General features: G+C 70.0%; 102 protein-coding genes. 65 read left to right on the top strand and 37 right to left on the bottom strand.

All coding sequences use genetic code 11. The features are described 5' to 3' along the window. Positions 1–6 precede the first annotated feature (6 nt). The 19 genes from BLU79_RS16830 (at position 7) to BLU79_RS16740 (ending at position 17,287) form a co-directional block, all read left to right on the top strand. The gene (locus BLU79_RS16830; RefSeq protein WP_093906599.1) at positions 7–1,143 is read left to right on the top strand and encodes an LCP family protein; all 1,137 of its coding nucleotides are present in this window, start codon (positions 7–9) and stop codon (positions 1,141–1,143) included. 171 nt (positions 1,144–1,314) lie between these two features. Further along, entirely contained in the window at positions 1,315–1,539 is a 225-nt protein-coding gene (gene rpmE / locus BLU79_RS16825) for a 50S ribosomal protein L31 (RefSeq protein ID WP_093906598.1), read from the top strand. Between the two features lie 105 nt (positions 1,540–1,644). Next, on the top strand, positions 1,645–2,721 hold the full coding sequence (gene prfA, locus BLU79_RS16820; RefSeq protein WP_093906597.1) for a peptide chain release factor 1: 1,077 nt from the start codon (positions 1,645–1,647) through the stop codon (positions 2,719–2,721). Between the two features lie 94 nt (positions 2,722–2,815). Next, positions 2,816–3,655 carry a peptide chain release factor N(5)-glutamine methyltransferase gene (gene prmC / locus BLU79_RS16815; RefSeq protein WP_093906596.1) on the top strand — a complete coding sequence of 280 codons (840 nt, stop codon included), beginning with the start codon at positions 2,816–2,818 and terminating at the stop codon, positions 3,653–3,655. A 61-nt stretch (positions 3,656–3,716) separates the two neighbouring features. Then, a complete protein-coding gene (locus BLU79_RS16810; protein WP_093906595.1) occupies positions 3,717–4,364 on the top strand; it encodes an L-threonylcarbamoyladenylate synthase in 648 nt (215 codons plus the stop codon). Then, positions 4,361–5,041 (top strand): arsenate reductase/protein-tyrosine-phosphatase family protein, encoded by a 681-nt coding sequence (locus BLU79_RS16805; protein ID WP_093906594.1) that lies wholly within the window; start codon positions 4,361–4,363, stop codon positions 5,039–5,041. Before BLU79_RS16810 ends, BLU79_RS16805 begins: the two co-directional genes overlap by 4 nt. A 115-nt stretch (positions 5,042–5,156) precedes the next feature. Then, positions 5,157–6,395 carry a serine hydroxymethyltransferase gene (glyA, locus tag BLU79_RS16800; RefSeq protein WP_093906593.1) on the top strand — a complete coding sequence of 413 codons (1,239 nt, stop codon included), beginning with the start codon at positions 5,157–5,159 and terminating at the stop codon, positions 6,393–6,395. Positions 6,396–6,455: 60 nt separating this feature from the next. Next, complete coding sequence (locus tag BLU79_RS16795) at positions 6,456–6,971, top strand: hypothetical protein (RefSeq protein WP_093906592.1); 516 nt, start codon at positions 6,456–6,458, stop codon at positions 6,969–6,971. A 225-nt stretch (positions 6,972–7,196) separates the two neighbouring features. Next, entirely contained in the window at positions 7,197–8,564 is a 1,368-nt protein-coding gene (locus BLU79_RS16790) for an MraY family glycosyltransferase (protein ID WP_093906591.1), read from the top strand. Positions 8,565–8,882: 318 nt separating this feature from the next. Next, positions 8,883–9,317, top strand: a complete 435-nt coding sequence (locus tag BLU79_RS16785) for a Cg1360 family ATP-synthase-associated protein (RefSeq protein WP_093906590.1) — start codon at positions 8,883–8,885, stop codon at positions 9,315–9,317. Positions 9,318–9,590: 273 nt separating this feature from the next. Continuing rightward, positions 9,591–10,361: a F0F1 ATP synthase subunit A gene (gene atpB, locus BLU79_RS16780; protein ID WP_093906589.1), complete on the top strand. Its 771-nt coding sequence runs from the start codon at positions 9,591–9,593 to the stop codon at positions 10,359–10,361. A gap of 78 nt (positions 10,362–10,439) precedes the next feature. Next, positions 10,440–10,673: an ATP synthase F0 subunit C gene (gene atpE / locus BLU79_RS16775; protein WP_031485821.1), complete on the top strand. Its 234-nt coding sequence runs from the start codon at positions 10,440–10,442 to the stop codon at positions 10,671–10,673. Between the two features lie 41 nt (positions 10,674–10,714). After that, the gene (locus tag BLU79_RS16770; protein WP_093906588.1) at positions 10,715–11,263 is read left to right on the top strand and encodes a F0F1 ATP synthase subunit B; all 549 of its coding nucleotides are present in this window, start codon (positions 10,715–10,717) and stop codon (positions 11,261–11,263) included. Next, entirely contained in the window at positions 11,260–12,075 is an 816-nt protein-coding gene (locus tag BLU79_RS16765; RefSeq protein WP_093906587.1) for a F0F1 ATP synthase subunit delta, read from the top strand. Before BLU79_RS16770 ends, BLU79_RS16765 begins: the two co-directional genes overlap by 4 nt. A gap of 133 nt (positions 12,076–12,208) precedes the next feature. Then, complete coding sequence (atpA, locus tag BLU79_RS16760) at positions 12,209–13,798, top strand: F0F1 ATP synthase subunit alpha (protein ID WP_093906586.1); 1,590 nt, start codon at positions 12,209–12,211, stop codon at positions 13,796–13,798. A gap of 21 nt (positions 13,799–13,819) precedes the next feature. Further along, positions 13,820–14,737: a F0F1 ATP synthase subunit gamma gene (locus BLU79_RS16755; RefSeq protein WP_093906585.1), complete on the top strand. Its 918-nt coding sequence runs from the start codon at positions 13,820–13,822 to the stop codon at positions 14,735–14,737. Then, a complete protein-coding gene (gene atpD, locus BLU79_RS16750) occupies positions 14,737–16,173 on the top strand; it encodes a F0F1 ATP synthase subunit beta (protein WP_093906584.1) in 1,437 nt (478 codons plus the stop codon). The genes BLU79_RS16755 and atpD overlap by 1 nt, the downstream gene beginning before the upstream one ends. 129 nt (positions 16,174–16,302) lie before the next feature. Further along, on the top strand, positions 16,303–16,677 hold the full coding sequence (locus BLU79_RS16745) for a F0F1 ATP synthase subunit epsilon (protein ID WP_093906583.1): 375 nt from the start codon (positions 16,303–16,305) through the stop codon (positions 16,675–16,677). Positions 16,678–16,840: 163 nt separating this feature from the next. Further along, on the top strand, positions 16,841–17,287 hold the full coding sequence (locus tag BLU79_RS16740) for a DUF2550 domain-containing protein (RefSeq protein WP_093906582.1): 447 nt from the start codon (positions 16,841–16,843) through the stop codon (positions 17,285–17,287). A 12-nt stretch (positions 17,288–17,299) separates the two neighbouring features. On the opposite strand, the gene BLU79_RS16735 is transcribed toward BLU79_RS16740, so the two are convergent. The 3 genes from BLU79_RS16735 to BLU79_RS16725 form a co-directional block, all read right to left on the bottom strand. Then, complete coding sequence (locus tag BLU79_RS16735; protein ID WP_093906581.1) at positions 17,300–19,123, bottom strand: glycoside hydrolase family 18 chitinase; 1,824 nt, start codon at positions 19,121–19,123, stop codon at positions 17,300–17,302. A 135-nt stretch (positions 19,124–19,258) separates the two neighbouring features. Next, positions 19,259–19,900 (bottom strand): response regulator, encoded by a 642-nt coding sequence (locus BLU79_RS16730; protein WP_093906580.1) that lies wholly within the window; start codon positions 19,898–19,900, stop codon positions 19,259–19,261. Further along, positions 19,897–21,078 carry a sensor histidine kinase gene (locus tag BLU79_RS16725; protein ID WP_256333348.1) on the bottom strand — a complete coding sequence of 394 codons (1,182 nt, stop codon included), beginning with the start codon at positions 21,076–21,078 and terminating at the stop codon, positions 19,897–19,899. The genes BLU79_RS16730 and BLU79_RS16725 overlap by 4 nt, the downstream gene beginning before the upstream one ends. Positions 21,079–21,229: 151 nt before the next feature. On the opposite strand from BLU79_RS16725, the gene BLU79_RS16720 reads away from it, so the two are divergent. Further along, entirely contained in the window at positions 21,230–21,826 is a 597-nt protein-coding gene (locus tag BLU79_RS16720; RefSeq protein ID WP_093906578.1) for a hypothetical protein, read from the top strand. A 12-nt stretch (positions 21,827–21,838) separates the two neighbouring features. Here the strand turns inward: BLU79_RS16720 and BLU79_RS16715 are convergent, their stop codons facing one another. Further along, positions 21,839–22,411 carry a cob(I)yrinic acid a,c-diamide adenosyltransferase gene (locus tag BLU79_RS16715; RefSeq protein ID WP_093906577.1) on the bottom strand — a complete coding sequence of 191 codons (573 nt, stop codon included), beginning with the start codon at positions 22,409–22,411 and terminating at the stop codon, positions 21,839–21,841. Between the two features lie 309 nt (positions 22,412–22,720). Here BLU79_RS16715 and BLU79_RS16710 point away from each other — a divergent pair, with 309 nt between their 5' ends. The 3 genes from BLU79_RS16710 (at position 22,721) to BLU79_RS16700 (ending at position 26,955) form a co-directional block, all read left to right on the top strand. Further along, positions 22,721–23,569, top strand: coding sequence for a 3-hydroxyacyl-CoA dehydrogenase family protein (locus tag BLU79_RS16710; RefSeq protein WP_093906576.1), 849 nt, complete (start codon positions 22,721–22,723; stop codon positions 23,567–23,569). Between the two features lie 217 nt (positions 23,570–23,786). Then, on the top strand, positions 23,787–24,110 hold the full coding sequence (locus BLU79_RS16705; protein ID WP_093906575.1) for an STAS domain-containing protein: 324 nt from the start codon (positions 23,787–23,789) through the stop codon (positions 24,108–24,110). A 283-nt stretch (positions 24,111–24,393) separates the two neighbouring features. Beyond that, entirely contained in the window at positions 24,394–26,955 is a 2,562-nt protein-coding gene (locus tag BLU79_RS16700) for an ATP-binding protein (RefSeq protein WP_093906574.1), read from the top strand. Between the two features lie 107 nt (positions 26,956–27,062). Here the strand turns inward: BLU79_RS16700 and nucS are convergent, their stop codons facing one another. Continuing rightward, positions 27,063–27,734 carry an endonuclease NucS gene (gene nucS / locus BLU79_RS16695; RefSeq protein ID WP_093906573.1) on the bottom strand — a complete coding sequence of 224 codons (672 nt, stop codon included), beginning with the start codon at positions 27,732–27,734 and terminating at the stop codon, positions 27,063–27,065. Positions 27,735–27,999: 265 nt separating this feature from the next. On the opposite strand from nucS, the gene BLU79_RS16690 reads away from it, so the two are divergent. Then, positions 28,000–28,392 carry an SCO5389 family protein gene (locus tag BLU79_RS16690; RefSeq protein WP_093906572.1) on the top strand — a complete coding sequence of 131 codons (393 nt, stop codon included), beginning with the start codon at positions 28,000–28,002 and terminating at the stop codon, positions 28,390–28,392. A 132-nt stretch (positions 28,393–28,524) separates the two neighbouring features. Here the strand turns inward: BLU79_RS16690 and BLU79_RS16685 are convergent, their stop codons facing one another. After that, positions 28,525–29,553 carry an LLM class flavin-dependent oxidoreductase gene (locus BLU79_RS16685; RefSeq protein ID WP_093906571.1) on the bottom strand — a complete coding sequence of 343 codons (1,029 nt, stop codon included), beginning with the start codon at positions 29,551–29,553 and terminating at the stop codon, positions 28,525–28,527. Between the two features lie 223 nt (positions 29,554–29,776). Between BLU79_RS16685 and BLU79_RS16680 the strand changes: the two genes are divergently transcribed. Beyond that, positions 29,777–30,118, top strand: coding sequence for an ATP/GTP-binding protein (locus BLU79_RS16680; protein WP_093906570.1), 342 nt, complete (start codon positions 29,777–29,779; stop codon positions 30,116–30,118). Between the two features lie 16 nt (positions 30,119–30,134). Here the strand turns inward: BLU79_RS16680 and BLU79_RS16675 are convergent, their stop codons facing one another. The 7 genes from BLU79_RS16675 to mce all read right to left on the bottom strand — a co-directional run bounded on the left by BLU79_RS16675 (position 30,135) and on the right by mce (position 39,909). Beyond that, complete coding sequence (locus BLU79_RS16675) at positions 30,135–31,007, bottom strand: ABC transporter permease subunit (protein WP_093906569.1); 873 nt, start codon at positions 31,005–31,007, stop codon at positions 30,135–30,137. Beyond that, positions 31,004–32,305 carry an ABC transporter ATP-binding protein gene (locus BLU79_RS16670; RefSeq protein WP_093906568.1) on the bottom strand — a complete coding sequence of 434 codons (1,302 nt, stop codon included), beginning with the start codon at positions 32,303–32,305 and terminating at the stop codon, positions 31,004–31,006. Before BLU79_RS16670 ends, BLU79_RS16675 begins: the two co-directional genes overlap by 4 nt. 131 nt (positions 32,306–32,436) lie before the next feature. Further along, complete coding sequence (locus BLU79_RS16665; protein ID WP_177001045.1) at positions 32,437–33,207, bottom strand: ABC transporter permease; 771 nt, start codon at positions 33,205–33,207, stop codon at positions 32,437–32,439. Between the two features lie 2 nt (positions 33,208–33,209). Beyond that, on the bottom strand, positions 33,210–34,181 hold the full coding sequence (locus tag BLU79_RS16660) for an ABC transporter ATP-binding protein (protein ID WP_177001044.1): 972 nt from the start codon (positions 34,179–34,181) through the stop codon (positions 33,210–33,212). 86 nt (positions 34,182–34,267) lie between these two features. Then, complete coding sequence (locus BLU79_RS16655; RefSeq protein ID WP_093906566.1) at positions 34,268–35,203, bottom strand: coiled-coil domain-containing protein; 936 nt, start codon at positions 35,201–35,203, stop codon at positions 34,268–34,270. Between the two features lie 183 nt (positions 35,204–35,386). Further along, positions 35,387–39,235, bottom strand: coding sequence for a polarized growth protein Scy (gene scy / locus BLU79_RS16650; RefSeq protein ID WP_093906565.1), 3,849 nt, complete (start codon positions 39,233–39,235; stop codon positions 35,387–35,389). 233 nt (positions 39,236–39,468) lie between these two features. Continuing rightward, on the bottom strand, positions 39,469–39,909 hold the full coding sequence (gene mce / locus BLU79_RS16645) for a methylmalonyl-CoA epimerase (RefSeq protein ID WP_093906564.1): 441 nt from the start codon (positions 39,907–39,909) through the stop codon (positions 39,469–39,471). Between the two features lie 149 nt (positions 39,910–40,058). Between mce and BLU79_RS16640 the strand changes: the two genes are divergently transcribed. From BLU79_RS16640 to BLU79_RS16630, 3 genes are all read left to right on the top strand, one after another. Next, positions 40,059–41,261, top strand: coding sequence for an acetyl-CoA C-acetyltransferase (locus BLU79_RS16640; protein ID WP_093906563.1), 1,203 nt, complete (start codon positions 40,059–40,061; stop codon positions 41,259–41,261). Positions 41,262–41,295: 34 nt separating this feature from the next. Then, a complete protein-coding gene (gene meaB, locus BLU79_RS16635) occupies positions 41,296–42,252 on the top strand; it encodes a methylmalonyl Co-A mutase-associated GTPase MeaB (protein ID WP_093906562.1) in 957 nt (318 codons plus the stop codon). A gap of 621 nt (positions 42,253–42,873) precedes the next feature. Continuing rightward, positions 42,874–44,130, top strand: a complete 1,257-nt coding sequence (locus tag BLU79_RS16630; protein ID WP_093906561.1) for an MFS transporter — start codon at positions 42,874–42,876, stop codon at positions 44,128–44,130. A 2-nt stretch (positions 44,131–44,132) separates the two neighbouring features. Here BLU79_RS16630 and BLU79_RS16625 read toward each other — a convergent pair whose 3' ends face one another. Next, positions 44,133–44,783: a PepSY domain-containing protein gene (locus BLU79_RS16625; RefSeq protein ID WP_093906560.1), complete on the bottom strand. Its 651-nt coding sequence runs from the start codon at positions 44,781–44,783 to the stop codon at positions 44,133–44,135. Between the two features lie 140 nt (positions 44,784–44,923). Between BLU79_RS16625 and BLU79_RS16620 the strand changes: the two genes are divergently transcribed. Both BLU79_RS16620 and BLU79_RS16615 read left to right on the top strand, forming a co-directional pair. Next, positions 44,924–45,601 (top strand): response regulator transcription factor, encoded by a 678-nt coding sequence (locus tag BLU79_RS16620; protein WP_093906559.1) that lies wholly within the window; start codon positions 44,924–44,926, stop codon positions 45,599–45,601. Continuing rightward, the gene (locus BLU79_RS16615; protein ID WP_093906558.1) at positions 45,598–47,031 is read left to right on the top strand and encodes a sensor histidine kinase; all 1,434 of its coding nucleotides are present in this window, start codon (positions 45,598–45,600) and stop codon (positions 47,029–47,031) included. The genes BLU79_RS16620 and BLU79_RS16615 overlap by 4 nt, the downstream gene beginning before the upstream one ends. 18 nt (positions 47,032–47,049) lie before the next feature. On the opposite strand, the gene BLU79_RS16610 is transcribed toward BLU79_RS16615, so the two are convergent. The 4 genes from BLU79_RS16610 to BLU79_RS16595 form a co-directional block, all read right to left on the bottom strand. Then, positions 47,050–47,526, bottom strand: coding sequence for a MarR family winged helix-turn-helix transcriptional regulator (locus BLU79_RS16610; RefSeq protein ID WP_093906557.1), 477 nt, complete (start codon positions 47,524–47,526; stop codon positions 47,050–47,052). Positions 47,527–47,638: 112 nt separating this feature from the next. Continuing rightward, on the bottom strand, positions 47,639–48,436 hold the full coding sequence (locus BLU79_RS16605) for an AIM24 family protein (RefSeq protein ID WP_093906556.1): 798 nt from the start codon (positions 48,434–48,436) through the stop codon (positions 47,639–47,641). After that, positions 48,433–49,083 carry an AIM24 family protein gene (locus BLU79_RS16600; protein WP_093906555.1) on the bottom strand — a complete coding sequence of 217 codons (651 nt, stop codon included), beginning with the start codon at positions 49,081–49,083 and terminating at the stop codon, positions 48,433–48,435. The genes BLU79_RS16605 and BLU79_RS16600 overlap by 4 nt, the downstream gene beginning before the upstream one ends. A 1-nt stretch (position 49,084) precedes the next feature. After that, entirely contained in the window at positions 49,085–49,717 is a 633-nt protein-coding gene (locus BLU79_RS16595; protein ID WP_093906554.1) for an AIM24 family protein, read from the bottom strand. Positions 49,718–49,947: 230 nt separating this feature from the next. On the opposite strand from BLU79_RS16595, the gene BLU79_RS16590 reads away from it, so the two are divergent. The 9 genes from BLU79_RS16590 (at position 49,948) to BLU79_RS16550 (ending at position 56,124) form a co-directional block, all read left to right on the top strand. After that, positions 49,948–50,292, top strand: a complete 345-nt coding sequence (locus BLU79_RS16590; RefSeq protein WP_093906553.1) for a DUF3817 domain-containing protein — start codon at positions 49,948–49,950, stop codon at positions 50,290–50,292. Then, positions 50,289–50,582 (top strand): MTH1187 family thiamine-binding protein, encoded by a 294-nt coding sequence (locus BLU79_RS16585; protein ID WP_093906552.1) that lies wholly within the window; start codon positions 50,289–50,291, stop codon positions 50,580–50,582. Before BLU79_RS16590 ends, BLU79_RS16585 begins: the two co-directional genes overlap by 4 nt. Positions 50,583–50,913: 331 nt before the next feature. After that, entirely contained in the window at positions 50,914–52,023 is a 1,110-nt protein-coding gene (locus BLU79_RS16580) for a SchA/CurD-like domain-containing protein (protein ID WP_093906551.1), read from the top strand. A 70-nt stretch (positions 52,024–52,093) separates the two neighbouring features. Continuing rightward, complete coding sequence (locus BLU79_RS16575) at positions 52,094–52,558, top strand: cupin domain-containing protein (RefSeq protein WP_093906550.1); 465 nt, start codon at positions 52,094–52,096, stop codon at positions 52,556–52,558. Next, positions 52,555–53,823, top strand: a complete 1,269-nt coding sequence (locus tag BLU79_RS16570) for a beta-ketoacyl-[acyl-carrier-protein] synthase family protein (RefSeq protein WP_093906549.1) — start codon at positions 52,555–52,557, stop codon at positions 53,821–53,823. Before BLU79_RS16575 ends, BLU79_RS16570 begins: the two co-directional genes overlap by 4 nt. Beyond that, a complete protein-coding gene (locus BLU79_RS16565) occupies positions 53,820–55,073 on the top strand; it encodes a ketosynthase chain-length factor (RefSeq protein ID WP_093906548.1) in 1,254 nt (417 codons plus the stop codon). Before BLU79_RS16570 ends, BLU79_RS16565 begins: the two co-directional genes overlap by 4 nt. Before the next feature lie 19 nt (positions 55,074–55,092). After that, positions 55,093–55,359 carry an acyl carrier protein gene (locus BLU79_RS16560; protein ID WP_093906547.1) on the top strand — a complete coding sequence of 89 codons (267 nt, stop codon included), beginning with the start codon at positions 55,093–55,095 and terminating at the stop codon, positions 55,357–55,359. Position 55,360: 1 nt separating this feature from the next. Further along, positions 55,361–55,819, top strand: coding sequence for an SRPBCC family protein (locus BLU79_RS16555; RefSeq protein WP_093906546.1), 459 nt, complete (start codon positions 55,361–55,363; stop codon positions 55,817–55,819). Next, a complete protein-coding gene (locus tag BLU79_RS16550) occupies positions 55,804–56,124 on the top strand; it encodes a TcmI family type II polyketide cyclase (protein ID WP_093906545.1) in 321 nt (106 codons plus the stop codon). The genes BLU79_RS16555 and BLU79_RS16550 overlap by 16 nt, the downstream gene beginning before the upstream one ends. Positions 56,125–56,192: 68 nt before the next feature. On the opposite strand, the gene BLU79_RS16545 is transcribed toward BLU79_RS16550, so the two are convergent. After that, positions 56,193–57,155, bottom strand: coding sequence for an amidohydrolase family protein (locus BLU79_RS16545; protein WP_093906544.1), 963 nt, complete (start codon positions 57,153–57,155; stop codon positions 56,193–56,195). Between the two features lie 76 nt (positions 57,156–57,231). Continuing rightward, the gene (locus BLU79_RS16540; protein WP_093906543.1) at positions 57,232–58,863 is read right to left on the bottom strand and encodes an FAD-dependent oxidoreductase; all 1,632 of its coding nucleotides are present in this window, start codon (positions 58,861–58,863) and stop codon (positions 57,232–57,234) included. Between the two features lie 157 nt (positions 58,864–59,020). On the opposite strand from BLU79_RS16540, the gene BLU79_RS16535 reads away from it, so the two are divergent. From BLU79_RS16535 to BLU79_RS16510, 6 genes are all read left to right on the top strand, one after another. Beyond that, entirely contained in the window at positions 59,021–60,289 is a 1,269-nt protein-coding gene (locus BLU79_RS16535; RefSeq protein ID WP_093906542.1) for a cytochrome P450 family protein, read from the top strand. A 10-nt stretch (positions 60,290–60,299) separates the two neighbouring features. Beyond that, the gene (locus BLU79_RS16530; protein ID WP_093906541.1) at positions 60,300–60,605 is read left to right on the top strand and encodes an antibiotic biosynthesis monooxygenase family protein; all 306 of its coding nucleotides are present in this window, start codon (positions 60,300–60,302) and stop codon (positions 60,603–60,605) included. A gap of 110 nt (positions 60,606–60,715) precedes the next feature. Then, entirely contained in the window at positions 60,716–61,225 is a 510-nt protein-coding gene (locus BLU79_RS16525; protein WP_093906540.1) for a MarR family winged helix-turn-helix transcriptional regulator, read from the top strand. A gap of 43 nt (positions 61,226–61,268) precedes the next feature. Continuing rightward, positions 61,269–61,601, top strand: coding sequence for a DUF3817 domain-containing protein (locus BLU79_RS16520; protein ID WP_093906539.1), 333 nt, complete (start codon positions 61,269–61,271; stop codon positions 61,599–61,601). A 96-nt stretch (positions 61,602–61,697) separates the two neighbouring features. Next, positions 61,698–63,398: a coenzyme B12-dependent isobutyryl-CoA mutase large subunit gene (locus tag BLU79_RS16515; protein ID WP_093906538.1), complete on the top strand. Its 1,701-nt coding sequence runs from the start codon at positions 61,698–61,700 to the stop codon at positions 63,396–63,398. A gap of 119 nt (positions 63,399–63,517) precedes the next feature. Continuing rightward, positions 63,518–64,120 (top strand): hypothetical protein, encoded by a 603-nt coding sequence (locus BLU79_RS16510; protein ID WP_093906923.1) that lies wholly within the window; start codon positions 63,518–63,520, stop codon positions 64,118–64,120. On the opposite strand, the gene BLU79_RS16505 is transcribed toward BLU79_RS16510, so the two are convergent. Then, complete coding sequence (locus tag BLU79_RS16505) at positions 64,095–64,733, bottom strand: TetR/AcrR family transcriptional regulator (RefSeq protein ID WP_093906537.1); 639 nt, start codon at positions 64,731–64,733, stop codon at positions 64,095–64,097. The two genes, BLU79_RS16510 and BLU79_RS16505, sit on opposite strands and share 26 nt — an antisense overlap. Before the next feature lie 277 nt (positions 64,734–65,010). Here BLU79_RS16505 and BLU79_RS16500 point away from each other — a divergent pair, with 277 nt between their 5' ends. The 7 genes from BLU79_RS16500 (at position 65,011) to BLU79_RS16465 (ending at position 75,650) form a co-directional block, all read left to right on the top strand. Beyond that, positions 65,011–65,991, top strand: coding sequence for a tetratricopeptide repeat protein (locus tag BLU79_RS16500; RefSeq protein ID WP_093906536.1), 981 nt, complete (start codon positions 65,011–65,013; stop codon positions 65,989–65,991). Between the two features lie 658 nt (positions 65,992–66,649). Continuing rightward, positions 66,650–67,294 carry a DUF6230 family protein gene (locus BLU79_RS16490; RefSeq protein WP_093906535.1) on the top strand — a complete coding sequence of 215 codons (645 nt, stop codon included), beginning with the start codon at positions 66,650–66,652 and terminating at the stop codon, positions 67,292–67,294. Positions 67,295–67,482: 188 nt separating this feature from the next. Then, positions 67,483–68,079 (top strand): DUF6114 domain-containing protein, encoded by a 597-nt coding sequence (locus tag BLU79_RS16485; protein ID WP_093906534.1) that lies wholly within the window; start codon positions 67,483–67,485, stop codon positions 68,077–68,079. Next, positions 68,069–69,400, top strand: coding sequence for a hypothetical protein (locus BLU79_RS16480; RefSeq protein ID WP_093906922.1), 1,332 nt, complete (start codon positions 68,069–68,071; stop codon positions 69,398–69,400). Before BLU79_RS16485 ends, BLU79_RS16480 begins: the two co-directional genes overlap by 11 nt. Positions 69,401–69,681: 281 nt before the next feature. Continuing rightward, positions 69,682–70,617 (top strand): FG-GAP repeat domain-containing protein, encoded by a 936-nt coding sequence (locus BLU79_RS16475; protein ID WP_093906533.1) that lies wholly within the window; start codon positions 69,682–69,684, stop codon positions 70,615–70,617. Between the two features lie 63 nt (positions 70,618–70,680). Beyond that, entirely contained in the window at positions 70,681–75,105 is a 4,425-nt protein-coding gene (locus BLU79_RS16470) for a polymorphic toxin-type HINT domain-containing protein (RefSeq protein WP_093906532.1), read from the top strand. Further along, positions 75,102–75,650: a hypothetical protein gene (locus tag BLU79_RS16465; RefSeq protein WP_093906531.1), complete on the top strand. Its 549-nt coding sequence runs from the start codon at positions 75,102–75,104 to the stop codon at positions 75,648–75,650. The genes BLU79_RS16470 and BLU79_RS16465 overlap by 4 nt, the downstream gene beginning before the upstream one ends. An 85-nt stretch (positions 75,651–75,735) precedes the next feature. Here the strand turns inward: BLU79_RS16465 and pyk are convergent, their stop codons facing one another. From pyk to pta, 3 genes are all read right to left on the bottom strand, one after another. Continuing rightward, complete coding sequence (gene pyk, locus BLU79_RS16460; protein ID WP_093906530.1) at positions 75,736–77,166, bottom strand: pyruvate kinase; 1,431 nt, start codon at positions 77,164–77,166, stop codon at positions 75,736–75,738. A gap of 82 nt (positions 77,167–77,248) precedes the next feature. Further along, the gene (locus tag BLU79_RS16455; protein WP_093906529.1) at positions 77,249–78,490 is read right to left on the bottom strand and encodes an acetate kinase; all 1,242 of its coding nucleotides are present in this window, start codon (positions 78,488–78,490) and stop codon (positions 77,249–77,251) included. Next, entirely contained in the window at positions 78,487–80,601 is a 2,115-nt protein-coding gene (gene pta / locus BLU79_RS16450) for a phosphate acetyltransferase (RefSeq protein ID WP_093906528.1), read from the bottom strand. Before pta ends, BLU79_RS16455 begins: the two co-directional genes overlap by 4 nt. Positions 80,602–80,808: 207 nt before the next feature. Between pta and BLU79_RS16445 the strand changes: the two genes are divergently transcribed. After that, entirely contained in the window at positions 80,809–81,834 is a 1,026-nt protein-coding gene (locus tag BLU79_RS16445; RefSeq protein WP_093906527.1) for an ATP-dependent 6-phosphofructokinase, read from the top strand. A gap of 61 nt (positions 81,835–81,895) precedes the next feature. Next, positions 81,896–83,224, top strand: coding sequence for a DUF3500 domain-containing protein (locus tag BLU79_RS16440; RefSeq protein ID WP_256333347.1), 1,329 nt, complete (start codon positions 81,896–81,898; stop codon positions 83,222–83,224). Between the two features lie 14 nt (positions 83,225–83,238). Here BLU79_RS16440 and BLU79_RS16435 read toward each other — a convergent pair whose 3' ends face one another. Next, positions 83,239–83,985, bottom strand: a complete 747-nt coding sequence (locus BLU79_RS16435) for a transcriptional regulator (RefSeq protein ID WP_093906525.1) — start codon at positions 83,983–83,985, stop codon at positions 83,239–83,241. Positions 83,986–84,740: 755 nt separating this feature from the next. Here BLU79_RS16435 and BLU79_RS16430 point away from each other — a divergent pair. After that, positions 84,741–86,732, top strand: coding sequence for a tetratricopeptide repeat protein (locus tag BLU79_RS16430; RefSeq protein WP_371131875.1), 1,992 nt, complete (start codon positions 84,741–84,743; stop codon positions 86,730–86,732). Here BLU79_RS16430 and BLU79_RS16425 read toward each other — a convergent pair. From BLU79_RS16425 to BLU79_RS16405, 5 genes are all read right to left on the bottom strand, one after another. Next, a complete protein-coding gene (locus tag BLU79_RS16425) occupies positions 86,722–87,561 on the bottom strand; it encodes a carbohydrate ABC transporter permease (RefSeq protein WP_093906523.1) in 840 nt (279 codons plus the stop codon). The genes BLU79_RS16430 and BLU79_RS16425 overlap by 11 nt on opposite strands. Positions 87,562–87,566: 5 nt before the next feature. Then, positions 87,567–88,574: a carbohydrate ABC transporter permease gene (locus BLU79_RS16420; protein ID WP_093906522.1), complete on the bottom strand. Its 1,008-nt coding sequence runs from the start codon at positions 88,572–88,574 to the stop codon at positions 87,567–87,569. A 22-nt stretch (positions 88,575–88,596) separates the two neighbouring features. Continuing rightward, positions 88,597–89,991, bottom strand: a complete 1,395-nt coding sequence (locus BLU79_RS16415; RefSeq protein ID WP_093906521.1) for an extracellular solute-binding protein — start codon at positions 89,989–89,991, stop codon at positions 88,597–88,599. A 128-nt stretch (positions 89,992–90,119) separates the two neighbouring features. Next, the gene (locus tag BLU79_RS16410) at positions 90,120–92,105 is read right to left on the bottom strand and encodes a tetratricopeptide repeat protein (protein ID WP_093906520.1); all 1,986 of its coding nucleotides are present in this window, start codon (positions 92,103–92,105) and stop codon (positions 90,120–90,122) included. A 100-nt stretch (positions 92,106–92,205) separates the two neighbouring features. Further along, positions 92,206–93,078, bottom strand: a complete 873-nt coding sequence (locus BLU79_RS16405) for a 5'-methylthioadenosine/S-adenosylhomocysteine nucleosidase family protein (protein ID WP_093906519.1) — start codon at positions 93,076–93,078, stop codon at positions 92,206–92,208. 27 nt (positions 93,079–93,105) lie between these two features. Between BLU79_RS16405 and BLU79_RS16400 the strand changes: the two genes are divergently transcribed. After that, positions 93,106–93,645 carry a hypothetical protein gene (locus BLU79_RS16400; protein ID WP_093906518.1) on the top strand — a complete coding sequence of 180 codons (540 nt, stop codon included), beginning with the start codon at positions 93,106–93,108 and terminating at the stop codon, positions 93,643–93,645. Between the two features lie 66 nt (positions 93,646–93,711). Continuing rightward, on the top strand, positions 93,712–96,096 hold the full coding sequence (locus BLU79_RS16395) for a tetratricopeptide repeat protein (protein ID WP_093906517.1): 2,385 nt from the start codon (positions 93,712–93,714) through the stop codon (positions 96,094–96,096). Here BLU79_RS16395 and BLU79_RS16390 read toward each other — a convergent pair. Continuing rightward, positions 96,093–96,797 (bottom strand): response regulator, encoded by a 705-nt coding sequence (locus BLU79_RS16390; protein WP_093906516.1) that lies wholly within the window; start codon positions 96,795–96,797, stop codon positions 96,093–96,095. The two genes, BLU79_RS16395 and BLU79_RS16390, sit on opposite strands and share 4 nt — an antisense overlap. Further along, positions 96,794–98,836: a sensor histidine kinase gene (locus BLU79_RS16385; RefSeq protein ID WP_256333345.1), complete on the bottom strand. Its 2,043-nt coding sequence runs from the start codon at positions 98,834–98,836 to the stop codon at positions 96,794–96,796. Before BLU79_RS16385 ends, BLU79_RS16390 begins: the two co-directional genes overlap by 4 nt. Positions 98,837–99,025: 189 nt before the next feature. On the opposite strand from BLU79_RS16385, the gene BLU79_RS16380 reads away from it, so the two are divergent. From BLU79_RS16380 to BLU79_RS16365, 4 genes are all read left to right on the top strand, one after another. Next, positions 99,026–100,447: a cation:dicarboxylate symporter family transporter gene (locus tag BLU79_RS16380; RefSeq protein ID WP_093906515.1), complete on the top strand. Its 1,422-nt coding sequence runs from the start codon at positions 99,026–99,028 to the stop codon at positions 100,445–100,447. 365 nt (positions 100,448–100,812) lie between these two features. Then, positions 100,813–101,280, top strand: coding sequence for a hypothetical protein (locus BLU79_RS48245; RefSeq protein WP_093906514.1), 468 nt, complete (start codon positions 100,813–100,815; stop codon positions 101,278–101,280). A 13-nt stretch (positions 101,281–101,293) separates the two neighbouring features. After that, the gene (locus BLU79_RS16370) at positions 101,294–101,587 is read left to right on the top strand and encodes a hypothetical protein (protein WP_093906513.1); all 294 of its coding nucleotides are present in this window, start codon (positions 101,294–101,296) and stop codon (positions 101,585–101,587) included. 209 nt (positions 101,588–101,796) lie between these two features. Continuing rightward, positions 101,797–103,290 (top strand): AAA family ATPase, encoded by a 1,494-nt coding sequence (locus BLU79_RS16365; protein WP_093906512.1) that lies wholly within the window; start codon positions 101,797–101,799, stop codon positions 103,288–103,290. Between the two features lie 10 nt (positions 103,291–103,300). Here BLU79_RS16365 and BLU79_RS16360 read toward each other — a convergent pair whose 3' ends face one another. After that, positions 103,301–104,197 (bottom strand): aldo/keto reductase, encoded by an 897-nt coding sequence (locus BLU79_RS16360; RefSeq protein WP_093906511.1) that lies wholly within the window; start codon positions 104,195–104,197, stop codon positions 103,301–103,303. Position 104,198: 1 nt separating this feature from the next. After that, complete coding sequence (locus tag BLU79_RS16355; protein WP_256333344.1) at positions 104,199–105,113, bottom strand: NAD-dependent epimerase/dehydratase family protein; 915 nt, start codon at positions 105,111–105,113, stop codon at positions 104,199–104,201. Between the two features lie 45 nt (positions 105,114–105,158). Between BLU79_RS16355 and BLU79_RS16350 the strand changes: the two genes are divergently transcribed. From BLU79_RS16350 to BLU79_RS16335, 4 genes are all read left to right on the top strand, one after another. Then, complete coding sequence (locus BLU79_RS16350; RefSeq protein WP_177001042.1) at positions 105,159–105,677, top strand: Lrp/AsnC family transcriptional regulator; 519 nt, start codon at positions 105,159–105,161, stop codon at positions 105,675–105,677. 29 nt (positions 105,678–105,706) lie between these two features. Beyond that, on the top strand, positions 105,707–106,093 hold the full coding sequence (locus BLU79_RS16345) for a MerR family transcriptional regulator (protein ID WP_093906508.1): 387 nt from the start codon (positions 105,707–105,709) through the stop codon (positions 106,091–106,093). 14 nt (positions 106,094–106,107) lie between these two features. Beyond that, entirely contained in the window at positions 106,108–106,422 is a 315-nt protein-coding gene (locus BLU79_RS16340) for a thioredoxin family protein (RefSeq protein ID WP_093906921.1), read from the top strand. Positions 106,423–106,604: 182 nt separating this feature from the next. Next, positions 106,605–108,821 carry a HelD family protein gene (locus BLU79_RS16335; protein ID WP_093906507.1) on the top strand — a complete coding sequence of 739 codons (2,217 nt, stop codon included), beginning with the start codon at positions 106,605–106,607 and terminating at the stop codon, positions 108,819–108,821. A gap of 93 nt (positions 108,822–108,914) precedes the next feature. Here BLU79_RS16335 and glgB read toward each other — a convergent pair whose 3' ends face one another. The 3 genes from glgB to treS form a co-directional block, all read right to left on the bottom strand. Further along, entirely contained in the window at positions 108,915–111,575 is a 2,661-nt protein-coding gene (gene glgB, locus BLU79_RS16330) for a 1,4-alpha-glucan branching enzyme (protein WP_093906506.1), read from the bottom strand. After that, positions 111,572–113,020 (bottom strand): maltokinase N-terminal cap-like domain-containing protein, encoded by a 1,449-nt coding sequence (locus tag BLU79_RS16325; protein WP_093906505.1) that lies wholly within the window; start codon positions 113,018–113,020, stop codon positions 111,572–111,574. Before BLU79_RS16325 ends, glgB begins: the two co-directional genes overlap by 4 nt. 84 nt (positions 113,021–113,104) lie before the next feature. Next, on the bottom strand, positions 113,105–114,652 hold a 1,548-nt coding region (gene treS, locus BLU79_RS16320), incomplete at its 5' end, for a maltose alpha-D-glucosyltransferase (protein WP_093906504.1).

Below are 114,652 nucleotides of genomic sequence, written 5' to 3'. Positions count from 1 at the left end.
GAGCACATGTCCGCCGAGAGCACGCCGGAACCCGCCATACCGGGTGAGGCCGGCACCGCAGGTCCACGCCATCGCGCCAAGGGCCGCCGTCGCAAGCCCCGCGACAAACGCAAGGGCCTGATGGTCATGGCCTGGACGGCAGCGGGCATCGTCGTCCTGGGGGGCACCGGCGCCGGGTACCTGTACTTCAAGCTCAACGGCAACATCAAGAGTGTCGACATCGACCAGGCCCTCGGCACCGACCGCCCCGAGAAGGTCGACAACGGCTCGGAGAACATCCTCGTCCTCGGCTCCGACACCCGCTCCGGCAACAACAAGAAGGTCGGCGGCGGCACCGACGACGGCAGCGCCCGCTCGGACACGGCGATGGTCGTCCACGTCTACGAGGGCCACAAGAAGGCCAGCGTGGTCTCCATCCCGCGCGACACCCTGGTCGACCGCCCCAAGTGCACCGACGCGAACGGGACCACGCACGACGCCGCGTCCGGCGTCATGTTCAACGAGGCGTACGGCACGGGCGGCGCCGCCTGCGCGGTGAAGACCGTCGAGTCCCTCAGCGGCATCCGCATGGACCACTACCTGGAGGTCGACTTCTCCGGCTTCCAGAAGCTGATCGACGAGCTCGGCGGCGTCGAGGTCACCACCACCAAGAACATCAACGACCCCGACAGCCACCTCAACCTCAAGGCCGGCACCCACCAGCTCACCGGCAAGCAGGCCCTCGGCCTGGTCCGCACCCGGCACGGCGTCGGCGACGGCTCCGACCTCGGCCGCATCCAGCTCCAGCAGGCCTTCATCAAGGCCCTGATCAACCAGGTCAAGGACATCAACCTCTTCGGCAACCCCAAGAGGCTCTACGACCTGGCCAACACCGCCACCAAGACGGTCACGACCGACTCCGACCTCGGCTCGGTCAACAAGCTCATGTCCTTCGCGGGCGGCCTCAAGGGCATCAGCTCCAAGAACATGAACATGGTCACGATGCCGGTCCGGTACGACCCGGCGGACCTGAACCGGGTGCTGGTGGCGAAGACCAAGGCCCAGTTGGTGTGGGACGCCCTGAAGAACGACAAGGCCATCCCGAAGGCGGCCACCGAAGGCACGGCTACAGGCGATGCCAAGGGCGTCGTAAACGCCGATTAGGGGCCGCGGGGAACTGCGCGACAAGCCCCCACCGGCCCGCAGGGAATAGATCACAGGAACCCCCGGTTTTGGGGGATGGCCCCAGTCCTGGCAGACTGGTACGTCGGCTCCGGTTCACGCTCCCGCATCCCGCGGCTGCGACCCGGCGCCCTCCCGAAACTAGGAGACACCTTGAAGCGCGACATCCACCCCGAGTACGTCGAGACGCAGGTCAGCTGCACCTGTGGCGCGTCGTTCACCACCCGTAGCACGATCTCCAGCGGCACCATCCGCGCCGAGGTCTGCTCCGAGTGCCACCCGTTCTACACGGGCAAGCAGAAGATCCTCGACACCGGTGGCCGTGTGGCCCGCTTCGAGGCCCGCTTCGGCAAGGCTTCCGCCGGCTCCAAGAAGTAGCGAGCCCCATTTCGCCGGTCCACGGCCACGCCCTTCTCAGGCGTGCCGGGACCGGCGTTTTTGGTCGCCCGCCCTTCACACACGTACGGACACAGGAGCCCCAAGATGTTCGAGGCCGTCGAGGACCTGGTCGTTGAGCACGCCGACCTGGAGACGAAGCTCGCCGACCCGTCGGTCCACGCCGACCAGGCGAACGCGCGCAAGCTGAACAAGCGCTACGCCGAGCTCACCCCGATCGTCGCCACGTACCGCTCCTGGAAGCAGACCGGCGACGACATCGAGACGGCGCGTGAACTCGCCGCCGACGACCCGGAGTTCGCCGCCGAGGTCAAGGAGCTGGACAAGCAGCGCGAGGAGCTGACGGAGAAGCTCCGTCTGCTGCTCGTCCCACGCGACCCCAGCGACGACAAGGACGTCATCCTCGAGATCAAGGCGGGCGCGGGCGGCGACGAGTCGGCGCTGTTCGCCGGCGACCTGCTGCGCATGTACCTGCGCTACGCGGAGCGCGTCGGCTGGAAGACCGAGATCATCGACTCCACCGAGTCCGAGCTCGGCGGCTACAAGGATGTCCAGGTCGCGGTGAAGACCAAGGGCGGCCAGGGCGCCACCGAGCCCGGACAGGGCGTGTGGGCCCGGCTGAAGTACGAGGGCGGTGTGCACCGCGTGCAGCGGGTGCCGGCGACCGAGTCCCAGGGCCGTATCCACACCTCCGCGGCCGGTGTGCTGGTCACGCCGGAGGCCGAGGAGATCGACGTCGAGATCAACCCGAACGACCTCCGGATCGACGTGTACCGGTCGTCCGGCCCGGGTGGACAGTCCGTCAACACGACCGACTCCGCGGTGCGCATCACGCACATTCCGACCGGAGTCGTCGCCTCCTGCCAGAACGAGAAGAGCCAGCTGCAGAACAAGGAGCAGGCGATGCGTATCCTGCGCTCCAGGCTGCTTGCCGCGGCGCAGGAGGAGGCGGAGAAGGAAGCCGCCGACGCCCGCCGCAGCCAGGTCCGCACGGTCGACCGCTCCGAGAAGATCCGTACCTACAACTTCCCGGAGAATCGCATCTCGGACCACCGCGTCGGCTTCAAGGCCTACAACCTGGACCAGGTCCTGGACGGCGACCTCGACTCGGTGATCCAGGCCTGCGTCGACGCGGACTCGGCGGCGAAGCTGGCGGCTGCGTAAGGGCGTACAGGACGTAAAGGACGTACGCACGAGTACGACACGGAGGACATGCGTGCAGCAATCTCTTGGGGGGCGACCCCAAAGCCCCCGCAGCGTGCTGCTCGCGGAGGTGGCACAGGCCACCCAGCGGCTGGCAGACGCCGGCGTGCCCTCGCCGCGCAATGACGCGGAGGAGCTCGCCGCGTTCGTGCACGGCGTGAAGCGGGGCGAGCTGCACTCCGTGAAGGACGCGGACTTCGACGCCCGGTACTGGGAGGTCATCGCCCGCCGTGAGCAGCGCGAGCCGCTCCAGCACATCACCGGGCGGGCGTACTTCCGCTATCTCGAACTCCAAGTCGGGCCCGGGGTGTTCGTGCCGCGCCCCGAGACCGAGTCGGTGGTCGGCTGGGCCATAGACGCCGTGCGCGCGATGGACGTCGTCGAGCCCTGCATCGTCGACCTGTGCAGCGGCTCCGGAGCCATCGCGCTCGCGCTCGCCCAGGAGGTCCCGCGCTCGCGTGTGCACGCCGTGGAGCTGTCCGAGGACGCCCTGGTGTGGACGCGGAAGAACGTGCAGGGTTCGCGCGTCGACCTGCGGCAGGGCAACGCCCTGGACGCCTTCCCCGACCTCGACGGCCAGGTCGACCTGGTCATCTCCAACCCGCCCTACATCCCGCTCACCGAGTGGGAGTACGTCGCTCCCGAGGCGCGGGACTACGATCCCGAACTCGCGCTGTTCTCAGGGGAGGACGGCCTCGACCTCATCCGCGGTCTGGAACGGACCGCACACCGTCTGCTCCGCCCCGGCGGTGTCGTCGTCATCGAGCACGCCGACACCCAGGGCGGCCAGGTGCCGTGGATCTTCACCGAGGAGCGGGGCTGGGCCGACGCGGCCGACCACCCCGACCTCAACAACCGCCCGAGGTTCGCGACCGCCCGCAAGGCGCTGCCGTGACCGCCCCCCGCACTTCAGTCCCGCAGCACGTGTACTTCGTGTACGAGGAGGCCCGCTAGATATGGCACGGCGATACGACACCAACGACGCGACCGACCGCACGACCGGTCTGCGTGAAGCAGCGTCCGCCGTCCGCCGTGGCGAGCTCGTGGTCCTCCCGACCGACACGGTGTACGGCATCGGCGCCGACGCGTTCACCAAGGAGGCCGTCGGCGATCTGCTGGAGGCCAAGGGGCGGGGCCGCACCATGCCCACCCCTGTGCTGATCGGGTCCCCGAACACGCTCCACGGTCTCGTCACCGACTTCTCCGAGCTGGCCTGGGAGCTGGTGGACGCGTTCTGGCCGGGCGCGCTGACGCTGGTCGCCAAGCACCAGCCGTCGCTGCAGTGGGACCTGGGCGACACCCGGGGCACGGTTGCCGTGCGCATGCCACTGCACCCGATCGCCATCGAGCTGCTCACCGAGGTCGGCCCCATGGCCGTCTCCTCGGCGAACCTGACGGGCCACCCCGCGCCCGAGGACTGTGACGCCGCGCAGGAGATGCTCGGCGACTCGGTCTCCGTCTACCTGGACGGCGGCCCGACGCCCGGGAACGTCCCGTCCTCGATCGTCGACGTCACCCGCGAGATCCCGCTCCTCCTGCGCGCGGGCGCCATCTCGGCCGAGGAGCTGCGCAAGGTCGTACCCGACCTCGAGGTGGCCAATTGACAGCCCCTGAAGCGGGGCGTGGCATAGGCAACGGGGAACGTGCCGCGGAGATCACGACGACCTTCGTCGGGCTACCGCGCGACAGCTTCCGCATCCTCCACGTCAGCACCGGCAACGTGTGCCGCTCGCCGATCACCGAGCGGCTGACCCGTCATTTCGTGGCGCAGCGGCTCGGTGTGCTCGGCGGCGGGGTGATCGTGGAGAGCGCGGGCACCTGGGGCCATGAGGGCGCGCCCATGGAATCCAACGCGGAGACCGTCCTCGCCGACTTCGGCGCGGACGCCTCCGGCTTCACCGGCCGCGAGCTCCTCGACGAGCACGTCATCCGGGCCGACCTGGTCCTGACGGCCACCCGCGACCACCGCGCCCAGGTCATCTCGATGGGCCACTCGGCGGGCCTGCGCACCTTCACGCTGAAGGAGTTCACCCGCCTGGTGAAGGCGATAGACCCCGCGACGCTGCCCCCGCTGGAGGACGGCGTGGTCATCCGCGCACGCGCCCTGGTCCGTGCGGCGGCGGCTCTACGCGGGTGGCTCCTCGCGCCGACGGCGGAGGCGGACGAGGTGTACGACCCGTACGGGGCACCGTTGCCGTTCTTCCGGTCGGTGGGGGACGAGATACATGAGGCGCTGGATCCGGTGGTGACGGCGTTGACGGGGGTTGCCGCGCGGGCCTGACGCGAGGGCCGCGGCGCTCACCGGAGTACCTGTGCGGACGCAACAACCGGGCGTCCCCGCCGACCCGGGCCTACATTGGACGTACGTCACCGTCGACGCACGCCCGGAGCCCACCATGACGGTCACCCATGCCATCGAGGCCGACGTCCTGCGCCGGCAGGACCCGCAGCTCGCCGACATCCTGCTCGGGGAGCTCGACCGGCAGTCGACGACGCTCCAGCTCATCGCCGCCGAGAACTTCACGTCGCCGGCCGTGCTGGCGGCTCTCGGGTCGCCGCTCGCCAACAAGTACGCGGAGGGGTATCCGGGCACCCGGTACCACGGCGGGTGCGAGATGGTCGACGTCGCCGAACGGCTCGCCGTGGAGCGGGCCAAGCTGCTGTTCGGGGCCGAGCACGCCAATGTGCAGTCCCACTCGGGGTCTTCGGCCGTCCTCGCCGCCTACGCCGCCCTGCTGCGGCCCGGCGACACCGTGCTCGCCCTCGGGCTGCCGTACGGCGGCCACCTCACCCACGGCTCGCCCGCGAACTTCTCCGGCCGCTGGTTCGACTTCGTCCCCTACGGCGTCGACGCGGAGACCGGGCTCATCGACCACGACCAGGTGCGCACCCTGGCCCTGAGCCACCGGCCCAAGGCGATCGTGTGCGGATCCATCGCCTATCCCCGGCACATCGACTACGCCTTCTTCCGCGCGGTCGCCGACGAGGTGGGCGCGTACCTCATCGCCGACGCCGCCCACCCCATGGGGCTCGTCGCCGGGGGAGCGGCGCCGAACCCGGTGCCGTACGCCGATGTGGTGTGCGCCACCACCCACAAGGTGCTCCGCGGCCCGCGCGGCGGCATGATCCTGTGCGGGTCGGATCTCGCCGAGCGCGTCGACCGCGCCGTCTTTCCGTTCACCCAGGGTGGTGCGCAGATGCACACCATCGCCGCCAAGGCCGTGGCGTTCGGCGAGGCGGCGACACCGGCGTTCGCGGCGTACGCCCATCAGGTGGTCGCCAACGCGAGGCTCCTTGCGGCCACGCTGGCCGCGGAGGGGCTGGTCGTCACCACCGGTGGCACCGACACCCACCTCATCACCGCCGACCCCGCGCCGCTCGGCCTCGACGGCCGCACCGCGCGCGGGCGGCTCGCGGCGGCCGGGATCGTGCTGGACTGCTGCGCGCTGCCGCACGGCGACGCCCGTGGCCTGCGCCTCGGCACGGCGGCCGTGACCACCCAGGGCATGGGGGAGGAGGAGATGGCGAGGATCGCGGCCCTGATGGTGAGCGTGCTGTCCGGCCAGGTCGAGGGCAAGCGGGGCCGTGACGAGGTGCGGGAACTGGTGACGGCCTTCCCGCCGTATCCCGCCTGACGCCGTGTCCGTTGCGTAAATCCCTTGAGCGGCCTACGCGGTGGGTCCCATCATCTGCGGATGAAGAAGAGACACATCGCGGCCCCGATAGCCGTGACACTCGCCGTCCTCGGCCTCTCCGCACCGCCCGCCCAGGCGGCCACGGACGCCTGCACCTCCAGTCCTCAGGAGAAGCGGGTCGTCCTGCCGAACAAGTCCGACCTCGACCTCGACCTGTACCTCTGCGTCTTCCGCACCACCGACAACGAGGTCTACTCCCAGGTGCGGATCAACTGGTCGGCGACCACCCCGGCCGCGGCGGTCGGCAGGAAGTTCGACGGATTCAGGGTGAACTCCCGGCTGGAGTACCGCTTCTCGTCGGGCGGCGTCGACTACATCAACCGGAACTACACCTGCGACTACACGGCATCCGCCAACGACCTGTGGGCGGCCACCGCGCGGTGCAACACCCCCCGCAGCAACTGGGACGGCGACCTGTACTGGTCGTCCGACGGCCAGGTGCAGTGGGACATCGACGGCGACGGCGAGGGCTGGCAGGAACCGTGGCAGCTGACCGGTTCTCCGCTGCTCAGCTGAGGTCCGCGTCCGAGGTCCAGGCCGGGTCCGGTGCCCCAGGGCCCGGCCCGTGCTTTTGCGCCGTAACCCGTGCGAAAGGGGGTAGGCGCTCCCCCGTACACCCACGCGCACAGCCACACGTGCAACCATCGTCGCTACCCGGTAGTCCCCGCACATATGCGCCGTGTATGAGTCCATCGCTAGGGTGTGGGGCTGAGATGGCCAGCGAGACTTGTGGGGAAGCCCGTGCGTGAATACCTGCTGACGCTCTGCATCACGGCCGCGGTGACGTATCTGCTGACAGGGCCGGTGCGGAAATTCGCGATCGTGGCCGGAGCGATGCCGGAGATCCGGGCACGTGACGTGCACCGGGAACCCACTCCGCGGCTCGGCGGTATCGCGATGTTCTTCGGCCTGTGCGCGGGCCTGCTGGTCGCCGACCACCTCACCAACCTCAGTACGGTCTTCGAGAGGTCCAACGAACCGCGGGCGCTGCTCTCCGGAGCGGCGCTCATCTGGCTGATCGGCGTCCTGGACGACAAGTTCGAGATCGACGCCCTGATCAAGCTGGGCGGCCAGATGATCGCCGCCGGCGTCATGGTCATGCAGGGTCTGACGATCCTGTGGCTGCCCATCCCCGGCTTCGGCTCGGTCGCCCTGACCCAGTGGCAGGGCACCCTCCTCACCGTCGCCCTGGTCGTGATCACCATCAACGCGGTCAACTTCGTCGACGGCCTGGACGGCCTCGCGGCCGGCATGGTCTGCATCGCCTCGGCCGCCTTCTTCCTCTACGCGTACCGCGTCTGGGTGTCGTACGGCATCGAGGCCGCCGCCCCCGCCACGTTGTTCTCGGCGATCCTGATGGGCATGTGCCTGGGCTTCCTGCCGCACAACATGCACCCCGCGCGGATCTTCATGGGCGACTCCGGCTCGATGCTGATCGGCCTGGTGCTCGCCGCGGGTGCCATCTCCATCACCGGGCAGGTCGACCCGGACGCGCTGAAGCTGTTCATGGACGGCAGCGAGAAGCAGGCCGTGCACGCGACGGTCCCGGTCTACATCCCGCTGCTGCTGCCGCTGACGATCATCGCGATCCCGGCCGCCGACCTGGTACTGGCGATCGTGCGCCGCACGTGGCGCGGCCAGTCGCCGTTCGCCGCCGACCGCGGCCATCTGCACCACCGCCTGCTGGAGATCGGCCACTCCCACAGCCGCGCGGTGCTGATCATGTACTTCTGGTCGGCCCTGATCGCCTTCGGCGCGCTCGCCTACTCCGTGAACTCGGCGTCCATGTGGATCGTGCTGGGCGTGGTGTTCCTGAGCGCCATCGGCCTGATCCTGCTCCTGCTGCCCCGCTTCACGCCGCGCGCCCCGCGCTGGGCCGAGGCCTTCGTGCCGCCGCGCTACCGCCGCCGCGGTGCCGTCGCGGAACCGGCTGCCACGACACCGCAGACCGCCTCCGCCGAGACAGCGGCGGACACCCCGGCGGGCACCCCGTCCGGTGAGGAGCCCCGCACACCGGTCGCCGCCGGCGTCTCGCGCGTCAACGGAGCGACCGCGATCGGCGCCCGTTCGCGGCTCCTGGACCGGCGTAAAGCCGGAACGTCGCGCTGACGGTCAAGGTAAGAGAGCTCCCAAGGTAAGAATCTGACTAGAGCATTGCCAAGTCATGGGGGAACGAAGTTCCCCATTACCAGACAAGTCGGCCGGGTTTCTGCACAGACGCGCACGGTCACTCTCATGTGTGACACCGAGCACACCTCCAGGTAAAGACCTCATCAAATAGTTTGTGATACGGTTCACGAGAACCCCGGATAGAGCCGAAGGGCCGTAGTGCGACGGTCCATTGGCGTGAGGTCCTCATCTCAACCCGGGGACTACGCTCGTCCATGACGACACCCCTGCCCCCACCGTGAAAGCGGAGCTGCCGCCATGCCGTCCAATGACGTCCGGATCTTGCTTCAGGCCGCTGTGCCCACAGCCGCCGTCGGCGCGATCGCCGCCGTCGTCAGCGGTGTGGTTGTCGGCGGTAAAGGGGCGATCGGGGCGGTCGTGGCGACGGTGCTCACGATCCTCTTCATGGGTATCGGGCTTTACGTTCTGCAGCGAACCGCCAAATCGCTTCCGCATCTGTTCCAGATGATGGGCCTGATGCTTTACGCGGCGCAGATCCTGCTGCTGTTCGTCTTCCTGAGCGTGTTCAGGGACACCACGCTGTTCCACCCCAAGGCCTTCGCGATCACGCTCATCGCCACCACTCTCGCGTGGATCGGCGCTCAGACGCGCGCTCACATGAAGGCCAAGATCCTCTACGTCGAACCCGACTCCTCGGGCGGCAAGCCCGAAAAATCGGGGCACTCGTCGTGAGGGGTAGGGCCGGGATAAGTGCGTATGAGAAGTCCTGCTATCGTCCGGTGCCAACTGCGGCATCGCGGGCGCAGGCATCTGAGCTGACGCCTGCTCATTCGCGAGGCTCGATGCCCCTCAGCCGCCCCCACATCCGTAACACCAGTCCCGTGCCGAACCGCGGCTGCGCGCCGCGCCGACACAACGAGGTTGCCGTACCCATGCGTCACGCCGAAGGAGCCCGTGGTGAGTGCTGACCAGACCCAGCTCGCCTTTGACTGGAGCTGTCGGATCATGTCCGACAACGGCTGCGGCTTCCCGGCTCCGGGCCTGCACTCGTTCCTCTTCAAGCCGATTGCCGAGGTCGGCGGGTTCGAGTTCAACAAGGTGATGCTGCTCGCGCTCATCACCACCCTGCTCGTCATCACCTTCTTCTGGGCAGCTTTCGGCAAGGCGAAGGTGGTCCCCGGCAAGCTGCAGATGGTCGGCGAAGCCGGTTACGACTTCGTACGCCGCGGCATCGTCTACGAGACCCTCGGCAAGCGTGAGGGCGAGAAGTACGTCCCGTTCATGGTCTCGCTCTTCTTCTTCATCTGGATCATGAACATCTGGTCCGTGATCCCGCTGGCCCAGTTCCCGGTCTCGTCGATCATCGCGTTCCCGATGGTGCTGGCCGCCATCGTGTGGCTCATCTGGGTCTCGGTGACCTTCAAGCGGCACGGCTTCGTCGGCTTCTTCAAGAACGTCACCGGCTACGACAAGTCGCTCGGTGCGGTGCTGCCGCTCGTGATGGTCATCGAGTTCTTCTCGAACCTGCTGGTCCGCCCGTTCACGCACGCGGTCCGACTCTTCGCCAACATGTTCGCCGGCCACCTGATGCTGGTCATGTTCACCGTCGCCTCCTGGTACTTGCTGAACAGCTGGATGATCCCGGCGGCCGGTGTCTCTTTCGTCATGACCATGGTCATGATCCTCTTCGAGCTCTTCGTGCAGGCCGTTCAGGCGTACGTCTTCGTGCTGCTGGCCTGTTCGTACATCCAGGGCGCTCTCGCCGAGCACCACTGAGCCCCGCAGCACCACAAGCCCCCAAGAACGTCCGGTGGCCAACCCCCGCCGGTCCATGAAAGAGAAGGAAGAATCAGCATGGCTGCCCTTGAGACCCTCGCCGCCGTCGAAGGCAACATCGGTTCCATCGGCTACGGCCTGGCCGCCATCGGCCCCGGCGTCGGCGTCGGCATCATCTTCGGTAACGGCACCCAGGCCCTCGCCCGCCAGCCCGAGGCCGCCGGCCTGATCCGTGCCAACCAGATCCTCGGCTTCGCCTTCTGTGAGGCGCTCGCCCTCATCGGCATCGTCATGCCGTTCGTCTACGGATGATCGAGCCCTGACGAGCCAACCTTTCGACGAAAGGCACTGATGTGATCGCCAACCTGGTACAGCTGGCGGCCGAGGAGAAGCAGAACCCGCTTGTCCCGCCGGGCCCCGAGCTGCTCGTCGGCACCATCGCCTTCGCCATCGTGTTCTTCTTCTTCTGGAAGAAGCTGCTCCCGAACATCAACAAGGTTCTGGAAGAGCGCCGCGACGCGATCGAAGGCGGTATTGAGAAGGCCGAGGCGGCGCAGACCGAGGCTCAGAGCGTCCTGGAGCAGTACCGGGCGCAGCTGGCCGAGGCCCGGCACGAGGCCGCGCGTCTGCGCCAGGAAGCGCAGGAGCAGGGCGCCGCGCTCATCGCCGAGATGCGTGCGGAAGGCCAGCGGCAGCGCGAGGAGATCGTCGCCGCCGGTCACGCGCAGATCGAGGCCGACCGCAAGGCCGCCTCTTCCGCGCTGCGTCAGGACGTCGGCAAGCTCGCCACGGACCTGGCCGGCAAGCTGGTCGGTGAGTCCCTCGAGGACCACGCCCGGCAGAGCCGCGTGATCGACCGCTTCCTCGACGACCTCGAGGAGAAGGCCGAGGCCGGCCGATGAACGGAGCGAGCCGCGAGGCCCTGGCAGCCGCACGTGAGCGTCTCGACGCGCTGACGGACTCGACGTCCGTCGACGCGGCCAAGCTCGCCGACGAGCTGGCCGCCGTCACCGCGCTGCTCGACCGCGAGGTGTCGCTGCGTCGGGTCCTGACCGACCCGGCGCAGGCCGGAGAGGCCAAGGCCGAGCTGGCCCAGCGCCTGCTCGGCGGCCAGGTCGGCGGCGAGGCCATCGACCTGGTGGCCGGCATGGTGCGCTCCCGCTGGTCGCAGTCCCGCGACCTGGTGGACGCGCTGGAGGAGCTGGCGAACACCGCCGACCTCACCGCCGCGCAGAAGGCGGGCACGCTCGACGACGTCGAGGACGAGCTGTTCCGGTTCGGCCGGATCGTCTCCTCCAGCACCGAGCTGCGCGCCGCGCTGACCGACCGCGCCGCCGCCACCTCGGCCAAGGGCGAGCTGCTGCGCAGCCTGCTCGGCGGCCGGGCCAAGGCGACCACCGAGCGTCTGGTGACGCGCCTGGTGACCGCGCCGCGTGGACGTAGCCTGGAGTCGGGACTGGAGTCCCTGTCCAAGCTCGCCGCCGAGCGCCGGGAGCGCCTGGTCGCCGTCGTCACCTCGGCGGTACCGCTGAGCGACGGACAGAAGCAGCGCCTGGGCGCCGCCCTGGCGAAGCTCTACGGCCGCCAGATGCACCTCAACCTCGACGTGGACCCCGAGGTCGTCGGCGGAATCCGGGTGCAGGTCGGCGACGAGGTCATCAACGGCTCCCTCGCGGACCGCATCGAGGATGCCGGCCGCCGCCTGGCGAGCTAGCCGCAAACTTAATAGCAAGACGTACTCACGACGGCCCATGTTGGGCCGTGCAGAGGATTCACCTCTTTCAGGGGGGAGTCCCCATCCCCCCAAAGTGAAACTTCGGGCCCAACAAGGAGAGCAGGGAACCCAGATGGCGGAGCTCACGATCCGGCCGGAGGAGATCCGGGACGCACTGGAGACCTTCGTCCAGTCGTACAAGCCGGACGCGGCCTCGCGCGAGGAGGTCGGTACGGTCACCCTTGCCGGCGACGGCATCGCGAAGGTCGAGGGTCTTCCCTCGGCCATGGCCAACGAACTGCTGAAGTTCGAGGACGGCACCCTCGGCCTCGCGCTCAACCTGGAAGAGCGCGAGATCGGCGCCGTCATCCTCGGTGAGTTCAGCGGCATCGAGGAGGGTCAGCCGGTCTCCCGTACCGGTGAGGTCCTCTCCGTGGCCGTCGGCGAGGGCTACCTCGGCCGCGTCGTCGACCCGCTCGGCAACCCGATCGACGGCCTCGGCGAGATCGAGACGTCCGGCCGCCGCGCCCTCGAGCTTCAGGCTCCGGGCGTCATGGCCCGTAAGTCGGTGCACGAGCCGATGGAGACCGGCTACAAGGCCGTCGACGCGATGACCCCGATCGGCCGTGGCCAGCGTCAGCTGGTCATCGGTGACCGCCAGACCGGCAAGACCGCCCTGGCCGTCGACACGATCATCAACCAGCGCGACAACTGGCGCACCGGCGACCCGAACAAGCAGGTCCGCTGCATCTACGTCGCCATCGGTCAGAAGGGCTCGACGATCGCGTCGGTCCGCCGCGCGCTGGAGGAGAACGGCGCGCTGGAGTACACGACCATCGTCGCCGCCCCGGCGTCCGACCCGGCCGGCTTCAAGTACCTGGCGCCGTACACCGGTTCGGCCATCGGCCAGCAGTGGATGTACGAGGGCAAGCACGTCCTCATCATCTTCGACGACCTCTCGAAGCAGGCCGACGCCTACCGCGCCGTGTCCCTGCTGCTGCGCCGCCCGCCGGGCCGTGAGGCCTACCCGGGTGACGTCTTCTACCTGCACTCCCGTCTGCTGGAGCGCTGCGCGAAGCTCTCCGACGACATGGGCGCCGGTTCGATGACGGGTCTGCCGATCGTCGAGACCAAGGCCAACGACGTCTCGGCGTTCATCCCGACCAACGTCATCTCCATCACCGACGGCCAGTGCTTCCTGGAGTCGGACCTGTTCAACGCCGGTCAGCGCCCCGCGCTGAACGTCGGTATCTCCGTCTCCCGAGTCGGTGGCTCCGCGCAGCACAAGGCGATGAAGCAGGTCTCCGGCCGTCTGCGTCTGGACCTGGCCCAGTACCGCGAGCTGGAGGCGTTCGCCGCCTTCGGTTCCGACCTGGACGCCGCGTCGAAGGCGCAGCTGGAGCGTGGTTCGCGTCTGGTCGAGCTGCTCAAGCAGGCTCAGTACCAGCCGATGGCCACCGAGGACCAGGTCGTCTCGGTCTGGGGTGCCACCACCGGCAAGATGGACGACGTTCCGGTCACCGACATCCGCCGCTTCGAGACGGAGCTCCTGGAGTACCTGCACCGCAAGGAGCAGGGCCTCATGACCTCCATCAAGGAGGGCGGCAAGATGTCGGACGACACCCTCACCGCTGTTGCCGACGCGATCGCCGAATTCAAGAAGCAGTTCGAGACCTCGGACGGCAAGCTTCTCGGCGAGGACGCCCCGGCCGCCGCCAAGTGACGTAAGGAAGGGACCTGACTCATGGGAGCCCAGCTCCGGGTCTACAAGCGTCGCATCCGATCCGTCACCGCGACCAAGAAGATCACGAAGGCGATGGAGATGATCGCCGCCTCGCGTGTCGTCAAGGCGCAGCGCAAGGTGGCGGCCTCCACGCCGTACGCGACCGAGCTCACCCGCGCGGTCACGGCGGTCGGTACCGGCTCGAACACCAAGCACCCGCTGACCACGCAGGCCGAGACGGTCACGCGGTCCGCGGTGCTGCTCCTGACGAGCGACCGCGGTCTCGCCGGCGCCTTCAACTCGAACGCCATCAAGATCGCGGAGCAGCTGACCGCGCGTCTGGAGGGCGAGGGCAAGGAGGTCGAGATCTACATCGTCGGCCGCCGTGGTGTCGCCCACTACAACTTCCGTGAGCGCAAGATCGCGGAGTCGTGGAGCGGCTTCACCGACGAGCCGTCGTACGCGGACGCCAAGAAGGTCGCGGCTCCGCTGATCGAGGCGATCGAGAAGGACACGGCCGAGGGTGGCGTGGACGAACTCCACATCGTCTTCACCGAGTTCGTCTCGATGATGACGCAGACGGCTCTCGACGACCGTCTGCTGCCGCTCAGCCTCGAAGAGGTCGCGAAGGAGGCTGCCCCCAAGGGCGAGATCCTTCCGCTGTTCGACTTCGAGCCCTCGGCGGAGGACGTCCTCGACGCCCTGCTGCCGCGCTACGTGGAGAGCCGTATCTACAACGCGCTGCTCCAGTCGGCCGCCTCCAAGCACGCCGCCACGCGGCGGGCGATGAAGTCGGCAACCGACAACGCGGGAGAGCTCATCGAGACGCTCTCGCGGCTTGCCAACGCGGCCCGCCAGGCCGAAATCACCCAGGAAATCAGCGAGATCGTCGGTGGCTCCGCAGCCCTGGCCGACGCGACCGCGGGGAGTGACAGGTAATGACGACGACAGTTGAGACGGCCGTTGCCACGGGCCGCGTCGCCCGGGTCATCGGCCCGGTCGTCGACGTGGAATTCCCCGTCGACGCCATGCCGGAGATCTACAACGCCCTTCACGTCGAGGTGGCCGACCCGGCCAAGGACGGCGAGAAGAAGACGCTGACCCTGGAGGTCGCCCAGCACCTGGGTGACGGCCTGGTCCGCACGATCTCGATGCAGCCCACCGACGGTCTGGTCCGCCAGGCCCCGGTCACCGACACCGGTGCCTCCATCACGGTGCCCGTCGGCGACTTCACCAAGGGCAAGGTGTTCAACACCCTCGGTGAGGTGCTGAACGTCGATGAGACCTACGAGGGCGAGCGCTGGGGCATCCACCGCAAGGCCCCGAACTTCGACGAGCTCGAGTCGAAGACCGAGATGTTCGAGACCGGCGTCAAGGTCATCGACCTTCTCACCCCGTACGTCAAGGGTGGAAAGATCGGTCTGTTCGGCGGTGCCGGCGTCGGCAAGACGGTGCTCATCCAGGAGATGATCTACCGCGTCGCCAACAACCACGACGGTGTCTCCGTGTTCGCCGGTGTCGGTGAGCGCACCCGTGAGGGCAACGACCTCATCGAGGAGATGGCCGAGTCGGGCGTCATCGACAAGACCGCCCTGGTCTTCGGTCAGATGGACGAGCCCCCGGGCACCCGTCTGCGCGTGGCCCTTGCCGGTCTGACCATGGCGGAGTACTTCCGCGATGTGCAGAAGCAGGACGTGCTGTTCTTCATCGACAACATCTTCCGCTTCACGCAGGCCGGTTCCGAGGTCTCGACCCTGCTCGGCCGTATGCCCTCCGCGGTGGGCTACCAGCCGAACCTGGCCGACGAGATGGGTCTCCTCCAGGAGCGCATCACCTCGACCCGTGGTCACTCGATCACCTCGATGCAGGCGATCTACGTCCCCGCGGACGACCTGACCGACCCGGCCCCGGCCACCACCTTCGCCCACCTCGACGCGACGACGGTTCTGTCCCGTCCGATCTCCGAGAAGGGCATCTACCCGGCCGTGGACCCGCTGGACTCCACGTCCCGCATCCTGGACCCGCGCTACATCGCGGCGGACCACTACAACACCGCCATGCGCGTCAAGGGGATCCTGCAGAAGTACAAGGACCTCCAGGACATCATCGCCATCCTCGGCATCGACGAGCTCGGCGAGGAGGACAAGCTGGTCGTCCAGCGTGCCCGCCGTGTCGAGCGCTTCCTGTCCCAGAACACCCACGTCGCCAAGCAGTTCACCGGCGTGGACGGCTCGGACGTGCCGCTGGACGAGTCGATCACCGCGTTCAACGCGATCATCGACGGCGAGTTCGACCACTTCCCGGAGCAGGCCTTCTTCCTGTGCGGTGGTATCGAGGACCTGAAGAAGAACGCGAAGGAGCTGGGCGTCTCCTGACGCACCGGTGCTCGTGAGCCTTGTGCTCTTGGTGAGGGGGCGGGGCACGTCCCGCCCCCTCTTCCACGCCTACTAGACTTGTAACCAACACCCGGCAGAACCCGCCGGGTGGTGACCCGAGGAGCCACCTTGGCTGCTGAGCTGCACGTCGCGATGGTCGCCGCCGACCGTGAGGTCTGGTCGGGCCAGGCCACACTGGTCGTCGCGCGCACCACGTCCGGCGACATCGGCGTCATGCCCGGTCACCAGCCGCTGCTCGGTGTGCTGGAGTCGGGCCCGGTGACCATCCGTACGAGTGAAGGTGGAACGGTCGTCGCCGCGGTGCACGGCGGTTTCATCTCGTTCGCGGACAACAAGCTGTCGCTGCTGGCCGAGATCGCCGAGCTGTCGGACGAGATCGATGTCCAGCGCGCGGAGCGGGCACTGGAGCGCGCGAAGTCGGACGACGACGCGTCCGCAAGCCGCCGCGCGGAGGTCCGTCTGCAGGCGGCGACGGCGCGCTGACCCCTGGGGGTACCGCCCGGGGCCTTTAGGCTCTGGGGGGAGCGCACGCGATGACGTCACTCAGCCGCGGCTGGGACCGGAGCAATCCGGTGCCGGTCGCGGCTGAGGCAGATATGGAAGTTTTTTCCGTTCCGTTACCTAGGAGACGAGGAGGTCGGTGTCGATGGTCCTCGCTCTGACTGTGTGCGGAATCGTTGTCGCCCTGGTGGTGCTGGGGCTGTTCGTATTCGGCCTGCGCCGCAGGCTCATCCAGCGCTCCGGCGGCACCTTCGACTGTTCCCTGCGCTGGGACGTACCCGAGAAACCCGACACCAGCGGCAAGGGCTGGAGCTACGGCGTCGCCCGCTACAACGGCGACCGCATCGAGTGGTACCGCGTCTTCTCCTACGCCTATCGCCCGCGCCGCATCCTGGAGCGCTCCGCGATCGAGGTCGCCGGCCGTCGCGTCCCCGAGGGCGAGGAGGAGCTGGCGCTCCTGTCCGACGCGGTGATCCTCGCCTGTCTGCACCGGGGCACGCGCCTGGAACTCGCCATGAGCGAAGACGCGCTGACCGGATTTCTCGCGTGGCTTGAGGCAGCCCCGCCCGGTCAGCGCGTCAATGTCGCTTAGTTCGCCTGTTTGTCAGTTGAGCCCGTTGTTGATGGCGGTCACCAGCTCACCGCCCGTGGTGTCGCCGCTGAACTCCCAGAAGAACGCGCCGCCCAGGCCCTGGTTCTTGGCCCAGGTCATCTTCCCGGCGATGGTCGACGGGGTGTCGTAGGACCACCAGTTGCTGCCGCAGTGCGCGTACGCCGTGCCGGCGATGGTGCCGTTGGCCGGGCAGGAGTTCTTCAGGACCTTGTAGTCCTCGATGCCCGCCTCATAGGTGCCGGGAGCCGCGCCGGTCGCCGAGCCGCCGGGGGCGGACTGGGTGACGCCGGTCCAGCCGCGGCCGTAGAAGCCGATGCCGAGCAGCAGCTTGGCGGACGGTACGCCCTTGGACTTGAGCTTGGCGATGGCGTCCGCGGAGTTGAAGCCGGCCTGCGGGATGCCGGCGTACGAGGTGAGCGGCGAGTGCGGAGCGGTCGGGCCGTCCGCGTCGAAGGCGCCGAAGTAGTCGTACGTCATCACGTTGTACCAGTCGAGGTACTGTGCGGCGCCGCCGTAGTCGGCCGCGTCGATCTTGCCGCCGGAGGAGCCGTCGGCGGTGATGGCCGCGGTGACCAGGTAGTTCGAGCCGAATTCCGTGCGCAGCGCGGACATCAGGTTCTTGAAGGCCGCGGGGCCGGAGGTGTCGCAGGTCAGGCCGCAGGCGTTGGGGTACTCCCAGTCGATGTCGATGCCGTCGAAGACATCCGCCCAGCGCGGGTCCTCCACGACGGCCTTGCAGGACTTGGCGAACGCCGCAGCGTTGGCCGCGGCCTGGCCGAAGCCGCCGGAGTAGGTCCAGCCGCCGAAGGAGTACAGCACCTTGATGTGCGGGTACTTGGCCTTCAGCTGACGCAGCTGGTTGAAGTTGCCGCGCAGCGGCTGGTCCCAGGTGTCGGCGGCGCCGCTGACGGACTGGTCGGCGGTGTAGGCCTTGTCGTAGGCGGCGTAGGTGTCGTCGACGGTGCACTGACCGTTCTTGACGTTGCCGAACGCGTAGTTGATGTGGGTGATCTTCGACGCGGAGCCGGAGGTCACCAGGTTCTTCACGTGGTAGTTGCGGCCGTAGACGCCCCACTCGGTGAAGTAGCCGAGCTTGACCTTGTCGCCGGTCGGGGGCGGTTCCGTGGTGCCGCCGGTGGTGCGCACCGCGCGGGATCCGCTGACCGGGCCGGTCTGGTCGGCGGTGTCGCGGGCCTGGACGGTGTAGGAGTAGTCGGTGCCCGCGGTCAGGCCGGAGTCGGTGTACGAGGTGGTCGTCACCGTCGCGACCTTGGTGCCGTCGCGCAGGACGTCGTAGTTCTTGACGCCGTTGTCGTCGGTGGCGGCCGTCCAGCTCAGCTTCGCCGAGGTGTTGGTGATGTCGGAGGCGGTGGGGGTGCCGGGGGCGGACGGCGGGTTGTCGCCGGGGACGCTGCCGCCGTCGCAACTGCCGCCGTTCAGCTTGCAGTTGGCGGGGGAGCCGGTGCCCGTGCCGTTGAAGCCGAAGGTGACGGAGGCGCCGGGGGCGAGGGAGCCGTTCCAGGACTTGTTCTTGGCGGTCCAGTGGCTGCCGGAGGAGGTGACGTCGGCGTCCCAGGAGGAGGTGACGGAGGTGCCGGAGGGGAAGTCCCACTCGACGGTCCAGGAGCTGAGGGCCGTGGTGCCGGTGTTCTTCACCGTCCACTTGCCCTCGAAGCCGGAGCCCCAGTCCTGGGTCTTGGCGTAGGTGGCGGTGGCGGACGTCGCGGCCTCGGCGGGGCTCGCGAGGCCGACGAGGCCGGCCAGCGGGAGCAACAGGGTCGCGAACCCTGCCGCGGCTCTGTGTCTGAAGCGCATGCTGCGCCTCCTTGGTGGGGAGTCAGGGGGCGCGACTGAGCCTCACGCCCACTCATGGTGCGGTGAGAATAGAAAGGTCTGGACCACGGGTCAATAGGTCTGGACCACTTGCCCTTTACTCCCCGATCCGTTCTGCTAGATCCCCAACTCCTGTGCCAGCACGGCCGCTTGGACCCGGCTCCGCAGCTCCAGCTTCCCCAGCAACCGGCTGACGTGCGTCTTCACCGTCGCTTCGGCCATATCGAGCCGGGTCGCGATGTCGGCGTTGGACAGGCCCTTCCCCAGACAGGCCAGCACCTCACGTTCGCGACGCGTGAGGGAGTCCAGGACGGACGGATCGGCCGTCGACTGCCGGGCGGGCTTCGCGCCGAACTCGGCGATCAGACGCCGGGTGACGGCCGGGGCGATCAGACCCTCGCCGCGCGCCACCGTCCGCACCGCCTCGATCAGGTCCTTCGCCTCCGTGTTCTTCAGCAGAAACCCCGCGGCCCCGGCCCGCAGCGCCCCGAACACATACTCGTCGAGGTCGAAGGTGGTGAGCACGAGGACGTCGGCCAGCCGCTCGGCGACCACCTGCCGGGTCGCGGACACCCCGTCGAGCCGCGGCATCTGGACGTCCATCAGCACCAGGTCGGGCCGCAGTTCGCGGGCCAGCGCCACGGCCTGCTCGCCGTCCGCCGCCTCGCCCACCACCTCGATGTCGGGCGCGCTGCGCAGGATGAGGACGAGCCCGGCGCGAACGGCGGACTGGTCCTCGGCGACGAGGACGCGGATCATGCGGTCGCTCCTTCTTCCTGGGGCTCGGCGAGCGGCAGGGACGCGCGTACGGTCCAGTGATTCCCGTCCGGCCCCGCCTCGAACGTGCCGCCCAGCAGCGCCGCCCGCTCCCGCATCCCGGCCAGCCCGGAGCCCGAGCCGGGAGCGCGGGGGCCGTCCCGGTCGCCGTACGGACTGCTCACCGCGACGGTCAGCGAGCCGTCCCGCCGGGCCAGCCGCACCGTGACGCGACCGGGGCAGGCGTGCTTGAGGGCGTTGGTCAGCGACTCCTGCACGATCCGGTAGGCGGCGAGCTCGACCGGGGCGGGGGCGTCACCCTCGTCCCCGGTGTCCAGGCTGACATCGAGTCCGTTGGCGCGGGCGCCCTCGACGAGGGCGGTGAGGCCGTCGAGGGTGGGGACGGCGGAGGGTTCGCGGTCGCCGCCGCCGTCGCGCAGGATGCCGATCAGCCGGCGCATCTCGGCGAGTCCCTCGACGCTGTTCTCCCGGATGACGGAGAGGGCCTCGCGGGAGGTCGCCGGCTTGTCGATCGAGAGCGCGGCCGTGGAGTGGATGGCGATTGCCGAGAGATGGTTGGCGACCATGTCGTGCAGCTCCCGTGCCATGCGGGCCCGTTCGGCGGTGACGGCCTGGCTGCGGTCCATCTCGGCGAGCAGGGCGGTCTGTTCGGCGCGCAGGCGCGCGGCTTCGGCGGCGTCACGGTGGTTGCGCACGATCCAGCCGGTGGCGGCGGGTGCGTACGCCACGATGCCGACGGCCACGCCGATCAGCAGCGCCTCCGGGACGCGCCACAACGCGTAGGGCACCAGCGTCGCGGCCACCGTGAGCAGACCGGTGATCCACTGGGTGCGGCGGGCCGCGGCCAGCGGGCCGTACAGCACGGCCGCGTAGACGATGTCGGTGAACATCAGGACAGTGGCCAGGCTGCCCTGGGTCATGACGTCCGCACAGATCGCGGGAGTGCCGATCAGCAGGGCCGCGCGGGGCGCCGTCCGGCGCAGCAGCTCGCAGCCGGCCATCACGGTGAGCGGTACCAGGATCGGCCAGGGGCCGTCGAAGAGCGTGATCGGGTCCTTGGCGGTCCGCGTGGCCAGGCCGATGCCCACCAGCAGCAGGCCGCCGAGCAGCCCGCCGACGGCGATGTACACATCGAAGCGGTGGGGGCGGGGGAGGGCCATGGCTCCATCCAACACGGTGTCCACGGCCGGCGCCTGATTCCGGGGAAGGGTCCTGGACTGCATCTTTCGATGTACGGCGGGTTCGTCACCGCCGACGACGAAAGGGGCCGGTCCCGACGGGAGCCTTGGAGATGACCGAAGGGAGCAAGTTGTGATCGTCGCCCTCATCATCGCCTGCGAGGTGGGCTTCTGGGTGCTGCTGGCGCTGGGCCTGGCCGTCCGTTACCTGCTGAAGTGGCGCCGGACGAGCGTGGTGCTGCTGCTGTGCGAGCCGGTGCTGGAGCTGGTCCTGTTCATCGTGACCGCGATCGACCTGAAGAACGGCGCCGAACCGAGCTGGAAACACGGCCTGGCGGCGCTCTACATCGGGTACACGGTGGCCTTCGGCCACTACACGATCCGCTGGCTCGACGGCCACGCGGCACATCGCCTGGGCGGCGGACCACCCCCGCGCAAGCCCCCGCGCTACGGCCGCGCCCGCGCCCGGCACGAGGCCAGGCTGTGGCTGCGGGCGGTGTACGGCGCCGCGGTGGCCCTGGCTCTGCTCCAAGCCGCGGTCTGGTACGTCGGGGACTCCGGCGACGTCGGCTCCCTGCGCACCTTCCAGTGGGTGGCGCTGCGCACGGTCGGCATCTACGGCCTGATCGCCCTCGGGTACTGGATCTGGCCGAAGAAGGCGCCCGCCGGTGCGGAGGACGCGGAGGAGGAGCCCCGGCTCACGACGGGGAAGGAGCGCGTCCGGTCGTGAGCCGCGGAGCGCCTAGCGCTCCCCGCCCGGCACCCACAGCACGTCACCCACGTCCTTGTTGGCGGTCCGGGCCAGGATGAACAGCAGGTCGGACAGTCGGTTGAGGTAGGTCGCGGTGAGGGGGTTCATGGTCTCGCCGTGGACCTCCAGCGCGGCCCATGTGGAGCGCTCGGCCCGCCGGACGACGGTGCAGGCCTGGTGGAGGAGGGCGGCGCCCTGGGTGCCGCCCGGCAGGATGAAGGAGCGCAGCTTCTCCAACTGCTCGTTGAAGTGGTCGCAGTCCGCTTCCAGCCGGTCGATGTAGAACTGCTCGACCCTGAGCGGCGGGAACTCCGGGTTCTCCACCACCGGCGTCGACAGGTCCGCGCCCACGTCGAACAGGTCGTTCTGCACCCGGGTGAGCACCTTGACGATCTCCTCGCCCAGGTTCCCCAGCGCGATCGCCGTCCCGAGCACCGCGTTCGCCTCGTTGGCGTCCGCGTACGCGGAGATCCGCAGATCGGTCTTGGCGACCCGGCTCATGTCGCCGAGGGCGGTGGAGCCCTTGTCGCCGGTCCTGGTGTAGATGCGCGTCAGATTGACCATACGGCCAATCTAGACGCTGCCTCCCGGACCGCCGAGGCCTCCCATTCGTACGTTCATTCTTATGTCGCACCCGTGTCCTGAACGACCGGGCCTCGTTGACGGGAAGAGGCGTCAATCGGCGTGGACGCGCAAGGCCTTGGCCGTCGGACGGTGAGTCGTGACCGGCGTCTCACGCCGTGAGACCGTGACTCGCGTTACTAACCGGTCACACAGTGCCTCACTGGCGCTAAGGTCCGCCGAAGAGGCAATCGTAAACAGCGTGTAAGCGCACGCGCAGTCATGCTGCCGTGATTCAAAGGGGAGTCGTCAGTGGCACGGAAGCTCGCCGTAATCGGGGCCGGACTCATGGGTTCCGGCATCGCCCAGGTCTCCGCTCAGGCGGGCTGGGAGGTAGTCCTGCGCGACGTCACCGATGAGGCGCTGAAGCGTGGCACGGACGGCATCAAGGCCTCGTACGACAAGTTCGTCAGCAAGGGCAAGCTGGAGGCGCACGACGCCGACGCCGCGCTCGCCCGCATCACCGCGACCACCGACCTGGACGCCGCCGCCGACGCGGACATCGTCGTCGAGGCCGTCTTCGAGAAGCTGGAGGTCAAGCACGAGATCTTCCGCACGCTCGACAAGATCGTGCGCGAGGACGCCGTGCTCGCCTCCAACACCTCCGCCATCCCGATCACCAAGATCGCGGCGGCCACCGAGCGCCCGGAGCGGGTCGTCGGTGTGCACTTCTTCTCGCCGGTGCCGATGATGCAGCTCGTCGAGCTGGTCCGCGGCTACAAGACGAGCGACGAAACCCTCGCCACCGCGCGGGAGTTCGCCGAGTCCGTCGGCAAGACCTGCATCGTCGTCAACCGGGACGTCGCCGGCTTCGTCACCACCCGCCTCATCTCGGCGCTGGTCGTCGAGGCCACCAAGCTCTACGAGTCGGGCGTCGCCACCGCCGAGGACATCGACCTCGCCTGCAAGCTGGGCTTCGGTCACGCCATGGGCCCCCTCGCCACGGCGGACCTCACCGGCGTCGACATCCTGCTGCACGCCACCGGCAACATCTACACCGAGTCCCAGGACGAGAAGTTCGCCCCGCCGGAGCTGATGCGCCGGATGGTGGACGCGGGTGACATCGGCCGCAAGAGCGGGCAAGGCTTTTACAGCTACTGAGCATTCGTAAAGCACCGCTCATCCCCTCAGCGCATCACGCGATGGGGTGAATTCGGTATCGGTTCGCTTACAGACGGCAACCTCCGGGCGCTCAACGCAGTCAGAGGTTGCATCACCTGCCACAGCGAAGACTCATAGCAAACACAGCCACAAGCAACCACGGGCACAGACACAGACAACGCATCACGGAGTACGAACGCACGCTTGGGGAGCGCATATGTACATCAGGGGCGACCACGCCGAGCTGGTCGTCGGGGGCCGCCTCGACGTCCGCAGCGCGGCGGACGCCCGTACGGTCCTGCACTCGGCCGTCGACGACGGAGTCGGCGATCTGGTGCTGGATCTGTCCGAGCTGGAGTTCTGGGACGCCACCGGACTCGGGGTGATCATGGGGGCCCACCGGCGGGCCGGCCGCTGCGGCCGGCGCCTGGTGCTGCGCGGCGTACCGCCGCAGATGCAGCGCCTGCTGGTGGCCACCCGGCTGCACCGGATCCTGGCGATCGAGGGCGGCATCGGGGTGGAGTCACTGCCCCGGGTGTGACACGCGGCACGGGTGGGACGGGACCGCCGGGCGTTCCGGCTGCGAAGCGCACGTCGCGCACAATCCTCACGAGACTGTGACGTCTCGGACGGCGCGGTACCCCGATCTGTCGTAGATACTGTGCGAAGGTTTAGGGTTCGGCTGCCCGCCGACTAGACAAACCCCTTCGAGCGGGCCCGGACCAGAAGCGACAGCGCGGTGTGCAAAGGCCGGGAGGGGCCCGGATCCTGTCGCCGACGACAGGAAGCCACAGCACACGACGCTTTTGGGGGGCTTGAAACCTATGGACCCGAACAACCGGGGACCCGAGGAGTACGGCCATGACGCTGACGGCCAGTCGTCGCGCCAGCGCCCGCCCAGGGATCCCCTCACACCCGACTTCGGCCAGCACTCGCCCGCACTCGCCCGCACCGTGCAACTGGTCTCGGGCGACTTCCTGCTCACCGTCAACCCCGTCGACGGCAGCGAGATCGAGGCCTGCCCGCCGGCGGAGCGCCCCGCGCGCCCCGGGAAGCTGAGCCCGGCCGAACGCGCCGAGGCCGACCGTGCCGCCAGACCGCCCGTCCCGCCCGGCCCGACCCGTCCGGAACAGCCGCTGCTGTCCCGCCAGGACGAACGCGAGCAACTGGTACGGATGCTCGCCCGTGGCCGCTCCGTACGTCTCGTCGGCTCCCCGGGCGCCGGCCGCACCAGCCTCCTCGACCTCGTCGCCGAGGACTGCGCGGACCTCGCCCCCGACGGCGTGGTCCGCCTCACCGGCTTCCATCGCGCACCCGCCGACCTGCTGTACGACCTCTTCCACGCCGTCTACAGCGCGCCCCTGCACCGCCCGGACCGGGATGAACTGCTCACCTTCGTCCGTGAGGTCGGCGCCGTCGTCGTCCTGGACGACATCGAGTTCGGCGGCGCCGCGCTCGACGAGCTGCTGGACGCGACCCCCGAGTGCGCCTTCCTGATCGGTGCCACGCCCGATGTCCCCGCACCGTCCGTCGAGTCCGGCATCGAGGACGTCGTCCTCGGCGGGCTCGACCGTGCCGAGAGCGTGGACCTCCTGGAGCGCGGGGTCGGCCGGGTCCTCACCGAGGACGAGCTGAACTGGGCGGGCGACCTGTGGTTCGAGTCGGAAGGCCTGCCGCTCAGGTTCGTCCAGGCCGGGGCGCTGCTGCGGCAGCGGGACCGGCTGCGGGCCGGCGCGGAGGTCGTCGACGAGTTCGGGGTCTTCGAGGACACGCCGCCGGTCGACGCGCCCTTCGACGCCCCCTTCGCCGGCGAGACCGGCGAGGAGGTGCCGCTGCCGTCGCTCGGCGAGGCGGCCGGACCGGCCCCGCTGCTCGCCTCACGGCTCAGCGCCTCGGCCCGCGCCACCCTGAAGTTCGCCGTCGCGCTCGGCGGCGAGGTGCCGCACCAGGCTCACCTGCCCGCCCTCGTCGGTGACACCCACGCGGACGCCGCACTGGGCGAGCTGGCCGACTGCGGGCTGGTCTCGCCCGTCGGCTCCCGCTACCGCCTCGCCGCGGGCGTCCAGTCTCAACTGGAGGCCGCCGGATACTCCGAGGACGTCCAGGGCGGCGCCCTCACCGCCGCCCGGCACTACGCCTGGTGGGCCGGGCACCCGTCGGTCACGCCGGAGCGCGTGTGCGCCGAGGCGGATGCCGTGCTCGCCGCGCTGGGCGTGCTGGTGCCGACGACGACGCCGCCCGCCGAGGGCGAGGAGAGCCCGACCGTGCAGCTGGCCCGCACGGCCGCGCCCGCCTTCGCCGCGGGGCTGCACTGGAGCGCCTGGGAGCGGGCGCTGCGGGCCGGCGCCGAGGCCGCCCGCCTGGCCGGTGACGTCTCCGAGCAGGCGTACTTCCACCACGAACTGGGCATCCACGCGCTCTGCGCCGGCCGGCTGGACCGGGCCCGCGCCGAGCTGGAGACCTCCATCGGGCTGCGCGGCGCCCTCGCCGACAAGCGCGGCACGGTCGCGGGCCGTCGGGCCCTGGCGCTGGTCTCGGACCGCTCCGGCACGACGCCGGGGGTGGGCGTGGCCGCGTTCGGCGCGACCGCGGGGGAGGAGGTGCCGGACGCCCGGTACGAGGAGTCGCAGTCGCCGCCGGGAGGCGTGCCGGCCGCGTTCCCGTCGGGCGGGGACACCACGGTGCTGGTCACCCATCAGGCGTCCGCGCCGTCGTCCCCGTCGGCCGCGCACAAGGGCCGCGGCGGCGTACGGAACTTCGCGCGGCGCAACCTCGTCGCAGCCGGCGCGGGCGCGCTCCTCGTGGCCGTCCTCGGCACGGTGGTGACGCTCGGCGCGACCTCCGACAACGACCCGGGCCTCCCGGCCGACCAGGTCGGCGTCAACCCGTCCGCCAGCCAGGGCCTCGGCGACGACAGCCTGGGTGCTGACAAGGCGGAGGGCGACGACGACAAGAACGGCGATACCGGAACGGCGACCAGCCGGCCGACGGATCCGGGCCCTGACGGCACGTACGGGACGTCGGACGACCCGACGCCGACGGATGGTTCTACGGATCCCTCGGACGACCCGAGCGGTACGCAGGGTTCGGGCGGCGGTTCTTCGAACTCGCCGACGAAGCCGCCGTCGTCGCCGACGAAACCGCCGTCCTCGACGTCGAAGCCGCCGACGACTCCGACGACGCCTGGGTCCCCGACGCCGACGCCCACGTCCCCCACTCCGACGCCGACCCCGACCACGTCCGAGTCGCCTGAGCCGTCGACCACACCGTCCACCTCGGACTCGGCCAGCGGCCCGGCCTCCAGTGCCCCCGCGAGCGCCTCGGCAAGTGCACCGGAGACGAGCGAGGCAGCTTCAGCGAGCGACAGCTCCGACTCCGTAATCTGACGCCCTGATCAAGACAAGAGGGCCGGGTCCGTCCAACGGACCCGGCCCTCACTGTCGTAAAAGTCGAGAACGGCCAAGAAAAGCTGAGAAAGGCCAAGAACCGTCGGTCAGAACAACCGCAACTTGTCGTCCTCGATCCCCCGCATCGCGTCGTAGTCCAGCACCTGGCACCCGATCCCCCGGTCCGTCGCCAGGACCCGGGCCTGCGGCTTGATCTCCTGGGCCGCGAAGATGCCGCGCACCGGCGCGAGATGGGGATCGCGGTTCAACAGGTCCAGGTAGCGCGTGAGTTGCTCCACGCCGTCGATCTCGCCCCGGCGCTTGATCTCGACCGCGACCGTCTGGCCCTCGGCGTCCCGGCACAGGATGTCGACCGGCCCGATGGCCGTCATGTACTCGCGGCGGATGAGCGTGTAGCCCTCGCCCAGCGTCTCGATGCGGTCGGCGAGGAGCTCCTGGAGGTGCGCTTCCACGCCGTCCTTGATCAGGCCAGGATCCACGCCCAGTTCGTGCGAGGAGTCATGGAGGATCTCCTCCATCGTGATGATCAGCTTCTCGCCCGCTTTGTTGGTGACCGTCCAGACGTCCTGCTGCTCGCCGTCCCCCTCCTTCAGCGTGCAGGGCGGCGACATCCAGTTCAGGGGTTTGTAGGCCCGGTCGTCCGCGTGGATCGAGACGCTGCCGTCCGCCTTGACCAGGATCAGACGGGGCGCCGTGGGCAGATGGGCGGTGAGCCGGCCCGCGTAGTCGACGGAGCATCGGGCAATGACGAGACGCATGGTCGGCAACGCTACTCGACGGGTCCCGGTGGACGCGATTCGCCCTGCGAGAGTCCGTATGACCCCGGACTGCCCCTGTTCATTTCTGGCCGATTGTGTGCCTAACGAGGACCGCCCATGTACGCATTCTCCTGGTGCCGTCACCGTCTGTTGCCTACCGTATTAAACGGGAGGTCGCGAGGCGTGTACACAGAGTGTCCGGTGTCGCGGACTCCCTTATCTGTCCGGCAACCCCTGCTGCTGCGGGGGTGCGAGAGGAGAACCCATGTCGCTCGACGTCTCACCGGCCCTACTCGAACAGGCCGAGCGAGGCGAGGTCGACGAAGCCGCCTTCGTCGACTGCGTCCGGACCTCCCTGCCCTATGCATGGGAGATGATCAGCTCCCTGGTGGCCCAGCTGAAGGTCGACGGCGGCTCGTTCGCCGACAACCAGACGCCCCCGCCGGACGAGCAGGCACGTGGCCAGCTGCTGCGTGCGCTTGCGAGTGACGCGATACGCGGCGCGCTGCAGCGGCACTTCGGGGTGCGACTGGCCTTCCAGAACTGCCACCGGGTGGCGGTGTTCCCGCTTGACGTCTCGGTCGACGAGACGCATGCCCGCTTCACCTCGGTCCGCAGTCAGGTGCTGAACCAGTCCCCGGAATTCAGGGACTGCTGACGCAGTGACCCGCTTGCTTGCCGCTCCTTACGCGGGAGGTGCATTGAGTACTGGGGCGGCAAGCCCTCCTGGCGGACCGGGCGTTCGGGCGTGACGGGGCCGTGAGTCCTCGGCGGGGCGGTTCACAGCCTCTCAGCCGAGGTGCGGCAGTACTTCGGTGCCCAGCCGTCGTACGTTCTCCTCGGTGGCCGCCAGGTCGCCCGAGCCCTCGACGAGCAGGGCGAAGCGGGAGATGCCGGTCCGTTCGCTGGTCGCCGCCAGACGGTCGGCGCACAGCCGCGGGGTGCCCACCGGGTGCAGCCCGCAGAGCAGTTCGGTGTAGGCCAGCGGGTCGCGCATCGCGCGGTGGCGGCCGTCCACGGTCACATGGGCCTCCAGGCCCTGCCGGAGCCAGCCCGGCATCGCCTTCGTGAGGCTCTCGACGGCGTCCGTGCGGCGGTCCGCGATCTGGCAGACGCCGGCCGACACATGGGCGGCGCCGTGGATCTCGTCCGCCGGCCGACCGGCCGCGCGGGCCAGGTCCCGCCACAGGGCGACCATCTCGGCCTTCTCCTCGTCGCCCACATGCATCCCGAGCAGCATCGGCAGCCCGCGCTCGGCCGCGAGACGCACGCTCTGCGGCGACGTGCAGGCCACGACGACCTCGGGCCCCTCGGCGTCCGTGAGGCACTCCGACGGCCTGGGTACGACGGGGACTTCGCGGAAGCCGAACCGCTCGCCGGCGGCCGCGACCGAGGGTTCGCGCAGCCAGCGCAGCAGCAGATCGAGTGATTCCGGGAACCCCTCCTCGTACGCCTTGAGGCCCTGGCCGAACACCTCCAGATCGACCCACGGGCCGCCGCGGCCCACGCCCAGCGAGAACCGCCCGCCGGAGGTGATGTGCAGCAGCGCGGCCTGTTCGCCGACGGCCACCGGATGGGCGGTGGGCAGCACGCTGACGGCCGTGCCGACCCGCAGCCGCCGGGTGCGGCCGAGCAGTAACGCGGCCAGGGTGATCGCGGACGGACAGGTGCCGTACGGCACGAAGTGGTGCTCGGCCAGCCAGACCGAGTCGAGTCCCGCTTCCTCGGCGACCTCGGCGGAACGGACCGCGCGGTGCAGCGCCTCCCCGTCGCCCTGCCCCGGGAACCGGGCAGCCAACACGAAACTTCCTACGCGCATTGCTTTTTCCTGCTTCCTTGGCTCCGACGCGGAGCTCCCCCACCCGGCATAACCGTCTGACACGTGCCGAGGACACGGCTTGGCGAAGAGATTTGCGGATTGTCGGGAGAACGGATCGCCGAAGTGAGGGACTTGTGGGGGTTGGTGCCGTACGGCTACCCCTGTCCGTGCCGCGTAGGCTGGACATAACCCGTGCATCCTGTATAGCCCCGAGAGGTGTTCCGTGTCCCCGCGTCGCAACCGACCGAATGGCCCCCAGGGCGGTGCCTCGTCCGCATACAGTGCCGAGGACGACCGGTCCGGCCGTTATGGCGGCTGGCAGTCCACGGAGAGCTGGCAGGGCGAGGACTGGAACGTGCGGCATGTGGCGGGCGCGAGCGCGCAGGGCAAGTCGTACCGCTGCCCGGGCTGCGACCAGATGATCCCGGACGGCGTTCCGCACGTCGTCGCCTGGCCGGACCACGGGGGCGTCGACGACCGCCGCCACTGGCACAAGGCGTGCTGGAACGCGAAGGACCGCCGCACCTCTCGGGTGCAGCGGTCCCGTAACGCGCCGAAGTTCTGAGCCGTTTCCCGCGGACTCAGACGTCCCGCTTCTCCAGCAGCGCGTAGGCGCCGGCGAACGCGGCGGCCGTCACGCCGAGCATGATCCACAGCGGGTCCCAGCCGGACGGGCCGGACTCGCTGAGGGACTGGGAGTAGAAGACGCTGAGCTGGTTCGGGATCGAGTACTCGATCAGCGCCTGCTGGAGGTCCTGCAGCGACTCCGAGAACATGAACATCGCGATGACCAGCGGGGCCAGCACGACGCCGATCATGATGGTGATCGCGCCCGCCGAGTGCCGGATGATCGAGCCGACGACGAGCGAGAGCAGGCCGAGCAGCGCGATGAAGAGCGAGATGCCGACCGTGCCCTTCAGCCACTCCTGACCGGACGGTTCCCGCGCGCCCTCCAGCATGGCCACGTCCGCGAGGGCGACCAGGACGGCCGACGACAGCGTCACCACGAACGCGACCGCGAAGAACACGATCGCCTTCGCCGTCAGCACCCGGCCGCGGGTCGGGCAAGCGGTCATCGTGGTGCGGATCATGCCGGTGCCGTACTCCGAGGCCGTGGTCAGCACGCCCAGCGTGATGATGCACATGGTGCCGAGCAGCAGCCCGAAGGAGCCGAACGCCAGCGGGTTCTCGCGGCCCAGGCTGGCTTCGTCGGAGTTGGCGGCGACCAGCGCGGCGGCCCCGAGACCGATGCCGACGACGAGCAGCACGAACACGCCGAGCGTCCACATCGTGGAGCGCACCGACCGGATCTTCGTCCACTCGGAGGAGAGCGCGTGCCCGAGGTTCGTGCGCACGACCGGGATCGGCGAGGTGTAGGTGGGGTATGACGAGCCGGGCGCCGCCTGCCAGTTCGGTGCGGCGGTCTGCGGCATCGGGGGCTGGGGCGTGCTCATCGGGCGTCCTTGGGCTGGGTCGGGGCGGCAGGGGCGGAGGCGGAGGGGGCGGCGGCCGGCTCGGGGGCGGACGCGGGCGGCTGTGCGGGCGCCTGCTGCGGTGCGGGCGCGGCGGCGGCCTGCGGCACGGCGGGCTGTCCCGGAGCCTGGCTGGGCGGCGTCTGGGGCGCCTGCTGGGCGTAAGGGTTGACCGTGCCCGCGTCGGGCGCGCCGTAGGGACCCGCGGGCGCCTGGCCCGGCGCGCCCTGCGGCGGGGCGAACGGCTGCCCGCCCTGCTGGGGCGGCGGCGGGGCGTACCAGCCGGGCTGGCCCTGGCCGGGGACCGGCATCTGCGGCTGCATGCCCGGCGGGAGCGGCTGCTGGAGCCCCTCCTTCTGGTCGACCGTCGAGCGGTAGTCGACCGCGCCCTGCGTCATCCGCATGTACGCCTCCTCCAGCGAGGCCTGGTGCGGCGACAGCTCCCACAGTCGTACGTCGGTGTCGTGCGCGATGTCGCTGATGCGGGGGAGCGGCAGCCCGGTCACCCGCAGCGCGCCGTCCTGCTCGGGCAGCACATGGCCGCCCGCCTCGGTGAGCGCGCCGGCCAGCTTCTCGCGCAGCTGCGGCTCGGTGTCGGGGGTGCGGACCCGGGCGAAGCCGGCGGAGTTCGCCGCGATGAAGTCCTTGACGCTCATGTCGGCGAGCAGCTGCCCGCGGCCGATGACGATCAGGTGGTCGGCGGTCAGCGCCATCTCGCTCATGAGGTGCGAGGAGACGAAGACGGTACGGCCCTCGGCGGCCAGCGACTTCATCAGGTTGCGCACCCAGAGGATGCCCTCGGGGTCGAGTCCGTTGACCGGCTCGTCGAACAGCAGCACCTGAGGGTCGCCGAGCAGCGCGGCGGCGATGCCGAGCCGCTGGCCCATGCCCAGCGAGAAGCCCTTGGAGCGTCTCCTGGCCACGTCCTGGAGGCCGACCACGCCCAGCACCTCGTCCACGCGGCGGGCCGGGATACCGGACAGCTGGGCGAGGGACAGCAGGTGGTTGCGGGCGGCCCGGCCGCCGTGCACGGCCTTGGCGTCCAGCAGGGCGCCGACCTGGCGGGGGGCGTTGGGCAGCTTGCGATAGGGGTAGCCGCCGATGGTGACATGGCCCGCGGTCGGGTTGTCCAGACCGAGGATCATCCGCATCGTCGTCGACTTGCCCGAGCCGTTGGGACCCAGGAAGCCGGTGACGGCACCGGGCCGCACCTGGAAGGACAAGTTGTACACAGCGGTCTTGTCGCCATAACGCTTGGTCAGGCCGACTGCCTCGATCATGCTCCGCACCCATCGAAAGGTTCAGGACAGCGGGGCACACGCCCCCCGTAAGGGTTAGGAGGATACCGAGGCGCTGACGGTTCCACTCAAGAGCTAGTAAAACCTTCCACCAACGGCACCCGAGACGTCCGCTACGCGTCCCGCTTCTTGATCGTCACGTACCCGCCCACGATCGCCGCGATCACCCACAGCACCATGATCCCGAGCCCGCCCCAGGGGCCGTACGGCTTGTCGTCGTCGATCGGGGTGACCACCTGCATGATCCGGCTGCCGGCCTGGTCCGGCAGATACCGGCCGATCTTCTCGGTGGCCGAGACATTGCCGAGGATGTTGGAGACCAGGAAGAAGAACGGCATCAGGATGCCCAGCGACAGCATCGGCGAGCGCAGCATCGCGGCGACGCCCATCGAGAACATCGCGATCAGGGTCATGTAGAGCCCGCCGCCGATCACCGCGCGCAGCACGCCCGGGTCGCCGATCTCCGCCCGGTGCTCGCCGAGCATCGCCTGCCCGAGGAAGAACGCGACGAAGCTCGTGACCAGGCCCACGACGAGACAGAGGCCGGTGGCCACCGCGATCTTGCTGAACAGGAAGGTGCCGCGGCGCGGCACGGCGGCCAGCGAGCTGCGGATCATGCCGGTGCTGTACTCGTTCGACACGACGAGCACCCCGAACACGATCATCGCGAGCTGACCGAGGCTCATCCCGGCGAAGCTGATGAAGGTCGGGTCGAAGGACAGCTGGTCGCGCCGGCTCATGTTGTCGAACTCGCTCTTCGACAGGGCGGCGATCAGCATGCCGAGGGCGATGGTGATCACCACGGCGAGCGAGAGCGTCCACACGGTGGAGGCAACGGACCGGATCTTGGTCCACTCGGAGCGGATGACCTGGGTGGCTGCCATGTTCAGCTCCTCCTCCAGCCTTCGCCCCACGGCCGCTGCTCGGGGGGCGGCTGCGCGGGCGACCGTGCCTCGGCGTGCGCGTGGTACTCCACCGACTCCGCGGTCAGCTGCATGAACGCCTCCTCCAGCGAGGCCTGTTGCGGGCTCAGCTCATGCAGCACGACCCCGTGCCGCGCGGCCAGCTCCCCGATCTGCTCCGACTTGCCCCCGTCCACTTCGAGCGTGCCGTTGCCCGTCTCCACGGCGGTGATCCCGGCCGTGTGCAGCACGTCGAGCAGCCGCTCCCGCTGCGGGGTACGGATCCGGACGTACGACTTGGAGTTGCGCTCGATGAAGTCGGCCATGGTGGTGTCGGCGAGCAGCCGGCCCTGGCCGATGACGACCAGGTGGTCGGCGGTCAGCGCCATCTCGCTCATCAGGTGCGAGGAGACGAAGACCGTACGGCCCTGCGTGGCAAGGGATTTCATCAGGTTGCGGATCCAGTGGATGCCCTCGGGGTCGAGGCCGTTGACCGGCTCGTCGAACATCAGGATCCGGGGATCGCCGAGCAGCGCGCCCGCGATGCCGAGCCGCTGGCCCATGCCCATCGAGAAGCCCTTGGTCTTCTTCCGCGCGACCGTCGTGAGCCCCACCGTCTCCAGCACCTCGCGCACCCGCTGCTTCGGAATGCCGTTGCTCTGGGCGAGGCACAGCAGATGGTTGTAGGCGCTGCGCCCGCCGTGCCAGGCCTTGGCCTCCAACAGGGCGCCGATGTACGTCAGCGGGTCCGTGAGCTGGTCGTAGTGCCTGCCGTCGATGCGGACGTCGCCGGCGGTGGGGTGGTCGAGGCCGAGGATCATCCGCATCGTCGTGGACTTCCCGGCGCCGTTCGGGCCGAGGAAGCCCGTGACCATGCCCGGTCTGACGGTGAAGGACAGGTTGTTGACCGCCACCTTCTCGCCGTACCGCTTGGTCAGCCCCTCTAGCTCGATCATGCCGCCCACGCTAAAACGGGACAAAGCCCTCTGCCACCCCAGTGGCAGAGGGCTTTGCCAAAATTCAGCAGACGTGCGCCGGATCGTTACCGGGTCTGCTGGGCGGGAACACCGCGGGAGATCGGCTCGTCCTCGGCCGGGGTGCCGGCGGCGGCCACCGCGGCGCCCGTGAGGGTCGCCAGCATCTCGCGGACGTTCGTCAGCTGGGCGTTGATGCTGTCGCGGCGGTTGGTGAGCGCCGCGAGCTCGCGCTCGGATTCCGAACGGATGCGGTCGGCCTTGGCGTTGGCGTCGGCCACGATGTCCTCGGCCTGGCGCTGAGCCGTCTCCACCGTCTGGCGGGCACGGCGCTCGGCGTCGGTGCGCAGCTTCTCGGCCTCCAGGCGCAGCTGCTCCGCCCGGTGCTCGATCTCGGCGAGGCGCTTCTCGGCCTTGGCCTGACGGGACGCCAGGTCGCGCTCGGACTGCTCGCGGCGCTTGGCGAGGTTCGTCTCGAAGTCGGCGGCGGCCTGCGCGGCCTTGGCGCGGGTCTCCTCGAAGAGAGCGTCGGCCTCCTCGCGCTTGGACTGCGCGTCCTTCTGCGCCTCGGCGCGCAGCTGGGAGGCGTCGCTCTTGGCCTTCTCGACGATCCGGACGCCCTCGTCCTCGGCCTTGGACTTGCGCTCCGCAGCGAACGATTCTGCGTCGTTGCGAACCTGCTGAGCCGCCGACTCGGCGAGCTCGCGGTGCTGCTCGGCGGCGCGGCGGGCCTCCTCGCGCAGATCCTTGGCCTCTTCCTCGGCGAGGCGGAGGATCTTCTCGACACGCGCGCCGAGACCGGCGTACGACGGCTCGGCGTCGGTCACCTGGGCCTGGGCGTTCTGCGTCTCGAGGTGGAGCTCCTCGATGCGCTTTTCCAGAGCGGTGATGCGGGCCAGAGCGCTGTCGCGGTCGGAGACGAGCTTCGAGATGCGTTCGTCCACCTGCGCGCGGTCGTACCCACGCCGCACAAGCTCGAAGCCGTAGGGGGAAGTGTCGCTCATGGGGTTCCTGTCGAATGAGACCGGTGAGGTGATAGGTGGAATCCTAGGGGCCGAAGCGGTGTGTCATCGAGCGGATGCGTGTTTGATCTGGAGAATGACACCCCTTTTGGGTGGCTAACCTCAGGACTACTTGCCAAAGATCTGGTCAAAGGCCCCAGAAAACACCGCAGTCCGGTCTCTTGGCTAGCTGTCCGGCGACTTGCCACCCGATCGGGGGGCGCCCACCGTCGCACCGGCCTTGACCCCTCCGTCCTTGCCGCCGGATGGTGCCTCGAAGGATTCCAACGCCTCCAGGACGTCCTGGACACGCGAGATCTCGGCGTTGATGTCCTCGCGGCGCCGCACCAGGACCTCCAGCTCGCGCTTGCCCTCCTCGACCGTGCGCCGGGCCTCGCGGATCGCCTCGGCCTTGAGCTCCTCGGCCTCCCGGATCAGCGTGGACCGCTTCTGCTCGGCCTCCTTCAGCAGACCCTCGGCCTTCTTGACGGCGGCGATACGGACCTTGCCGGCCTCGGAGTTGGCCTCCGACACCAGCTCCTTGGCCTTCGCCTGCGCCTTGGCCATCTGCTCCTCGGCGGCCTTGATGAGCGCGTCGCAGCGGTCGCCGGTCGACTTCATCGTCTCGGAGATCTCCCGGCGGGCCCGGTCGTGCAGCTCCTCGACCTCGCTCGTGACGCGGTCGCGGTGCTCCTCCGCCCGCTCCCTGATCGAGGTGGAGTCCCGGCGGGCGCCGACGAGCAGCTCGTCCGCGTCCGTACGGGCCTTCTCCACCAGGGAGTTGCCCTCGACCGTCGCCTCGGAGACGAGGCGTTCGGCCTCGGTGCGGGCGGCGCCCACCATCGTGTCGGCCTGTCCCTCGGCGTCCGCGGTCGTCTTGTGGGCCTGCTGCTGTGCCTCGGTGAGCAGCTTGTCGGCCTCGGCCGTGGTCTCGGTGATGAGCTTGTCGACCTGCTCGGCCACGTCCTGGCGGCGCTTGCCCGCGTCCTTGCGGGCCTCGTCGAGGGTGCGCTCGGCCTCCTCGCGCGCGGCGGTCACCAGTCGCTCGGCCTCCGCGGCGGCCTCCGCCTTGACCCGCTCGGAGTCGCTGCGGACCCGCTCGGCGTGCTGCTGCGCCGACCCGACCGTCTCCGCGGCCTCGGCACGCAGCCGCTCCGCGTCCGACGTGGCGTCCCCGACCAGCTTCTCCGCCTTGGCGAGCGCGTCGGTCCGCACCCGGTCGGCCTCGGCGATCGTCTCCGACTGGAGCCGCTCCGCCTCGGAACGCGCCTCGGTGATCAGGGTGTCGGCCTGCGTCGCCGCGTCCGAACGGATCCGGTTGGCGTCCTCGCGGGCGTCCGCCCGGGTGCGCGACGCGGTCTGCTCGGCCTCGGCGGTGGCCTCCGACGCCTCCGTACGCACCCGCTGGGCGTGCTCGGCGGCGTCCGACCGCAGCCTCTCCGCCTCGGCGATCGCCTCCCCGACGGTGCGCTCGGCGAGCGACTTGGCGGCCTGGGACTCCTCGTTCGCCTCGCGCCGGATGCGGCCCGCGTCCTCGCTGGCCCGCTCCCGCTCGGCGTAGGCGTCGGAGCGGACCCGGTCCGCCTCCTCCTGGGCCTCCCGACGGGTACGGTCCGCCGCGTGCTCGGCCGCGTTGCGCAGCCCGGAGATCTCCTCCTGGGCCTGCTCGTGCAGCCCGGACACGGAGTCCCGGACCTGCTGGGCGTGCTGCTCGGCCGCCGACACCATCTCGGTGGCGCGCCGGTCGGCCTCCTCGACCAGCCGCACCGCCTCGGCCTGCGCGTCCTCCACCCGCTTCCGGGCGGAGGCCAGCAGCTCCTCGCTCTGCTCGCGGGCCCGCTCACGCTCCTGGTCCGCCTCCTGGCGGGCGGAGCCGAGGAGTTCCTCGGCCTCGCGGCGACGCCGGGCGGCCTCCTCCTGGGCGGCGGCCAGCGTCTCGGACGCCTCGGTGCCGAGCCGCTCGGCGGCGGCCTGCGCCTCCGCACGGACCCGGTCGGCGGTGTCCTGGGCCTCCGACTTCAGCCGCTCGGCCTCGGCCGCGGCCTCCGACCGCAGGCGTACGGCGATGGCCTCGCCCTCGGCACGGGACGCGGACGCGTCCGAGGCGGCCTCGGTGCGCAGCCGGTCGGCCTCCTCCTCGGCCTGCTGCTGCAGGGTGCGGATCCGCTCGGCGGCCTCGGTGCGCAGCCGCTCGGTCTCCTCGGCGGCCTCGCGCCGGATGCGGGCGGCCTCCTCGCGGGCGTCGGTGAGCGCCTCCTCGGCCGCCGCGAGCCGCTGCTCGGCGTCGGTGTGCAGCCGGGTCAGCTCCTCGGCCGCCTCCGCGCGGCGGGCCTCGACGCCGCGTTCGGTCTCCTCGCGCAGTTCGAGGGCGGCGCGCTCGGCGTCGGCCTTGATGCCCTCGGCCTGCTCGACGACCTCCTCGCGGTGCCGCTCGGCCTCCTGGCGGGTGCGCTGGAGGGTCTCCTCGGCCTGGCGGCGCAGCGTCGTCGCGCGCTCGATGGCCTCGGTGCGGACCTTCTCGCTGTCCGTGGTGGCCTTCTGGCGCAGCTCGTCCGCGTCCTGCCGGGCCTTGGAGAGCAGCTCCTCGGCGGTCTTGGCCGCCTCCTCGATCTGCTGGACGGCCTCCTTGCGGGCCTCCGCGCGGATCTTCTCGCCCTCGGCGACCGCGTCCGAGCGCAGCTGCTCGGCCTCGCCGCGCAGCCGGCGGGCCTCCTCCTGCAGCTCGACCGTCTTGGCGCGGTACTCCTTGGTGTCGTCCTTCGCCGAGCCCTTGAGCTGCTCGGCGATGTCGTGCGCCTCGGCGCGCAGCCGGTCCGCCTCGGCCTCGGCCTCCGTGCGGATCCGCTCGGCCTCCTCGGCGGCGGCCTTGGTGGTGTTCTGCGCGTCCTCCTGCGCCTTGTTGAGGACGTCCTCGGCGGTCTTGGCCGCCTTCGACAGCTGGGTCGCGCTCTCCTCGGCGGTGATCGTGCGGGCCTTCTCGCCGGCCTCGGCGACGATCTTCTCGGCCTCGGCGCGCGCGTCGGCGACGACCTGCTCGGCGTCCGACTTGGTGGTCTCGGCCTCCTTGGTGGCCTCGCTGACCAGACGGGCGACCTGCTCCTTCGCCGTACGCATGCGCTGCTCGTTGGCCGACTCGGCACTGGAGAGCGCCTTCTCGGCGGCCGTCGTGGCCTCGGCGACCAGCTTCTCGGCCTCGGACTGCGCCTTGCGCAGCGCCTCCTCGGCCTCCGTCATGCGCTGCTCGGCGGCGCGGCTCAGCTCCTGCGCCTGGCGGCGGGCGGAGTCCGACTCCGAGACGGTGGAGGTGCGCAGCTGCTCCGCGTGGTCGGTGGCCTCCTGGGCCTGGGTGGACGCGGCGTTCAGCAGCCGCTCGGCGTCCGTACGGGCCCGGAGCAGGATCTGCTCGGCCTCGGCGCGGGCCTCCTCGGCCGCGCCCGTGAGGCGCTGCCGGGCCTCGCCGGTGAGCCGCTCGGCCTCGGCACGCGCGGCCGACATGGCCTGCTCGGCCTCGGCACGCGACTCGTCGAGGAGTCGGCGGGCCTGCGACTCGCTGCGGGCGCGCAGCTGCTCCGCCCACGCCACGTTCTCGTTGACGTGCGACTCGACGGTCTGCCGTCGCTCGGCCAGCTCCTGGTCCAGCTGCTGCCGGCGGGTCACCGCCTCCTGGTGCAGCTCGGCCTGCAGACGCGCCGCGTTCTCCGCGTGCTCCTGGAGGATCCGCTGGGTCTGCGCCCGGGCCTGGCTGAGCTCCCGCTCCGCCTCCTGGCGCAGCTGGTCCGCCTGGACCTGGGCATTCCGCAGCAGCTGTTCGGCCTGATAGCCGATGTCACCGCCGTCGAAGGCCGGTCGGGACATGATGGTGCGCCGCGCCTCGTGCAACTTGGCGCGCAGCACCTCGACCTGGTAGCCGAGGTCCTCGGCGTGCTGGATCGCCTTTTCCCGCTCGGTCTTCAGCCGATCCATCTCGGCCTCGAACCGAGAGAGGTGGTCGACGTCAGCCGCCGGCTCTCGCTCCTGGCGTTCGTAGCCCCGCACTGCGCGGTCCCATCCGTCCCCTGGTCGCAAGTCTCTCCATACGAGCACCGTCCATCCGCCGAACGGAGCCCCCGGGGAATGGTGTCAGATCAACGGCGGAGCACGGGCTGTTGCCCCACCCTCGTCCCCCGAAACCCGGACCCCGGACGGTCCCACCGTCAGGACGGAGGGGCCGGGTCACCCTGGAGTGAGCGGCGACCGCCCCCAACCCTACCGGCCCATATGTACGAGGGTCAGTGCTCAGGTGACTCAACAGGCGCCGAAGTGACCAGTTCTGTCAGTACGCCGTGGCAATCCTTTGGGTGCAGGAAGGTGATTCGTGACCCCATGGAGCCGCGTCGGGGCTCTTCGTACAGAACGCGTACGCCCTTGTCCTTGATGTCGGCGGCGTCCCCGTCGACATCTGCCGTACCGAAAGCGATGTGATGGACGCCTTCGCCGTTCTTGTCGAGCCACTTCGCGACGGTCGAGTCCGGGCGCGTGGGTTCGAGAAGTTGCAGGTAGGAGGCACCGCCGTCGGAGGTTTCGTTGATCTTGAGCATGGCCTCGCGGACGCCCTGCTCCTCGTTGACCTCGGAGTGGAACACCTCGAAGCCGTATGTGGCCCGATAGAACTCGACGGTCTTGTCGAGATCGAAACAAGCGATTCCGATGTGGTCGATTCGCGTCAGCATGTTGTTCAGTGGAGCGCCACGGAGGTGGTTACGCAACGTGCGCGCGATCACACTGACGGCCCGGTGACGGCACGGAGTGCCACTCAGTACATTCGAAGTAAACCCTCGTTCACTCCTCGGCTGTCCAAGCTGGAAGGGGATCGCACCTCATGTCTTCTGGAAACGGCACGACGTCCGTGATCGTCGCGGGTGCCCGCACCCCGATGGGGCGGCTGCTCGGCTCGCTGAAGTCCTTCTCCGGAGCCGACCTCGGCGGCTTCGCGATCAAGGCCGCCCTCGACCGTGCGGGGATCGGTGGCGACCAGGTGCAGTACGTGATCATGGGCCAGGTGCTGCAGGCCGGCGCTGGCCAGATCCCGGCCCGCCAGGCGGCCGTGAAGGCCGGCATCCCGATGAACGTCCCGGCGCTCACCATCAACAAGGTCTGTCTGTCGGGCCTCGACGCGATCGCCCTCGCGGACCAGCTGATCCGTGCCGGCGAGTTCGACGTGATCGTCGCGGGCGGTCAGGAGTCCATGACCAACGCCCCGCACCTGCTGCCGAAGTCCCGCGAGGGCTACAAGTACGGCGCGGTGCAGATGATCGACGCGATGGCGTACGACGGTCTGACCGACGCCTTCGAGAACATCGCCATGGGCGAGTCGACGGAGAAGCACAACACCCGCCTCGGCATCCTGCGCCCCGAGCAGGACGAGATCGCCGCCCTGTCCCACCAGCGGGCCGCCGCCGCGCAGAAGAACGCCATCTTCGAGGCTGAGATCACCCCGGTCGAGATCCCGCAGCGCAAGGGCGACCCGATCCTCTTCAGCAAGGACGAGGGCATCCGCGGCGACACCACCGCGGAGTCGCTCGGCAAGCTGCGCCCGGCGTTCTCCAAGGAGGGCACCATCACGGCGGGCTCGTCCTCGCAGATCTCCGACGGTGCCGCCGCGGTCGTCGTCATGAGCAAGGCCAAGGCGCAGGAGCTCGGCCTGGACTGGATCGCCGAGATCGGGGCGCACGGCAACGTGGCGGGCCCGGACAACAGCCTTCAGTCCCAGCCGTCCAACGCCATCCTGCACGCCCTGAAGAAGGAGGGCCTGGAGGTCTCCGACCTCGACCTGATCGAGATCAACGAGGCCTTCGCCGCCGTCGCGGTCCAGTCAATGAAGGACCTCGGGGTGTCCTCCGAAAAGGTGAACGTCAACGGTGGAGCCATCGCCCTGGGCCATCCGATCGGTATGTCGGGTGCGCGTCTCGTCCTGCACCTGGCCCTGGAGCTGAAGCGGCGGGGCGGCGGGGTCGGCGCGGCCGCGCTGTGCGGTGGCGGCGGGCAGGGTGACGCGCTGATCGTGCGGGTACCCAAGGCCTGAACCCGCTGTACGTGACTCTCGGAACGGAGCTGTGATGCAGGACGTCTCCACGCTGGTGGCCCAGGCCAGGGAGGGCAGGCCGAGGGCGGTGGCCCGGCTGATCTCCCTGGTGGAGGGGGCGTCCCCGCAGCTGCGGGAGGTCATGGCGGCGCTCGCCCCGCTGACGGGCAACGCGTATGTCGTCGGCCTCACGGGCTCCCCGGGGGTGGGCAAGTCGACGTCCACCTCCGCCCTGGTGACCGCGTACCGCAAGCAGGGCAAGCGGGTCGGCGTCCTGGCCGTCGACCCGTCCTCGCCCTTCTCGGGCGGCGCCCTGCTCGGCGACCGCGTCCGGATGTCGGACCACGCCTCCGACCCCGGCGTCTACATCCGCTCGATGGCGACGCGCGGCCACCTCGGCGGCCTCGCGTGGGCCGCCCCGCAGGCGATCCGCGTACTGGACGCGGCGGGCTGTGACGTGATCCTGGTCGAGACGGTCGGCGTCGGCCAGTCGGAGGTCGAGATCGCCTCCCAGGCCGACACCTCCGTCGTCCTCCTCGCCCCCGGCATGGGCGACGGCATCCAGGCGGCGAAGGCGGGCATCCTGGAGATCGGCGACGTGTACGTCGTCAACAAGGCCGACCGTGACGGCGCCGACGCCACCGCCCGCGAGCTCAACCACATGCTCGGCCTGGGCGAGTCCCGCGGCCCCGGCGACTGGCGCCCGCCCATCGTCAAGACGGTCGCCGCACGCGCCGAGGGCATCGACGAGGTGCTGGAAGCCCTGGAGAAGCACCGCGCCTGGATGGAGGAGCACGGAGTCCTGGCCGAACGCCGCCGCGCCCGCGCCTCCCGCGAGGTGGAGTCCATCGCCGTGACGGCGTTGCGCGAACGCATCGCAGACCTCCACGGCGACCGCCGCCTCGACGCCCTCGCGGAGCGGATCGTCACCGGCGAGCTGGACCCCTACCGGGCGGCGGACGAACTGGTGACAGGGCTGACGGAGACCTGACCCGACCTGCACGACATCGAGTCCACGTCGCGCGCGACCGCCGCCCCTGGGCCGGCGGCGCAGCCGGGTCGGCTCCGTTCGCGGGGGTGGGCTTGGGCGCGGGCGTCGAGTGGGGTAGGGGTGTGGCTTTGTCCGGTGGGCTCCGGGCGGGCGCCGGGCCGGGGCCGGGCCGTCCCTTCGAGTGGTGGGCTTCGGGTGGGCGAAGGGTGGGGGCTGGGGTGTGCCTTTGCGCGGCGGGCACCGGGTTGCCGGTCGGCAGGGGCTGGGCCGTCCCCTCGCGCGGTCGGGCGTCCGGGTGGGCGATGGGCAAGGGCGGCGGCGCCTCTTCGTGTGGCCGGGGCCGGGCGGCAGGCAGGAGCGGCGGTGTCCCTTCGTGTGGCTGCGCTTGACCGGTCGACTCGCCCGCTGATGGGCTTCAAGCAGTCCGGCGGTCAGGTCTTCACGCGCTCGCGGAACCGGCGCTGCGCCATCGTCAACACCCGCTCCCCGCTGCTAGGTTGATCCACATGTACCTCCTCTTGGCATAGGGCACGCCCTGCCCGCGCACGGTGAACGGCCGCTCGGCCGGGGCCGTCGCGGTGCTCGCGCGTTCCCTTTTCCGCCTCGAGTCGAGGAACCTCCGTGTCTTCCACGTCTGTCGTGCGGCCTTCGTATGCCGCCGTTCTCCGGATCCCCCATGCCCGCCGTACCTTCGCCGCCGCGCTGCTCGGCAGGCTGTCGTACGGCATCGCCCCGTTGTCCGTGATGCTCGCCGTGACCCGGGCCTCCGGGTCGTACGCGGTGGCGGGCATCGTCATGGCGCTGTTCTCCGGTGCCAGTGTCTTCCTGTCGCCCGCGAGGGCGGCCCTGATCGACCGGTGCGGGCCGCGCCGGGCGCTCGTGCCGATGGTCGCGGCCCACACCTTGCTGCTCGGGCTGCTGGCGGTGCTTGTCTGGCGGCCGGGTGCCTCGCCGTTCGTTCTCGGTGCCGCGGGCGCCCTCGCCGGGGCGTGCACTCCGCCGCTCGGGCCCACCATGCGGGCGGTGTGGGGGCGGCTGGCCCCGGAGCGGGCGCTGATGCAGCGGGCCTACAGCCTCGACGCCGTGGCGGAGGAACTGCTCTTCGTCTCGGGGCCGTTGCTGGTGGGCGTGCTCGTCGGCTTCGCTCCGCCGGCGGTCGGTGTTCTCGTCGGCGCGGCTCTCATGGTCGTGGGGACCGCCGGGTTCGTGTCGTCGCCCGTGGTGCGGGCGGTGCCGGCCGGCGGGCGTGCGGCGGGGCCGCGTGCGGGCGTGCGGCGGGTGCTGCGCGGGCTCGGGCGGCCGGTGATCGCCGCCGCCGGGGTCGGCCTCGCGCTGGGTGTCGTCGACCTGTTGGTCGTGGCCTTCGCCGAGGGCCACGGTCACGGCGGTGGCAGTGCGGCGGCCTGGGTACTCGCCGCCCTGTCCGCCGGAAGCGCCGTCGGCGGGCTGCTCAACGGGGCCGTCGCGTGGCGGGCCTCCGCCGGGACCCGGCTGGCCGTGCAGGCGGCCGGACTGGGGCTGGCGTTGTGCGGCGCCGGGCTGGCGCAGGGGCTGGGCACCCTGGCCGTGGCGGTCGCGGTCGCCGGCGTCTTCGTGTCGCCGCTGATCACCACCGCGTATCTCATCGCCGACGAGAGCGCCGCGCCCGTGGCCCGGGTCCAGGCCGGGGCGTGGGTCAACACCGCCGTCAACGCGGGCAGTACGGCCGGTGCCGCGGCGGCCGGTGTGCTCGTCGGCCGGCTGCCGGCGGGGGTGTGCTTCGCCGTGACCGGTGGCGTGATGCTGCTGACGGCGGTGGCCGTGGCGCGAGGAGCGGAACGCGAGAGAGGGACGAAAGAGGGGTACGGGTCATCCCGTACCCCTCGTGTGGCGCGCTGACGTCAGTCGTCGTCGCCGTCGCGGTCGTCCTGGTCCTGGGTGACCTTGCCCGTCTTGAGGTCGACCTTCCACTCGCCCTTCGGGGTCTCCACGCTCCAGGCGGCGGGACCGTCGTCGTCCAGGTCGACGTCGGTGACGGCGCCCCTCGCGGCGGCGGCCTGCGCGGCCTCGCGGGCGTCCACGCGCGCGCCCTTCAGCGCGGCGAGGTCCTCGCGGCCGTCGTTGTCGTCGTCGGCGTCGCGCTGGGTGCCGAGGACCTTGCCGTTGTCCGCGGCGACCCGGACGTCGTAGTCGGTGCCGTCGCCCTTGACGACGTTCACCTCCCAGACGCCCGAGGCGTCGTCGTCCAGGTCGGCGGAGACGGCAGTGCCCGGCGTGTGCTTCAGCGCGGCGGCGATGGCGTCGGCGGCGGTGACCTTGGCGGCGGCCTCCGAACGGATCTCGGTGACGTCGTCGTCCCGGTCGTCGGCGGTGTCGTCCGCCCGGTCCTCGGCGGCGTCCTCCGCGCTGTCGTCCCGGTCGTCGGCGACCCGCACGCTCGACTGCCGGCTCGTGGGCGCGCTCTCGTCGCCACCGGCCGCGTAGGCCGCGACGGTGCCGCCTCCGATCAGGGCCGCGGCGGCGACGGTGGCGATGACGATGTTGCGCTTCATTCCGGTTCCTCCCGAGTCATTTGACTTCGCGTCGTTTCGTGTCTCTTCGTTTCGACGGGAACCAATCTGCCGAACCGACGCTGAGGGGAACCTGAAGCCCCCTGAAGAGATCTTCAGCTTCGCTTTGCGAACCTTTACGCATGCGCCTGTTGATCGTGGAGGACGAGAAGCGGCTGGCCCTGTCGCTCGCCAAGGGTCTGACCGCCGAGGGATACGCCGTGGACGTCGTCCACGACGGCCGCGAGGGGCTCTACCGCGCCTCGGAGGGGTCGTACGACCTCGTGATCCTCGACATCATGCTGCCCGGCATGAACGGCTACCGGGTCTGCGGCGCCCTGCGCGCCGCCGGCCACGAGGTGCCGATCCTGATGCTCACCGCCAAGGACGGCGAGTACGACGAGGCAGAGGGGCTGGACACGGGCGCCGACGACTACCTCACCAAGCCGTTCTCGTACGTCGTCCTCGTGGCCCGCGTCAAGGCGCTGCTGCGGCGCGGCGGTCAGGGTGCCGGGGCCTCTCCCGTGCACGTCAATGGCGATCTGAAGGTGGACACGGCCGCCCGCCGGGTCTTCCTCGGCGACGACGAAGTGACCCTCACCGCCAAGGAGTTCTCGGTCCTGGAGCAACTCGTGCTGCGGGCCGGTGAGGTGGTGTCCAAGTCCGAGATCCTGGAGCACGTATGGGACTTCGCGTACGAGGGCGATCCGAACATCGTCGAGGTGTACGTCAGCACCCTGCGGCGCAAGTTGCGCGCCGGGCTCATCCGGACGGTGCGGGGCGCCGGGTACCGGCTGGAGAGAGCGGAGGCCTCGCGATGAGCGGCCGTCTGTTCGGCTCCGTCCGGTCCCGGGCGACGCTGGCCGCCACCCTCGTCGTCGCGGTGGCGCTGGTCGCGGCCGGGACCGCCGTCCTGCTGTCGCTGCGGTCCAATCTGATCGGGCAGGCCGGTACGGAGGCGGAACGCACCGCACGGGCCGTCGCGACGGACGTCGCGATCAAGCGGCCGGACGAGTCGCTGTCGGTGGACAACGACGAACCCGTGCAGATCGTCGACGAGAAGGGCAAGCTGCTCGCGGCCAGTGAGGACCTGGAGCGGATCAGCGGAACCGGCACCGACGTGGTGCGGCCGCGGCAGCAGCCGTCGCAGGGGGCGACCTCCGGCGACTCCGGCGACTCCGACGACGACGCCGACGACTCGGACGAGGCCTCCTCCCTCGAACCGGGCGAGATCAGCGAGCACACCACCTTCACCAACGGCACCGCCACGCTCGACGGCGAGACCGACGACTACCGCTTCGCCGCCGTCCATGTCGAGGTCGAGGGCCGGGGACTGCTCACGGTGTACGCGGGTGCCCCCCTCTCCGCCGAACAGAGCGCCGTCAGAACCGCCCTGACCGTCATGCTGATCGGCTTCCCGCTGCTGCTCGCCGTCGTCGCCGGCGTCACCTGGCTGGTCACCCGGCGCGCCCTGCGTCCGGTCGAGGGCATCCGCAGCGAGATGGCCGCCATCACGGCGTCCGAAGACCTCGCGCGCCGCGTGCCGGTGCCGGACACGCACGACGAGGTGGCCAGGCTCGCCCTGACCACCAACGAGACGCTGGCCGCCCTGCAGACCTCGGTGGAGCGCCAGCGCCGGTTCGTCGCCGACGCCTCCCACGAGCTGCGCAGCCCGATCGCCTCCCTGCGCACCCAGCTGGAAGTCGGCGCCGCGCACCCCGAGTTGCTCGACCTCGACGGTGCCGTGGAGGACACCGTACGACTGCAGGGTCTCGCGGCCGACCTGCTGCTCCTTGCCCGCCTGGACGCGGGGGAGCGGCCCGGTGACACGCGGTTCGACCTCGGGGCGCTGGCCCGTCGGGAGGCCGAGGGACGGGCGAACGTGACGGTTCAGGCGCAGGGCGTGGAGGTGGCCGGGTCGCGGGGGCAGGTGGGCCGGGTGCTCACCAACCTGCTGGACAACGCCCAGCGGCATGCCCGTTCGGCGGTCTCCGTGACCGTCCGCGGGGAGGACGCCTGGGCCGTCGTGGCCGTCGCCGACGACGGGGACGGGGTGGCCGAGGCCGACCGGGAGCGGATCTTCGAGCGGTTCGTCCGGCTGGACGAGGCCCGCAGCCGCGACGACGGCGGCGCCGGGCTGGGCCTGGCCATCGCCCGCGACGTCGCCGTACGGCACGGGGGCACGCTCACCGTGGGCCGGGCACCGGCGGGCGGAGCCCTGTTCGAACTCCGCCTGCCTCGGGATTGCTAGGCGCCGGTTCCGCCCGGATTACGGGCGTCCGCGCTGGCCGCGCAGGTGCTCGGCGATCGGCTTGAGGCCCTTGTCGAGTTCTGTCAGGGACTCGGGGGCCATGAGGTCGATGAAGTGCCTCCGCACAGACGCCACATGATGGGGCGCGACCTTCTTCATCGTCTCCATGCCGTGGTCGGTGAGGACCGCGTAGAGCCCGCGGCGGTCGGACTCGCAGTTCTCACGCCGGACCAGGTTCGCGTTCTCCATCCGGGTGATCTGGTGGGAGAGGCGGCTCTTGGACTGGAGGGTGGCCGACGCGAGGTCGCTCATCCGCATCCGTACGTCTTCCGACTCGGAGAGATTCACCAGGATCTCGTAGTCGTTCATTGTCAGGCCGAACGGCTGCAGGTCTTTTTCGAGCTGGTACGTCAACAGCCTGTTGACCTCCAGGTGGGTGCGCCAGGCGCACTGCTCCGCATCGGTCAGCCAGCGCGTGGCCGTTTCGGTCTCCATGAATGAAGTCTACCTAAGAAGTTGAAAGGCGAACTAGTGAGGGTTTTCTGTGACACGCCTACGTGAAGCCTGTGTGCTCACACGTTCGATGTCACACTCCGCAGACTACCGCTCACAGCCCGAAGCGACGCTGGAGGTCCCCCAGCTGTCCGGGAAGGCGCGGTGACCCGGCCACTTGTGAAGGGCCTGTGTGCGACCCGCCGGAACCGGGCACTCCGGGTTCCGGCGGAACCGCCCCCGTGGCCTGCTCGGCCATGAGGGTCTCGGTCGACTGGAGCAGCACCGTGCCGGCCCCGACGAACTCGAACTGATGCTCCTCTCCGGAGGCCCCTCCGAGGCCCGTCAGTGCACGTAGACCGCCCATAACGCCGGTCATGTAGCCATGGTCGTAGTGGTGGCACGGCGAGGGGCAGTCGGCCCAGCCGACGAGCGCCTGAGGGTCCACCCGGATCGGGGGTTCCATGAACACCACCGGACCGTTAGATGCGGCCACGAACTTTCCGGTTCCGATGAGGGTCAGAAAACCCGGCACGATCGATTGCTTGAGCGCGAGACTTGGCTGAAAAGCGAGCAGGTTGCCCGAGCGAATGGTCAGGTTGCCGTCTTCGAGGTCGTACGAATTGACGTCGAAGGCCCGGTCGGCCAGCAGCATCTTGCCCGAGCCCGCCGCGACGACCCAGTCGCTCGCGTGCAGAGGCGAATGAAAGGACGTACGGACAAGTCCGTCGAGTCGGCCGTGCCCGACGCCGTTGAACTCCATCGAGCCGTAGTAGGCGATCATCTTCCCCTTCTGCAGGAACCACTGGCTCCCCTTGAGCTCCACGCAGAAGGTGTAGGCGTTGACGTTGTCGTCGGAGGGCAGGGTCATGGGGTCGTACACGGTGGGACCCGCACCCGGGTAGTGGCTCACAGCTTTTCCTCCGACGCCTGGACGTACACCGCACCGCTGCCGCTGAGCTCCAGCTGGAAGGCCTCGCCGGAGCCCCGGCCCACCATGTCCCGCCAGCCCAGCGCGGTGGAGAGCTTGTTGCGTACGTCGCCGTGGTGGGCGACGTAGGCCTGGGGGTCGACGTGGACGGGGCGCTGCGGGGTGATGGGGATCTCGAAGACGCCGCCGTGGGCCATGACGGCCACGGCCCCGTGTCCCTTGAGGGTGGTCGTGAACAGTCCCTGCCCGCTGACCTGCCCCCGGACCATGCCCATGACCCCGCCCTGTGAGCCGAGGAACATCGTGCCCTGTTGGAGCGTGCCCTCGAAGGCGAGGAGGCGGTCGGCCTCGACGCACAGGGTGTCGCCGGAGAGGTTGATCACCTGGACGTGATGGCCGCCGTGCCCGAAGAGCACGGTGCCGCTGCCCTCGACCGTCATCAGCGGGGTGTCCTCGTTCGCCACCCGGCGCCCGAGCATCGACACGATCCCGCCCTGGCCGCCGGCCGTGTTGGGGGTGAAGGACACCTCGCCCTTGTAGGCGAGCATCGCGCCGCGCTGGCTGAACAGCCGCTGACCGGGCATGACCGTCGCCTCGATCATCTTGGAGTTGATCTCGCGGAAGCCCATGTCACACGTCCCCCGCGATCGTGTTCCGCTCGCTCGGCTGTACGTACACCAGCCCGTCCCCCTCGAAGCGGATCTGGAAGGCCTCGCCGCCGCCCTCGCCCATGAGTGTGCGGAACGTCACACCGGACTGGAAGGACTGTCGGAGGTTTCCCTGATGGGCCACATACGCCCCCGGGTCGACGGTCAGCGGATACTGCGCGCTGACCCGCAGCACCACGGCCGGCCCGTCCGACATGATCGCCGCCTGGCCGTGCCCCTCGACGGTGGTCGTGAACAGGCCGTTGCCCTGCGAGGCACCGCGCATGCCCGTGAAGGACGTGCCGGTGCGCAGCCCCGAGTCGGTCGCGAGCAGGTTGCTCGACTCGACGTAGAGCTTGTCGCCCTGGAGGCTGACGAGGTTGATCTCGGAGGCGCGGTCAGCGAACCAGCACGTCCCGTGCCCCTTCACCTCCATCAGCGTCATCTGCTCGCCGGTGAGGCGCCGGGTCACCATGCCCCGCAGCCCCTCACCGCCGCCGCTCATCTTCTTGAAGTCCATGTGTCCGTCGTACGCGACCATCGAGCCGTTCTTCGCCTTCACGGCGTCCCCGGTCATGTCGACGGCGAGCACCTTGCTGCCCTGAAGTCGGAACATCGCCACGCAGCGAAGGTAGCCGCCGGGGCGTCCCGCCAACAGATCCCAAAGGCGGACTTCACCCCTGACGGGCCCCTTAGGTGCCGTTCATCCCTCCCGGCGTCCATCCCGACCCCGGGGCCGAACCGGCGTCCGGGGTTTGCCACAATGGACAAGCGTTTGTGCTTGCGTTCACAAGCTGAGCCGAGCCGACCGCCGTCTCTCCCACCGAACCCCACCGAAGGTGACCCGTGGACATCAAGACCGCCACCGCCCTCCGCCGCCTCCGTCTCGTCTCGGCCCCCGAGGCGGTCTCGTTCCTGCTCCTGCTCGTCTGCTCGGTGCTGAAGCGGACCACGGACTTCAACGCGGTGCCCGCGATGGGCATGATCCACGGCGTTCTCTTCATCCTGTACGTGGTCTTCTGGGCGGACGCGTGGAACCGCACCAAGTGGTCCCTGAAGACCGCCGCGCTCTACTTCGTCCTCTCCGTCCTGCCGACCGGCGGCTTCTTCGCCGACCGCAAGCTCAAGCGCGAGGCCGAGGACGCGGTGATCGCCACCCGCGCCCGCAAGGAAGGCATCGTCAACGCATGATCGTCGCCTTCTCCGTGACGCCGCTCGGTGTCGGCGAGGACGTGGGGGAGTACGTCGCCGACGCCGTCCGAGTGGTCCGCGAGTCGGGCCTGCCCAACCGCACCGACGCGATGTTCACCTCCATCGAGGGCGACTGGGACGAGGTCATGGACGTCGTCAAGCGCGCCGTCGCCGCTGTGGAGGAGCGCGCGCCGCGGGTGTCGCTGGTGCTCAAGGCGGACATCAGGCCGGGCGTGAGCGACGGTCTCACCTCCAAGGTGGAGACCGTGGAGCGGCATCTGGCCGAGTAGACGCCGAACGGACAACGGCGCGCCGGGGCGGACGTACGGGATTCGTACGTCCGCCCCGGCGCGTTGTCGTCCCCAACTCCGGCTGCCGAAGGGGCACTTCCGTCTGCTCCTCGGCCGCGTCTCGGTACGTGGACGCATTCCGAGGGTGAGTCAAGTAGCCGTTCGCGTACCCGCATTCCGGCGTGCCCGGCCGCCAGTTCCCTCAATTGGCCCCCGTGGCTCGCGGACCCCCTGGGCCTGACCCACGATGAAGGCTCAGGGCCGAAACCCGCGTTCGCGCAGGTGAACAGGGACGGCCGCCGCTTGCTCCCGCGAAGGAAGGGTCTGCCGGATGACCACTTCGCCCTACACATCCCAGTCGGCGTTCGACGGCTCCAGGATGCGCGTCACCCTGCTCGTCGATCTCCATGAAGGCGCCCAGCAAGAGTTCCTCGACGCCTACGAGCAGATGCGTGACCGCGTCGCGTCGGTCCCCGGTCACCTCGGTGACCAGTTGTGCCAATCCCTGGAGAACCCGTCCCAGTGGCTCATCACGAGCGAATGGGCGAGCGCCCCGCCGTACCTCGCCTGGATGAGCAGTGAAGAGCACTTCGAGACGGTCAGGCCCCTGCAGAACTGCGTCCGTGACCTGCGCTCGATGCGCTACGGCATCGTCCGCGAGACCGGCGGTGCCCGCCCGGGCCTGGGCGGACTCCAGGCGGACGTCCGGGTCGGCGACGGGGTCACGCGTCATGCCCTGACCTTCACCGTCAAGCCCGGCTCCGAGTCCAAGGTCGCGGAGATCCTTGCCGGATACGCGCCGCCCCAGGCCCGCGTCGACGACTCCACGCGGCTGCGCCGGACCACCCTGTTCATGCACGGCAACCGGGTCGTCCGCACCGTCGAGGTGGAGGGTGACCTGATGGCGGCCCTGCGCCATGTCTCGCGCCAGCCCGAGGTTCGGGCCGTCGAGGAGGCCCTCAACCCGCATCTGGAGCAGCACCGGGATCTGTCCGACCCCGAGTCCGCGCGGGCCTTCTTCGCCCGCGCCGCGATGCCGCCCGTCCACCATGTGGCACGCGGGGGCCCGGAACCGGACGACATCACGCGCCGCGCCCTGTACTACCCGGCCCGTCCCGGCTGTGGCATGGCACTGGCCCGGCTGCTCTCCAAGCAGGACGAGTCCGCGGCCGCCGACCCGGCGAGCCCCGTGCACCGCAGCACCGTCTTCCAGCGCGAGGACATCGTCGTCCGTCTCATCGACGTACGGGGTGATCCGGAGACCGACCCGGTCATGGCGCTCGGCATCCATGGCCCGAGGAAGCCCGCCGTGCTGGCCCGTCTGCTGGACGGTGCCGCACTCGGCGTGGCGGGACCGTTCACCGGCGAGCGGGAGGCGACCCGCCTCCTGACGCACAGCGACATGAGCCTGATCACCGACCGCAGGGCTGCGCAGTCCTGACCGCCGGGGCCTGTCCGGCGGACCGGGCCCCAAGGGACCAACACCCCATCGACCGACCTGGAGACAGACCATGGAGAAGATGCGCCCGCGCGTCGTGGACATCAAAGACATCGAGCCCAACCGCAAGCGCGGCGGGGACCTGCGCACGCTGCTCACCCCTGTCACGGTGGGCTCTACCAGCGGGTTCATGGGCCTGGCCATCATCCGGCCCGGCGAACGCATCAGCGAGCACTACCACCCGTACTCCGAGGAGTTCGTGTACTGCGTCGAGGGCAGGCTGGAGGTCGACCTGGATGGAGAAACGTTTTCCCTCCGCTCCGACCAGGGCCTGATGATCCCCATCGACATGCGCCACCGCTTCCGCAACGTCGGTGACGAGGAAGCCCGGATGGTCTTCCATCTGAGCCCCCTCGCACCGAACCCGAAGCTCGGCCACGTCGACACCGAGGCCCCGGAGATCAGCGACGACCTCCAGGCGTACCCGCTCGTCCAGGGGGAGGGCGGGCAGCCCGAACGGCCGGGGGTTCTCTCATGACCCGGCGGGTGGCGGTCACCGGTATAGGCGTCGTCGCCCCCGGCGGGATCGGGGTGCCGGCGTTCTGGGACCTGCTGTCGAACGGCCGTACCGCGACACGCGGCATCACCCTGTTCGACCCCGAGGGGCTGCGGTCCCGCATAGCCGCCGAGTGCGACTTCGACCCGCTCGCCCACGGGCTCGACCCCGAGCAGGTCGAACGCGCCGACCGGTACATACAGTTCGCCCTGGTCGCCGCGCAGGAGGCCGTGACCGACAGCGGTGTCGACTTCGCCGCGGAGAACCCCTGGCGCGTGGCCGTGTCCCTGGGCAGCGCGGTGGGCGGCACGACCCGGCTGGAGCACGACTACGTCCTGGTCAGCGAACGGGGACAGCGCTGGGACGTCGACCATCGTGCGGCGGAGCCACAGCTGCACCGGGCGTTCTCGCCCAGCACGCTCGCATCGGACGTCGCCGAGCGGTTCGGCGCGCAAGGTCCGGTGCAGACCGTCTCCACCGGCTGCACCTCCGGGCTCGACGCGGTGGGCTACGCCTTCCACACCGTCGAGGAGGGCCGCGCCGACATCTGCATAGCCGGGGCGTCGGACTCGCCGATCTCCCCGATCACCATGGCCTGCTTCGACGCCATCAAGGCCACGTCGCCCAACAACGACGATCCGGCGCACGCCTCCCGGCCCTTCGACGCCAACCGCAACGGGTTCGTCATGGGCGAGGGCGCCGCCGTACTCGTCCTGGAAGAACTGGAACACGCGCGTGCGCGCGGCGCGCACGTCTACTGCGAGCTCGGCGGCTACGCCACCTTCGGCAACGCCTACCACATGACCGGTCTGACCTGTGAGGGCCTGGAGATGGCCCGGGCCATCGACGTCACCCTCGACCACGCGCGCGTGAACCCCACGGACATCGACTACGTCAACGCGCACGGCTCGGGCACCCGGCAGAACGACCGCCACGAGACCGCCGCGGTCAAGAAGTCCCTGGGCGCCCACGCCTACGAAACGCCCATGAGCTCGATCAAGTCCATGGTGGGCCACTCGCTCGGGGCGATCGGCGCGATCGAGGTCGTCGCCTGCGTCCTCGCCCTGGCCCGCCAGGTGGTCCCGCCGACGGCGAACTACGAGACCCCGGACCCCGAGTGCGATCTGGACTACGTCCCGCGCACCGCACGCCCGCGCAGGCTCGACAACGTGCTCTCCGTGGGCAGCGGCTTCGGCGGGTTCCAGTCCGCGGTGCTTCTGACAGGGCCCTCAGGGAGGAAACGATGAGTGGTAGTGGCATACGCACCCGGCGGACCGCCGTCACGGGGATCGGTGTGGTCGCGCCCAACGGCCTTCATGCGGACACCTACTGGAAGTCCGTCAAGGAGGGCGCGAGCGTCCTGGACCGAATAACCAGGGAGGGCTGCGAGCACCTCCCGCTCCGCGTCGCCGGCGAGGTCCGCGGCTTCGACCCGGCGGCGCTCATCGAGGAGACCTTCCTCGTCCAGACCGACAAGTTCACCCACTTCGCGCTGGCCGCCGCCGACGCCGCCCTGCTGGACGCGGGGCTGAGCAGCAGCGCCGCCGACTCGCCGTACTCCGTCGGCGTGGTCACCGCCGCCGGGTCCGGGGGCGGCGAGTTCGGCCAGCGGGAACTGCAGAAGCTGTGGGGGCAGGGCTCCCGGTTCGTCGGGCCCTACCAGTCCATCGCCTGGTTCTACGCGGCCAGCACCGGCCAGATATCCATCCGCAAGGGCTTCAAGGGCCCCTGTGGGGTGGTGGCCAGCGACGAGGCCGGCGGCCTGGACGCCGTCGCGCACGCCGCCGGGGCCGTGCGCCGGGGTACCGACGTGGTCGTGGTCGGGGCGGCCGAGGCGCCGCTCGCCCCGTACTCGGGGGTCTGCCAGCTCGGGTACCGCGAACTCAGCACCGTCGAGGACCCGTCCCGCGCCTACCGCCCCTTCACCTCCGCCGCCTGTGGCTTCGTGCCCGCGGAGGGCGGTGCCGTACTGATCGTCGAGGATCTGGACCGGGCCGAGCGCCGGGCCGCGACCGTCCGGGCCACCGTGGCCGGACACGCCGCCACCTTCACCGGGGCCTCGCGCTGGGACCGGTCACGGGAGGGGCTCGCGCACGCCATACGGGGCGCGCTCGACGCGGCCGGCTGTGCGCCGGAGGAGATAGACGTCGTCTTCGCCGACGCGATGGGGGTACCGGAGGCGGACCGCGCCGAGGCACTCGCCCTCGTCGACGCCCTCGGCCCGCACGGCACCAAGGTCCCCGTCACGGCCCCCAAGACCGGCATCGGACGGTCCTACTGCGGGGCGCCCCTGCTGGACATCGCGGCCGCCGTGCTCGCCATGGAGCACGGGCAGATCCCTCCGACGCCGGGCGTCTTCGACATCTGCCACGACATCGACCTGGTGACCTCCACGGCCCGCCCGGCCGAACTCCGCACGGCCCTGGTCCTCAGCCGGGGACTCATGGGCTCCAACTCGGCGCTCGTTCTGCGCCGCGGCCCCGGAACGGCCGTCTAGTGAATCAAGGAGAACACGTATGACCACAGATGTGACCCAAGTGACCGTCGCGGAACTGGCCACGCTGATGAAGAAGGCCGCCGGCGTGTCCGTCGACCCGCACGAACTGCAGAGCCGGGTCGACACCCCCTTCGCCGAGTTCGGGCTGGACTCGCTCGGCCTCCTCGGCATCGTCGGCGAGCTGGAGAACCGGCACGGCCGGGCGCTGCCCACCGACGCGGAGCGCTGCAAGAGCCCCCGCGACTTCCTCGACCTCGTCAACGGCGCACTCACGACAGGAGCCTGAGGTGGCAGGACACACCGAGAACGAGATCACCATCGCCGCACCCCTCGACCTCGTCTGGGACATGACGAACGACCTGGACAGATGGCCCAAGCTCTTCAGCGAGTACGCCTCCTGCGAGGTGCTGTCCCGCGAGGGCGACACGGTGACCTTCCGACTGACCATGCACCCCGACGAGAACGGCAAGGTGTGGAGCTGGGTCTCGGAACGGACCGCCGACCGCGAGAACCTCATCGTCCGGGCCCACAGGGTCGAGACCGGGCCCTTCGAGTACATGAACATCGTCTGGGAGTACGAGGAGACTCCCGCCGGTACCCGGATGCACTGGACGCAGGACTTCGCCATGAAGCCCGACGCCCCGGTCGACGACGCCTGGATGACGGACAACATCAACCGCAACTCACCCATCCAGCTGGCCCTCATCCGTGACCGCGTCGAGGAGGTCTCATGCACCACGCCCTGATCGTCGCCAGGATGGCCCCGCAGTCGGCCAAGGACATCGCCGGTGTCTTCGCGGACTCCGACCGCGGTGAACTCCCTCACCTCGTCGGAGTGACCCAGCGCTCCCTGTTCCAGTTCGGCGATGTGTACATGCACTTCATCGAGGCCGAGCAGGACCCGGGTCCCGCCATCGCCAAGGTGGCCGGGCACCCCGAGTTCGTCGACATCAGCAGGAGGCTCGAAGCGTTCGTCAGCCCGTACGACCCGGAGACCTGGCGGAGTCCGAAGGACGCGATGGCACGCCGCTTCTACCACTGGCAGCGCTGACGCAGGACGGAAGAAGGCCGCCGCCCGCGCTCATCGAGCGCGGGCGGCGGCCTTCCTGGTGCGGCCTGCTACTGACGGTCCAGGGCCGGCATCAGCCGCAGCGCGTTCTCCCGGTTGATGCGCTGGAGTTGCTCCTCCGTAAGGAAGGGATCGCTGTCCAGCGCGGGCGTCACACTGTCGGCGATGACATGGGCCGGAGTGGGCGGCCAGTCGGTGCCGAAGAGGATGCGGTCGGGGTCCACCGTCGCGAGCAGCGTGGGCGTGGCCGACGGGGACATGGGGCCTGCCGTGTCGAAGTAGAACCGGTGCAGGTAGTCACGGACCCGGCCGGGTTCGATCCCGGGGGTGAGACGGCCGCCGAAGAGTTCGAGCCGGGTGGCCATGTAGGGGAGGAAGCCGCCGCCGTGCGGGAGGATGAAGCTGAGGTTCGGGTAGCGGTCCAGGGTGCCGTTCCTGATGAGGTTGATGGCCGCACGGGTGGTGTCCATCAGGAAGTCGCACACGAACGGCGGCATGCCCGGCAGCCCGGCGCCGTCCTTCGCGGCCGGCACCTCCATGGGGTGCGTGCTGATGACCGCGGACCGGTCGTTCAGCTCCTGCAGCAGACGGTCGTGCGACTCGTCCCCGAGGACAGCGCCGTCCACGCTCGTTCGGGTGCTCACCCCGACGGCACCGAGCTCGTCGAGGCCGTACTCGACGCTCCACGAGGAGAGCTCCAGGTCGTCCAGGAACACGGGCGTGAAGAAGGCGAAGCGCTCGGGGTGGCTCTCGACGACGTCGGCCGCCGCCCGCAGCGCGAGACGTGCGCTCTCCTGGCGCTGGGCCCGCTCACGGAACCGGCCCAGCATCGCGACGGTCATGACGGAGGTGCCGATGCCCGTCTTGTCCATGACCTCCAGCGCCGAGTCCAGGTCCCAGCGGGTCCACCAGGGCAGCTTCTCGCGGTTGACCACGCCCTCCTGCTCGGCCCAGTCCAGCCAGGTGGGGGAGGTGAAGTGGTGATGGACGTCGACGCGTCCGACAAGGCTCATAACAACGTCCTCGGTGTGGGTCGGTCAGCGGGATACGGCGAGGCCCTCGCCGGGGTTCGGCGAGGGCCCGGCCGGTTCAGTCGTGGCAGAGCACCGTCTGCAGCACGTTGGTCAGGACGCGGTCGGCGTCCGGCATCGCGGCGTCCGCGCGCCAGGCGACGAAACCGTCCGGGCGCACGAGGACGGCACCGTCCTCGGCCGTGCCGTGCAGCTCCGCCCAGTCGGCGTCGAGGTCGGGGACGAGGTCGTGATCGGCGCCCGTTCCCACGAGATACGCCTCGACCGGGAAGCCCAGGTTCCGGGATGCCTTCTCCACCGCGTTGCGCCACTTCTGCCCGCCGGACCCGGCGAGCAGCACGAAGGAACGCTCGTACAGGTCGAGCGTGGAGATCCGGTCGGCTCCCCGCATCACCCACATGTGGGGCGCCCGGCTCCCCGGCTCGCCGCCCAGCTGGAAGACGTCGGGGACGGTCGGCTCCTCAGGCGAGGCTCCCACCACGGCGTTCGACGCGTACCGGTAGCAGAGGGCGACGGTCATCAGGTCCGCCGGGTCGTTGTTGCGCCCCGCGGCGGGGCTGAACCCGGGGTGCTGCTCGTCCTCCGCCTGGACGCACGCGCGCGTGCCGGTCGCGAGGGCGACGGGCCGACGTTCCCGCTCGTAGGAGTCGAGCAGGGACAGACCGGCCCAGCCGCGGAGCACCGAGGCCAGCTTCCAGGCGAGGTTGTGGGCGTCCTGGATGCCGGTGTTGGAGCCGAACGCCCCGGTGGGCGGCATCTCGTGGGCCGAGTCGCCGGCCAGGAAGACCCGGCCCTCGCCGTAGCTGTCCGCGACCCGCTTCGAGGCGTGCCAGGGCGCTTTCCCGGTGATCTCGACGTCGATGTCCGCGACGCCGACGGCGGCACGGATGTGGGTCGCCAGCCGCTCGTCGGTGAAGTCCTCCAGGACCTCACCCCGGTCGGGACGCCAGGGAACGTGGATCACCCACTTTTCCTCGTTGTCCACCGGCAGCAGAGCGCCCTCACCCTGGGGGTTGGTGGCGTAGCAGACGACAAATCGTTTCTCTCCGACGTGGTTCTTGAGCGCCTTGCTCCGGAACGTGACGCTGACGTTGTGGAACAGCTCGCCCGGCCCCGACTGCCCGATCCCCAGCTGGGTGCGGATGGGGCTCCGGGGGCCGTCGGCGGCCACCAGGAAGTCGGCGTTCACGGTGTAGGTCTCGCCGGTCTCCCGGCGCAGGATCTGGGCCTGTACGCCGTCCCCGGTCTGCTCGAAGGAGACGAGCTCCGAGCCGAAGCGGATGTCGGCGCCCTGCTCCTGGGCGTAACTCAACAGGACGGGTTCGAGATCGTTCTGGCTGCACAGACACCAGTCCGAGGAACTGACCCGGGACACGTCCATGCCGCCGGAGATGTCCCCGATGATCCAGCGGCGCTCCTTCCCGGTCAGGGTGTCCACCTGGAGGATGCCGTCGTTCCCGGAGAGAACACTGGCCGCCTTCCGAATGCGGGACTCCAGGCCGGCGGTCCGGAAAATCTCCATGGTGCGTAGATTGTTGCCGCGGCCGCGCGGATGCGTCGATGTCCCGGCATGCCGCTCCACGAGCATGTGTTCAATTCCAAGGCGTCCCAGGAAAACCGAAGTGGAAAGGCCCACCAAGGATCCGCCGACAATGAGAACTGGTACAGATTCCGCTTCGTATCCGCTCACGTCGACGATGTTTACCAGTTAGGACTCCGGTCCACACGTCATACGGCGACCCGACCCATTTGGCGCAGTGCCGTTTGCGACGCGGTGCCGCCCGGGAAACGGTGGCACTGACCGACGGAATCCGACCGCCGGAATCCACGCCTACCCGGGGACAGTCATGACGCAAGCGTTCGCATCCGAGGAATCCGAGGCTCTGTCGCCCGAGGAAGCCGCAGCCGCGGCCTCGGCGTGCACCCGGGAGTTCCGCGCCAACCCGCATCCCGTGTACGCCGCGCTCCGCGCATCGGCACCCGTTTGCCCGATGTCGCCGCCGCACGGTGTCGAGACGTACCTCATCACGCGGTACGACGACGGACGCGCCGCGCTGGCCGACCCCCGGCTGAGCAAGGACATGTACGGCGCCATCGACGCCTACCACCGCATTTTCGGTGACTCGTCGATCGCGCTGGACGACAACATGCTGTTCTCGGATCCGCCGAAGCACACTAGGCTGCGCCGGATCGTCGGCAGTACGTTCACTCCGAAAAGGGTGGAATCGCTGCGCACCCGGGTCCAGGAGATCACCGACGGGCTGCTGGACCAATGTCCGACGTCGGGTCCGTTCAATCTGCTCCCGGAGTTCTGCTTCCCGCTGCCGCTGCAGGTGATCTGTGAACTCCTGGGCGTCCCGGAAAACGAGCGCAAACAGGCCCAGGAATGGTCCGCGACCGTCGCGCAGACCGGTTTCGGACCGGAGGCGAGAAAGGCGCTGGAAATCGCCGAGGGAAATCTCCGCGAGTATCTGGTGGACCTGTGTGCGCGGAAGCGGAGGGAGCCGGACTCGGGCCTGCTCAGCGCGCTCGTGACGGCCAAGGACCAGGAAGGCGCGCTCACCGACAGCGAACTCGTGTCGACGGCGTGGGTGCTCCTCTTCGCGGGCCACAAGTCGACGGCGTACCAGATCGGCAACGCCGTCTACCACCTGCTCAGCCGACCGGAGCAGAAGCGGCTGGCACTGCGGGACGAGGCCTCCATGGCGGCGGCGATCGAGGAGGTCTTCCGGTTCGAGTCCTCCGTGGAGAACTCCACCTTCCGCTGGGCGAAGGAGGACATCGTGCTCCGGGACCAGCTCATCCCCAAGGGTGCGCTCGTCCAGATCTCGATCACCGGCGCCAACCGCGACCCGGAGATGTTCGCCGACCCGAACGAGCTGGACGTCCAGCGCCCGAACGTGCAGGCCGCGCATCTCGCCTTCGGCTACGGCCCGCACTACTGCGTCGGCGCACCGCTGGCCCGGCTGGAGATGCAGCTCGCCCTCGGCACCCTGTTCCGGCGGCACCCGGACATGGCCCTGGCCGTGGCACCGGAGGACGCGCGCTGGATGACCGTGCCGTTCCCCGCCTTCCGTGGCCTGGCGGAACTTCCCGTCGTCCTCGACCCGTCCTGACGGGAACGCCATGGAACGCGTACGCGTCATCCGTCTGCTGAACGTCCGAGAGGGACGGGAAGCCGACTTCGTGGAGTCCTACCAGGGTGTGCTGGAGCGCGCCCTGGTGTTCCCCGGTCACCTCGGCGAACAGCTGTGCCGCTCGATCGACAATCCCGCTCAATGGCTGCTGACCAGCGAGTGGGAGAGCCTGGAGTCGGTCAAGCGGTGGCGGTCCGACCCCGATCACGCCTCCCTGGTCGAGCCGATGAACGCCTGTCTGCACGACGACCGGTGGACGGCGGTCTTCCAGGTGCGGGAGACGGCGGACAGGTAGGCGGACAGGCGGGCGACGAGTAGGCGACAAGCAGGAGGACAGGAAGGGCGCACAGACCGAAAGGCGAGACAGGGCTGACCGGCATGTGACCGGCCGGTAGTGTCGGTTCCGTGCCGAAGCCGCTCAGCCTTCCCTTCGACCCCATCGCCCGCGCCGACGAACTCTGGAAGCAGCGCTGGGGCAATGTGCCGTCCATGGCCGCCATCACCTCGATCATGCGCGCCCAGCAGATCCTGCTCGCCGAGGTCGACTCGGTGGTCAAGCCGTACGGGCTGACGTTCGCGCGGTACGAGGCGCTGGTGCTGCTCAATTTCTCCAAGGCCGGCGAGCTGCCGATGTCCAAGATCGGCGAGCGGCTCATGGTGCACCCCACGTCGGTGACGAACACCGTCGACCGGCTGGTGAAGTCCGGCCTGGTCGACAAGCGGCCCAACCCCAACGACGGGCGCGGCACACTCGCCTCGATCACCGCCAAGGGCCGCGAGGTGGTCGAGGCGGCCACCCGCGACCTGATGGCGATGGACTTCGGGCTCGGTGTCTACGACGCCGAGGAGTGCGCGGAGATCTTCGCGATGCTGCGCCCGCTCAGGGTGTCGGCACACGACTTCGAGGAGAGCTGACCCGGGGCAAGATCTCCCGGAACCGGTGGTTACGCTCTTTCCCATGAAGAAGAGCGTCCTGACCCGCTACCGGGTGATGGCCTACGTCACCGCCGTCATGCTGCTCGTGCTGTGCACCTGCATGGTGTTCAAGTACGGCTTCGACATGGGCGAGGACGTCACCTTCGCCGTCTCCCAGATCCACGGCTTCCTCTACATCATCTACCTGGTCTTCGCCTTCGACCTCGGCTCCAAGGCCAAGTGGTCGTTCGGCAAGCTGCTGTGGGTGCTGCTGTCGGGAACCATCCCGCTCGCCGCCTTCTTCGTGGAGCGCAAGGTCACCCGCACGGTCGAGCCGCTGGTCAGCGGCCCCGTTCCGGCGGCAGCGAAGGCGTAACCCACCGCCGTACACACTGCCGCACGCACCGCCGTACACATTCGTACGGCGGTCTGCCATCGACATTTACTAGGACGTCCTAGTAAATTCGAAGGTATGGACGCTGACGCCATCGACGAGGGCCGCCGCCGCTGGCAGGCCCGGTACGACGCCGCGCGCAAGCGCACGGCCGACTTCACCACGCTCTCCGGCGATCCCGTGGAGCCGGTGTACGGACCCCGAACCGGGGACAGGTACGAGGGCTTCGAGCGGATCGGCTGGCCCGGGGAGTACCCCTACACGCGCGGGCTGTATCCGACCGGCTACCGAGGGCGGACGTGGACCATCCGGCAGTTCGCTGGGTTCGGGAACGCCGAGCAGACCAACGAGCGCTACAAGATGATCCTCGGCAACGGCGGAGGCGGTCTCTCGGTCGCCTTCGACATGCCGACGCTCATGGGCCGCGACTCCGACGACCCGCGCTCGCTCGGCGAGGTAGGGCACTGCGGTGTCGCCATCGACTCGGCCGCCGACATGGAGGTCCTGTTCAAGGACATCCCGCTGGGCGATGTGACGACGTCGATGACGATCAGCGGCCCGGCAGTCCCCGTCTTCTGCATGTACCTGGTCGCGGCGGAACGGCAAGGTGTCGACCCCGCCGTCCTCAACGGCACCCTCCAGACCGACATCTTCAAGGAGTACATCGCCCAGAAGGAGTGGCTCTTCCAGCCCGAGCCGCACCTGCGCCTCATCGGCGACCTCATGGAGTACTGCGCGTCCGGCATCCCCGCCTACAAGCCGCTGTCCGTCTCCGGCTACCACATCCGCGAGGCCGGGGCGACGGCCGCGCAGGAGCTGGCGTACACGCTGGCGGACGGCTTCGGCTACGTGGAGCTGGGCCTGTCCCGCGGCCTGGACGTCGACGTCTTCGCCCCCGGCCTGTCCTTCTTCTTCGACGCGCACGTCGACTTCTTCGAGGAGATCGCCAAGTTCCGAGCCGCGCGCCGTATCTGGGCACGCTGGATGCGGGACGTGTACGGCGCGCAGAGCGACAAGGCCCAGTGGCTGCGCTTCCACACCCAGACCGCCGGCGTCTCGCTGACCGCCCAGCAGCCGTACAACAACGTCGTACGTACGGCCGTGGAGGCGCTGGCGGCCGTGCTCGGCGGCACGAACTCGCTGCACACCAACGCCCTGGACGAGACCCTCGCGCTGCCGAGCGAGCAGGCGGCGGAGATCGCGCTGCGTACGCAACAGGTGCTCATGGAGGAGACCGGCGTCGCCAACGTGGCCGACCCGCTGGGCGGTTCGTGGTACGTGGAACAGCTGACCGACCGGATCGAGGCCGACGTCGAGAAGATCTTCGAGCAGATCAAGGAGCGCGGGCTGCGGGCGCACCCGGACGGGCGGCATCCCATCGGGCCGATCACCTCCGGCATTCTGCGGGGCATCGAGGACGGCTGGTTCACCGGGGAGATCGCGGAGTCGGCGTTCCAGTACCAGCGGGCGCTGGAGAAAGGCGACAAGAGGGTCGTCGGGGTCAACGCCCACACCGGGTCCGTCACCGGCGACCTGGAGATCCTGCGGGTGAGCCACGAGGTGGAGCGCGACCAGGTGCGGATGCTGGGCGCCCGCAAGGACGGCCGGGACGACGGTGCGGTGCGGGGCGCACTCGACGCGATGCTCGCCGCCGCGCGGGAGGGCTCCAACATGATCGAGCCGATGCTGGACGCGGTGCGGGCGGAGGCGACCCTCGGGGAAATCTGCGGGGTGCTGCGGGAGGAGTGGGGGGTGTATACGGAGCCGGCGGGGTTCTGAGGAGCCCGGGGTGAGGTGGGGCGGGGAGGTCTCCTGCCCCACGGTCCTCACGTCTGCGCACAAGCGCACCCCGAAACTTCTTTGCCATGGACCTGCCGCGTGTACATAAGGTGATCGCCGTGCAGCGTTTCACCGAGTTCGATTTCGGCGTGCCGTGGGTGATGGGCTTCTTCCATCAGGACTGGATGTACGACGGGCCCACAGCCGCCGACGTCGTGGCGAAACACCTGACGGGGGCAAGCGGCGAGGTGGCCCTGACGGTTCGCCGGGACGCCCGTACCCTCGCCGTCAACCTGCCCTCGGAGACACTCGAGGTGCTGTGGACCGCCGGAGCGCAGTACATGCCGGGTTTCGTGCGGACCACCGGAGCCGAGTGGACGCGCACGGTCGTCGGCCTGTGTGACACCAGGCTGTCCGCGCACAGGAACGTCCGTCCACTCACCGGCGTCGACACGGAGGACGGCTGGTCCCAGCGGGACGCGGTCGTCGCCGAGATCGAACGGGCGGAGTTCCTGACCGCCGAGGTGCGCGACGCGCTTGCCGAGTGTGCTCGCCGCTGCACGCCGGACCTGGCGCTGCGGCTGCTGCTTCGGTGCGTCCTCAGCGCACCGGAGAGAGCTCTGTCCCAGGACCAGTACGACCGGTTGGAAGTGATCGGATCGGCCCTCCACTACGGCGAGTTCGTGGTGGACACCGTCAGGTTCCTGGTGTCGGACGACTGACGGGTGCCGTCAGTCCGTTCAGTAGGAGCGCCGTGAAGCTCTGCGCCCAGGTGGCGTCGACCGGCTCGGCGCTCACCAGGGTGCGGTGGACCACCGCGCCCGCCACCACGTCGAAGATCAGGTCCACGGTATGTGCGGCTTCCTCCGGATCCGGTTCCGGGGGAAGCTCGCCTCGTTTCTGGGCCCGGAGGCGGCCCTGAAGGACCAGGTGCTTCTGGCGGTCGACGATTGAGTCGCGGATGCGCTCGCGCAGGGCGTCGTCCCGTGTCGACTCCGCCACCACCGCCATCAGCCCGCTCCGAGCCTCCGGCCGGGCCAGAATCGCCGCGAACTGAAGCACCACGCCCTCGATGTCGGCGGCCAGAGAGCCCCGGTCGGGGAGTTCGAGCTCGTCGAAGAGCTCCGCCACCGCGTCCACCACCAGCTCGTTCTTGCCGGACCAGCGGCGATAGAGGGTCGTCTTTGCAACCCCGGCGCGCATGGCGACGTCTCCCAGGGTGAGCTGGGACCAGCCCACCTCGACCAGTGCCTCACGAGTCGCGGCCAGGATCGCCGCGGCTGCGGTGGCGCTGCGCGGGCGACCGGGGCGGGTGCCGGAGGTGCGGCTCTGCATCCCACGACCATAGCTCCGCGATATTGGCGGATTCTGTGATGCCGTGAGGGAGATCACCGGGGCATGGTGTCCGGGAGGCACTCGGTGCCATTACGCTACGACTCGTAGCGAAAGCTTGCGATAGACGTACGCGAGCGATGTGCGAGCGCTACGCGACCAAGAGCAAGCGGCGAACACGCGCGGCGTGGGGTGGGGACCCGGCGTCGAACAGCAGTAGGCCGGACCGGCTTTCACCGTGCTTTTCACGTACACGCGGCGGACGGGGGAGGATAGACGCATGCAGCCACGGAACATGTCCATGAGCGGAGTCGTCGACCTCGCCGCGGTGAAGGCGGCCCAGGAGGCCAAGGCGAAGGCGGAGCAGGCGCGTGCCGAGGCCGCCCGGCAGGGCGGGGGCGCCGTAGGCGTGTCTCCCGCCGATCTTGTCATCGACGTCGACGAGGCCGGGTTCGAGCGGGACGTCCTCCAGCGGTCCGCCGAGGTGCCCGTCGTCATCGACTTCTGGGCCGAGTGGTGTCAGCCCTGCAAGCAGCTGAGCCCGGTGCTGGAGCGGCTCGCCGTCGAGTACAACGGCCGGTTCCTCCTCGCCAAGATCGACGTCGACGCCAACCAGATGCTGATGCAGCAGTTCGGCGTGCAGGGGATTCCCGCCGTGTTCGCCGTCGTCGCCGGGCAGGCGCTGCCGCTCTTCCAGGGGGCGGCCGGCGAGGCGCAGATCCGCGAGACGCTCGACCAGCTCGTCACCGTAGCCGAGCAGCGGTTCGGTCTGACCGGCCTGACGGTGGACCCGGACGCCGAGCCGGGTGGCGCGCAGACGGCCGCTCCCGCCCCGCCCACCGGTCCCTATGACGCCCTGCTCGAAGCCGCCGTACAGGCCCTGGATGCGGGCGACTTGGGCGGTGCCGTGCAGGCGTACAAGAACGTACTGAGTGAGGACCCGGCGAACTCGGAGGCCAAACTCGGGCTCGCCCAGGCCGAGTTGCTCCAGCGGGTGCAGGGTGCGGACCCGCAGCAGGTGCGCAAGGAGGCCGCCGACAAGCCCGCCGACGCGGCTGCGCAGATCGCCGCCGCCGACCTGGATCTGGTGGGCGGCCATGTCGAGGACGCCTTCGGGCGGCTCATCGAGACGGTGCAGCGCACGGTGGGTGACGACCGGGACACCGTACGACTTCGGCTACTGGAGCTGTTCGAGGTCGTGGGTGCCGATGATCCGCGGGTGGCGGCGGCGCGCAGGGCGCTGGCGCGCGCTCTGTTCTGACCGGGGCTGCGAGCGGGGCGGCGGCCCTGTTCTGACCAGTCACTAAACGCACGGGCCGATGTTGTCCGAGTGAAAGATTTGTCGACAGAGCGCCAGTGCGGCCGCGCTTTACCAAATCTTGGTAATCGCGGCCGCAGTTACTGCAGGTAAGTCACGGGCTTCGTTCTGTCAGAGCCTGTCCGGTGATACCTGGATTTGTCCGGTCGCTTGACGCCACCCTGGGTCGCTGTCCGAGACCTGCGGGTCGTTGTTCGGTTATCCGGCCGTTACTACCGAGTAACGAAGCCCCTTGTGCGGGCGGCGAGAATGCACCACGATCGGCCACGCTCGGTCCTTTCCCGTACCCCGACAGCCGGTTGGGTCACGGGAGTTCCTGGGTCCCCACCGAGCAGAGTCGGCGGCAGTGGCGCCGGCTCTTGGACAGGGGGGTCTTCGCCCACCCGGCGAAGCCTGTCCAGCAAGGTTGTGCGTGATGCGTGTCAGGCGCGACCAGTGGTGTCGCTCGGGGGTGATCGCCGGTTATTCGGGTGCGGTTCGCGCCTCTCGAGTACGGGCGCTCTCCTTCCCGAGGACGTAGCGCTTCTCCCATCCCTGCCCGGTTGAGCCCTCTTCGGGGGGCGGGTCGGACCAGGTGATGTACGTCCGAGAAGGAGGAAATATGGAGTCCCAGGTGCGTGGCGGGACGAGATGGAAGCGGTTCGCTGTGGTCATGGTGCCCAGCGTCGCCGCGGCCGCGGCGGTGGGTGTCGGGCTTGCGCAGGGTGCGCTGGCCGCGTCGTTCAGTGTTTCCGGCCAGCAGTTCAAGGTGACGGCCGAAGAACTGCACGGTAAGGGATTCGCCCAGTACGGCGGCATCGACACCGTCTACACCTCGACCGCCGGCGACAAGAAGACGCAGGTGCCGGTCGCGATCTCGTCGTTCGACACGGCGACGATCAACAAGATGTGCCAGTCGGTCAAGACGGAGATCCCCCTCATAGGGAAGACGATCTACCTCCGGCTTGAGGCGGGCAACGACCCGAAGAAGCCGGTCGCGGCCGAGAAGCTCTACATCGACGTCGCCCAGCTCGACGCGGATGCGGAGTTCGAGGACATCGACATCGGCGTCGCGGTCAAGGACAAGACCCGCGGTCCCGACGTCAAGCAGGGCGAGAACGTGCTGCCGGGCGGCTTCGCCCAGCAGGCGAAGAAGGCCGACCTCTACGGCGTGAAGCAGACGGCGTGGGCGACCACGGCCGGCACCTTCAAGCTGAGCGGGCTGTCGATGCGTCTCGGCACCAACCCCGACATGGAGTGCTACTGACGGTTTCCGTCACCGGGGTGTCCTGGGGGAGCTGAGCTGCCCCAGGGGGCGGGGAAGCAGTCGCTTCCCCGCCCCGCCGGCCCGGCCCCTCCGGGTGCCGGGCACCCAAACAGACTCACACTTCCGGCTTCTTCACGCCTACGGCCGAGCCGGTACGTACTTCCACCGGACCCAGGGAGCTGTTTTCCATGAGTGCCGAGACTCCGGTCCAGAGCGCCGGGACCTTCACCCGGTTGCGTCTGCGATTCCGCGACTGGCGGGGCACCCGGCCGTTCTGGGCAGGCCTGTTCACCCTGCTCGGCGGGGTGCCGATCGCCTACTTCCCGTACGCCACCCTCAAGCTGGGCACCATGTCGCTCACCATGGCGACCACCGCCGGTGCCGGCTCCCTCATCATCGGCGTCCTCCTGGTCACGCTCGGGCTGACCATGTGGTTCCAGCAGGCGACGCGCGTGTTCGCCGGTGTCGCGGCGATCATCCTCGCCCTGGTGTCCCTGGTGGTCTCCAACATCGGCGGCTTCATCGTCGGCTTCCTGCTGGCCATGATCGGCGGCGCGCTCGCCGTCTCCTGGATGCCGGGCAAGGACCGGCCCGAGGCGGGCAAGCCGCAGGACGGCGCCGAGGGGCCCACGGGTGAGGGCGCCGCGCCCAGCGCTCCCGAGGGCACCGTCGAGCCGGGGCCGTCCTACCCGCCGTACGGGACCGCCGACGGCGGCCCTGCCCACGGCGGCGGGCCGCTGGGCTTCCGGGCAGAGGACCGTGTCGGGGGTGACCGTGTCGGCTGACGAGGCCCGCGACAACAGCTCTGCGGCCCCGGCACGGGAGAGAACGGGGCCGCGCCACGCGGCGCCCAAGAAGCCGCTGTTCACCAGGTTGCAGATGCCGGCCGGCAAGGCGATAGCGATGGCCGCGATGCCGACTGCGGTCCTCATGGGCATGGGGTTCACGCCGACGCTGGCCCTGGCCGACGAGCAGTCGCCGTCGACTTCGAACAGCTTGACCGCCGACGAGTACAAGGACTGTGTAGCGGCCCTGGCGGAGGATGCGGACGGTGCGTCCGCTTCGCCGACGCCGGAAGCCGACGAGTCCACCGACTCCGCCGACGAGAACGAGGCGGCGGAGCCGACTCCTTCGGCGTCGGCCTCCGAGGACTCCTCGGACTCCTCCGGCTCTTCGGGCGACTCCTCCTCGTCGGATTCAGGTTCCGACGACGCGGCCGAGCCCACGCCGACGCCCTCCCCGAGCAAGTCGAGCGAGGCTCAGTCGGGCGACACGGCCACCCCGTCGCCGTCGCCGTCGCCGTCCGAGAGCGGCGGCAACCTGCTTGAGGACATCGGCGACGCGATCAGCGGGATCTTCACCGGAGGCGAGAAGGAGTCGGCGAGCCCGAGTCCGACGCCGTCCGCGTCGGCGAGCGCGAGCGAGGAGACGCCCTCCGAGAGCAGCGACAAGGAGACGTCCGACCCCGTCAAGGAGACCACCGACAAGGTCACCGACACGGTGAACGACGCCGCGAAGGACGCGACCGACACCGCGTCCAAGGCGGCCGAGGACGCCACCGAGGCGGCCGAGGAAGCGGCCGACGAGGCCACCGCCTCCCCGAGCCCGTCCGCGAGCCCCACGGTCCCCGAGGGCTGCGAGGCCGCCACGGAGGACGAGGGCGGGGTCGACAACCAGATCCTGGTGCCCGACGACCCGTGGTACCTGGAGGCCAGTTCGCTGACGCTGAAGGGCGCGGACTACCAGGGCATCGTCGAGGTCAAGACCGCGAGCGGCAAGACCAAGAAGGTGCTGAAGTACGTCATCTCCGACGGTACGGACATCGGCGACCTGCACCAGATCGTCAAGGACAAGCAGTCCGGCAAGACGCACCATGTGCAGGCGGCCGAGGGCTCCAAGTCCACGATCACCGACGGCAAGACGGTGATGTACACGGAGAGCATTTCCGGGAACCTGCTCGGCCTGATCCCGGTCACGTTCGACCCCGAGCACCCGCCGCCGCTGAACATCCCGTGGATCTACTTCACCAACGTGAAGGTCACCCAGGCCGCCCAGTTCGGCGGCACGCTGACCGTTCCGGGGATGCGCCAGTACATCACCGACTGACCCGGGCGTCTCAACCGGACGCCCCCACAAGTCCGTTCGGGAGCCGCAACACCCGGCTGTGGCCCGGTCCTCCGTATGCGAGGGCCGGGCCACAGCTATTTCATGGGTCGTCAGAAAACCCTTTACATGCTTCACATCATCCCCATAAAGTGCCACTTGCCGTGAGCATGACCGGCCGCGGCGCGGGGGGAAGCACCGGAGCGCCACGACCAAGGCGCGAGCCGTCTGTGTGCGCGTGTGCGAATCCTCCGCCGACCTCATCGAGGGGGACCTCGCACTCCATGTTCACTTTCGTCAGCCGTCCGTTGCGTCGGGCGGTGGCGGTCACGTCCGCGCTCGCGGCGGCCGCCGTACTCGTGGTGACGACGGCGAAGGACGCACCGACTTCGCCCACCGCACCCGACTCCGCACAGGCGGCCCACACCGACCGGGCGCCGCTGCTCCAGCAGGCGGCCGCCGACGGTACCGGCCTCTTCCCGCTCCTGACCCGCGACAAGAACGGCCGCCTCTTCGACCACGAACCCAAGGGCACCGGCGGGTTCGCCGCCAAGTTCGATCTGGGCGGCGGCTACTCCGGCGCGACCGCCCTGGCCCAGGCCAACGTCTCCCGCAGCCAGACCGGCACCGACCTGTACGCCGTCATCGACGGCACGCTGTACTTCACCGCCGAGCGCGGCGCCGACACCAAGGTCCTGGGCACCGGCTGGGACAAGTACAACCTGCTCGTCTCCGTGGGGGACATGGGCGGCGGCGCCCAGCCCGACCTGCTCGCCCGCGACAAGGACGGTGCGCTCTGGCTCTACCAGGGCAGGGCCGGCGGCACCCTCGCTACCAGGGTCCGCGCCGGTGCCGCCGGCTGGAACGGCATGAACGAGCTCGCCGGACGCGGTGACTACACGGGCGACGGCAAGGCCGACCTCGTAGCCCGCTCCACCACCGGGACGCTCTACGTCTACCCGGGCACCGGCAACGTCACCGCCGACGCCGTGCTCGGCACCCGTGTGACGGTTGCCGCGCCCACCGGTACGGCCTGGAAGGACTACACCGCCCTGGTCTCGTCGGGCGACAACGACGGCGACGGCAAGCCCGACCTGATCGGCGTGGACAGCGCCGGTGCGCTGTGGCTGTTCAAGGGCACCGGGAAGTCCTCGGCCCCGTTCGCCGCCCGCACCCAGATCGGCACCAGCGGCTGGACGGCGTACAACCTGCTCTTCTGAGCCGTCCGGGCCCCTCCTCCACTTCTCTCTTCTTCTCTCTTCAGCAGAACGGCTGACTTCCGTATGCGTACGAACGCACGTCCGGCCGCGCGCAGACGCCGGACCGTCTTCCGGACCCGGGGCGGCTGGTCCCGGCTCCTGACCACCACGGCCCTCGCCACCGCCACCGCGATCGCGGTGACCAGCGGTCAGCTCCCCACCCCGGCCCCGCGACAGACCGCCACCGCCGCCGACGACCCGGCCGACACCCCCTTCGACCTCAAGAACGTCCAGCGCGTCCGCGAGGAGCAGTGCCTCCTCAGCGGCGTCCTGCGCAAGGGCGGCCCGGCGATGAAGGAGATCGCACGGGCCGGCCTCGTCGGGACGGAGGAGCAGCTGCACACGGCTGCCAACCCGGAGTACTGGACCGACACACCGCTCGCCGGGGCGTTCAAGAACGACCGGACGGCAGCCGACGCCAAGCTGGACGAACTGGCCGGCCGCCGAAAGGTATGGGAGCAGTCCCTCGCGATTCCGGACCAGACCACACCGCCGGGCTACACGGTCACCGGTTTCGAGTGGGTGGAGGACGGCGCCAATCCCTTCAGCACCATCAAGCTGAGCAGTTGGGTCGCCGCCCAGTTCTGGAAGAACGAGGGGGACTTCTACACCGATCCCCATCCGCTGGCGAGCAAGGAGTCCGTCGACGCCGCCACGGCCGTCTACAACGCCCGTTACGACGCGAACGACCACGCCGACTACGAGGACCGCCAGGCCTGGGAGTCCATGCAGTTCATGCATGGCATGTACGCCGACGACGCGCGCCTCTTCCTCCAGTACGGCGGATTCCCCACCACAGCGCCCGACCCGGACTCGATGGAGTTCCGGATCGACGTCGAGAACCTCAAGGCGCGGTTCGCGTCCTGCGCGTACACCAACCCGCCCGACCCGCACGGTGTGCTGGGCACCGAGCTGGCCGTGGCCGCCACCGAGTGGCAGAACGAACTCGCCGGCCAGAAGACCCAGCGGGACACCATCATCCGGGCCGAGAAGCAGGCCAACGCCGATCTGGCGACGGCCTCCCAGGCGCTCGGGGAGTCCCTCGCGCAGTCGCTGATCGCGAGTCGGCTGACCGACTGGCAGGCGTACTGGACCAAGCAGAAACCGGCAGATCACCCCAACTTCTACCCGACCCCGGACGAGTTCGCCCAGGTCAAGAAGTGGATCTCGAACGCCCAGGGCCGAGCCTCGGGCCGCCTCTTCGTGGCCTCCCGCGCCGCGTTGTCCGCCAAGACCCAGGCTGCCCAGGTCACCAAGGCCCAGACCGAGGCGTACACCATCGCCGACCAGGCCGGACTGCCGCGCGGCCGGGGCCTGTTGCACGGCCAGCAGGCCGCGCAGGTCACCAAGGCTTCGGCCGCGGCCGCGCAGGCGGCGGCGAAGGCCGCCGAGACCGCGTTCAACGCGACCCGCGCCTCGGCCGCCGACAGCAAGGCACTGAACTCCCTGGCCAACACCCAGGCGCACGCGGCGAAGGCCGAGTTCCGGCGCAAGGCCGCCCAGGAGGCCGAGGCCCAGGCGAAGGCCGCCGCGGAGGGCGCCGCAAAGCAGGCCACGGAGGCCGCGAAGCACGCGTCCGAGGCCAAGGCCGCGGAGAACAGGGCCGAGGCCGCGGAGAAGACCGCGAAGGACGCGGCGGCCGACGCCAGGGCCAAGCGCCAGAAGGCCGAGGCCGAACGGGACTACGCCAAGTCGCAGAAGGACCTGGCCGAGGCCGAGCGCAAGAAGGCGCACGACGCGGAGTCACGGGCCCAGACCCAGCGCGGGATCGCCGCGGACAGGCTCTCCGACGCACAGGCGGCGGGCCGGACCGCGTCCGAGAAGAAGGACGGCGCGCTGGCCGCCGAGCGCAGGGCCAAGACGGCCCGGGACGGCGCGCTGGATGCCGAGGAGCGCCGGGACAGCCTCGTGGCGAAGGCGGAGGCGGCCGAGGCGCTGCTCGCCGCGGTGGACGGCACCGCGGACGCCATCGAGGCCCGGCAGGCCGCCACCAAGGCACGTACCGCAGCGAACGAGGCCACGACCGCGGCCACCGAGGCGCGCAAGGCGGCCGACGAGGCCACCGCGGCGGCCACCAACGCCCGCGAGGCGGCGACCCGGGCCGAGGGCGCGGCCAAGCGCGCCCAGGCGGCGGCGGACGCGGCCAAGCGGGACGTCGCCATCACCGGTGCGGCGGTGAAGAAGGCCCATGCGGCCGCCGCCGACGCCATCGACGCCGCGCAGGCGGCCAAGTGGAACGCGATCGCCGCGAAGGCGGAGGCCGAGACCGCGCAGAAGGCAGCCGCCAAGGCGAAGGGCGACGCCGTCGTGGCGCGCTCCGAGGCCACCCTGGCCGGTGCCGACGCGATCCGCACCGCGGGTCACGCCTACGCCACCGGGCAGGCTGCTGCGGCCGCCCGTGACTCGGCCGCCCAGGTCGTCAGGCCGGCCAACGACGCCATCGAACTCGGCTCCCCGTACGCGGAGACCGACTCCTCGGCGGGACTCGCCGTGCTGACCGGGCAGGCGTCCAAGACGGCCGCCCAGCAGCAGGTCGCCGTGGCCAACGCGAAGGCGGCCCAGGCGGCGAAGGCCGCGGCCGCGGCGAAGGCGCTGGCGGCCAGGGCGGACGCCGACGCGAAGGCGGCTGCCGAGGCCGCGGCCAATGCGGCCGAGTACGCGGCGAACGCCGCCAAGTCCGCCGCCGAGGCCCAGGCCTCGTCCGACGCGGCGGCCGCCTCCGCCAAGGCGGCCAAGAAGGCGGAGGCCAACACCGTCGCGTACCACGAGCAGGCCGTCGAGGACGCCGACGCGGCACAGCGGGCGGCCACCTCGGCCGACGGCTACGCCACGCAGGCCGACTCCGCCGCCGACGAGGCCGAGCGGGACGCGGCCAGCGCCCGCAGCGCCGCCGACGCGGCCGAGACCGACGCCTCCACCGCCCGCTCCGTCGCCGACCAGGCCGAGAAGGACGCCACCACGGCCGAGACCGCGGCGGCAAACGCCCGCAACCTGGCGGTGGAGGCCGCGCAGGCCGCGATCCGCACACAGCAGGTGGAGTTCGAGGAGCAGCAGGAGCAGCAGCGCACTCCCGACGGCGGCGGCACGGGCGTCGACGGGGTGGTGATGAAGCCCAGCGGCGACACGAGGGTCGACGTCAACCCGCTGAGCGACTGTGTGGGCACGGGCAGCGGCAAGGACATCGGCTGCGAGATCGACCTCGAGTTCCACATCTACGGCGAGATGGACTTCTACCTGGAGACCTGCCCGAAGCCCGGGGTCGAGCGCTCCAAGTGCGGCAACGCCATCAAGCGCACCTACCTCACCAGCTCGCCGCTGGACGTCCGCTTCCGTGAGGACAACGTCCACATCGACGGCCTGGAGCTCACGGCGTCGGTCCTGAAGGCCGTTGCCACGGGAGCCGTCGCCGACATCGTCGGGTGCTGGAAGGGCAAGATCAGCAGCTGCCTGTGGCTGGCCGGCAGCATCATCCTGCCGGGGCTGCTGATGAAGGCCGCCGAGGCCGCGTTCGCGGTGCACATGGCCGTGCGCCAGGGCACCGGGATCGGCCGCGCCATCTGGGGCCTGCGCGGCACCGGGCTCTCCGCGTCCGCGGCGGCCAACCTGGAGCGCCTCGGCCGGCAGGCGCTCAACTCCATGTGCTTCCCGGCCGGAACGAAGGTCGCCACCGAGCACGGCACCAGGCCGATCGAGGAGATCAAGGCCGGCGACCGGGTCTGGGCGCAGGACCCGGAGACGGGAGAACGCCGGCTGCGCACGGTCGCCGGGGTGATGCAGCGCACCACGGACGCGCTGGTCTCCGTGGACATGGGCGAGGAGACGGTCCGGGCCACCCCCGAGCACCCCTTCTGGGTGGACGGCAAGGGCTGGACGAGCGCCGAGGCACTGCACCGGGGCGACCGGCTGCGGACCCTGGACGGCAAGGGCGCCCGGGTCGAGTCGGTCGAGAAGAGCGCGGTCCGGACCCAGGTGTTCAACTTCGAGGTCGAAGGTGACCACACCTACTTCGTCGGCCGGACGAAGGTCCTGGTGCACAATGCCTGCCGGATCTGGCCGAACAACATGGCAACCTCGCTCGCCGACGAACTCGCGCTGGCGCAGCGCCTGGGTGTCCGTCCGGCCAGGCCGGGAACCGCGGACTGGGACAAGTACATCGACATGGACGGGGAAAAGATCAAGTGGGCTGTGCTCGAGGACGGCCAGCTGGTGATCATGCCGAAGATCGTGCAGACCAAGGAACTCTCCCATCCCGTGCTCAGCGGCGGTGCCCCTGTCAGGGCCGCCGGTGAGGCCGAGGTCGCGGGCGGGGGCGGCCAGTACTTCGGGCTGAGCATCAACAGCCACAGCGGTCACTTCTTCAAGCAGGGCGACGAGTTCTGGGCACCCGGCGGCGGAGCGGAAAAACTCGGCAGGGAGATGTTCGAGGCGGCTGGGGTGATCTTCGGGTGAGCGCTCTCTTCGACGACCTGGACCGGCTCGACATCGACGCGCACGTGCGTCGGTGGTCGGGGCCGGAGGCGGGGCGGGGCGGTGGGGCGGTGAGCCAGTGGATGGCTGCTGCCCAGCAGTTCGCCGCCCGTGTCCAGGCGGACCCGGACGGGGTGACCGACAAGCAGTGGCGGGCGATCGCGCAGGCGTGGCCGGCCCTGCTCGCCGCAGCCGAGCGGGCGACCGGACCTCAACACCACGAATGGCTGATGCGCGACCTCTGGTTCAGGTCGTGGCTGCTGGAGAGAGTGGGGCCGCGCGAGGACGTACCCCTGTTCGATCCCGGCCCCGTGCTCGACGGGGCACTGGACGCCATGCCCATGAGCCCGGAGGAGGCCGCCGTACTCGCCCCGCGGTGGCGTGAGCTGGAGCGGCCGCAGATCCTGTCGCTGCGAACGGCCAGGCGGCTCCTGGCGCCCGTGCGCTCCTTGGCTCCGCTCCTCGGGGATCACCCGCGGTGGAGCGAGTACGAGGCGTGGGAGCGGCTGTCCGGCAGCCTGCCCTAGGCAGGGAAAGCATCGAGGGCGCCCCCTGCCGTGTCGGCAGAGGGCGCCCTCAGCGCCGTACAAGAGCCCTGCGGCTGCCCGGCGGTCAGTCCCGTGCGCCGCCACCGAGGTGGTGCACGCGGACCATGTTGGTGGTACCCGGGACGCCGGGCGGCGAGCCGGCCGTGATGACCACGATGTCGCCCTCGTTGAACACCCCGAGCTTGACGATCTCCTGGTCCACCAGGTCGACCATCTCGTCGGTGCTGTTGACGAACGGCACCACGTGCGGCTCCACGCCCCAGCTGAGCGTCATCTGGTTGCGCGTGCCCTCGTCCGTGGTGAACGCGATGATCTGCTGGGCGGCGCGGTAGCGGCTCAGGCGGCGGGCGGTGTCGCCGGACTGGGTGAAGGCGACCAGGCCCTTGCCGCCGAGGAAGTCGGCGATCTCGCAGGCGGCGCGGGCCACCGAACCACCCTGCGTACGCGGCTTCTTGCCCGGCACGAGCGGCTGCAGGCCCTTGGCGAGCAGCTCCTGCTCGGCGGCGGTGACGATCTTCGACATCGTCTTGACGGTCTCGATCGGGTAGGCACCGACCGAGGACTCCGCCGACAGCATGACCGCGTCGGCGCCGTCCAGGATCGCGTTGGCCACGTCGGAGGCCTCGGCGCGGGTCGGGCGGGAGTTGGTGATCATCGACTCCATCATCTGGGTCGCCACGATCACCGGCTTGGCGTTGCGACGGCACAGCTCGATGAGCCGCTTCTGCACCATCGGGACCTTTTCGAGCGGGTACTCGACGGCCAGGTCGCCACGGGCGACCATCACGCCGTCGAACGCCATCACGACGTCCTCCATGTTGGCGACCGCCTGCGGCTTCTCCACCTTGGCGATGACCGGGACGCGGCGGCCGACCTCGTCCATGACCTTGTGGACGTCCTGCACGTCGTTGGCGTCCCGCACGAAGGACAGGGCGACCAGGTCGCAGCCCATGCGCAGCGCGAACCGCAGGTCCTCGATGTCCTTCTCGGACAGCGCCGGCACGTTCACGGCCGCGCCGGGCAGGTTGATGCCCTTGTGGTCGGAGACGACGCCGCCCTCGATGACGATCGTCTTGACCCGCGGGCCCTCGACGTCCAGGACCTTCAGCTCGACGTTGCCGTCGTTGATGAGGATCTGGTCGCCGCGCGCGACATCGCCGGGCAGGCCCTTGTACGTGGTCCCGCAGATGGCCTTGTCGCCCGGGACGTCCTCGGTCGTGATGACGAACTCGTCACCGCGCTCCAGCTCGACCGGGCCCTCGGCGAAGGTCTCCAGACGGATCTTCGGGCCCTGCAGGTCGGCGAGCACACCGATGGCCCGCCCGGTCTCGGCGGCGGCGGCCCTCAGGCGCTCGTACCGCCCCTGGTGGTCTGCGTGGGTGCCGTGGCTGAAGTTGAAGCGGGCCACGTTCATGCCCGCCTCGATCAGCGAGACGAGCTGTTCATGGGAGTCGACCGCGGGGCCGAGAGTACAAACGATTTTCGAACGGCGCATGGGACGATCCTATCGGTTTGTTTCGCCGCGGAATATTCCGTCTGGTGGAAGATACAAATGAGCTGTGCTTTGCTCAGCCGTGTTACTCAAGCGTTCCCGCGCACGGGGCCGCATTTTCGATCCGTCCGACCAGTGCGTACGTCTGTGTCGCGATTTCCAGTTCTTCATCCGTGGGGACCACGGCCACGGCCACGCGTGCGTGCTCGGGCGAGATCAGCCGCGGCTCGTCACTCCGTACGGCGTTCAGCTCGCCGTCCACCATCACGCCCAGCTGCTCCAGGCCCGCGACGGCGGCCTCCCGCACCGGCGCCGCGTTCTCGCCGACCCCGGCGGTGAAGGCGATCGCGTCCACCTTGCCGAGCACCGCGTAATAAGCGCCGATGTACTTCTTCAGACGGTGAATGTAGATGTCGAACGCGAGAGCGGCCCGCTGATCGCCCTCGTCGATCCGGCGGCGGATCTCCCGCATGTCGTTGTCACCGCACAGTCCGATCAGGCCGCTCTTCTTGTTGAGAAGAGTGTCGATCTCGTCCGTGGACATTCCGCCAACTCGCATCAAATGGAAGATGACGGCCGGGTCCATGTCCCCGGAGCGCGTACCCATCACGAGCCCCTCCAAAGGCGTCAGCCCCATGGAGGTGTCCACGCACTTCCCGCCCCGCACGGCCGACGCGGACGCGCCGTTGCCGAGGTGCAGCACGATGACGTTCACGTCCTCCGGCGCCTTGCCCAGCAGCTTCGCGGTGGCCCGGGAGACGTACGCGTGCGAGGTGCCGTGGAAGCCGTACCGGCGTATCCGGTGCCGGTCGGCGGTCTCCACGTCGATCGCGTAGCGGGCGGCCGACTCCGGCATCGTGGTGTGGAACGCGGTGTCGAAGACGGCGACCTGGGGCAGGTCGGGCCGCAGGTGCCGGGCGGTGCGGATGCCGGTGAGGTTGGCCGGGTTGTGCAGCGGGGCGACCGGGATCAGCCGCTCGATCTCGGCGAGCACGGCGTCGTCGATGACGGTCGGCTCGGTGAAGTGCTTGCCGCCGTGCACCACTCGGTGGCCGATCGCGGCCAGCTCGGGCGAGTCGAGCCCGAGCCCGTCCTTGGCGAGCTCCGCCGACACGGCCTTCAGGGCGGCCTCGTGATCCGCTATCGGCCCGGTCCACTCGCGACTCGCGCCGCCGCCGGCGAGAGGCGTGTGCTTGAGCCGGGAGGACTCCTCGCCGATGCGCTCGACGAGGCCCGCGGCCAGCCGGCTGCTGTCACGCATGTCCAGCAGCTGGTACTTCACCGACGAGGAGCCGGAGTTGAGGACGAGGACGCGGGACGGACTCACTGGGCGGTGGCCTTCTCACTCGGGGACTGGGCGGGAGACTGGGCGGGGGACTGGGCCTGGATCGCCGTGATGGCGACCGTGTTGACGATGTCCTGGACGAGGGCGCCCCGGGACAGGTCGTTGACGGGCTTGCGCAGACCCTGCAGCACCGGGCCGACGGCGATCGCGCCGGCCGAACGCTGCACGGCCTTGTAGGTGTTGTTACCTGTATTGAGGTCAGGGAAGATCAAAACCGTTGCCTGCCCGGCGACTTCCGACCCCGGCAGCTTGGTCTGGGCGACCGACGGCTCCACGGCGGCGTCGTACTGGATCGGCCCCTCGATCTTCAGATCGGGCCGCCGCTCGCGCACCAGCTCCGTCGCCTCGCGCACCTTGTCGACATCGGCGCCCGAACCGGACGTACCCGTCGAGTACGACAGCATCGCGATCCGCGGCTCCACGCCGAACTGCTCGGCGGTGGCCGCCGACTGGATGGCGATGTCGGCCAGCTGCTCGGCGTTCGGGTCGGGGTTCACGGCGCAGTCGCCGTAGACGAGGACCTTGTCGGCGAGGCACATGAAGAAGACGGACGACACGATGCCGGCGTCCGGCCTGGTCTTGATGATCTCGAACGCGGGCCGGATCGTCGCGGCCGTCGAGTGGACGGACCCCGACACCATGCCGTCGGCCAGCCCCTCCTGCACCATCAGGGTCCCGAAGTAGTTCACATCGGAGACGACGTCGTACGCCAGCTCCACCGTGACCCCCTTGTGGGCCCGCAGCTGGGCGTACTGCTCGGCGAAGGCGTCGCGCAGCTCGCTGGTCGCCGGGTCGATCAGCTGGGAGTCGCCCAGGTCGATACCGAGGTCGGCGGCCTGCTTGCGGATCCGGTCGACCGGCCCCAGGAGCGTGAGGTCGCAGACGTTGCGCCGCAGCAGCACCTCGGCGGCATGCAGCACGCGCGGCTCACTGCCCTCGGGCAGCACGATGCGGCGCATGTTCGAGCGGGCCCGCTCCAGCAGCTTGTGCTCGAACATCATCGGCGTGACCCGGTCGCTGTTCGGCGCCGAGACCCGCTTGAGCAGGTCGCCGGTGTCGACGTACCGCTCGAACAGGCCCAGCGCGGTCTCCGCCTTGCGTGGGGTGGCCGCGCTCAACTTCCCCTCCAGGGAGAAGAGTTGCTCGGCGGTGGGGAAGCTGTAGCCCGGTACCGACAGGACCGGCGTGCCCGGGGCGAGGCGGGCGGCCAGGGTGAGGATCTCGTCGCCGGGGCGCTCGTCCAGGGTGAGCAGCACACCGGCGATCGGCGGGGTGCCGGCGCTGTGCGCGGCCAGCGAGCCGACGACCAGGTCGGCGCGGTCGCCCGGGGTGACCACCAGGCAGCCCGGGGTCAGGGCGGTGAGGAAGTTGGGCAGCATCGCGCCGCCGAAGACGAAGCCGAGGGCGTCGCGGGCGAGCCCCGAATCGTCGCCGAGCAGGACTTTGGCGTCGAGGGACTGGGCGATCTGGTGGACGGTCGGCGCGGCGAGGGCGGGCTCGTCCGGGACGACGTAACAGGGCACGGGCAGCCGCGAGTCGAGCCGCTCGACGATCTCGTCCCGGACCTCCCGGGCGACCCGGTTGGTGACCATGGCGAGCACGTCGCAGCCCAGGCCCTCGTACGCCCGGTACGCGTTGCGCGTCTCGGCGAGCACGGACTCGGTGGTCTGGCCCCGCCCGCCCACGACCGGTATCACGGACGCGCCGAACTCGTTGGCGAGCCGGGCGTTGAGGGACAGCTCGTCCGGGAGCTGGGTGTCGGCGTAGTCGGTGCCGAGGACGAGGACGACGTCGTAGTTCCGGGCGACGGCGTGGAACCGGTCGACGAGCGTGGACACCAGCTCGTCCGTCCCGCGCTCGGCCTGCAGGGCGGACGCCTCGTGGTAGTCCATGCCGTAGACCGTCGCCGGGTCCTGGGACAGGCGGTAGCGGGCGCGCAGCAGCTCGAACAGCCGGTCGGGGCTGTGGTGGACCAGCGGCCGGAACACCCCCACCCGGTCGACCTGCCGGGTCAGAAGCTCCATCACCCCCAGTTCGACGACCTGGCGGCCGTCGCCGCGGTCGATGCCGGTCACGTACACGCTGCGCGTCACGCGTGCTCTCCGTTTCGTCTGGCGTCTTCTTCTGGCGTCCGTCGTGGGGGTCGCAAAATCGCCCAGTGGGGTGAGCGAAACCCTCTTGACAATACCCTTGCCGCTGGTTAAGGCGCCCGTCAGGATCGGGGGCCGACAGTGCCCTCAGGGACGTGAAACAATCGGATTGGCTCACCGGTATCAACAGCGAGCAGGAGACACAGCACGATGCGTATCGGAGTTCTCACCGCAGGCGGCGACTGCCCCGGCCTGAACGCCGTGATCCGGTCGGTCGTGCACCGGGCGGTCGACAACTACGGCGACGAGGTCATCGGCTTCGAGGACGGGTACTCGGGCCTGCTGGACCGTCGCTACCGTGCCCTCGACCTGGAGAGCGTGAGCGGCATCCTGGCCCGCGGCGGCACCATCCTCGGGTCCTCCCGGCTGGAGCGCGACCGTCTGCGCGAGGCCTGCGACCGGGCCGGCGACATGGTCGAGGACTTCGGCATCGACGCGCTGATCCCGATCGGCGGCGAGGGCACCCTGACGGCGGCGCGGATGCTGTCGGACGCGGGCCTGCCGGTGGTGGGCGTCCCGAAGACGATCGACAACGACATCTCGTCGACGGACCGGACCTTCGGCTTCGACACGGCGGTCGGGGTGGCCACGGAGGCCATGGACCGCCTGAAGACGACCGCGGAGTCCCACCAGCGCGTGATGGTGGTCGAGGTCATGGGCCGGCACGCGGGCTGGATCGCGCTGGAGTCCGGCATGGCGGCCGGTGCGCACGGCATCTGCCTCCCGGAGCGCCCGTTCGACCCCGCCGACCTGGTGAAGATGGTCGAGGAGCGCTTCGCGCGCGGCAAGAAGTTCGCGGTGATCTGCGTCGCCGAGGGCGCCCACCCCGCCGACGGCAGCATGGACTACGGCAAGGGCGACATCGACAAGTTCGGCCACGAGCGCTTCCAGGGCATCGGCACGGCACTGGCGTTCGAGCTGGAGCGCCGCCTCGGCAAGGAGGCCAAGCCGGTCATCCTCGGTCACGTCCAGCGCGGCGGCGTACCCACGGCGTACGACCGTGTCCTTGCCACCCGCTTCGGCTGGCACGCGGTGGAGGCCGCGCACCGGGGCGAGTTCGGCCGGATGACCGCGCTGCGGGGGACCGACGTCGTGATGGTGCCGCTGGCCGAGGCGGTCACCGAGCTGAAGACGGTGCCGAAGGACCGGATGGACGAGGCGGAGTCGGTCTTCTAGGCCCAGGGTTCTCACAGGTTCGGTCCAGGAGTACTTCAGCTCCGGCCGGGACGGTGTGCCCATGCACGCACACAGACCACGCACCCCTGAGGCCGAACGCACCCGCCGTTGGTTCATGAACAGGTCGCTGCTGCTCGGCGGGACCGCCGCGGTGGCGACCATGACCGGCGTGACCGGATGCTCGAACGGCACCGCCACCACGGCGAGCTCCTCGTCGAGCGCCGCGCCCTCGGGCGCCCCCACCGGGATGCCCGGCGGCGGAGGCATGGGTCCCGGCGCCACCGAGATCGCGTACGACGACTTCGTTGGCGTCACGACGAACGGCAAGGTCCAGGAGGACCTGTACGCGATCCACTCCACCGGCGTCTCCACCGACGCGCTCGTCAAGGCCGCGCAGGCGTTCCTCGACGGCCTCTCCGCCAAGGAGAAGCGCTCGGCCCAGTACGACGTACAGGACGACGAGTGGCTGGCCTGGAGCAACGTCGACGGCTACGCACGCAAGGGCGTCCGGATGGGCGACCTCACGGACGAGCGGCGTGACCTCGGTTTCGCGCTGCTCGGCGCGGCCCTGTCCGCCGACGGGCTCACGCAGTCCCGCAACATCATGAAGCTCAACGCGTACCTGGGCGAGTACAGCGGCGGCGGCCGGGAGACCCTCACCGAGGGCCACTACTACTTCACCTTCATGGGCACGCCGTCCACGACCAAGCCGTGGGGCTTCCAGTACGAGGGCCACCACCTGGCGATCAACTACTTCGTCCTCGGCGACCAGGTCGTCATGACGCCGACCTTCATGGGCTCGGAGCCGACGTCCGCGACCTACCAGGGCGAGAAGATCACCCTCTTCCGGAAGGAGACCAAGGCGGGCCTGACGCTGCTGCGTTCACTGACCGACGCCCAGCGCGCCAAGGTGATCTCGACCGAGCAGAAGGCCGGGGACAACCTGAAGGCCGGGGCGGGCCGGGACAACCTCCAGCTCGCCTACCAGGGCCTGGCGGCGGCCGAGTTCACCGACACCCAGCGGGACAGGCTGCTGGACCTGGTGCGCGTGTACGTCGGCACCATGGCGGACGCGCACGCCGAGGTGAGGATGGCGGAGGTCGAGAAGCATCTCGACGACACGTACTTCCACTGGATCGGCGAGACGAAGGACAGCTCGGCCTTCTACTACCGGGTGCACAGTCCGGTCGTGCTCATCGAGTACGACGCGCAGTCACCGCTGGCGTACGGGAACAAGTCGGGTGGCGGGAGTGGTGGCGATGGTGGAGGCGGTATGGGCGGCCCCGGCGGGACGCCGACGCAGCAGCACATCCACACGATCGTCCGGACGCCGAACGGCAACGATTACGGGGCGGATCTCCTGAGGCTGCACCTGGAGAACGATCACTGAAGATCGGCGGGACTTCAGGGGCGGCCGCTCCCCTGGACGGTCGTCCAGAAGTGCTCCACGATCCGGTCCAGGAACTCACGGCCGGCCGCACTGGAGTCACCGCTGCCGCCGCCCCAGCTGAGGGTGGCGGCCATCTGCCCCTGGTAGTTCTGGTGCAGCTCCTGGAGGGTGTCCTCGATGACGCGCCGGTCCAGGGGCGCCATCTTGCCGACCGGACGCACATACGCCTGCCAGCGCGTCGTCACGGCACTGCGCAGCAGCTCGGCGAGTTTCGTGTCGCGGCCCGTGACGGTGATGAAGTCCGGCAGCGACAGGCCGAGGGCTTCGGCGAGGGCGGCGGACTGGCGGTCGGTGCCGTGCCAGTCGTCGGTCTCCTCCATACGGCGATACGCGAGCAGTTCGTGCCCGACGGCACGGGCCACGTCCTCGGGCGCCAGACCACGGGCGATCCGGTGCTCACGCAGCGTCCGCGGCTTGCCGAGCAGCTCCCCGGGCGAGCACCACAACACGCCCGCGAGAGCGGTCAGCTCGCTGCCGGTCGGGGCGGTGAGCTCGCGCTCCCAGGCGATGACCATGTCCTCGGTGACATAGGGGAGCCCGTACGAGGCCCGCATGCCGTAGGCGACATGCTCGGGCCCCATGTTGAGGGCGGCCCGGAGTCTGCGGGCGGCGGGGGCGTTGAAAGGCGGAGTGGGTGGGTTGCGGCGGCTTGAGCGGTTCGGCGGGTTGGGCTGGTTCGGTTGAGCTGGGGGTCGGCGCACGGGGCACAACGTAGGGCGAACAGGGTGGGGTGACTACGGTCTGTTCGGCCAGGATTACGGATTGTAGGAAGCTACGGCTACTGGCGGGTTCGGCGGCGGGGGAGATCGCCTGTGGGGGTCTGGCGGGTGGTTGGGCCGGCGGCGCCGGGGTGGTGGGGGCGGGTCCTCCGGTTGGTGACGGTCGGTGAACGGCAAGGTCAGGAGGCATATTCGCGGATGCTTTCGGGCGTCGGTCTCCTGATGGCTCCTGGAGGGGGTGCCCGGGTCATGGGGGCATGTGAACGGATGTCGAAGATGGGTGCGGCGTGGTCGACGCCGTGAATGGGGGTGTGGAGGGGGCTGGGTGCGGCTCAATCCCGACGTCGAGGAGGAAGCGTTCATTGGAAGGGTGGTGTGGGGTGCCGGGGAGGTCTGGGGTGCCGCCCCGGTTCGCGGGCCCGGGCGCGGCACACGGCGGCTTCGGTGTCGGCGTTGGCTCGGTCGAAGGCGTCCGATGCCACGCCTGCCGATGTCCCGCGGGGTGAGGGCGAGCTTGGTCCACGCCGCTTCTCGATGCACGTGAGGCGTACCGTGTTGGGTGCGCGAGGTTCGGAGGCGGTGCGGGGGACTGCGTGATGGCCGGTGCGGGTGGCGGGCGGTACTACGGGGATCATCTTGACTTTCGGGACGGGGAGTTCAAGGGGATCGTCGTCGCGAAGGGGAGCGTCTCTCAGCATGCGGCCGCGCCGACCGCCTTGGATGCTCTGCCTGCGCGCGTGACCGGGTTCACCGGCCGGGGCGACGAGCTGGGGCGACTGCTTGCCGCCTTCGATCCGGCGGATGGTGGCGAGTCAGGGGTGGTGCCGGTGCTGGTTGCCGCGCTGTCCGGGCTCGGTGGGATCGGGAAGACCGCGCTGGCCGTGGAGGCTGCTCACGAGGCTTGTGGGCAGGGGTGGTTTCCGGGCGGGGTGCTCTTTCTGGATCTGCATGGGTACGACGACGATCCCGTCACGGGGCAGCAGGCGCTGGAGGCATTGCTGCGGGCGCTGGGCGCGGAGCCGGAGCATATTCCGGTGCGGGCCGATGAACGGGGGGCGTTGTACCGGTCGATGCTCGCGGAGCGGAGGCGGGAGCGGGGGGCGGTGCTGGTGCTCGCCGACAACGCTTCGTCGCCGGAGCAGGTGCGGCCGCTGATTCCCGGGGATGCGCGACATCGGGTGCTGGTCACCTCGCGAAGCAAGTTGCCTCAGCTGGGGGCGCGGTTGCTGGCGTTGGACGAGCTGATGCCGGAGGAAGCGGTCGAGCTGCTCGACCGTGCGCTGCGGATCGCGGACCCGGACGACGGCCGGGTCGGTGACGCGGCCGAGGCCGCGGTGGAGCTTGCCGCCCGTTGTGGGCATCTGCCGCTGGCCCTCCAGATCGCTGCGGCGCTGCTGGCGCTGGACCGGGACAAGCCAGTCGCCGAACTTGCCGCCGAACTGTCCGAGTTCGGCGACCGGCTGGTGCATTTGGACGACGGTGAGCGCAGTGTCCGCGCCGCCTTCGACCTGTCGTATCGGCGCCTGCCGGCCGATCAGGCACGCCTGCTGCGGCTGCTTGCCCTTGCTCCGGGGAGCGAGGTGACCACCGAGGCGGTGACCGTCCTCACGGGCGGAGACGTCCCGCCGAATCGGGACCTGGACGCGCTGGCCCGCGCGCACCTCGTCGAACGCGGGACCGGGCGTGGGCGGTGGGGGCTGCATGACCTGGTGCGGGCGTTCGGGGGGGCGACGGCGGTGGGGCAGGCCGGCTTCGTGGCGGAGGGGAACGAGGCCCGGAGTCGGCTGCTGGAGTATTTCCATCGGTGGGCGGAGGCGGCCGAGCAGCGGCTGGAGTGGTTTCCGGGGCAGCCCGAACCGGAGCGGTTCGCGGACTACCGTGCCGCGTTCGAGTGGCTGGACGCGGAGCGTGAGGGGCTGGTGGCTGCCGTGCAGTGGGCTCACGAGCCCCCGTACACGGACATGGCGGTGTCGTTGGCCGAACGGTTGGCGACCTACCTGAGCCGGCGGAGGTACTTCGAGGACTGGATCACCGTCGCCCGTACCGCACGGGAAGCGGCCCATCGCCGGGGGAACCGACGTGCCGAGGCCGGTGCGTGGGAGAGCCTGGGGAGCGGGCTGCGGCAGGCGGGACGGTATGACGAGGCCCTCGGCGCCCTGGGCCGGGCCTGCGAGCTGTTCCGAGCCGTCGGGGACGCCAACCGTGAGGTCTTCGCGCTGAACAAGTTCGGCATCGCACTGCAGGTGGCGGGCCGACTCGACGAGGCGATCGATGTCCACAGGCGCGACCTGGACCTGTTTCGGAGCGCCGGAGATCGCCGTGGCGAGGCCATCGCATGGATCAACCTTGGAGGCGCACTGGCGGAAGGAGGACGGCTGGACGAGGCGATCGATGCCCACACCCGCGCTTGTGACCTCCTCGGGACCGTGGGGGACCGCCACCACGAGGCCTACGCGTGGAGCAACCTCGGCAGTGCCCTGCAGCGGACGGGACGGGTGAGACAGGCGATCGAGTCGTATCGGAAATCCCTTGAGAACTACGCGGAGTTCGAGGACTGGTACGGGGAAGGTCTGACCCTGGAACAGCTGGCCTCGGCCCACGAAGACGCTCAGGAACCCTGCGAAGCCCGGTCCTGCCGGCTTCGCGCCGCCGACTCCTTCACCCGGGCCAACGCACCGGACCGAGCCACCGCAGCCCGCAGGGCGGCAGCCGAACCCTTCACCCCTTGACCGCCCCACCCAACGCGAAACCGCTGCCCAGCCTCCGCGCGATCAGCACGTACAGCAGGATCACCGGCGTCGAGTACACGATCGAGAACGCCGCGAGCTGGCCGTACGCCACCATCCCGCGGTTGCCGAAGAACTCGTTGATGCTCACGGCCGCGGGCATTTGGTCGGGGGTGAGCAGGAGCATGAACGGGACGAAGAAGTTGCCCCACATCATCACGAAGGAGAAGACCGTGACGACGGCGACTCCGGGGCCCATGAGGGGCAGCACGATCCGCACCAGCGACTGGAGCGACGACGCCCCGTCCGTCCAGGCCGCCTCCTCCAGCTCCTTCGGTACGCCGTCCATGAAGTTCTTCATCAGCCAGATGGCGAACGGCAGTTGAGAGGCGGCGAAGAAGAAGATCGTGCCCTGCATGGTGTCGATCAGGTTCACCTGCACGAACAGCGCGTACACCGGCACCATGATCGCGGTGATCGGCAGGCTGGTCGCGAAGAGGATCGTGAGCAGGAACGGGCGGTTGAAGCGGGAGCGGAAGCGGGACAGCGGGTAGGCGGCGAGGGCCGCGCACGCGACCGTCAGGGCCGTCCCGCCGCCGCACAGGAGCAGGCTGTTGAGCAGCGGCGTGAAGGTGATGTCCGGGGTCAGGACGGCGTCGAAGTTGTCCAGGGTGACGCCGTCCGGGAGCTTCACCTGGAGGTTCGCGTGCGTGTCCAGGGCGGAGAGGACCACCCACGCGAGCGGGAGCACGAACGTGGCGGCCACCGCGAGGAGGCCGGCGTCGGCGGCCAGGCGGTGGGTGGTCCTGCGGGACGAGAGAGGGCGGGGCATGGGCGTCAGACCTCCGTTCGCAGCAGGCGCAGGTAGACCAACGAGAACAACGAGCCCACCACCAGGAGCAGCAGGGCGACCGCCGTGCCGTAGCCGATCATGCTCTTCTGGAACGCCTCCTCGTACATGAACAGCGGCAGCGTCTGGCTCTTGCCGCCCGGACCGCCCCTCGTCATCACCCAGATCAGACCGAAGACGGACAGGGTCTGGAGGGTGATGAGCATGAGGTTCGTGCCGATGGAGCGGCGGATCATCGGGAGCGTGATGTGCCACATACGACGCCAGCCGCCGGCGCCGTCGACCTCGGCCGCCTCGGTGATCTCCTTCGGGATCTCGTTGAGAGCGGCTGAGTAGACCAGCATCGAGAAGGCCGTACCCCGCCATACGTTCGCGAACGACACAGCCAGGATCGGGAGCGTGAACAGCCAGTTCTGGGTGGGGAGGTGGAGCCAGTCCAGGATGGCGTTCAGGGTGCCCTCGCGGCGGAAGAAGGCGTAGAGGAGGAATCCGGCGACGACCTCCGGCAGGACCCACGCCGCGATGACGATGCCGCCGGTGACGGTGCGGACGGGCTTCGAGGCGCGCTGCATCAGCACGGCCAGGCCCAGGCCCAGGGTGTTCTGGCCGATCAGGGCCGAGATGACGGTGAAGACGAGGGTGAGCCAGACCGCGTTGAGGAACGCCTCGTCACCGAACGCCGTACGGAAGTTGTCGAAGCCGACGAACGACTCCTCGGCCTGGCCGGTGAGTTGGAGGTCGGTGAAGGCGATCCAGGCGCAGTAGGCGATGGGGCCGGCGAGGAAGAGGAGCAGGAGGACGACGGCGGGGGAGACGGGGAGGGCTCGGGCGAGGGAGCGGTGGAGTGGGGTGGAGGGGTGGGGGTGGGGCGGCTTTCGGGGGTGCTTCGGGTGTTTCGGGTGTTTCGGGTCGGTCGTTGGGCGTGAAGTCGGCGGGCCCGACGGGGACTCGGCTCCCTTCGGGCCCGCGGCCGCGCGCTGTGCGTCGGCGGTCATGGGCGGTCGTCCTCGCCGTGCTTCACTTCTCGATCACCTGGTCGTCCGTCGCCGACTTCAGCTCCTCGTCGTAGCCCTTCGCCGCCTCCTCGACGGACATGTCGCCCGTCGTCACGCCCTCCATCGCCTCCTGCACGGCGGTGGAGACCTTCGGATACGCCGGGTACGCGGGGCGGTAGTGGGTGCTGGACACGAGGTCCGTGAAGAACTTGATGCCGGGTTGGGCGTCGATGTAGGCGGGGTCGTCGGCGACGTCCTGCCGTACCGCGATGCCGGAGTTGGCGACGTACCACTTCTGGGCGTTCGCCTTCGTCTGCATCGTCTTGATGAACTCGAAGGCCAGGTCGGGGTTGCCCGCCTTGGCCGGGATGGACCAGGTCCAGCCGCCGGACATGCTCACCTTGCCGGGGGCCTGGCCGTTCTGCGTGGGCAGGGCGGCGAGGCCGAGTTCGTCGGACCACTCGGGCCATTCGTGTCCGCTGCCGGGGAGCCAGTCCTGCGGGAGCCAGGAGCCGTCGAGGGCGATGGCGAGCTTGCCCTGCGGGAGCCACTCGCCGCGGACGCGGGTCATGACGTTGGGGTCGAGGGCGTCGGAGACGTCCGGGCCGAGCTTCTCCTTGTAGACGGTCTCGACGAAGGCGAGGGAGTCCTTGAAGCCCTGGCCGCCGGCGACCCACTTCTTGGTGGACTTGTCGTAGAGGGGGTCGGTCGCGCCGTCGTTCGTGCCGTAGAGCAGCATCTCGAAGGTCTGCATGGTGGCGGCCTCGCCGACGGGCTTGCCCGTGTAGACGTTCAGGGGGATGGCGTCGGGGGCCTTCTGCTTGATGGTGCGGGCCGCGTCGAGGACGTCGTCCCAGGTCTTCGGCTGCCAGTCGGTGGGCAGGCCGGCCTTCTTGAAGATGCCCTTGTTGAACCACAGGCCCCGGGTGTCGGTGCCGTCCGGGACGCCGTACGTCTTGCCGTCCTCGCCCTTGGCGGCGGCCTTCGCGGTGTCGATGAACTGGTTCCAGTCCTGCCACTTGGCGAGGTACGGGTCGAGGGGTTTCAAGTACCCGCTGGTGATGTCCGAGTTGATGAGGAACGTGTCCTCGTAGACCAGGTCGGGGGCGGTCTTGGGGGAGCGGAGCATCTGCTGGAGCTTGGTGTAGTACTCCGAGTCGGGGGCCTTGATGGGGACGAACTCGACCTTCTTGCCGGGGTTCGCCTTCTCGAACTGCTTCTTGATGTCCGCGAGGTAGGTGTCCATCACCTTGATGGAGTTGTCCGTGGACTGTTTGAAGGAGACCTTGAGGGTGTCCGGGTCACTGCCGGAGCCGCTGCCGCAGGCGGTGAGTGTGGCTGCGGCGGCGAGAGTCAGGGCGAGGAGTGTGGGGAGGGCCGGGCGAGTGGGGCGGGTGGCGGTGGGGCGCACGGGCATGACCTCCTGCGGGCGCACTTCGTTGTGGCGCGGGGATGGCTGCCTGGTGAACGTAGGTTGAGTGGTCTAGTCAGGTCAATGCGTGTGCGGCGGATTGGGTGACGGCTTTGGTGTGGGCGATGGGGGAGTTACTCCGGTAGTTCGGCGGCGCGGGTTCGGGCTTGGGCGGCTTCGGTGGGGGCGTTGGCGCGGGTGAAGGCGTCGGCGGCCTGGAGGTAGGTGGCGTGGGCCGCGGCGTGGTGGTCGGCGGCCTCGCAGGTGACGGCGAGGTTGTAAAGGGTCTGCCCGGCGCCGTACCAGTCCTCGAACTCCCTGCGGAGCTCCAGGGACTTGCCGTACGCCTCGATCGCGTTCTCCGCCCGGCCCGCCGTCCGCAGAGCGATACCGAGGTTGTGCCACGTCATGGCCTCGCGGTGGCGATCTCCGGCGGCCTGGAACAGGTCGCGGGCGCGTGTGTGGGCGTCGATTGCCTCCTCGGCCCGGCCGGCCTCCTGCAGGGCGATGCCGAGGTTGTTCCACGCCATGGCCCCGCTGTAGCGGTCTGCGGTTGCCTGGTAAAGGTCGCGGGCGCGGGTGTGGGCGTTGATCGCTTCCTCGGCCCGGCCGGCCTCCTGCAGGGCGAGGCCGAGGTTGTTCCACGCTATGGCCTCGCTGTCGCGGTCTGCGGTTGCCTGGTAAAGGTCGCGGGCGCGGGTGTGGGCGTCGATCGCCTCCCCCGCTCGGTCCGCATTCCGCAGGGCGAGGCCGAGGTTGTTCCACGCGCTGGCCTCGTCCAGCCGGCCCCCGGCCCGGCGGGCGGCCTCCAGCGCGGCCTCCGCGACGGCGATCCAATCGTCGAAGTACCGCCGCCAGGGCAGATACTCCGCCAGACAGCGGGCCAGCCGCACCGCTGTGGCCGCGAACCGCTCCTCCCGCCCCCAACTCACCGCCGCAACCAGACCCGCCCGCTCCCCGTCCAGCCACGCCAATGCCTGCCCCCGATCCCCGAACCGCTCGGGCTCCTCCCTCCCCGGCAGCCACCGCAACCGATCACCAGCCGCATTCGCCCACCGCAAGTAGAACCCCAGCACCCGCTCCCGCGCAGCCTCCCCCTCCTCCCGCAATCCCGCACCCCCGGCCACCACACCCACCCCAAACCCCCGCACCAGGTCATGCAACCGCCACCGCATGGCGGAAGCCGTCCCGTGGCCGCCCCGCACCGGCGCGACGAGATGTCTGGCGGCCAGGTCCTCCAGCAGGGACAGCGCGGGCTCCGTGTCGAGGTCGGCGAGAGCGGCGACCGCCTCCGTGCCGGTTTCCGCACCCGGAGCGAGGCAGAGCATGCGCAGCAGCCGGGCCTCGTCGGGCGGCAGCCGCCGGTAGGAGGTCTCCAGCACAGGGCGCAGGACAAGTGAGCGTCCGTAGAGGTCCGTTCCCGGACTACTCCGGTCAAGGACGGCGGTCGGATCCCCGGTGTCCCGGATATCGGCCACCAGAGAGGCGATGTCCCGATGGCGTCGTCGACGCAGCATTCCCGAGGCGATCTGGAGGGCCAGGGGCAAGTGGCCGCACAGACCCGTCAGTTCGCGTAGTGCGTCGGGCTCGCGAGCCGGGCGTTCGTCGCGTTCGTCGGTGTCGTGCAGGGCGCGGGTCACGAGCGCGACGGAGTCGTCCGGATCGAGTGCTTCCAGGTCGATCAGGCGTACCGAAAGGGCATCGGGACGGTCCCGAGAGGTGATGAGCACCCGGTGGTGGTCCGTGCCCGGCAGGAGCGGCAGGTACTGGGACGGGTCCGACGCGTTGTCCAGGATCAGCAGCATCCGCTCCCGTCGTTCGGCGAGAAGCGCACGGTACGCGTCGTACTGCCGCTCCGACGTCGTCGGCAGATCCCGGTCTCGCACACCGAGCGCGTCGAGCAGCGCCAGCACCGCCTGATCAGCTGTGACCGGGTCGTCGTCGTACCCCCGCAGGTCCACGAAGAGCGTCCCGCCCGGGAACCAGCCCTGCGTACGGGCCCGGTGCGCCGTCTCCACCGCCAGTGCGGTCTTGCCGATGCCTCCCATACCCGTGACGGCGAAGATGAGGACCGGGAGCGCGGCCGTGTCGTCCTGGTCGGGCGAGAGATGCGGGAGCAGGCGGTCCAGCTCGGCCGAGCGGCCGGTGAAGCCCAGGGGGCGGGGTGGGAGTGCGGCGGTCGCTCGCGGGACCGGGCCGTGCGCGGTGCCCCTGCTGCCTCTACCGGCGCTCGTCGCTCTTTCCGATGACGGTGCCGTGGAAGGTCCCGCCCCGGAAGTCGATGTGGTCTCCGCCGTACGTCGCTCCGCCGTCTCCGCGTTGTTGGGGACCCTCCTCGGAGTCGGAGGAAACAGGCGATCCCTTGCGGGGCCGGTGCTTGCGCAGCACCGCCACGGTCACCGCGGCCGCCTGCTTGGCGGCGAGTTCCTGTGAACCCGCGGCGTCGGCAGCGCGCTTGCCGGCATCGGCGCGGTCGCTGATGCCCCGGATCACCAGGGCGTTCAACTGGCCGTTCAGATGGGCCGCGTGTGCTGCGCCGGAGCCCTCCATCTCGATCGCGCCCGCGTCGTTGTAGTTCCTGCGCAGGTGCCGGGCGATGTCGGACTCGGAGTCCGCCAGGACCACGTCCCCCGTGGCGATCGGCAGGAAGTGCGCCCGTACATCGGGCAAGTCCCGTACGGCGGAACGGGCCGCCTGTTCCAGCGCGTGCGAGCCCGGCAGGGCCTTCGGCCGGACCAGGAAACCCTCCGGCGTCTGCTTGCCACCGTGGATCTCGTACACCTGCGTGCCCACGACGACGTCGCCGATCCCGATGTCGTCCTTCAGGCTGCCGGCGACACCGACGAAGAACACGGCTTCGGGATGCAGCCAGTTGATGAGCTGGGTGGTGAGAGCGGCGGCCCGTTCGGCGCCCATGCCCAGCTCGGCGATGGCAACCTGCCAGGACGTACCGGCCAGTTGACCGGTTTCGACACGGGTTCCCTCAGGGTGCACGAGCTCCTGCCGCTTCTCGACATGCGCGCGCAGGGCGGCGTATTCGAGAGGAAGCGCGGTCAGGACGAGAACAGTGGGCTGAGTCTCCGGCACACTCATAACGTACAGCCGGGGGAAGGGAAGAGAGTGCCGGAACAGGACGTCACCGTAGGGCAGTTGCTGCTCGCCGAGTACCAGAGCGTCAAGGACGAGCAGAAGGCGCGGATCGGGTTCCGGGACAACCTGCTCTACGTGACGCTGGCCGTCGTGGCCGCCGTCATCGCTGCCGCCGCTCAGGCCAAGCAGGCCTCGATGCTGCTCGCGCTGCCGCCGGTGTGTGTCGTCCTCGGGTGGACGTACCTCGTGAACGACCAGAAGATCTCGGCGATCGGCGCCTACGTCCGTGAGGACCTCGGGCCCCGGCTCGCCGCACTCGCCGCGCCCGGCGGCGGATTCCAGGCGTTCGGCTGGGAGACCGCGCACCGGGGGGACGCGCGGCGCGGGTCCCGTAAGGCCGTGCAGCTCCTGGTGGACCTGTTGGCCTTCTGTGCTGTGCCGTTGGCGGCGCTGGTGTTGTTCTGGGTGGACGGGGAGTCCGGGGCGCTGCTTGTTGTGCTGTCGGTGGCGGAGGCGTTGGCTGTGGGCGGGCTCGCCTGGCAGGTCGTGCGGTACGCGAAGGGGGAGTGAACTCCCTTTGTGCGGCGTACCGTTGAAGGATGTGACTGACGGGACACCGGGGGACGGAACAGGCACATGAACGCGGCGTTACTGGCGGCCCTGGCCGAGGGCGCGGGCGGGGAGGACGGACGCCGGGCGGTGCAGTCGCTGGCGGGGGCGGTCGGGCTGGGCGCGGGCGCGTCGGCTGACGAACTCGCGGTGGCGGCACAGGATCCGGTGCGGCGGGCGGCCGTGCGGAAGTGGGGCGAGGAACTCGTCGATCTGCTCGCCGCCGATCCGCAGGGCGTCGCCCGTGGCGTGGCGGGGGCCATGGAGCGGGATGCGCCCGGCAGCGGGACGTCCTGGTACGACGGGGATCACGCCGACTTCCGGGGCGGGGTCTTCCTGCGTGAGGTGGTCGGCGTGCAGGTGGTGGTCCAGCAGGGTGGGGCTGTTGTACCCGAGGCGATGGCCGGGCTGCCGCCTAGGCCGGGCGGGTTCGCCGGGCGGGCGGAGGAGACGGCGGTCTTGCTGGGCGCGCTCGATCCCCACGAGGCCGTGCGGTCGTCGGCGGTGCTCATCGCCGCCGTATCCGGTCTCGGCGGCATCGGGAAGACCGCGCTAGCCGTCGAGGCCGCGTACGTGGCCTGCGAGCGGGGCTGGTTTCCCGGCGGGGTCCTTTTCATCGACCTGCACGGCTATGACGCGGAGCCCGTCACCTCCGACCGAGCCCTCCAGGCGCTCCTGCGCGCCCTCGGTACCCGGCCGGAACACATCTCCGCCACGGCGGACGAACGGGCCGCGCTCTACCGCTCGATGCTGGCCGCACGGGGCCAGGAACGGGGCGCGGTGCTGGTTCTTGCCGACAATGCTTCCTCGCCGGATCAGGTACGGCCACTCCTGCCCAGCGACGCCCGACACCGCGTCCTGGTCACGTCCCGCGACCGGCTGCCTCAACTTGGCGCGCGGCTAGTCTCGTTGGACCAGCTGAGACCGAAGGAGGCGTACGAACTCCTCGACCGCGCCCTGCGGATCGCCGACCCGCACGACACCAGGGTCGTCGACGACCTGGGCGCCGCCGAGCGACTGGCCGCCCTTTGCGGTCATCTGCCGCTCGCTCTGCAGATCGCCGCCGCCCTGCTGGCCGAGGATCCGGACAAGCCGGTGACCGAACTCGTCGAGGAAATCGCTGAGTCGCATGATCGGCTGGAGGATCTGGATGACGGGGAGCGCAGCGTTCGGGCGGCCTTTGACCTCTCCTACCGCCGACTGCCCCCGGACCAGGCTCGGTTGCTGCGGCTACTCGCCCTCGCGCCCGGGCCCGAGGTGAGCGACGAAGTCGCCGCTGCGCTGGTCGGGGCGGAGGGACCTCCGGCACGCCAGTTGAAGGCCCTTGCCCGTGCGCACCTCGTCGAGCGGGGGAGCGGGCGTGGGTGGTGGCGGTTGCATGACCTGGTGCGGGTGTTCGGGATGAGCGTGGTGGCGGGGGGATCGGCGTTGCGGGAAGAGGGGGATGCAGCGCGGGAGCGGCTGCTGGGGTTCTATCTGCGGTGGGCGGATGCGGCGGATGACCGGTTGCGATGGCTTCCGGGGTTGGTGGAGCCGGAACGCTTCGCGGACCGGGCGCAGGCGCTGACCTGGCTGGACGGGGAGCGGGCGGGTTTGGTGGCTGCGGTGGGGTGGGGGAGGGAGGAACGGTTCGCGCGTGAGGCGGTGCGGCTGGCCGAGTGCCTGGGGGGATATCTGGACTGGCGGCGGTACTTCGATGACTGGGTCACGGTGGGAGAGGTGGCGCGGGAGGCGGCCTGTCGAGCTGGCGACCGGTTGGACGAGGCCATCACGTTGAACAACCTCGGCGTCGCCCTGCGGGAGGCAGGCCGGGTGGCGGAGGCGGTCCGCGCCCTCACCCGGGCCCGTGACCTGTACCAGGCCACCGGAGACCGCCATAGCGAGGCCATCGCATGGAACAACCTCGGCAACGCCCTCGATGAGGCGGGCCGGGCGGCGGACGCGGTCCGCGCCCTCACCCGGGCCCGCGACCTGTTTCAGGCCGCAGGAGACCGCCGTAGCGAGGCCAAGGCATGGAACCACCTCGGCCTCGCCCTGCTGGAGGCGGGCCCGGCGGCGGAGGCGGTCGACGCTCTCACCCGGGCCCGTGACCTGTACCACGCCGCCGGCAACCGCCATGGCGAGGCCATCGCGTGGAACAACCTCGGCCTCGCCCTGCTGGAGGCGGGCCAGGTGGAAGAGACGATCGAGGCGCACGGCAAGTCCCTTGAACTCCGCCGGGGATTTGAGGACTGGTACGGCGAGGGGCGAACCCTCGCAAACCTGGCCATCGCCCTCGAAGTCGCCCACCGCCCCGCCGAGGCCCGCACCGCCTACCTCCAGTCCGCCGATGCCTACACCCGCGCCAACGCCCCCACCGAAGCCGCCGAAGCCCGCACCCGCGCCGCCGCCCTCGACACCCTCTCTCCCTAGCGTCCCTTCTCCACCCCCCGAACCCACCGATAAACCAACTCCGGCCTCCCCACCTGCCCATAAACCGGCTTCCGCTCAGCCCGCCCCGCCTCCACCAAATGCTCCAGATACCGCCGAGCCGTAATCCGGGAAATCCCCACCGCCTCAGCAACCCCCGCCGCGGTAAGCCCCTCCTCCGCCTCCCGCAGCACCCCCGTCACCCGCTCCAACGTCGGCGCGCTCAACCCCTTGGGCAGCGCCGCAGGCGAGGGCGCCCGCAGCGCCGCCAGCGCCCGGTCCACCTCGTCCTGCCCGCTCGCCTCGCCCACCGCGGCATGGAACTCGGAGTACCGCACCAGCCGATCCCGCAGCGTCGCGAACGTGAACGGCTTCAGTACGTACTGCACGACCCCCAGCGACACCCCCTCCCGCACCACGGCCAGATCCCGCGCCGACGTCACCGCGATCACATCCGCGTGATGCCCGGCCGCCCGCAACGACCGCGCCAGCTGCAACCCGTGCACATCCGGCAGGTGCAGGTCGAGCAGCAGCAGATCCACCGGCGTCCGCTCCAGCGCGCGCCGCGCCTCCGCCCCCGTGTGCGCCTTGCCGACCGCGACGAACCCCGGCACCCGGCCGACGTACATCATGTGCGCGTCCGCCGCCACGGGGTCGTCCTCCACGACCAGGACGCGAATCGCCTGCTCGTCCGTCGCCGTCATACGTCACCTCTCGAACCCACCGAGCCCTTGGAGACGGCCCCGTCCGCCGAGCCGCCCCCCTCCTCGGAACCGGCCCCCACTGCCGAGCCGCCCTCATCCTCGGAGTCCGCCTCTGCTCCCGAGGCGCCTCTTGCCTTCGCCCCGGCCTTCACGGCCGAGTCGCCCTCAACTCCGGAGTCCGTCCCCGATCCCGAGACGCCCCTCGCCTCCGCCCCGGCCTTCACCACCGAATCACCCTCATCCTCGGAGTCCGTCCCCGCCCCCGAGGCGCCCCCCACCTCCGACAAGGCCCCATCCCCCGAGGCGGCCCCTACCCCCGAAGCAGCTCCACCCTCCGAAGCAGCTCCACCCCCCGAAGCGGCCCCACTCTCCAGCGCGGCACCACCCTCCAAAGCAGCGCCACTCTCCGATGCACCCCCACCCCCCAAAACCGCCCCCTCCCCCAACGGCAACCGCACCTCAAACACCGCCCCACCCCCGTCGGCCTCCGTAACCGACAACACCCCCTGATGCCGGCTCACCGCCTGCCGCACCAGCGCCAGCCCCAGCCCCCGACCCCCCGGCCCGGCCGGCTTCGTGGAGAACCCGCGTAGGAACACCGCCTCGGCATGCGCCGGGTCCACCCCGGCCCCGGTGTCCGACACCCGCAGCACCAGCTCACCGCCCTCGGCGTACGCCGTCACCGTCACCCGTGCTCCCACGCTTCCCTGCGCCGCGTCCACCGCGTTGTCGATCAGGTTGCCCAGTATCGTCACCAGGTCCCGGGCGGGCAGGGTGTCCGGCAGCAGACCGTCGTCGAGCCGGCTGTCCTCCGATACGACGAGCTCCACGCCCCGCTCGTTGGCCTGTGCCGTCTTGCCCAGCAGGAGTGCCGCGAGCACCGGCTCGCTGACCGCCGCGACGACCTGGTCCGTGAGGGCCTGGGCCAGTTCCAGCTCGGCCGTCGCGAACTCCACGGCCTCCTCGGCGCGTCCGAGTTCGATCAGCGAGACCACCGTGTGGAGGCGGTTCGCCGCCTCGTGGGCCTGGGAGCGCAAGGCTTGGGTGAAGCCGCGCTCGGAATCCAACTCGCCCATCAGGGACTGGAGTTCGGTGACGTCCCGGAGCGTCACCACCGTGCCGCGCCGCTCGCCGCCCGAGACCGGCGAGGTGTTCACCACCAGCACGCGTTCCGCCGTCAGGTACACCTCGTCGACCCTCGGCTCGGACGCCAGCAGCGCTCCGGTCAGCGGCGCGGGCAGGCGGAGGTCGGCGACCGACTGTCCGACCACATCGCCGGCCACCCCGAGCAGCTCCCGCCCGCCGTCGTTGATCAACGCCACCCTGAACTGCCCGTCCAGCATCAGCAGCCCCTCACGCACCGCGTGCAACGCGGCCTGGTGGTAGTCGTGCATCCGGCTCAGCTCGGCCGCGTTCATACCGTGGGTGTGCCGGCGCAGCCGGGCGTTGATGACGTACGTACCGATCGCGCCCAGCGCGAGCGCGCCCGCCGCCACCCCGATCAGCGCCGTCAGCTGGTCCTGCACCCGCTTGCTGATCGCCTCGACCCGGATCCCGGCGCTGACCATCCCGACGACGTCCTGCGGCGTACGCCCCCCGTCGTAGATCGGCACGACCGCACGGACGGACGAGCCGAGCGTGCCGGTGTACGTCTCGGTGAACGGCTCCCCGCGCAGCGCGCGCTCCGTGTGGCCGCGGAAGTGCTGGCCGATCTGCTCCGTGTCGGGGTGCGTCCAGCGAATGCCCTCGCGGTTCATGATCGTGACGAAGTCGACCTCGGCGTCACGCTGGACACGGAGCGCGTACGGCTGGAGCTCGGCCGTCGGGTCGGCGGTGCGGATCGCCTCCCGTACGGACGGGGCGTCGGCGATCGACTGCGCGACCGCCATGGCCTGCCGACCCGCCGCGTCCTCCGCCTGGCCGGTGTCGCTGACGTACGTGAACACCGCGTACCCGGCGACGAGCACCGCTATCAGCACGGCCTGCATCGCGAAGAGCTGGGCGGCCAGGCTGCGGGGTCTCGGGACGGGGATGCGCATGTCGTCAGTCTGCCTCCATGGCTGATTGTGAACTAAATGAACGGAAGGGTGACCGCCCTCACACAGCAGGAGATAGTCACCGCATCGCTGAATAAGACATCCCCGTCCCCAAGGCGGCGTGGCCCCCTCACCGGGGCGCGGCACCTGATCAGCGAGACCCCCACCCCGGACGTGAGCCGCACGCCGGTGATGCCGACGAAGACGTCAAGGAGGGCAGCCGTGGCCGCCGCCAGTTCCCCCGATACGGCACCTGCCGCACCCGTCGCCAAGCGGGACCGCACGCACTACCTCTACATCGCGGTGATCATCGCGGTCGCCCTCGGTATCGCCGTGGGTCTTATCGCTCCCGACTTCGCGGTCGAGCTGAAGCCCATCGGGACGGGCTTCGTGAACCTGATCAAGATGATGATCTCGCCGATCATCTTCTGCACGATCGTGCTGGGCATCGGCTCGGTACGGAAAGCCGCCAAGGTCGGCAAGGTCGGCGGTATCGCGCTGGTCTACTTCCTCGCGATGTCGCTGGTCGCGCTCGGTATCGGCCTGGTCGTCGGCAACATCCTGGAGCCGGGCTCCGGGCTCGCCATCACCGACGCCGTCAAGGACGCCGGTCACGCGCAGGTCGACGCGGAGGCCAAGGACACCACCGAGTTCCTGCTCGGCATCATCCCGACCACGATGCTCTCCGCCTTCACCGTCCAAGAGGTCCTCCAGACCCTGCTCGTCGCCCTCCTCGTCGGCTTCGCGCTGCAGGGCATGGGCTCTGCCGGAGAGCCGATCCTGCGCGGTGTGCAGCACATCCAGAAGCTCGTCTTCCGCATCCTCGCCATGGTGATGTGGGCCGCGCCGATCGGCGCCTTCGGCGCTATCGCCGCCGTCACCGGGTCCGCCGGCGTCGACGCGCTCAAGAAGCTCGCCATCCTGATGCTCGGCTTCTACGTCACCTGCTTCCTCTTCGTCTTCATCGTGCTCGGCGCGCTGCTGCGGCTCGTCGCCGGCCTGAACATCCTCACGCTCTTCAAGTACCTGGGCCGTGAGTTCCTGCTGATCCTGTCCACCTCCTCCTCCGAGTCCGCGCTGCCGCGCCTCATCGCGAAGATGGAGCACCTCGGTGTCAGCAAGCCGGTGGTCGGCATCACCGTCCCGACCGGCTACTCCTTCAACCTCGACGGCACCATGATCTACATGACCATGGCGTCCCTGTTCATCGCCGACGCCATGGGTACGCCGATGGCGCTCGCCGAGCAGATCCCGCTGCTGCTCTTCCTGCTGGTCGCCTCCAAGGGCGCCGCCGGTGTCACCGGCGCGGGTCTGGCGACGCTGGCCGGTGGTCTGCAGTCGCACAAGCCCGCCCTGGTGGACGGTATCGGCCTCATCGTCGGCATCGACCGCTTCATGAGCGAGGCCCGCGCCCTGACGAACTTCGCGGGCAACGCCGTCGCCACGGTCCTGATCGGAACCTGGACCAAGGAGATCGACAAGGGCAGGGTCAACGAGGTGCTCGCCGGTCAGATCCCGTTCGACGAGAAGACCCTCCTGGACGACGGCCACGGCGCCGCCCCGGCCGCGGAGGCGCCGGAAGCGGGCGGCGAGAAGGAACTCGCCAAGGCCTGACCTCCGGCCCGCTCCGGAGCCACCTGCTCCGCGGCCCCCTGCTCCGGACGCCCGGCCCCGCCTGAACCGGGGCCGGGCGTCCGGCCACACAAGCTCCGGGCGGCTGGGATGCTCCCCCGTCGCTCAGCCGCCCGGTCGAACATCGCTGGTCCCGACTCAGGCGTACGGCAACTGCCGTACGCCTGACGGCATTACCGGATGATTACGTTCCGTTGCCCGTCCTTGCCCAACCCGGTGGATCTTCCGCGCCTCTCCACGGGCAGGGCGGCAGACGCTGCCGGTTCCGCCGCCAGATGGTGGGACCGGGGCCCGTACCGGGACCGGGTGCGGGTGCCCGTCGAGCACGAGGAAGTCCGGGGGAACCCATGGACACATTGCGTAAGACGTTGGTCGGCACGGCCGCCGGTGCGGTGCTCCTCACCGCGGGTGTGGCTCCGGCCCAGGCGGCCACGGCGGCCCAGCCGGCCGGGGGGCGTGACTACAAGAGCATCAGCGGCGTGTGCGGTTCGCTGCTGGCGACCGGTGTCAGTGTCGGCTCGCTGGGGAAGACCATCGCGTCCAAGGGCGCGGGCTGGGTGGGAGCGATCGTTTCCGCCGGCTGCCTGGTGAAGGACACCAAGGAGTACAGCAAGGCGTTCAACGCCACCCCGGCGGGCATCGCGCGCCTCAAGAAGATCCAGGCGAAGTACCACAACTACACCCTGGAGCACTTCATGAAGGACTTCGGCTGCAAGTGGGTCGCGAACCCGCCCGGCGGCGGCACGGACCTCGCTCCGCGCGTCGCCGCGAACAAGGCGTCGGGGCACTGGGACTGCAGCTCCGCCGGAGACTGAGCGGAGCCGGCCCATGGACATCACTCTGGCCCTCGTCCTGGTCGTCGCCGAACTGGCGGTGCTGACCGGCGGGTACCTCGACGCACAGGCATCCATGCGCCCGGGCAGGGGCGCCCGCGTCGCCCGGGCGGCCGGTCCCCTGCTCGCCGTGGGGGCCGCCGTGGCACTGGTGCCGGACCCGGTGTGGAAGGTGGCGGTGGCTCTGGTCACGCCGGCGGTGGTGAAGGCCGCCGACCAGGGCGTACGTCGCCTCGGGGCTCCGGTGCCGGGTGGCGGCGTGGAGGGCCGGGGTGTCGGGCGGGGATGAGTGTCGGGCAGGGGCCGGGCAGGAAGCCCCTGCTCGGCCCCCCCCCCGGGGCACCCCGCCTCCGCCCCCGCACCCCGCGAGCCTCGCCCCTTTGCGGACCGTTCACCACCACTTGTCCTAAATCCTTTGACCCGTCGGCCCGTTCGGCTCACGCTGGAGCCCTCGACGTGGACCTACCGACGCGGACATGCGGACGTACGGAGGCGGGCATGGCGCAAGAGGCGACACCCATCTCGCTGGACCAAGTGAGCGAGCTCTTCTACGAGTTCCTGGAGGCGGTCGCCCGCGCACCCCGCAAGAACCAGGAGAGCGGCCGCAACCTCAGCACCCGGCTGATGGACCACCTCGGCTCCACCCCCTCCGACCGCCCCGTGGTCAAGGCGGCCTACGCGCCCTACGACCTCCCCAACGTCCACCTCGCCCTGGAGCGCTGGTTCGCCGCCGACCCCGCCCGCTCCTACGAACTGATCGGTCTGCGCGGTGCCCAGCACCACGGCGATCTCACCCTCGGTGACATCCTCGACGCGGCCGACCGCTACGACCGCTTCGTGATCGGCGCCGTCGACTACGCCCACCTCCCCGTCGCACCGGACACCGAACTGGCCTGCGTCTCCTGCGGGTTCTACCTGGGCCGGGACGGCGACGAACGGTTCGCGGTGCTGCTGCGCGGACCGCAGGACCAGTACGGGCGCAACAAGGTCGAGGTCGAAGTCCTCGCGCGGGACAAGGAGTTCGCGGACCGCCTGCTCGCCGGGCTCGACACCCTCGTACGCGAACACAACGTCTTCCGCGGCCAGGTCCTCTCCTTCGAGGGCTCGGAGTTCCGGCGCGGCCTCGGACCCTTCCGCTTCCACCGCCGCCCCGACCTCACCCGCGACGACATCGTGCTGCCCGACGGCCTCCTCGAACGCCTGGAACGCCAGGTCGTGGGTGTGGCCCGGCGCCGCGAGCACCTGCGCGCCGCGGGCCAGCACCTGCGCCGCGGACTGCTGCTGTACGGCCCGCCCGGCACCGGCAAGACCCACACGATCCGCTATCTGCTCTCCCACCTCCCGCAGTTCACGGTGGTGGTCCTGGCCGGTACCAGCATCTCGGCCATCGGCCCCGCCTGCGCCCTGGCCCGGATGCTCCAGCCGGCGCTCGTCGTCCTGGAGGACTGCGACCTGATCGCCGAGGCCCGCGACCACGGCGGTGGCGACCAGCCCCTGCTCTTCCAGGTCCTCAACGAGATGGACGGCCTCGGCGACGACGCCGACGTCGCCTTCCTCCTCACCACCAACCGCGCCGACCTGCTGGAACCGGCCCTGGTCCAGCGCCCCGGCCGTATCGACCTCGCCGTGGAGATCCCGCTGCCCGACGCCGAGGGCCGCACCCGCCTCCTCGGCCTCTACGGCGCCGGACTCGGCCTCGGCAAGGACATCGCGGACGAGGTGGTGGCCCGCACGGAGGGCACGACGGCCTCCTTCACCAAGGAACTGGTCCGGCGCTCCGTACTCATCGCGGCCGAGCGCGAGTCCCCCCGCACCCAGCCGGACGACGTCCGCGCCGCCCTCGACGAACTCCTCTCCGACCAGGACCACCTCACCCGACGCCTCCTCGGAGTCCGGGGTGCGGACACGGACGCGGAGGGGGAGCGGCCGCCTCCGACGGACGCACCCGACCTCCCCGGTCCCCCGCGCCCGGGCCTGGCCCCGCCCGACTGACCCGCGAGCCTCAACCGACCGGCACAGCCGCCCCGTTCAGCCGCGCCAGCTCCTCCGTGTCGAGCACCAGGTCGGCCGCGCCCGCCGAGTCCCGTATCGATTCCGGGCGGCTCGCCCCCGGAATCGGGATGGCGGCCGGGGACCGTGCCAGCAGCCAGGCCAGGCACACCTGCTGGGGGCTGACGCCGCGGGAGGCGGCCACCTCGTGGAAGGCGCCGAAGCGCGCCTCACCCTCCGTCCATGACGGCCCGTCCAGCGAGCTGCGCGAGATGCCGCCCAGAGGGCTCCAGGGCAGGAACGCCAGTCCCAGCTCGGCGCACAGCCGCAGCTCGGCGTCGCTGTCCCGTACGGCGGGCGAGTACTGGTTCTGCACCGAGACCAGACGATCGCCGAGGATGCGGTGGGCCGTGCGGATCTGGTCCACGTCCGTGTTGGAGACGCCGGCCAGGCGGATCTTGCCCTCGTCGAGGAGTTCGCGCAGCGCGCCGAGCGACTCCTCGAACGGGACGGTCGGGTCGGGCTTGTGCAGCTGGTAGAGCCCGATCGCCTCGACGCCGAGCCGCCGGAGCGAGGCCTCGGCTGCCGTCTTGAGGTGGCGGGGGTCGCCGTTCACCGTCCAGCTGCCGTCGGCCGGTCTGCCGCGGCCGCCCTTGGTGGCGACCAACACGCCGTCGGTGTCGCCGCCGTACGCGGCCAGTGCGCGGGCGACGAGGAGTTCGTTGTGACCGGGCTCGGCGCCCGGCAGATGGTAGGAGTCCGCGGTGTCCAGCAGCGTCACGCCCGAGTCCAGGGCGGCGTGCACGGTGGCCAGGGCGCGCCGCTCGTCGGGGCCGCCCTCGACGGACAGCGGCATCGCGCCGAGGCCGATCGCGCTGACGCGGTGAGGGCCGAGAGTGCGGTAGCGCATGTCAGCCGGCGTCCTTTCCGAGGGTCTCGGCGACGGCCTTCGGGAGCCACTCCCGGGCGCGCGTGAAGCGGAAACCGAGCCGTGTGGCACGGGAGTTGTCCATGCCGTAGGCACGGGTGAAGGCGAACGGGGAGACCTCGCCGACCTCGACGGGCCGGAACACGGTCCGGCCGTCCGGGAGGTGCGCGGCGATCGCGTCGCACAGGTCCTCGGTGGTCAGCAGGCCGTGGGAGGCGGCGTTGACCGGGCCCGTGAAGTCCTCGCCCACCGCCCAGAACAGGAAGTCGGCGATCTCCTCGACGTGGATGTACGTCGCCGGGTGGTTCACGACCGGAACGGCGATCGGCTCACCGGCGCGGATGCGGTTCGCGTAGTGGGTCATACGGCCCGTGAAGTCGTCGTCCCCGCCCAGCACATGGGCGACGCGCACCGCCGCGTACGGGAAGTCCGGGTCGGCGGCGAACACGGCCTCCGCCTGCCGTTTGCCCTCGCCGTAGTGGGCTTCGAGGAACTCGGGGTCTTCCCAAGGGAGTTCGAGGTCCACGAGCACGTCCAGGGGATCCACGTCCGGCTCACGCACGGGGGCGATCGAGTCCTCGTACTCGTACACCTCGACCGTCGACGTCAGTACGTAGCGACGGGTGCGGCCGGTGAAGACCCGGCGGGCGATCTCCGCCTGGCGCGGCGTGTAGCAGACCTGGTCGACGACGACGTCGAACGTCCGCGAACCCAGCGCCGCCGTCAGGGACTTGTCGTCGTCGCGGTCGGCGACCAGATGGACCACGCCCGGCGGCGGGGCGGCCGAACCCCGATTGAGAACCGTCACCCGGTCCCCGGCGGCCAGCAGCCGCGCGATCAACCGCTTGCCGAAATAGCGGTTCCCGCCGATGACCAGTACCTCTCGTCCCTTTCGCATGACCATAATTCTCCCGGCCTCGCACCACGCACTGAAGGGGAAGACATGGGAGATCCGGGCACCGCGCCGAAAGAACCACGGCATCTGCGCCCGGCCACCAGCGAAACATCGGTGGCCTTCGACGCCCTGGACCGGCAGATCCTGGAGCTCCTCCAGACCGACGGCCGGATCAAGCTGAGCGAGCTGGGCCGGCGGGTGCGGCTCAGCCCGGCGGCCGTCACCGAGCGGGTACGGCGGCTGGAGGCGGCGGGCGTGATCACCGGGTACGGCGCCCGGGTCGCCCCCGCCCGGCTCGGCTACGGCATCCAGGCCTTCATCCGGGTCAACCCGCACGGCGGCTACACCCTCCGCCACCCCCGCACCCTGGAGCTGATCGACCGCCCGGAGATCGTCGAGGTCCACCACGTCGTCGGCGAGGACTGCTGGATCCTCAAGGTCGCCGTCGAGGACACGGTCCACTTGGAGGAGATCCTCGAAGCGACGTCGGCACTGGGCCGCACGACGACGTCGATCGTGCTGTCCTCCCCGGTGCGCACCAAGCCCCTGCTGCCACGCTTGCCCTGACGTCGGCGTCAAGGCTTACGTTCGTACGCATGCGAATCGGCGAGCTGGCCGCACGGGCCGGGACCACGACGCGCACCTTGCGCTACTACGAGTCGCGGGGGCTGCTGCCCGCGCGGCGCGGCGACAACGGGTATCGGACGTACGACGAGAGCGACCTGAGGCTGCTGCGGCAGATCAGGACGCTGCAGGACTTCGGGTTCGACCTGGAGGAGACCCGGCCCTTCGTGGAGTGTCTGCGGGCCGGGCACCCGGAGGGCGACACCTGTCCCGCCTCGCTCGCGGTCTACCGGCGCAAGCTGGACGAGCTCGACGCGCTGATCGACGAGTTGCGGGCCGTGCGGGCCAAGATCGGCCTGCGGCTGGCGATGGCCGAAGGGGAACCACCGTTGTGCGAACTGGGAGGGCAGGAGCTGTGATCAAGGCGGCGGGCGTGGCCGAGGTGACGGACGCGGACTTCGAGACGGAGGTGATCGGGGCGGAGCTGCCGGTGCTGGTGGAGTTCACCGCCGACTGGTGCCCACCGTGCCGGCAGATGGGCCCGGTGCTCAGCGCTCTCGCGGCGGAGGAGGGGGAGCGGTTGAAGGTGGTGCAGCTGGACGTGGACACCAACCCGCTCACCACCAACGCCTACAAGGTGCTGTCCATGCCGACCTTCATGGTCTTCCGGGGCGGCGAGCCCGTGCGGTCGATGGTGGGGGCGCGGCCCAAGCGGCGGCTGCTGGAGGAGTTGGCCGACGTGCTGTGATTCAGCCCGGAACACTCCGTCCGGAACACAAGAAATCCCCCGAGCAATTGCGCTCGGGGGATTTCTTTAGGTATATTCAATGGTTCGCGACTTCAGTTTGAATTAGTCGCGAAGAAGTTCAGTGAGCACAGTATATCCGGGCGGGAGCAGAATTGTCAAACACCGAATTTCAAGACGGTGAAATGCGCCGCGAGCAGGAATTCATCGACGACCTGTACGCGCGCGTGGACGCGTTGCGCGGTGACACCGAGGACTCCGTCACGGACGCGCTCGCCCAGGGCAACACGCCCATGCAGGCCCGGCTGGAGCGGGACATCCTGGTCGCCGAGCGCTCGGGGCTGCTGGCCGCGCTGAACGCCGTGGACGGTTCGCTGTGCTTCGGCCGGATCGACCTCGCCTCCGGCGTCACCCACCACATCGGCCGCATCGGTCTGCGCACCGACGACGCCGAGCACACACCGATCCTCGTCGACTGGCGTGCCGACGTCGCCCGCCCCTTCTACCTGGCCACCGGCCACACCCCCATGGGGCTCAGGCGCAGGCGGCACATCAGCACCAGCGGCCGTAGCGTCACCGCGCTGCACGACGAGATCCTCGACCTCGGGGACGAGCAGCGGACGGGCCACGAGGACCCGACCGGCGACGCCGTGCTGCTCGCGGCCCTCAACTCCGCGCGCACCGGCCGCATGGGCGACATCGTGCAGACCATCCAGGCCGAGCAGGACGAGATCATCCGGGCGCCGCACCGCGGGGTGCTGGTCGTGGAGGGCGGTCCGGGCACAGGCAAGACGGCGGTCGCCCTGCACCGCGCCGCGTATCTCCTCTACGAACACCGGGAACTGCTCGCCAAGCGCGCGGTCCTGATCGTCGGCCCCAACCCCGCCTTCCTCGGCTACATCGGCGAGGTCCTGCCCTCACTCGGCGAGACCGGCGTGCTGCTGGCCACGGTCGGCGAGCTGTTCCCCGGCGTCCGGGCGACGGCGACCGACACGCGGGCGGCGGCCGCGGTGAAGGGGCGGGCCGACATGGCGGACGTGCTCGCCGAAGTCGTACGCGACTGGCAGGCGCTGCCCGACCCGGTGATCGCGATCGAGCACGACCGCGAGGTCCTGATGCTCGACGACGGCCTGGTGAAGGTGGCGCGCGAGAAGGCCCGCGCGGCGCGGCTGCCGCACAACGCCGCACGGGAGCACTTCGAGGGCCACATCCTCAACACCCTCACCGAGCTGTACGCCGAGCGGGTCGGGACGGACCCCTTCGACGGCACGAATCTGTTGGACCCGAGTGACATCACGCAGATCCGTGACGAGATCGCCGAGAACCCCGAGGTCTGGGCCGCCATCGACCAGCTGTGGCCGCGCCTGACCCCGCAGCGCCTGGTCGCCGACTTCCTCGCCGACCCCGTCGGCTACCTCCCCGACGAGGACGCGGCCGCCATCCGCCGGCCCGTGACGCGCCAGTGGACCGTGGCCGACGTACCGCTGCTCGACGAGGCGGCCGAACTGCTCGGCGAGGACGACCGGGTGAAGCGGGCGCTGGCCGAGCGGGAGCGGGAGACGCAGGTCGCCTACGCACAGGGCGTGCTGGACGTCTCGTACGCCTCGCGCACCTACGAGTTCGAGGACAAGGACGAGGAGGACTCCGAGGTCCTCTCCGCGCACCACATCATCGACGCCGAACGTTTCGCCGAACGCCACGAGGAGGACGACCACCGCAGCGCCGCCGAGCGCGCGGCGGCCGACCGGACCTGGGCGTTCGGGCACATCATCGTCGACGAGGCGCAGGAGTTGTCGCCGATGGCCTGGCGACTGCTCATGCGGCGCAGCCCGACCCGCTCGATGACGCTGGTGGGCGACCCGGCCCAGACGGCGGAGGCGGCGGGCGTCGGCTCGTGGGCCGGGATCCTGGAGCCGTACGTCGAGGACCGCTGGGAGCACACCCGCCTCGGCGTCAACTACCGCACACCCGCCGAGATCATGGAGCTGGCGGCGGCGGTCGTACGGGCAAAGAACCCGGACTTCGAACCGCCGAGTTCCGTACGGTCCACAGGTGTACGTCCCTGGGTGCGCGCCACCGACGATCTGCCGGGCGCGGTGGCGAAGGCGGTCGAGGAACTCACGCCCGCCGAGGGGCGGCTCGCGGTCATCGCACCACGGCATCTGCACCGGAGGCTGGCGGCGCAGTTGGACGGGGTCACGGCGGGGGCGGAGCCCGACCTGACGCGCAGCGTCGTACTCCTGGACCCCCGACAGTCGAAGGGCCTGGAGTTCGACTCGGTGTTGGTGGTGGAGCCGGGGTTGTACGGCACGAGCGACTTGTACGTGGCGCTGACCCGGGCGACGCAGCGGTTGGGGGTGTTGCATACGGGTCGTCTGCCGAAGGCGCTGACCACCGCCTGAGACACGGCCCTGAAGGGGCCTCGTCCTCAAACGCCGGACGGGCTGAATTCAGCCCGTCCGGCGTTTGAGGAGCGGGGTCTGGGGCGGAGAAGACTAAGCCGGGCGCAGCCACACCGTCGCCAGTGGTGGCAGCGTCAGCTGGATGCTGGCCGTGCGGCCGTGCCAGGGCTGGGGCTCCGGCTTCAGCGGGTCGGGGTTGGTGACATCGCTGCCGCCGTACCTCGCCGCGTCGGTGTTCACCGCCTCGTGCCACGCCGGGACGTCGTCGGGGACACCGAGGCGGTAGTCGTGCCGGACCACCGGGGACAGGTTCGAGACCGCCAGCAGCGGAGCCCCCTCGGCGTCATGGCGCAGGAACGCGAAGACGTTGTCGTCGGCGGCGTCACCCACCACCCACTGGAAACCGGACGGGTCGGCGTCCCGCTGCCACAGGGCCGGCGTGTGCCGGTAGACCGTGTTCAGGTCGCGGACCAGATCCCGCACCCCGCGATGGTCGGGCTCCGCCCCGTACGCCGGATCCAGCAGCCACCAGTCCGGACCGTGCGCCTCCGACCACTCGGCGCCCTGCGCGAACTCCTGCCCCATGAAGAGCAGTTGCTTGCCGGGGTGCGCCCACATGAAGCCCAGGTAGGCACGGTGGTTGGCGCGCTGCTGCCACCAGTCGCCCGGCATCTTCGACACCAGCGACCGCTTGCCGTGCACGACCTCGTCGTGGGAGATGGGCAGGACGTAGTTCTCGCTGTACGCGTACACCATCGAGAAGGTCATCTCGTTGTGGTGGTGCTTGCGGTGCACCGGCTCCTTGGCCACGTACTCCAGCGAGTCGTGCATCCACCCCATGTTCCACTTCAGCCCGAAGCCCAGGCCCCCGAAGCCGCCAGGGCCCGCCACATGCGTCGGACGCGTCACACCGTCCCAGGCCGTGGACTCCTCCGCGATCGTCACGACCCCCGGCACCCGCCGGTACACCGTCGCGTTCATCTCCTGCAGGAACGCCACCGCGTCCAGGTTCTCCCGCCCGCCGTGCTCGTTCGGCACCCACTGGCCGGGCTCACGCGAGTAGTCCAGGTAGAGCATGGACGCAACCGCGTCCACCCGGAGCCCGTCGATATGGAACTCCTCGCACCAGTAAAGGGCGTTGGCGACAAGGAAGTTGCGCACTTCACGCCGACCGAAGTCGAACTCCAGGGTCCCCCAGTCGGGGTGCGCGGAACGCAGCGGATCCTCGTGCTCGTACAGCGGACGCCCATCGAACTCGGCCAGCGCCCAGTCGTCGCGCGGGAAGTGCGCCGGCACCCAGTCCATCAGGACGCCGATGCCGGCCTGGTGCAGGGAGTCCACCAGGAACTTGAAGTCGTCGGGGGTGCCGAGGCGGGCCGTGGGGGCGTAGAAGCCGGTGACCTGGTAGCCCCAGGAGCCGCCGAAGGGGTGCTCGGCGACCGGCATCAGCTCGACGTGGGTGAAGCCCAGGTCCCTGACGTACGCGGGGAGCTGCTCGGCGAGTTGACGGTACGTCAGCCCCGGGCGCCAGGAGGCCAGATGGACCTCGTACACCGAGAGCGGCGCCTCATGCGTCGGGACCTCCCCGCGCCGCGCCAGCCACGCCGCGTCGCCCCACTCGTGGTGCGAGGCGTGCACGACGGACGACGTGTTGGGCGGGGTCTCGGTCCGGCGGGCCAGCGGGTCCGCGCGCAGCGTCTTCGAACCGTCCGGTCGCGTGATCTCGAACTTGTACAGCTCGCCCTCGCCGATGCCGGGCACGAACATCTCCCAGACGCCGGAGCCGCCGAGCGAGCGCATCGGATAGCCCGTGCCGTCCCAGAAGTTGAAGGTGCCGGCCAGGGACACGCCCCGCGCGTTCGGCGCCCACACCGTGAACCGGGTGCCGGTCACGCCCTGGTGCGTCATCGGCTCGGCGCCGAGCGCCTTCCACAGCTCCTCGTGCCGTCCTTCGCCGATCAGATGCAGGTCGAGCTCGCCCAGCGCGGGCAGGAAACGGTACGCGTCCTCGGTCTCCTGCACCGTCCCCTCGTACGCCACGAGGAACTGGTAGCTCTCGGGCACGTCCCGCAGCGGGACCAGCCCCGAGAAGAACCCGTCCGCGTCGTCGTGCAGTTCGGCCCGCATGGTCCCCACGACGACGGTCACCGACAGGGCGTACGGCTTGAAGGCCCGGAACGCGACACCGCCGGGAACGGGATGCGCGCCGAGGACGGAGTGCGGGTCGTGGTGGGTGCCGGTGAGGAGCCGGTCGCGGTCGGCCGAGTCGAGGGCGGGGGAGACGGCGACCTCCACCGGTTCAGCCGGCTTCGGCTTCGGGATCGCCTTCTGTGCGGGGATCTTCTTCTGCGTCGCCTTCTGCGCGGGGATCTTCTTGGCGGCGGGCTTCTTGCCGGCGGTGCTCTTGGTCGCCGTGCTCTTGGCCCCGGTGCCACTCTTCGACGCCGTGCTCTTCGCCGCAGTGGATTTGGCCGTGGTCTTCTTCGCTGTGGCCTTCTTCGTGACGGCTTTCTTGGCCGCAGCCTTCTTGGCCGCGGCCTCCTTCTCGGGGGCTTTCTTCGAGGGAGCCTTCTTGGCGGTGGCCTTCTTCGCGGCGGACTTGGCCGGTGCCCTTTTCGCCGTCCCCTTCTTCACGGCCTCCGCGGCCTCCGCGGCCTTGGTCGTCGCCCTTTTGGCGACGCTCGACTTCTCGACCGACTGCTCGGCCGTGCTCTCGGTTTCCGAACCGCTGGAGGGAGTGGTGCGGGGGGTCACGGGCGGGGCCTCCTGGGCGATGGTGGGGATGACGGGGTGGCGGGGGACGGGGTGGTGGAGTCCGCGGCGAGGCGGCGTATCGCGGACATCGGCACCGGGAGCCAGTCGGGGCGGTGGCGTGCCTCGTAGACGACCTCGTAGATCGCCTTGTCGGTCTCGTACGCGCGCAGCAGCACCGGATCGGTCCGTGGATCGGCGGCGCCGGCCTGCGCGTAGCCGGAGCAGTACGCCGCCCGGCAGGTCTCCGCCCAGCCCGGCACCGGCAGGTCGGCCGAGTGGGCGGCGTAGTCGAAGGAGCGCAGCATCCCCGCGACATCCCGTACCGGCGGCTGTGGCATCCGCCGTTCGGTCAGCGACTTCGACGGCTCGCCCTCGAAGTCGATGAGCCACCACTGCCCGGAGGGCGAGCGCAGGCACTGCCCGAGATGCAGGTCGCCGTGGATGCGCTGGGCGGTCCAGGTGCACCCCTCGGCGGCCAGGCCGGCCAGCGCCTCGAAGGCCGCGCGCAGACCGGGCGCGTACGGCCGGAGCGCGGGCACCGCCTGCGCGGCCGTGTCCAGCCGCTCGACCATGCCGTCGACCAGCTGCTGCACCTGCGCATGCCCCAGGGTCACGGTCGGCAGCGTACGGGCCAGCGCCGTGTGCACCTCGGCGGTGGCGCGCCCGAGCGCCCGTGCCGCGGCGGCGAAGTCCTCCCCCTTGGCCAGCTCGCGCAGCGCCAGCTCCCAGCCGTCCGCCGCGCCCTGCACGAAGGGCTGGAGGACACCGAGGACATACGACTCACCGGCCAGCTCCGCGCCGATCCATGCCGTCGGCGCCGGCACCCGTTCGCAGCCCTCGCGGGCCAGCGCCAGCGGGAGTTCCAGGTCGGGATTGACGCCGGGCACGACCCGGCGGAACAGCTTCAGGATGAACGTATCGCCGTAGACGACCGAGGAGTTCGACTGCTCGGAGGTGACCAGGCGCGGCACCAGACCGGACCGGATCTCCTGACTCCCGTCGCGTTCGAAGCGCAGCCCGCCGATCCGGGCCCCGGCGCGCAGCGCCTCCAGGAGCAGCTCGGCGGGGCGGGTGTCGTACAGGGCGTCGTACACCGTGCGTCCGGCGAGCGGGCCCTCGGCCACGTGTCCGATCAGCGCGGGCGCCAGCCGGGGCGGCAGGGCCACGCGCTCGCCTATGACGAGCTGGTAGCAGTCCGCGGGCTGCTCAGGGGCGCCCGGCACGGGGGTGAGCGGCTGATGGGCGCGCACCAGCAGGTGGTACAGGCCCAGCTTGCCGCCGGGCGGCAGCAGCTCGGTGGCCGCCACCAGCGAGAAACCGGTCACCGGACGCCCCTTGCCCGCGAACCAGCGCTGCCGCGGCAGCCACTCCCGCAACAGTGGGTCCAGCGACGCGAGGAGACCGGGAGAGGTCGTGAGGGTGGTACGGGTGACGGCTTCCGACATGGCGTCGCGTCCTTTCCCCGGGTGGTCGGGGTGTTACTTCTGCGTGCCCCGGGCGGGGCGGTGGAAACCGCCCCGCCCGGGCTCTCAGGCGGCGTCCTTGCGCAGCCGGAACCAGTAGAAGCCGTGCCCGCCGAGGGTCAGCAAGTACGGCAGCTCACCGATGGCCGGGAATCGCACCCCGCCGAACAGCTCCACCGGATGCCGCCCGTTGAACCTGCGCAGATCCAACTCCGTCGGCTGTGCGAACCGGGAGAAGTTGTTCACGCACAGGACGAGATCGTCCTCGTATTCACGGAGGAAGGCGATCACGGCCGGATTCGACGACTGGAGTTCCGTGTAGGTGCCGAGTCCGAAAGCGGGGTTCTGCTTGCGGATCTCGATCATGCGACGGGTCCAGTGCAGGAGAGAGGACGGCGAGGACATCGACGCCTCGACATTCGTCACCTGGTAGCCGTAGACCGGGTCCATGATCGTGGGCAGGAACAGCCGTCCAGGGTCGCTCGACGAGAATCCCGCGTTGCGGTCCGGGGTCCACTGCATCGGCGTGCGCACGGCGTCACGGTCGCCGAGCCAGATGTTGTCGCCCATGCCGATCTCGTCGCCGTAGTAGAGGATCGGCGAACCGGGGAGCGACAGCAACAGGGCGGTGAACAGCTCGATCTGGTTGCGGTCGTTGTCGAGGAGCGGGGCCAGCCTGCGCCGGATGCCGATGTTGGCGCGCATCCGCGGGTCCTTGGCGTACTCCGCGTACATGTAGTCGCGTTCCTCGTCGGTGACCATTTCGAGGGTCAGCTCGTCATGGTTCCGGAGGAAGATGCCCCACTGGCAGCCCGAGGGAATGGCCGGGGTCTTGGCGAGGATTTCCGAGACCGGATAGCGGGATTCCCGCCGAACGGCCATGAAAATCCGCGGCATGACGGGGAAGTGGAAGGCCATGTGGCACTCGTCGCCGCCGCTTCGGAAGTCGCCGAAGTAGTCGACGACGTCCTCGGGCCACTGGTTGGCCTCCGCCAGCAGCACCGTGTCCGGGTACTGGGCGTCGATTTCCTTGCGTACCCGCCTGAGGAATTCATGCGTCGCGGGAAGGTTCTCGCAGTTCGTCCCTTCCTCCGCATACAGGTACGGCACCGCGTCCAGCCGGAAGCCGTCGATTCCCAGGTCCAGCCAGAACTTCAGCGCCGAGAGGATCTCCTCCTGCACGGTCGGGTTCTCGTAGTTCAGGTCCGGCTGGTGGGAGAAGAAGCGGTGGAAGAAGTACTGCTTGCGGACCGGGTCGAAGGTCCAGTTGGAGGCCTCGGTGTCGACGAAGATGATGCGGGCGTCGGCGTAGGCCTTGTCGTCGTCGGCCCATACGTAGTAGTCGCCGTAGGGGCCGTCGGGGTCCTTCCTCGACTCCTGGAACCACGGGTGCTGGTCGCTGGTGTGGTTCATGACGAAGTCGATGATGACCCGCATACCGCGCTGGTGGGCGGAGTCCACGAATTCGACGAAGTCGGCGAGGTCGCCGAATTCGGGGAGTACGGCGGTGTAGTCGGAGACGTCGTAGCCGCCGTCCCTGAGCGGTGATTTGAAGAAGGGCGGCAGCCACAGGCAGTCGACGCCGAGCCATTGCAGGTAGTCGAGTTTCGCGGT

Origin of the sequence: Streptomyces sp. cf386, from assembly GCF_900103585.1 — a bacterium.
Taxonomy (GTDB): Bacteria; Actinomycetota; Actinomycetes; order Streptomycetales; family Streptomycetaceae; genus Streptomyces.
Note: the sequence above shows the minus strand (reverse complement) of the source record. Positions and strands in the feature narration are given on the sequence as shown.

Bases quoted from the DNA above. Each gene is read 5' to 3' on its own strand.
- BLU79_RS16335 (WP_093906507.1), top strand. From the start codon at position 106,605: ATGCGCCGCGAGCAGGAATTCATCGACGACCTGTACGCGCGCGTGGAC.
- BLU79_RS16325 (WP_093906505.1), bottom strand. From the start codon at position 113,020: ATGTCGGAAGCCGTCACCCGTACCACCCTCACGACCTCTCCCGGTCTC.
- BLU79_RS16530 (WP_093906541.1), top strand. From the start codon at position 60,300: ATGGAACGCGTACGCGTCATCCGTCTGCTGAACGTCCGAGAGGGACGG.
- BLU79_RS16550 (WP_093906545.1), top strand. From the start codon at position 55,804: ATGCACCACGCCCTGATCGTCGCCAGGATGGCCCCGCAGTCGGCCAAG.
- BLU79_RS16535 (WP_093906542.1), top strand. From the start codon at position 59,021: ATGACGCAAGCGTTCGCATCCGAGGAATCCGAGGCTCTGTCGCCCGAG.
- BLU79_RS16730 (WP_093906580.1), bottom strand. From the start codon at position 19,900: ATGATCCGCGTCCTCGTCGCCGAGGACCAGTCCGCCGTTCGCGCCGGG.
- BLU79_RS16575 (WP_093906550.1), top strand. From the start codon at position 52,094: ATGGAGAAGATGCGCCCGCGCGTCGTGGACATCAAAGACATCGAGCCC.
- glyA (WP_093906593.1), top strand. From the start codon at position 5,157: ATGACGGTCACCCATGCCATCGAGGCCGACGTCCTGCGCCGGCAGGAC.
- BLU79_RS16690 (WP_093906572.1), top strand. From the start codon at position 28,000: ATGTCGCTCGACGTCTCACCGGCCCTACTCGAACAGGCCGAGCGAGGC.
- BLU79_RS16345 (WP_093906508.1), top strand. From the start codon at position 105,707: ATGCGAATCGGCGAGCTGGCCGCACGGGCCGGGACCACGACGCGCACC.
- BLU79_RS16405 (WP_093906519.1), bottom strand. From the start codon at position 93,078: ATGAGTGTGCCGGAGACTCAGCCCACTGTTCTCGTCCTGACCGCGCTT.
- BLU79_RS16425 (WP_093906523.1), bottom strand. From the start codon at position 87,561: ATGCCCCGCCCTCTCTCGTCCCGCAGGACCACCCACCGCCTGGCCGCC.
- prfA (WP_093906597.1), top strand. From the start codon at position 1,645: ATGTTCGAGGCCGTCGAGGACCTGGTCGTTGAGCACGCCGACCTGGAG.
- meaB (WP_093906562.1), top strand. From the start codon at position 41,296: ATGCAGGACGTCTCCACGCTGGTGGCCCAGGCCAGGGAGGGCAGGCCG.
- atpB (WP_093906589.1), top strand. From the start codon at position 9,591: ATGTCCGACAACGGCTGCGGCTTCCCGGCTCCGGGCCTGCACTCGTTC.
- BLU79_RS16370 (WP_093906513.1), top strand. From the start codon at position 101,294: ATGGACATCACTCTGGCCCTCGTCCTGGTCGTCGCCGAACTGGCGGTG.
- atpA (WP_093906586.1), top strand. From the start codon at position 12,209: ATGGCGGAGCTCACGATCCGGCCGGAGGAGATCCGGGACGCACTGGAG.
- BLU79_RS16830 (WP_093906599.1), top strand. From the start codon at position 7: ATGTCCGCCGAGAGCACGCCGGAACCCGCCATACCGGGTGAGGCCGGC.
- mce (WP_093906564.1), bottom strand. From the start codon at position 39,909: ATGCTGACGCGAATCGACCACATCGGAATCGCTTGTTTCGATCTCGAC.
- BLU79_RS16505 (WP_093906537.1), bottom strand. From the start codon at position 64,733: ATGCAGAGCCGCACCTCCGGCACCCGCCCCGGTCGCCCGCGCAGCGCC.
- BLU79_RS16600 (WP_093906555.1), bottom strand. From the start codon at position 49,083: ATGGGCTTCCGCGAGATCAACTCCAAGATGATCGAGGCGACGGTCATG.
- BLU79_RS16675 (WP_093906569.1), bottom strand. From the start codon at position 31,007: ATGAGCACGCCCCAGCCCCCGATGCCGCAGACCGCCGCACCGAACTGG.
- BLU79_RS16385 (WP_256333345.1), bottom strand. From the start codon at position 98,836: ATGCGCATCCCCGTCCCGAGACCCCGCAGCCTGGCCGCCCAGCTCTTC.
- BLU79_RS16655 (WP_093906566.1), bottom strand. From the start codon at position 35,203: ATGAGCGACACTTCCCCCTACGGCTTCGAGCTTGTGCGGCGTGGGTAC.
- atpD (WP_093906584.1), top strand. From the start codon at position 14,737: ATGACGACGACAGTTGAGACGGCCGTTGCCACGGGCCGCGTCGCCCGG.
- BLU79_RS16360 (WP_093906511.1), bottom strand. From the start codon at position 104,197: ATGCGCTACCGCACTCTCGGCCCTCACCGCGTCAGCGCGATCGGCCTC.
- BLU79_RS16640 (WP_093906563.1), top strand. From the start codon at position 40,059: ATGTCTTCTGGAAACGGCACGACGTCCGTGATCGTCGCGGGTGCCCGC.
- atpE (WP_031485821.1), top strand. From the start codon at position 10,440: ATGGCTGCCCTTGAGACCCTCGCCGCCGTCGAAGGCAACATCGGTTCC.
- BLU79_RS16610 (WP_093906557.1), bottom strand. From the start codon at position 47,526: ATGGAGACCGAAACGGCCACGCGCTGGCTGACCGATGCGGAGCAGTGC.
- BLU79_RS16475 (WP_093906533.1), top strand. From the start codon at position 69,682: ATGTTCACTTTCGTCAGCCGTCCGTTGCGTCGGGCGGTGGCGGTCACG.
- BLU79_RS16585 (WP_093906552.1), top strand. From the start codon at position 50,289: ATGATCGTCGCCTTCTCCGTGACGCCGCTCGGTGTCGGCGAGGACGTG.
- BLU79_RS16365 (WP_093906512.1), top strand. From the start codon at position 101,797: ATGGCGCAAGAGGCGACACCCATCTCGCTGGACCAAGTGAGCGAGCTC.
- BLU79_RS16785 (WP_093906590.1), top strand. From the start codon at position 8,883: ATGCCGTCCAATGACGTCCGGATCTTGCTTCAGGCCGCTGTGCCCACA.
- BLU79_RS16755 (WP_093906585.1), top strand. From the start codon at position 13,820: ATGGGAGCCCAGCTCCGGGTCTACAAGCGTCGCATCCGATCCGTCACC.
- BLU79_RS16670 (WP_093906568.1), bottom strand. From the start codon at position 32,305: ATGATCGAGGCAGTCGGCCTGACCAAGCGTTATGGCGACAAGACCGCT.
- BLU79_RS16810 (WP_093906595.1), top strand. From the start codon at position 3,717: ATGGCACGGCGATACGACACCAACGACGCGACCGACCGCACGACCGGT.
- BLU79_RS48245 (WP_093906514.1), top strand. From the start codon at position 100,813: ATGGACACATTGCGTAAGACGTTGGTCGGCACGGCCGCCGGTGCGGTG.
- BLU79_RS16500 (WP_093906536.1), top strand. From the start codon at position 65,011: ATGCAGCCACGGAACATGTCCATGAGCGGAGTCGTCGACCTCGCCGCG.
- BLU79_RS16415 (WP_093906521.1), bottom strand. From the start codon at position 89,991: ATGCCCGTGCGCCCCACCGCCACCCGCCCCACTCGCCCGGCCCTCCCC.
- BLU79_RS16470 (WP_093906532.1), top strand. From the start codon at position 70,681: ATGCGTACGAACGCACGTCCGGCCGCGCGCAGACGCCGGACCGTCTTC.
- BLU79_RS16355 (WP_256333344.1), bottom strand. From the start codon at position 105,113: ATGCGAAAGGGACGAGAGGTACTGGTCATCGGCGGGAACCGCTATTTC.
- BLU79_RS16685 (WP_093906571.1), bottom strand. From the start codon at position 29,553: ATGCGCGTAGGAAGTTTCGTGTTGGCTGCCCGGTTCCCGGGGCAGGGC.
- BLU79_RS16740 (WP_093906582.1), top strand. From the start codon at position 16,841: ATGGTCCTCGCTCTGACTGTGTGCGGAATCGTTGTCGCCCTGGTGGTG.
- BLU79_RS16380 (WP_093906515.1), top strand. From the start codon at position 99,026: ATGCCGACGAAGACGTCAAGGAGGGCAGCCGTGGCCGCCGCCAGTTCC.
- BLU79_RS16735 (WP_093906581.1), bottom strand. From the start codon at position 19,123: ATGCGCTTCAGACACAGAGCCGCGGCAGGGTTCGCGACCCTGTTGCTC.
- BLU79_RS16570 (WP_093906549.1), top strand. From the start codon at position 52,555: ATGACCCGGCGGGTGGCGGTCACCGGTATAGGCGTCGTCGCCCCCGGC.
- BLU79_RS16490 (WP_093906535.1), top strand. From the start codon at position 66,650: ATGGAGTCCCAGGTGCGTGGCGGGACGAGATGGAAGCGGTTCGCTGTG.
- BLU79_RS16395 (WP_093906517.1), top strand. From the start codon at position 93,712: ATGAACGCGGCGTTACTGGCGGCCCTGGCCGAGGGCGCGGGCGGGGAG.
- pyk (WP_093906530.1), bottom strand. From the start codon at position 77,166: ATGCGCCGTTCGAAAATCGTTTGTACTCTCGGCCCCGCGGTCGACTCC.
- BLU79_RS16485 (WP_093906534.1), top strand. From the start codon at position 67,483: ATGAGTGCCGAGACTCCGGTCCAGAGCGCCGGGACCTTCACCCGGTTG.
- BLU79_RS16705 (WP_093906575.1), top strand. From the start codon at position 23,787: ATGTACATCAGGGGCGACCACGCCGAGCTGGTCGTCGGGGGCCGCCTC.
- BLU79_RS16580 (WP_093906551.1), top strand. From the start codon at position 50,914: ATGACCACTTCGCCCTACACATCCCAGTCGGCGTTCGACGGCTCCAGG.
- BLU79_RS16700 (WP_093906574.1), top strand. From the start codon at position 24,394: ATGGACCCGAACAACCGGGGACCCGAGGAGTACGGCCATGACGCTGAC.
- BLU79_RS16595 (WP_093906554.1), bottom strand. From the start codon at position 49,717: ATGTTCCGACTTCAGGGCAGCAAGGTGCTCGCCGTCGACATGACCGGG.
- BLU79_RS16515 (WP_093906538.1), top strand. From the start codon at position 61,698: ATGGACGCTGACGCCATCGACGAGGGCCGCCGCCGCTGGCAGGCCCGG.
- BLU79_RS16565 (WP_093906548.1), top strand. From the start codon at position 53,820: ATGAGTGGTAGTGGCATACGCACCCGGCGGACCGCCGTCACGGGGATC.
- BLU79_RS16545 (WP_093906544.1), bottom strand. From the start codon at position 57,155: ATGAGCCTTGTCGGACGCGTCGACGTCCATCACCACTTCACCTCCCCC.
- BLU79_RS16715 (WP_093906577.1), bottom strand. From the start codon at position 22,411: ATGGTCAATCTGACGCGCATCTACACCAGGACCGGCGACAAGGGCTCC.
- BLU79_RS16520 (WP_093906539.1), top strand. From the start codon at position 61,269: ATGAAGAAGAGCGTCCTGACCCGCTACCGGGTGATGGCCTACGTCACC.
- BLU79_RS16665 (WP_177001045.1), bottom strand. From the start codon at position 33,207: ATGGCAGCCACCCAGGTCATCCGCTCCGAGTGGACCAAGATCCGGTCC.
- BLU79_RS16795 (WP_093906592.1), top strand. From the start codon at position 6,456: ATGAAGAAGAGACACATCGCGGCCCCGATAGCCGTGACACTCGCCGTC.
- BLU79_RS16350 (WP_177001042.1), top strand. From the start codon at position 105,159: ATGGGAGATCCGGGCACCGCGCCGAAAGAACCACGGCATCTGCGCCCG.
- BLU79_RS16560 (WP_093906547.1), top strand. From the start codon at position 55,093: ATGACCACAGATGTGACCCAAGTGACCGTCGCGGAACTGGCCACGCTG.
- BLU79_RS16390 (WP_093906516.1), bottom strand. From the start codon at position 96,797: ATGACGGCGACGGACGAGCAGGCGATTCGCGTCCTGGTCGTGGAGGAC.
- BLU79_RS16765 (WP_093906587.1), top strand. From the start codon at position 11,260: ATGAACGGAGCGAGCCGCGAGGCCCTGGCAGCCGCACGTGAGCGTCTC.
- BLU79_RS16725 (WP_256333348.1), bottom strand. From the start codon at position 21,078: ATGGCCCTCCCCCGCCCCCACCGCTTCGATGTGTACATCGCCGTCGGC.
- BLU79_RS16420 (WP_093906522.1), bottom strand. From the start codon at position 88,574: ATGACCGCCGACGCACAGCGCGCGGCCGCGGGCCCGAAGGGAGCCGAG.
- BLU79_RS16615 (WP_093906558.1), top strand. From the start codon at position 45,598: ATGAGCGGCCGTCTGTTCGGCTCCGTCCGGTCCCGGGCGACGCTGGCC.
- nucS (WP_093906573.1), bottom strand. From the start codon at position 27,734: ATGCGTCTCGTCATTGCCCGATGCTCCGTCGACTACGCGGGCCGGCTC.
- BLU79_RS16620 (WP_093906559.1), top strand. From the start codon at position 44,924: ATGCGCCTGTTGATCGTGGAGGACGAGAAGCGGCTGGCCCTGTCGCTC.
- BLU79_RS16445 (WP_093906527.1), top strand. From the start codon at position 80,809: ATGCGTATCGGAGTTCTCACCGCAGGCGGCGACTGCCCCGGCCTGAAC.
- BLU79_RS16625 (WP_093906560.1), bottom strand. From the start codon at position 44,783: ATGAAGCGCAACATCGTCATCGCCACCGTCGCCGCCGCGGCCCTGATC.
- BLU79_RS16660 (WP_177001044.1), bottom strand. From the start codon at position 34,181: ATGATCGAGCTAGAGGGGCTGACCAAGCGGTACGGCGAGAAGGTGGCG.
- BLU79_RS16440 (WP_256333347.1), top strand. From the start codon at position 81,896: ATGCACGCACACAGACCACGCACCCCTGAGGCCGAACGCACCCGCCGT.